The following is a 115,343-nucleotide window of genomic DNA, read 5'->3' as shown; positions in this document are numbered from 1 at the left end:
GCCGACAACGGTTTGTTGCCGCCGACTTATCCACACATCCTGGCGTTCGCGCTGCAGATGCAACTGCTGACCGCCAGGGATTTTCCGTTTCCGCTGCTGGGACTGATTCACCTGAGCAACCGCATTCGCGTCTTGCGGCCCATGGGCGGCGTGAACCGCGCGCGCATCAGCGTGCAGGTGCAGAATCTGCAACCCCATGCGAAGGGGGCGACGTTCGAGCTGCTGACAACGCTCGATGATCAGTTGGGGCCGTTGTGGGAGGCTGAAAGCCGGATGCTCTGTCGCGGGGTCAAACTCGAAGGCGAACCGGTCGAGGAAGTGCTGGCCCCGACGTTGCCGTTGAGCGAAGTCACCCGCTGGAAAGCGCCGGCGGACATCGGTCGGCAATACGCCAAAGTGTCCGGCGACTACAACCCGATTCACCTGAGTGCGGTGAGCGCCAAACTGTTCGGCTTCCCGACGGCCATTGCCCATGGGTTATGGAACAAGGCGCGAACGCTGGCTGCGCTTGCCGATCATTTGCCCACGGCGAACGTCGAGATTGCCGTGCAGTTTCGCAAACCGGTGCGTCTGCCCGGCGAGGTGACACTGCTCGCCAGTGCGGCGGGGTCCAGTGGAGATTTTCAGTTGCTGGGTGCCGGGGATCTGGAGCACATGGCCGGGCATTGGCGACCGGTTGCCTGATCGTTCGCATCAACCAAATCAGCAGGACAAAGCTCTGCATCCGGCAAAAAACGAACGTTTTGGCTGAATGATTCTATGCTGACATTACATAGTGATAGTCAGGGTAGACGCACTCATGCAAACAAACCTCTCTCGCAAGCAAAACAGTGCCGTGGCCACCACGGAGCCGAGCCGGCAATTGGACTGGATTCCCGCCGAGCTGAATTTCAATGTCGTCAGCGCCACTTATGTGAGCGGGATGTTGAAGTTCCCTGATTTGCCGGCGACCCTTGCCGCCCGTTCGAGCCTGCAACTTTGAGTTCCGGGGACAAGCTGTTCGGGCGTCTGCTCAACCGCCATCCACCGCCGCCACCGGAAGTCCCCAGCGCCCTGAGCGTGCCCGGTGTCGGTTTACAGATGCGCCTGGACGCCGAAGGCCGGGTCATTCATCTGGCTGGCCCGCTGCGCCATGGCCTGGCCCAGCAGCACCCCGCCGCGCAGGCGCCGCTTCTACACGATTACCTCATGCCGCACAGCAGCCTCGCCGTCCAAGGCACACCGGCCGACTGGCAAGGACAAAGTCTGGACCTGGACTTTTTCAGCCTCAGCGGGCAACCCCTGCACCTGCGCGGCTGGGTGCAGCCGTTGGCCGATGCCTGGCTGCTGCAGTTACTGGACATCGGCGATTTGTTGTACGAACGCCGGCAAGCGCGCAGCCGCGAACTCTGCCAGTTGCTCGCGACACAGATCGGCGACCAGTTGCGCCTGTGCAGCCTGGCGCGCCTGCCCGACGTACTGTTGGAACAACTGCAACATCTGGCGCGGCGTTTTCAAATCCCGTGCATGGCCGTGGCGTTGCTGGATGAACAGGAAGACGGCTGGCAGATCCATCAACATTACGCGGCCTTTGATGCGCCCCGGCTGTGGCAAAACGGTCAACGCCTGGGCACCGGGCTCGACAGTTTGAACGGCTCCGCCCCGCAGCATTTGACCCTCGGCGAGCACCCGCGCCTGCACAGCCTCTTCGGTAATGCCGAAGGGCTTGCGGTGCCTTACCACGATGCGCAAGGCGTGGTCGCGTGGTTGCTCTGTGGTTTTTACCCGGTGCAACAACGTGCACCCGACGTCGGAGAGCGCGACTGGCTGCAGCTCGCCGCCGCGCTCGCCGGGCCATTGCTGGAGCGTTTGCGTGAGCATCAGCACCATCTGCAACTGGAGCGACTGGAATCGCTTCAAGCTTTGCTCGGCAGCGGATGGTGGGAAATTTTCAGCGACAGCGCCGAGGTGCAATTGGCGTCGTCGCTGGCCAACACACTGAACCTGATCAGCACACGCATGCCGCTGCACGCCTGGCTCGAGCAAGTCCACCCTGCCGACCGCAAAGCGCTGCGCAGTCGCCTGCAAGACTTGCAGGACGACGGCACACCTTTATTGCTCTGCGTGCGCCTGCATCACCCCGACACGCCGACCTGGTATCGCCTGCAAGGCCAAGCCATGGGCGTCGGCAAAGATCGGCGGCTGGTGGGTTTCATGCTCGACATCAGCGACATCAAAAACCAGCAGCAGGACGCCGCGACGGCACAGAGCGCGAAAATGGCCACCCTTGGCGAAATGGCCACGGGCCTGGCGCATGAAATCAGCCAGCCGCTGAACGTGATGCGTCTGGCCATCGTCAACGTGCTCAAGCGCCTGGACAGCGGTGAAGTGCAGGTCGACTTCCTGATCGACAAACTCAACCGCATCGATGCCCAGGTCCAGCGTGCGGCGCGGGTGGTGGATCACATGCGGGTGTTCGGCCGCCGCTCGGAGGCCGAGCAGCATCCTTTCAATCCGGTTGACGCCATCGCGGGCACGCTGTCGCTGCTGGCCGAGGAGTTGCGAGGCAAAGGCGTCGAGCTCAGGGTCAGCGAGACCGGTTTCCAGGTTCAGGTGCGTGGCAATGTCGATCAGCTGGAACAGGTGCTGATTAACCTGATGGTCAACGCGCGGGATGCATTGCTGAGCAAATGCGAAACGGATGGGGATTTCAAGCCGTGGATTTCGCTGCACACCGAACGTGACGAACATTCAGTGCGACTGTGGGTCGAGGACAACGGTGGCGGTATCGATCCGCAGTTGCTGGAGCGGATTTTCGAACCGTTTTTCACCACTAAACCGGTGGGTGTGGGTACGGGGCTGGGGTTGTCGGTGAGCGTTGGCATCGTCGAGAACATGGGTGGAACACTGCGTGCGAGCAACTCGGCCGAGGGTGCTCGGTTCTGTGTCGAGTTGCCGATAGCAGTGGACGATCAAGTCACCCGATAGGCTTTGCCTTTCTGGCTGCCAACCGCCAGCCCAGACAATAAAAACCCCTGTAGGAGCGAGGCTTGCCCGCGAATGAGGCGACTCGGTCTAACTGAATGACCGAAGCGACTCCTTCGCGGGCAAGCCTCGCTCCTACAGGGGATGTGGTGTTTATTTGGGTGGGTAATTGGCGAGTATCCGCCCGACCGTCTCACGTATCGCTGTGCTGCGGTCCGACGGGTTCGGCGTGCGGCTGAGGATTTGTTCGTCACTGCCGCGCCACACCAGTTTGCCGTCCTTGCCGTCGAGCAGGTCGATCTGGATGATCGCCACTTTGTAGCTGATGTTGCGGGTTTCGTTGTACATCGGCCCGCCCCAGTAGCCATTCCACGGGTTACCCCAAGCGCCGCCGTAGTTGGTGGTCACTTGTTGCTGACGGTCTTCGACGATCAGGTAGGTTTGCACACTCACATCACCCTTTTTGCCCGCAGCGGCAGGACGAAGGCCACGCTGGTCCAGCTGATCGGCCACCGATTGGCGGATGCGCTGTTCGGTCAGGTCGCTCTTGATCCGTGGGTCATCGGGGCGATATTGCAGGGCGGGGTCTTTCCAGCTCCAGCTGCGATAGGCGGCAAAATCGCGGCTGGCGTCGAAGTCATGATTGACCTGGTTGGCGGCGCAGGCTGTCAGGAGCGCGGCCACTGCCAGTAAAACGAGACGGCGGAACATGATGATTCTCCGATTGAAGACATGAACCTGTGAAACGCTTCTTTTTTGCAGAAGCTAACTAGGAGGATACGCCGACATGGCCTTTTCCACAGCCTCCCGAATGGCATCGGCGCGTGCACTCTGACTGCCCTTGTTGCTGGTTTCGGCGCTCGAACTCCAGACGGGTTGACCGCTTTGAGCATCGAACATGTCCACCTGCACCACCACGACCTGTTCCGAATAGGTGCGAACGATCGGCACCGTGTTGTACATGCCATAACCGCTGCCGTAGCGGTTGTAGCCGCCATACCCGCCGCCGTAGTAACCGTAGTCGTCCTGAACCTGCCGCAAGCGGGTTTCCAGATGCAGATTGGCGCTGACGAACAGGTCCGCCGGACGATTGTCGTGCAGTGGGCGCAAGCCGCGCTGATCGAGGGCGTTGCTCACGGCTTCGGCGACTTGCGCCGAGTCCGCCCACGCCGAACCCGGCGGCAGTTGCCCATTGAGCCAGGCCCAACTGCGGTAGCGGCCATAGTCACGCGGCGGGGCCGGATAGGCGCTGCGGTCGAACGTGTTGGCGGCCTCGGGCGGTGCCGGCGGTAAAGGGTTGGATGTCGCCACATAAGGGTTGCTGCCCTGGCAGGCAGCCAATCCCAGACAGATCACCAATAACCCGGTACGACGTTTCATTTCGCGCTCCGATCAGACCGGCCGACAGATCCAGTGCAGGTAGCGCCCAAGCCCGGCAAAACTTGGGTGACGCCGGTGGGCCAGTTCCATTTCGAGCAAGTCCACCAGTTCGGCGCGAGCCTGAAATTCCACTGGCATGTAGTCGTGAAAAACACGAACCCCGCTCTGGGTTTCGACCTGCCACAAACCTTCAAGTTGCATCGCCAATTCACGCGGATCAAGGGGCTGTTGCGGCGTCAGGCTTTGCTTTTCGCCGGCCATGTCGTTCTTGCGCATTTTGCGGAAGTGGCCCTTGAGCAGGTTGCGGTAGATCAGTGCATCGCGGTTGTAAAACGCCAGGGACAACCAGCCGTCCTGCTTCGTCAACTGATGCAGCACCGGCAGAATCGCGTGAGGTTCGGCCAGCCATTCCAGTACCGCATGGCACAGCACCAGGTCGTAGGGTTCGGTGAGCTGACCGAGCAGGTCCTGCCACGGCGCCTGAATAAAAGTGGCCGTCTGGCCTGCATCGGCAAAGCGCTGGCGCGCCCCTTCAAGCATGGGTTCGGCAGGTTCGGCCAGTGTCACGTCATGCCCGCGCTGGGCCAGCCACAACGACATGTGGCCCAGGCCGGCGCCGATGTCGAGTACGCGCAAGGGGCGGTCCGGCAGGGTTTCCGCCAGGTCGGCCTGTAGCACCGCCAGACGGATCGCACCTTTGGCACCGCCGTAAATCTTTTCGGCGAAGCGGGTCGCCAGTTGATCGAAATGACGGTCGCTCATCAGCTGAACCTCCGTTCACTGTCCGCGAGTTTGCTGCGCACCACTTCATTCATGTCCAACCCCAACTCGCTGCACAGCAGCAGTAGATAGAGCACGATGTCGCCGACTTCCTGCCCGGCATGGGCGAGTTTGTCCGCCGGCAACTGGCGCGACTGGTCTTCGGTCAGCCACTGGAAGATCTCCACCAGCTCGGACATTTCCACGCTCGCGGCCATGGCCAGGTTTTTCGGGCTGTGAAATTGCCGCCAGTCATTGCGGTCACGGATGGCGTGCAGGCGTTCGGTCAGTTCAACAAGGTTCATCGGGCTCTCCTGAAGGCGTATAGCTTCGGGGGGATGGCCGGGGATGGCAAGTGGCGTTAGCTCCTGTAGGAGCTGAGCTTGCTCGCGATGGCGGTGTAAATGGCGGCATTTATGTTGGATGTTCCACCGCTTTCGCGAGCAAGCTCTGCTCCTACAAGTGCATCAACGAAGCAGAATCTTGCGTCATACTCATACGATTGCCGTATCGGGGAACTCGGCGCTGCGATGACTGGCCCAAGGCTCAACCACTTACATCAGGACGTTAACGACATGCAGGTAGACAGTTTTTTCGAATGGCTCGGCCAGGCGCTCGGCTCGGTCATCCGTTTTATCGTTGACGCCCTCAGCGGCCTGTTCAATCAGTTGAGCAACGCCGGTAGCAACTTCGTCGAAGGGTTGTCCAGCGCGCTGGGCATGGACACGTCGATCATCAGCATCATCGCGCTGATCCTGGGGCTGATGCTGTTGTGGTCGGCGATCCGGGCGTTCATGAATGCGTCGATCATCATGGGGATCATCTGGTTGCTGCTGGGGTTGTGGTTGCTTAGCTGGATAATCCACTGACACCACCAATCTCCTGTAGGAGTGAGACCGGCTTGCCGGCGATGGTGTGTCAGCTACGCAGGTGTCGGCTGACACACCATCGCCGGCAAGCCGGTCTCGCTCCCACAATGGATCGGCGCAGATGCCGGATGTATCGCTACAATGCCCGCTCCCCAAGGAGCCTGCATGTCCAACCTGATTGCCGACTGGCGCGACCGCCCGACCCATCGCCGGGTCTGGGCGCTCGCCGCGCCCATGATTCTTTCGAACATTTCCGTGCCGCTGGTGGCGCTGGTCGACAGTACGGTGATCGGTCACTTGCCCCACGCCCATCAGTTGGGCGCAGTCGCGGTCGGGGCCAGTCTGTACACGTTTCTCGCCTGGGCCATGGGCTTTCTGCGCATGGGCTCCACCGGGTTTGCCGCCCAGGCCGCCGGACGCGGGGATGGCGCGGCGTTGCGGCAGATCCTGTTGCAAGGCCTGTTGCTGGCCATGGGACTGGCCATTGCCTTGGGTGCGCTGGGCATTCCGTTGAGCGGTGTCGCGCTGCACTTCATGCAACCTTCGGCGGAACTGGATCAACTGACCCGCGAATTCTTCCACACGCGATTGTTCGGTCTGCCTGCGGCGCTGGCCAGTTACGCGTTGGTCGGCTGGTTCCTCGGCACGCAAAACGCCCGGGCGCCGCTGGCGATTTTACTGAGCACCAACCTGGTCAACATTGCGCTGAACCTGTGGTTCGTCCTCGGCCTGGAATGGGGCGTGGTCGGTGCGGCCCGGGCCTCGGTGATCGCCGAATGGACCGGCGCGCTGATCGGCCTGCTGATGACCCGCAAGGCACTGCGCGCCTACCCCGGTCACATCGCCTGGGCCGCATTGGCGCTGTGGCAGAGTTGGCGACCGCTCCTGGCCGTGAACCGCGACATCTTCATCCGCAGCCTGTTGCTGCAATCGGTGTTTTTCCTCATCACCGTACAAGGTGCGCGGCTGGGTGACGCCACGGTCGCCGCCAACGCTTTGCTGCTCAATGGTTTGCTGCTGACGGCCCACGCGCTCGACGGGTTGGCCCATGCCGTGGAAGCGCTGTGCGGGCACGCGATTGGCGCCCGCGACCGGGACGCCCTGCGTCGTTCATTGGTCGTCGCTTGCGGATGGTCGCTGTTGGCGAGCCTGGGGTTTGCGGTGTTGTTCCTGTTTGCCGGGCACTTGTTCATCGAGATGCAGACCGACATTCAGAACGTACGCGACACGGCGTTCATCTACCTGCCCTACCTCGCCGCGCTGCCGTTGATCGCGGTCTGGAGCTATTTGCTCGACGGGCTGTTTATAGGCGCAACCCGCGCCCGGGAAATGCGCAACGGCATGCTGTTGACCGTGATCCTGCTGCTGCCGTTCGCCTGGGCGCTGCAAGGTTTGGGTAACCACGGGCTGTGGATAACTTTCCTGTTGTTCATGGTGTTGCGCAGCGTGACCCTCGGCGCAATCGCCTGGGTGCTGCGCAACAACGATGGCTGGTTCGCGGGCCGGGCTCATTGAGGCTGATTGTTCTGCCAGCATTTGCGCAGGCTATCGAGACGCTCCTGCTGCGTAAGCCCCGACAACGGCTGCACCAGCGAAGCTCGGGGGTTCTGCAGGCGCAGCCATAACCAGCCATCGAGTACCGGCCGCTCACTGAAACCCAGCGCCAGCCCTTCCTGCACATGGGACCACAGGCTGCTGAAATCGGCCCCGATGGATTGGCTCCAGTGCCAGGCATGCTGCTCCAGCAGGCAGGTTTGCAGGGTTTCGCGCTGTCGAGGGCTGAGGCTTTCTTCGACCGCCAGCGGGCTGACGGCGAGCCCCGGGTTGAGCAACTGCTGCCAGCCCTCGCTGCCGATCGCGCGATCGGCCCAGGACCCGCCGAACCAGTGCAACTGGCTGATCGGGCCCAGCCAGCGACTCAATTCCCGGGCATCACAGGCATCGAAAAAGTAACTGGCCGTGTTCGGGTTGTAATAACTCAACAAGGCTCGATGGTGCAGCCCGCAAGAGACGATGAGCATGCGGCGCAAATGCTCCAGCAACTGTGAGGACGACACCTCGCTGACGATCAGCAAGCCACGCCAGACCTGCGTTTGGCTGTAGCACAACTCGGCCAGTGCCGGGCACGTTCGAAGGTCAATGAGTACCGGGCCGTCTTCGCGCAGCGCCTGCAATTCGGTGCCCTCGAACAACCAGAACCACTGGGCCTGCGCGAACACCTGATGCAGTGCTGCGCTCGCTTGGGCTGCACTCGGGACATCCAGCAACAGCCATTGCGGGGTTGCGCCAATCATGCCGCACCGCTCTGGCCAAACAGCGTCGCCGCCCGACAGGTGCAAAGCGCCTGCGGGCAGTGACTGAAGCTGCCGCCGCCGGGCAACAGGCACAACAACACCAAGGGCTCGCCCGAGCGCAGGAGTTCCAGCAAGCCGTCATGGGGTGATCCGTCCTCAGGCGGGCTGGGCTCCTCAACCTCTTCGACCGACGACGGCGCGTGAAGAAACCCGCATATCAACGGCTGATCCGGATCGCCCTCGATAAAGCTCACCACCACCTCGGTCCCTTCGCTCAGTGGCGAGGCGGTCGGCCCTTCCAGCTCAGCCGCCAACGGCAGCCAACAATGACTGGGCGTCGCGCCTTCGCCCTGATAGAGCCAGTCAAACTGCACAGCAATCGGTCTGGAAGGATCGGGCCGTGGCTCATCCACGTCGACCACCCAGGCTCGTTGCAGGCTGTGCATCCGTGGTTTCACCGCGCAATGCGGCGAGACGAAAGGCAACTCCCAGTGAATCGCACGGATCTGGTTGCTGTACGGGACCAATGGATCCTGACTGCCCTGATGGTCGACATGGGTCAGCAACCACAGATGATTCCAATCGGCGACCGGATGGCCAGACAAGGGCATCAACTGACCGCTGCGCAGCGTCGGCAGGTCCGTGCAACCTTCGGCACTTTGCGCGGTGCGTTGCTCTGCCTGAAGCTGAAACCGGCGCACCGCAGGAGAAGCTTGCCCGACCGCGAACACCGCGGTTTCGCCGAGACGAAAATGCCCGTGGCCGTCACCGAACACCACGCAATGCCCATCGCTCTGATGCTCGAAATGGTAGTGAAGACGTTCCTGGGCACACAGGCGCTGGAGAAACTGCAGATCCGATTCCCGATACTGCGTGCAGAAATCACGGGGCGGGTAATCGCCAGTCAATTCGAAGCGTCGGTCCCTGCCGGTAATGCCGTGTTCCTTGAGCACCTGGCTGAGGATCTCGGGCACCGACAACGTACTGAAAATCCGCTGGCTGAAACGCTGGGACAGGCACGTCAGCTTCGGCCCCAGACGCACGTGGCAAAGCCTGACGCTCGGACCATGGTCACGCTGGACCAGTTCATGCAGTTGGCCATGGAAAGCGCTGCCCTCTGGCCCGAAATGCAAAACGGCCGGGCGGTACAGCAGGCTAGCGAGGTCCAGCTTCGGGTCATTGATCAGCAGATCCACATCGAACACAAAGGGCTCGCTGATCGCTTCTCTACCGGTAAAGGCCAGGACTTCGAAAGGGTCGGGCAGACCGGCTACATCCAGACGAAATGAAGGTTCGTTGACTGGATCGAACATCGGCGATTCTCTACAGGAGGGGCGGCCGGGGATTCTCGCCGAGAGACATGGCCGAGTAGAGTGCCGAAGTACAACTTAGGAAATGGCCTACGCGAAAAGAAGACCATATGGCTTTGATAGCCGGGAGTGTGGGACGTTTCGCTTGAAAACAGAGAACCGCCGCACCAGGTCATCTGAAATTTCCGCAGCGCGCGGAACATTTTCAGACAACCTGGCGAGAACGGCGACTTACCTCAGGAAGACAGGTAAGACGAACGGGTCAGACCCAGACGCAGGGCGTCGAGGAACTGGGTGCGCTCGGCCGCGCTGATGCGCGCACTGGCGCACTTGTCGCGGTAGTGGGTCATCAGCTCTTCCGGCGACAAATGCACGTAACGCAGCATGTCTTCGATGGTGTCGTGGGTTTCGATACCCGCGTGGTACACGCTGCCGTCGGCATTCTGGTAGATGTTCACCGAGTCGGTGTCACCGAACAGGTTGTGCATGTCGCCAAGAATTTCCTGGTAAGCGCCGACCAGGAAGATCCCCAGCAGGTAGTCTTCGCCCTCATTCAGAGCGTGCACGGGCAGGCTGGTCTCGATGCTCTGCTCGTCGACGTATTGCTTGATCTTGCCGTCGGAGTCGCAGGTCAGGTCTTGCAGCACCGCGCGGCGCAGCGGCTCTTCGTCGAGACGGTGCAGCGGCAGGATCGGCAGGACCTGGCCGATGGCCCAGGTATCCGGCAGGCTCTGGAATACCGAGAAGTTGCAGATGTACTTGTCGGCCAGCTTGTCGTTGAGTTCGTCGAGCACCTGACGGTGGGAACGCTGACGTGCCTTCAACGAGTTGTGCAGGCGACGGCACACGGCGAAGTAGCATTGCTCGGCCAGGGCTTTTTGCGCCAGGGTCAGCTTGCCGTCGGCGTACTGGGTGGCCACGTCGCTCATGTAGTGAGTGGCGCGCCAGTAGGTTTCGGTGACCATTTCGATGTCGGTCGGGCCGAGCAGGTCAACCAGCCACTGCACGGTTTCCGGCAGCTCTTCCTTGTTGTCGATCTTCGGCACGTCGTCGTTGTGTTTTTCAACGTCGGTGACTTGCACCACCAGCATGGCGTGGTGGGCGGTCAGGGAACGGCCGCTTTCGGAGAAAATGTTCGGGTGCGGCAGGCTCTGCGCGTCGCAGAACTCCTTGAGCATCCCGACCACGACACCGGCGTAATCGTCCATGTCGTAGTTGATCGAGCTGGCGTTACGCGAGTGCGTGCCGTCGTAGTCGACGCCCAGACCGCCACCGACGTCGATGTGGTCAACCGGCAGGCCGAGGTTGCGCAGTTCGCCGTAGTAACGAATCGCTTCCTTGAAACCGTGCTGGTAGTCCGCCAGGTTGGCGATCTGCGAGCCCATGTGGAAGTGCAGCAGACGAATGCCCTGGTCCAGACCCGCCGCGCGGAAACGCTCGACCACCGACAGCAGTTGCGCCGCCGACAGACCGAACTTGGATTTCTCGCCACCGGTGTCCGCCCACTTGCTCGAAGCCAGGGACGACAGGCGCACGCGCAAGCCGACCTGCGGCTTGACCTTCAGCGAGGCGGCTTCTTCGATCACCAGGCCGACTTCGGATTCTTTCTCGATCACGATGAACACGTTGTGGCCAAGCTTCTGGCCCATCAGCGCCAGCCGAATGAACTCGCGGTCCTTGTAACCGTTGCACACGATGGTGCCGCCCTTCGGCGCCAGTGCCAGCACGGCCAGCAGCTCAGGCTTGGAGCCGGCTTCCAGGCCGATGGACACGTTCTGCGTGGCGATGATGTTTTCGATCACCGCTTCTTGCTGGTTAACCTTGATCGGGTACAGCGCGGTGTACTTGCTCTGGTATTCCAGGCGCTCGATGTTGGCATCGAAGGCGCCGGTCAGCTGACGCACGCGGTCTTGCAGAATGTCCGGGAAACGCACCAGCAGCGGCAAGGACAAGCCGCTTTTGCGCAGCTGGTCGACTTGCTCGAACAGGTCGATAGGCGAACTGGCCGGACCGTTCGGACGAACTTCGACGCGACCGGCGTCATTGATCGCGAAATACCCGGCCCCCCAATGGCGAATCCCGTAAACACTGCGGCTGTCCGCAACTGTCCATTGGCTGCCATCGTCTTTGCGTGTGCGTCGTACGGACATTGAAGTCCCCTATAAAGAAGTCATAGAGCGTCGCCTGTGTTCAGGCCGGCGCAGTCTAAAGGATGAAAATGACGGTTCGTCAACGAGGGGATAGACCTCGCTGACCGCAGTGAGTTTAGAAACCGGTCAGAACAGGCTCTGTGAAAACCATGTAGGCGACGCCAGGTCAGAAGAAATCAGGACCGGGTCAAGCCGAGGGTGGTTTTCACAGAGGCTGCTAGCCGCCGGACTTCTTTGCCTTGAAACCGAGTTTGATCAGCTCGCCCAACAGCAGCTCGACATGATCGCCCTGGATCTCAATGATTCCGTCTTTCAACGCCCCACCGGTGCCACAGCGTTTCTTCAACGTGGTGGCCAGGTCCTTGAGCGCGTCTTCAGCCAACGGCACGCCGGTGATGGTGGTCACCGTCTTGCCGCCACGGCCCTTGCTTTCGCGACGCACGCGAGCGATGCCGTCGCCGGCCGGGATAACGGTCTGTTTGCAGATACAGGCGTCCACCGGCTTACTGCAATCCGGGCAATGACGACCTGCGTCGGTGGAAAATACCAGGCCACCAAGGGCGGCGAAGGATGCGGCTTTTTTGGCCACCGGCAATCCTCTTGGGAGGACAAAGACTGGTCGCGGCAACCTGGGCAGGTGCCATCGACCGCGAAGCCCCACTCAGGCAGGGGCAGCGCTACTGAACCGAAACAACCCTGTAGGAGCGAAGCTTGCTCGCGAAGAACGCAAGGACGATGCGTACAATCTGGATGCACGCGTTATCGTTAACGTCCATCGCGAGCAAGCTTCGCTCCTACAAAGAGCAATACGGTTCAGCTTGAAAAGGTCGCGCAGTGTAACGGCAAAAAGCCGACTTGCTAAGAGCCAATCGGCGCCAATTTATGCCTCTTTTGCGACGTCCCCGCCACGAGCCCGGAGATAGCGCTTCAACGCGGCCAGAGAGTCCGGGCAGTAAGGCTTTTCGTCGATTTCCCGAAGCACTTCATCGATTGGCAAAAAGCGCGCTTCGAGCACCTCTTCCGGTTGCAGGATCAACGGGCCGTCCCACACCGCCGAAAACGCCGAACACCACAAACGATTGCCGGTGTCTTCGAAGAAAAAATGATCATGGGCAGTGAGTTCCACCCCGCTCACGCCCAACTCTTCTTCAAGCTCGCGGGCGGCCGATTCGGCGTAGGTTTCGCTGACGAGCACCATACCCCCCGCCGCCACGTCCCAGTAACCCGGATAAATCGCTTTGCTCAGGGTGCGCCGGTGAACGCAGAGTTCGCCAGCCGAATTGAACAGCATGATGTAGGTGCCGCGCCCGATCAGCCCGCGCTCGCGCAGGTCCGAGCGGACCAGAGCGCCGAGCAGGTTGTCCTGCTCGTCGACCCAGGCGATCTGTTCGGCATCCGAGGCCGCGCGGTGGGCGGCCTCTCTCGCGTTATCGACCATGACTCAGCCCTGATTGAGCAGTTGACGCAAATCGATCACTGCGGCGTTGGCCCGGGAAATGTAATTGGCCATGACCAGTGAGTGGTTGGCCAGTACGCCGAAGCCGCTACCATTGAGAATCATCGGGCTCCAGACCGGTTCCTGCGACGCTTCCAGTTCACGAATGATCTGGCGCACGCTGACGGTCGCGTTCTTCTTCGCCAGCACATCGGCGAAGTCGACTTCGATGGCACGCAGCAAGTGGGACAAGGCCCAGGCCTGACCGCGAGCTTCATAGAACACGTTGTCGATCTGCATCCACGGGGTTTCGACGATTTCCTCGTCAACCTGTGGCACCTGACCCGGCGCGACCACTTCGGTCTTCAGCGCGGTGTTCAGTTTGACCCGGCCAACGCTGGCCGACAGGCGTTGCGACAGCGAACCCAAACGGGTGCCCACATCGCCCAGCCAGTTGTTCAGGTTGTCGGCGCGAGCATAGAACAGCGCGTTTTTCTGCAAAGGGTCGGACAGACGCGCCTGATAGCGGCTCAGGGAATTGATGCCTTCCTGATACTCGGACTCGCTGGAGGGCAGCACCCAGCTTTTATTGTCGAAGTTGAAACGCGGCTCGGCTTTCGCCAGATCGGCGTCTTCGGCCGATTGCGACTGCGAACGGGCGAAGTCTTTGCGCAGCGCCCGCGTCAGATCGCGGACCTGGACCAGCACGCCATATTCCCAGCTCGGTGTGTTGTCCATCCACAGGCCCGGCGGGAAACGGTCGTTGGAGATGTAGCCGCCCGGTTTGGTCAGCAAGGTGTCGGCGACGGTCTTGAGCGTTTCGACCGTGGTGTAGCCGATGACCATTTGCTTGCCTTCTTTCTCGGCCGCCACTTGAGCATTCTGTTGGACCGGGAACAGCGCCGGCTCCTGGCTCCAATACCAGCCAAGCACAAAGGCCACAATCAGATAGAGGCCGATCAGCGTGGCCAGCGCCCGACTGAACAAAAGGCCACCGATGTAACTGCGGGTAGCCGATTTCGGTTCAGCGGCACGTTCAGGCGCGCTGCCCGCGCGGTTCTTCCAGTCCAGCATGGCGATATCCTTTCAATCACTTGAGTTCATCGGTTCGACCACAACCATACAACAACGTGCCTTTGCCCGGCACCCGTCGTCGGGTTATCCGCAGAAATTAGCGTCAGGTCTGTGACAACCGAGCGCCGATGAATTCTAGTCGCCCTGCCAGGGTTAAACGCCAATGACCTTCATTGAGATTTGCTGCCACCCCGTTGATGTAAACAGATGAGCAATGCCCTTGCCGTCGGTCCTGCGTGGTGCCGTGTCCCCATCCACCGTCGCAATGTAGTCATGCAGCGCCAGCGGCTCACCGGTTGCGCTGTCCAGGAGGCGAAAGACCCTTGGCGTTCTCGACGGCTGAACAGGCGGATTTTGCATCAGCTCCATTACCTTTGGATCAAAGGTCCGCTCCGGCATTACCCAGTCAGCGTAATCGGCTTCAGGCCTGACCAACCGCCATTCTCCCCGCTCGATCGGGTCGAGCACCTCGCTCTCGATATCGATCAACAGGCCGGCACGCAACTCGTCCATTCCATCGATAAGCTGCCGATCTTGCAGCGCCTGGCGCACAAGCTCCAGCGCTTGCTCACTGGGCCAGGCATGTTGACGCTCCCACTCGGACAGATCGAGCTCGTTGACCAACCTCATCCCGGCACCTCGGTGTTCCACTCATCGGAGCCCATGGTTCGGCTGATTTCATGCCGCCAATAGATTCGCCGGTAACTGAAATGAACCTTTTCCAGTTGAGTGAGGTAAGCGGTGTCGGGGTCCTGACAGTGGGGCATGAGCACATCGGCACCGATGATGACCGCGTCTTCCAGTTCCATCGTATAAAAGTGTTCCTGGGTTCCCTTAGCCGAGGTGCGATACCACTCGACGCGGCATATTTTTAGCAATTCTCCAGAACATAAAGCGTTGTTGATCAGCGGTGTCGCTTTGTCGATGGCCTTGGTGACGATCAAGGGCTTGTGCATCCGACGACCTGCGCCCGACCCTTTCGGTACGAAGATCCCGTGGCTCAGGGCCTGGATCATGATTTGGTCCTCACGCCCCTTTTGATAGATGTTGCCCACCGACGCCTCAGTAAAAGCACCAGCGCTGATCAGGCCTTGGTGTTCGCCGTGGAGGGTCATGAAGGCGGGAGTTGGCATGGTGGGGCTCCTTTGGTTTTTTTGGGAAACAAGGGGGTGAGCGGGATGGATTGATCCAATTCGATTAGAGCGTCTTCATCCCCATCTTCTGCGAAAGGCGTCCACGGTTTGCTGATCGACAGTGTGATGAGGTAGCGCTCTTCATCAGGCCGTTGGTCGTATTTGAAACGGTGGACGTACATCAAGACTTGATATTTTTTGCCGGCCTTCCAGTAAACCGAGCCTCCTTTGTCTCGCAGCTGTGCTCGCCATTCAGGCGTGTCGGCAAAGGGTGGATAGCGTGTCCTACCGGCCACCCTCCATCCGCCCCCGCGCCACTGGTCTTGTAAATCCAGCGCTACTTCCAGGGCATCATCGAGCAGTAGTGGCTCGATCTGCGGGGACATGCGGATACCGAAAATGATGTTGTCGTCAAATCCAACACTAAAGAAGCGCGCAGCGGGAGTGGTGAACCCAAACTGCGGGTCGACGAATCGCAATTTCGCATCGGTCATGGGGATACCGGACCAGATATGTCCGCGTATCTCCGGACTAAAGGGGGCTGAAGATTTTCTGCGTAGATCTTCATACGTCCCGCCTATTTCCAAGACGATTTCGGGTTCATCCCAGAGAGGTTGCGTCAGTTGCTGAATGGAGGCCCACGCCAGGACAGCCAGGACAAGAAGATAGGCGCCGCAGCGCCAGCCGAACCAATGTGATCGAAGAGTCATTGACTACTACCGCTTGCTGCGATCTCGTTGATCGACTGCTCCAATGCATAACGGTTGTGGTCCCCGAGCATCTGGTCAAAACGTGCGGCGGCCTGCAGCACGAATGCCATTCGCTGCTTGATGTCGGACAAGTCCGCCAACGGGTTGTCGCCAAAATCGATGGTGCGCCCATCCTCGACACGTTGGCATTGACTGGTAAGCGTCAACTCAATTGCCTGAGCAACGCCTGAAGGAAACCCCGTGACGTAGGAAGCGTGGTTGGCACGCAGCAACGCCACCAATTGACGGTTCTGGTAAATCGTCGGCTGGAGGATATTGTTCTGCTCATGCCGCGCCAAATGTTCAACACTTGCGGCGATGTCTCCGTCCTCTATCGCCTCAAAGCCCAGCAAAATTTCGAAGTGAGCCACCCCGAACTTCAGCGTTTCCTCCCCCGCTGGCCACAACACCGGGAACTTCGGATGCCCGTAAATTCTCTTCCGGGCGTCCAGGCACTTCTTCAACTCCCTCAAACCCCGCTTCGCATAAAACTCATGCAACGGAAAAACATCCAGAAACAGCGTGGTATTCCCCAGCGCCATCATGTCGTGCACATGCCTGAACTGCTGCTGCACCAGCGACAGCTCCTCACCCGTTGAATGAAAATCCACAGAGGGCACCGGATTTCGCGCATCCGCTTCCTTATATTCACGCAACTCATCCGCCTGCCCGGCCATCCTGTCAGGCGTCAGCAAACCATGCTCTCGGCGGCTATCTCGCATACGCTCCCGCGACTCATGCTCATCGCGAATGAGATCGATACTGTCCGCCGCATGGAGCAACCCGCAGCCCACCTGCTTGGAGGCAAACGCCGCCAGCCCGGCCCACTGAAATCTTGAATCGTGCAGCCAGAGTCGAGCGTACGCAGCGTTGATAACGCGGTTGCGCTCAACAGGGTCGGCAATCAATACCCCTCCAGGTGCGACGATGTCCTCCGCCTCCCGCTGGTAGTGTCGCCATAGGCACGCGCACGTCAGAATCGGGACGTCGGTAACAAACGTCTTGCTCCCATAGAGCAGTTCCTCTTTGCATTCACAATCAGCAACGGGCGTGCTGTTGTGATTCAGCCGCTGCTCGTCGCTGGGATGTTCTTTGAAACACTGGGTCATAATGGGCCGATGGCATCTAAGGGTTTCCCTGACACCCTACCAGCCGAAAATCCGGTTCAAGTCTGCCGGCGAAAAATCAGAACTCCCTGACAAGTATCGCTCGCCGGGATGACAGACGATTCGCGAAAACAGGCAGGAGAGGCCCTGATCATGGGTAATGCCAGATCACCGACACACATTTTCAGACCCGCCAGTCAGAAACTGAATGACGTCGCATTGCAGATTATTGACATACGACACTCATGCGACTGAAAAGAGGTGCTAGCATAGAGCCACCAGTCGATCTCAGCATGCACCCTAACTAGTAGTCAGGATATGACCGAGCCAGAAGACCCCAGCCGTGAGCGCCTCAAGCACCACTTTGCCCAGCGGGTAATTCATCAGGCACGTCAAATTCTTGAGATCTGGCAGCGCCTGCAACGCAGTGAGTGGTCCACCACCGACTTATCGGAACTGAGTGAAGCCAACCTGCGCCTGCTGCGTTTCGCCGAGCGCTTCGAACAACCGGAACACACGCAACTGGCACGCCACATCGGCCAGTCGCTGGAGGCTGTCGACGCCAATCGCGGACGCCTCAGCAGCGGCCTGATCACTGACCTCAATCGCTTGATGCAGCGCCTGTCGCGTACCGGCCTGCGCCATGGCGATCAGCTCGAACAAACCTTCCTGCCGCCGTTGCGCAAGCCGATCTACGTGATGCTGCAGGATCACGACCGTGCCGAGCGACTGGCCAAACAACTGGAATTTTTCGGCCTCAGCGCCCAGTCCCTCGACAGCGTGTCGGCGTTTCGCTCCTCGATGGTCGAGCGTTTGCCTGCCGCGATTGTCATGGACGTGGACTTCAGCGGCCCCGGCGTCGGCCTGAAACTGGCCGCCGAAGCCCAGGTCGGCCTGGATGAACCGTTGCCGTTGCTGTTTTTCAGCCTGCTCGAAACCGACACCCCGACCCGCCTCGCCGCCGTGCGTGCCGGTGGCCAGGAGTTTCTCACCGGCACCCTCGAAGCCTCGAGCCTGCTGGAGAAAATCGAAGTCCTGACCTGCGTCGCGCAGTACGAACCTTATAAAGTGCTGATCATCGACGATTCCCGCGCCCAGGCCTTGCACACCGAGCGCCTGCTCAACAGCGCCGGGATCGTCACGCGCACCTTGATCGAGCCGATCCAGGCCATGGCCGAACTGGCGGATTTCCAGCCCGACCTGATCATTCTCGACATGTACATGCCGGCCTGCACCGGTACGGAACTGGCCAAAGTGATCCGCCACAATGACCGCTATGTCAGCGTGCCGATCATTTACCTGTCGGCCGAAGACGATCTGGACAAGCAGCTCGACGCCATGAGCGAGGGCGGCGACGACTTCCTGACCAAACCGATCAAGCCCCGGCACCTGATCACCACCGTGCGCAACCGCGCGGCGCGGGCGCGCAATCTGAAAGCGCGGATGGTCCGCGACAGCCTCACCGGGCTGTACAACCACACGCACATTCTGCAATTGCTCGAAGACTGCAGCTTCCGCGCCCGCCGCGAGAGCAAGCCGCTGAGCTTTGCGATGCTCGACATCGACCACTTCAAACGGGTCAACGACAGCCACGGCCACCCCATGGGCGACCGTGTGATCAAGAGCCTGGCGCTGTTCCTCAAGCAACGATTGCGCAAGACCGATTTCATCGGCCGCTACGGCGGTGAAGAGTTTGCCATCGTCATGCCGGACACCGATATCGAAGCGGCCTGCAAAGTCCTCGACGAAATCCGTCAGCGCTTCGCCGAAATCCATTACCCCGCTCAGCCCCAGGACCTCTGGTGCACGTTCAGCGCCGGGGTGGTCGAGCTGTGCGAAGACTCCGACGGCTTGATGATGGCCAGCCAGGCAGACGAGGCGCTGTACCGTGCCAAGCATGCCGGACGCAACCGCGTACAAGCCGCACGGACATCAAAGCAAAGTGCCACTTTTTCATCGGAATCGACCCATTCAGTCATAACCCTGTAACAGAAACGCAATAACTTCAGGCACTTACCATTTCGCCGTTGGTAGTCCCTTGATGCGCCTGAAGCTGCTGACCAATCTCAACACCCTCCTTTTAGTCGCCGTGTGCGTGGCCCTCGGCGCCACGCTTTGGTGGTCGCAAAAACCCTGGAGCGCCCCTATCTATTGATGGAGCGCTACCTCGGGTTGTCCCAGCAATTCCAGAATGAAGTGGCGCGCAACATCGAGGACTACCTGGCCAGCGGCGATGCGCTGCGCCTGAGCAGCGCCAGCCAAGCCATCGACGGCCTGCAAAAGGAACTCGCCGAGTTACCGCCGACGTTGGCCGACAGCTTGCGGCCGAGCCTGTCGAACCTGGATGAATTCAGCAAAACCGACCTGTTGGCCGCTGGCAAACTTGCGGGCGATCCTCAGGCGTTGTTGCTGCAAGCCGAACGCGAACTCGGCGCCAGCCTCGACCAGTTGAGTCAATACGCCAGCAGCAACGCGAACTATCTGACGCCATTGCTCGCAGCCTCCCAACACCTGGGCAAACTCTCTTTGGCGCGGGACAAACTGGTCAGCAGCGGTCGCAGCGAACTGGCCGCCGATGTCGAGCGCGAAGTCACCAACATCCGCACGCAAGCCGAGCTTCTGAACGCCTTGCCGCTCTTGGGCGTGACCAGTAAAAGTGAATCGGGCACCGACGATTTCGCTGCAATGATGGGCCTGGAGAACACCGAAAAAACCGTTGCGGAAGATGCCGGCGTCGGCCTCAAGCGCGAGCTCAACGGCCTGCTCACGCGCTATCCCGCAGAGCTGGCGCGCACCCGCGAGCAGATCCAGAAACGCGCCGACCTCAGCGCCGCGACTCACCAGAAAATCGCTGCCGTGCAACAGTCCATCGCCGGGCTGGAACCGGTAGTCCGTGCCCAGCACGGGCAGATCCAGAGCGAAGTGCGGCTGATGCAAGGGGTGATGATCGGCCTGATTCTGCTGATCGCATTACTCATCGACACCCTGCAGCGGCGCCTGGCCCGAACGCTGACCAACCTCGCGCCAGCACTCTCGACCTGGGCCGAAGGCGACTTCAGCCGCGACATCGAATTGGGCAAGACCAATCGCGAACTGCATGACATCCAGGCCTCGCTCAATCGACTGCGCGCCTACCTCGTCGATCTGGTCGGAACCATTCGCCTCAACGCCGAGCAGGTTGCCGGCAGCAGCCGCACCCTGGCCGAGTTGAGCAATGATTTGCACAGCGGCGCCGAACATCAGGCGGGTGACACCGCGTTGATCCGCGACTCCCTCGGTGAACTGGAAGCGACCATTCAACAAGTCGCCGGCGATGCCAGCCAGGCTGCCGACGCCAGCCGCCATGCTGGATTGGCGGTGGAACATGGACAGAAAGTCATCGGATTGAGCCTCACCGGGCTGCATGCGCTGGTGGGCGAAGTACAAAGCAATGCACAGATGATCGAACACCTGGCAGAGGAGTCCGCCACCATCGGCGGCGTGCTGACGGTGATCCGCTCGATTGCCGACCAGACCAACCTGCTGGCCCTGAACGCCGCCATCGAAGCGGCCCGCGCCGGGGAAATGGGACGCGGGTTTGCCGTCGTGGCGGAAGAGGTTCGGTCATTGGCGCAGCGCACCGCAGGCGCTACGGCGGAGATCCAGAACTTGATCGCCGGGCTGCAGACAGCGGCCCGAGAGTCGGTGGAAGGCATGCGAGCGCAGGTTGAACACGCGGAGGCGACAGCCAATCAGGCCCAGGCGGCCGACGGTGCGCTGGATAAAATCGTCGGGGCGATCCAGACGATTTCCGACACCGCCGTACGCATTGCCGATGTCACGGCTCAGCAGAGCGGAGCCGTCAGCGAAATCCGCGATCACAGTGAGCGGATTCACCAATTGGGCGGGGATAACTTGCTGCGTATCGGTGAGGGGCGTGAGCAAGGCGAGCATTTGTTGGTATTGGGCGGGCGGTTGCATACGGCCGTTCAGGCATTCCGCGTCTGACAGACCACCACATACCTGTAGGAGCGAGGCTTGCCCGCGAACCAAACGACACGGTTTATCAGGCGAACCGTGTCATCGTTCTTCGCGGGCAAGCCTCGCTCCTACAGGGGCGGGGCAATCCGTGCAACTGTCCGCTATCATGCCCCCAATTCCGATACGCGAGATCGTCATGCGCCGTTTGCTCTGCCTGCTGCTTTTAGTGCTCGCCCTGCCGGCCACCGCCGCCGGTTTGCTGGAGAGTCGACCCAGTTCCACCCTGGGCTCGATCAACAACAGCGCCGACTTCCTGCCGGTGCGCGAAGCCTTTCAACTGAGCCTGATAGACAGCACGCCACAATCGATCAAGCTGCGTTTTGTCGCCACCGAGGGTTATTACCTCTACCGCCATCGCTTTCAGTTTCGCGCCGACCCTGCCGAGATCGTAGTCGGCCCGGCACAGCTGCCCAAAGGCGAGCAGAAGCACGATGAGTACTTCGGCGACGTCGAGGTTTACCACGGGATTCTCGATGTCGAACTGCCGCGCAGCGATCAACGCGCCTTCACGCTGGCGGTGACCTATCAAGGGTGTGCCGACAAAGGCCTGTGCTATCCGCCCGAGACCGAACGCCTGAGTATCGACGGCAGTGGCGGCGCCACCACGAGTTGGAGCTGGCGGGAGCTGGCATTATTCTTCCTTGCGGGCCTTGGCCTGACCTTCACCCCTTGCGTGTTGCCGATGCTGCCGATCCTCTCCGGCGTGGTGTTGCGTGGCCAGGTGGGTGGCTTGCGCGGCTTCAACCTGTCGCTCGCTTACGTGCTGCCGATGGCCGCCTGCTTCGCCCTGCTCGGTGCGTTGATGGGGATGTTCGGCGCGCAGCTCAACCTTCAGGCGCGGCTGCAATCGGCGTGGGTGCTGGTGCCGTTCGCAATGTTTTTTGCGCTGTTTGCCCTGGCGATGTTCGGTGTCTTCGAACTCAAGTTGCCGCACGCGATCAGCAGTCGGCTGGACCGAATTGCCGGGCGCACCGAAGGCGGTTCGTTGTGGGGCGCGGCGGTGCTGGGCGTGGTTTCCAGTCTGTTGGTTTCACCCTGCGTCTCGGCACCGCTGGCCGGCGCGCTGCTGTACATCAGCGCCAGTGGCGATGCGTTGGGCGGCGGCTTGAAACTGTTCATGCTCGGCCTCGGCATGGGCGCACCGCTGTTGCTGGTGGCCACTGGCGGCGCCGCCTGGCTGCCGAAAAGCGGACCATGGCTGGTCTACGTGAAAAACGCGATTGGCGTGTTGTTGCTGGGTCTGGCGATCGGCCTGCTCAGTCGCGTGCTGCCGGGGCAGATCACTTTGTTGCTGATCGGCTTGCTGGCCGGTGGTGTCGGTTTGTTCATGGGCGCGCTGGAGTTCGTCTACAAACCTCCGCGAAAACGCCTGGGTCAGTTGCTCGGGATGTTCCTGCTGTTTTATGCACTGGCCTGTTGGTATGGCGCCTTCAGTGGCCAGACCGATCCGTTCAATCCAATCGGCCAGCCGCGTGTCGTCAGCAACAATGAGCAGTCGCAAAACACCAGCGACTGGCAAACCGTCACGACTCCGGCAGAACTCGATCACGTCCTCGCCGAAGCCAAATCCTCCGGCACCCCGCTGCTGCTCGACTGGTACGCCGACTGGTGCATCAGCTGCAAAGTCATCGAACACAAAGTGCTTAACGACGCGCAGGTCGTCGAACGCCTCAAGGGGTATCGGCTGATTCGCTTCGACATCACCGCCAGCAACGCCGAGCAACGCGCACTCCTCGACCGCTACACACTATTCGGCCCACCGGCGCTGATGTTTTTCGGCAAGGACGGTGTCGAACGCGCCGATGTACGAGTGATCGGCGAAATCAGCGCCACGGACTTCGCCGAACGTGTATCCAAAGCAAATGACCGGATTTAATCACCCGGTCACATATTTCGCGCAAACATCGGCCATCGTGCTGGCTATTGCATAGAACTGGACAGTCACAAAGGCTTTGCGGCATAGTCGCCGGGTTCTGACAAATGCACACGGATAACGAGGAACAGCAGATGGCGACCCTATTGGTTCTGCACGGCCCCAACCTGAACATGCTCGGCACCCGTGAACCGGGCACCTATGGCGCTACGACACTGGCGCAGATCAATCAGGACCTGGAACGCCGCGCTCGTGAAGCCGGCCATCATTTGCTGCACCTGCAAAGCAACGCCGAGTACGAATTGATCGACCGCATCCACGCTGCCCGCAGCGAAGGTGTGGACTTCATTCTGATCAATCCAGCAGCTTTTACACACACAAGTGTCGCATTACGTGACGCGCTGCTGGCGGTGAGCATCCCATTCATCGAAGTGCATTTGTCTAACGTGCACAAACGCGAACCTTTCCGCCATCACTCTTACTTCTCCGACGTAGCGGTGGGAGTGATCTGCGGCCTTGGCGCCAGCGGTTATCGACTGGCCCTGGAGGCTGCACTAGAGCAGCTTGAACAACAAGCTATACGCCCCTGACCGACCCTTGGGAGTTGATGATTCATGGATATCCGTAAAGTTAAGAAACTGATCGAACTGCTGGAAGAGTCCGGCATCGACGAGCTCGAGATCAAGGAAGGCGAAGAGTCCGTTCGCATCAGCCGCCATAGCAAAACCCCGGCTCAGCAATACTACGCTCCGGCGCCAATGCACGCTCCGGCTCCAGCGCCTGCCGCTGCTGCCCCGGTTGCCGCCGCTGCCGCTCCTGCTGCACCGTCCGCCCCTGCCCTGAACGGCGCCGTTGCCCGTTCGCCAATGGTCGGCACCTTCTATCGCAAATCTTCGCCAAGCTCGCCGTCCTTCGTTGAAGTCGGCCAGACCGTGAAGAAAGGCGACACCCTGTGCATCGTCGAAGCCATGAAGATGATGAACCACATCGAAGCTGAAACCAGCGGTGTGATCGAATCCATCCTCGTCGAAGACGGCCAGCCGGTTGAGTACGACCAACCGCTGTTCACCATCGTTTGAACCGCGGAGAAACTTTGATGACTGCGAAGTTGGAAAAAGTTCTGATCGCCAACCGCGGTGAGATCGCACTGCGGATTCTGCGTGCCTGCAAAGAGATGGGCATCAAGACCGTCGCCGTTTACTCCAAGGCCGACAAAGAGCTGATGCACCTGGGCCTGGCAGACGAGTCCGTCTGCATCGGTCCGGCCTCGGCCGCCCACTCTTACCTGCACATCCCGGCAATCATCGCCGCGGCTGAAGTGACCGGCGCCACCGCCATTCACCCAGGCTACGGTTTCCTTGCGGAAAACGCTGATTTCGCTGAGCAGGTCGAGAACTCCGGCTTCGCCTTCATTGGTCCGAAAGCCGACACCATTCGCCTGATGGGCGACAAGGTATCGGCCAAGCACGCGATGATCGCTGCTGGCGTTCCAACCGTTCCGGGCTCTGACGGCCCGCTGCCGGAAGACGAAGAAACCGCTCTGCGCATCGGTCGCGAAGTCGGTTACCCGGTGATCATCAAAGCCGCTGGCGGCGGTGGTGGTCGCGGCATGCGCGTTGTGCATAGCGAAGAAGACCTGATCTCCTCGGCGAAACTGACCCGCTCCGAAGCCGGCGCGGCGTTCGGCAACCCGATGGTCTATCTGGAAAAATTCCTGACCAACCCACGTCACGTGGAAGTCCAGGTACTTTCCGACGGCCAGGGTCACGCCATTCATCTGGGCGACCGCGATTGCTCGCTGCAACGTCGTCACCAGAAGGTTCTCGAAGAAGCGCCGGCACCGGGCATCGACGAGAAAGCACGTCAGGAAGTCCTCGCTCGCTGCGTCAAGGCATGCATCGACATCGGCTACCGCGGCGCCGGCACCTTTGAGTTCCTTTACGAAAACGGTCACTTCTACTTCATCGAGATGAACACTCGTGTCCAGGTAGAGCACCCGGTTTCGGAAATGGTCACCGGTATCGACATCGTCAAGGAGATGCTCAGCATCGCCGCCGGCAACAAGCTGTCGTTCACCCAGGATGACGTAGTCATCCGCGGTCACGCGCTGGAATGCCGGATCAACGCCGAAGACCCGAAAACCTTCATGCCAAGCCCGGGCACGGTCAAGCATTTCCACGCTCCAGGCGGCAACGGCGTTCGCGTCGATTCGCACCTGTACAGCGGTTATGCCGTTCCGCCGAACTACGATTCGTTGATCGGCAAGCTGATCACCTACGGCGCAACCCGTGACGAAGCCATGGCGCGCATGCGCAATGCGCTGGACGAAATCGTTGTCGACGGGATCAAGACCAACATCCCGCTGCACCGCGACCTGACCCGCGATGAAGGCTTCTGCAAAGGTGGTGTGAACATTCACTACCTGGAACACAAGCTGGCTGGCGAAAAGCACTAAGCTTTAGCCTGATCAACAAAGCCGCCTTCGGGCGGCTTTGTTGTTTCTGAAGGTTTCATATCTTTCTGTAGGAGCGAGGCTTGCCCGCGAAGGGCGCGCCTCAATCGTACAGACATACCGCAGCGCCTGGTTCGCGGGCAAGTCGAATCGTCGCACCGCTCGCTCCTACGAAGAACACGCATATGTCGACCTTGTCGTCTTCTGCCTCGCGCTCGCGTAAACTTGCGCGCTTCTCGCAGCCCGCTAGGCTGCAATCAATATTTTTCAAAGGTACCCGCCATGCCTTGGCTGCAAGTCCGTCTCGCCATCAGCCCAGAACAAGCCGAAACCTACGAAGACGCTTTCCTTGAAGTGGGCGCCGTGTCGGTGACTTTCATGGACGCCGAAGACCAGCCGATCTTCGAACCGGAACTCAACACCACCCCGCTGTGGTCCCACACGCACCTGCTGGCCCTGTTCGAAGGCGGCACCGAAGCCGCTTCGGTCCTGGCGCATCTGGAGCTGCTGACCGGCAGCCCGCTGCCCGAGCATCACAGCGAAGTCATCGAAGACCAGGACTGGGAACGCAGCTGGATGGACGATTTCCAGCCAATGCGCTTCGGCCAACGCCTGTGGATCGTGCCGAGCTGGCACGCCGCGCCTGAACCCGACGCCGTGAACATCCTGCTGGACCCGGGCCTCGCGTTCGGCACCGGCACGCACCCGACCACCGCGCTGTGCCTGGAATGGCTCGACGGTCAGGACTTGAAAGGCTGCAACGTGCTGGACTTCGGTTGCGGCTCGGGGATCCTGGCGATTGCCGCCCTGCTGCTCGGCGCCAAGGAAGCCGTCGGCACTGACATCGACGTGCAGGCGCTGGAAGCCTCGCGCGACAACGCCGGTCGCAACAACATCGCCGATGCGCTCTTCCCGCTGTATCTGCCGGAAGATCTGCCACAGGTTAAGGCCGACGTGCTGGTGGCCAACATCCTCGCCGGCCCGCTGGTCTCCCTCGCACCGCAACTGTCGAGCCTGGTCAAGCCGGGTGGTCGCCTGGCGCTGTCGGGCATCCTCGCCGAGCAAGGTGATGAAGTAGCCGCCGCCTACGCGCAGGACTTCGATCTGGACCCGATCGCCAATCGCGATGGCTGGGTGCGCATCACTGGCCGTCGGCGCTAGAATGAGCGCCTGCATAATCCGGATCGCCGCATGACCGACAGCTTCGTCACCCAGTGCCCGCATTGCCAAACCAGCTTCCGCGTCAGCCATGCTCAGTTGAGCGTGGCCCGTGGAGTGGTTCGTTGCGGCTCGTGCCTGCAGGTGTTCAACGCCGCCAAGCAACTGCTTGAGCAGGCAGGCAAGGAAGTGATCCCCCCGGCGGCTCCGGCCATCGTCGAGACAGCCGAGCCAGAACCACGGGCCATCAGCCAGAAGCAGTGGACTGCCGCCGAACTGGACCTGGACAGCCTGGACCTGGATGAAGAACTCGCTCGACTGGAACAGCGGGAAATCCAGCCGACCACCGAATTCGGTCGCCACCGCGAAGACAGCCTGAGCGCCCGCCGCGATAGCGCCGAGCACGACGAAGAGCCGTGGTCCGACAGCCTGTTCAGCGAATCCGCTGCCGATCGCGCCGAAGCGGCGCAAGCGACAGAAGCTGCCGAAGTCCCCCTCACGCCCGAGCCGGCGATCGAGCCGAGCAAACCTTCGCGCACCGAACCCTCGCTGTCCCTGGAACCCGTGGAACTGGACGACGAGCCTCTGCCGCCGCAACTGCGCCTGAACGATCCACTCGACGCCCCGCTCCATCACGAACGCCTGTCAGCCACCGACGCCAGTGACGATATCGATGACGACCTGCCTTCGATCGAACCGCTGCGCAAACGCCGTGAACGCAGCGAACCGGGCGTACGCGCCGAGGTGCTGCAAGACCTGACCGATGACCCGCTGCAACTTGACTGGCAAAAACGCCGCTCACCCTGGGGCCGACGGTTTTTCTGGTTGCTGCTGATCCTGCTCGGCGCTGGCGCACTCGCGGGTCAATACATCGCTTACCATTTTGACGAACTGGCTCGCCAGGATCAGTACCGTCCGTGGTTCCAGCAGTTCTGCCCGCAAATCGGCTGCACCGTGCCGTCAAAAGTCGACATCGCGAAAATCAAGAGCAGCAACCTGGTGGTGCGCAGCCATCCAGAATTCAATGGCGCGCTGGTGGTCGACGCGATCATCTACAACCGCGCGCCGTTCTCCCAGCCGTTCCCGTTGCTGGAGCTGCGCTTTGCCGACCTCAACGGTCACCTGATCGCCAGCCGTCGTTTCAAGCCCGGCGAGTACCTCAACGGCGATCTTGAAGGCATGGCGGAAATGCCGCCGCAAACGCCGATCCACATCGCCCTGGACATCCTCGACCCAGGCGCCAAAGCCGTGAACTACAGCCTGAGCTTTCACTCACCCGAGTGAAACGCTTCAGTGTTACGGGTTTGACGGCACATTTCTGGCAGAGACCGCTCATACCAAACTGCTGGCAATAACAGAATAACTGTTCAGATTTTGTTCAATTCAGCCTTTATCCAGTCATCGAGAGCGGGTATCATGCCAACCCTTTTTCGAACTCTCATGATCCGGCCCCACAACTGGAAAGTCCTATGTCGGCGGTACGCATCGGTCCATACACATTGCACAACGGCTTGATTCTCGCCCCTATGGCGGGTGTCACCGACCAACCCTTTCGTCAGCTGTGCAAGCGACTGGGCGCAGGACTTGTAGTCTCGGAAATGGTCACCAGCGACATGAGTTTGTGGAACACCCGCAAATCGCGCATGCGCATGATCCACGAAGGTGATCCCGAGCCACGCTCGGTGCAGATCGCCGGTGGTGATGCACAGATGCTGGCGGATGCGGCCAGGGCCAACGTCGAACTGGGCGCACAGATTATTGATATCAACATGGGCTGTCCGGCAAAGAAGGTCTGCAACAAGGCCGCCGGTTCCGCATTGTTGAAGGATGAAGCACTGGTGACCGAGATCCTGCAGGCCGTGGTGGCTGCGGTTGATGTGCCGGTTACCTTGAAGATCCGTACCGGCTGGGACCGGGACAACAAGAACGGTCTGACGGTGGCGAAGATCGCCGAGCAGGCAGGCATTACGGCGTTGGCGGTCCATGGCCGCACCCGTGCCGATCTGTACACCGGTGAAGCCGAGTACGACACCATTGCCGCGATCAAGCAGGCCGTGTCGATGCCGGTCTTCGCCAATGGCGACATCGATTCGCCGGAAAAGGCCCGCTACGTGCTCGACGCGACCGGTGCCGATGGACTGTTGGTTGGACGGGCTGCCCAGGGGCGGCCATGGATTTTTCGCGAGATCGACCATTTCCTGCGTACCGGCGAAAAACTCCCGGCGCTGGACCTGATCGAGGTGGAACGCATTCTGCTAGAGCATCTGGCCGCACTGCACGTCTTCTATGGAGATGTCATGGGTGTCCGGATCGCTCGGAAGCATGTGGGCTGGTATCTCGCAACCTTGCCGGGCGCCAGGGAGTTTCGCGCCCACTTCAATCGTTTGGAAGATACGGAAGCACAATGCGCCAACGTTCAGGGCTTCTTCGCCGAACGTTACAAGAGCCTGACAGGGGACGGAGAAGAGGTGGCCGCATGACGATGATGACCGAGACTTTAGTGAGTGGAACAACACCCGTGAGCGACAACGTGAATTTGAAACAGCACCTCAATACGCCGAGCGAAGAAGGCCAGACCCTTCGCGGGAGTGTCGAGAAGGCGCTGCACAATTATTTCGCCCACCTTGAGGGCGCTGCCGTCACGGATGTGTACAACCTGGTGCTCTCCGAAGTCGAGGCGCCCCTGCTCGAGTGCGTGATGAACTACGTCAAGGGTAACCAGACCAAGGCCAGCGAGCTGCTCGGGCTGAACCGAGGCACCCTGCGCAAGAAACTCAAGCAGTACGATTTGCTGTAAGCATTCAATCAAACCAGAAAGGCGCCCGCGTAAAAACGGTCGCCTTTTTTGCTGACTCCTTTGCTTTTGATGGAAATTGAAATGACCGACCAGACTACCCGCCTGCCGATCCGCCGCGCCTTGATCAGCGTTTCCGACAAGACCGGGATCCTCGAATTCGCCAAAGAGCTTGAAGCCCTGGGCGTCGAGATCCTCTCCACCGGCGGAACGTTCAAGCTGCTGCGTGACAACGGTGTTGCCGCAGTGGAAGTCGCGGATTACACCGGTTTCGCAGAAATGATGGACGGTCGGGTGAAAACCCTGCACCCGAAAATCCACGGCGGGATCCTCGGTCGTCGCGGTATCGACGACGCGATCATGAACGAGCACGGCATCAAGCCGATCGATCTGGTGGCCGTCAACCTGTACCCGTTCGAAGCCACCATCAACAAGCCAGGCTGTGACCTGCCGACCGCCATCGAGAACATCGACATCGGCGGCCCGACCATGGTCCGTTCGGCGGCAAAAAACCATAAAGACGTGGCCATCGTGGTGAATGCCAGCGACTACGCCAACGTGCTGGAAAGCCTGAAGGCCGGCGGCCTGACCTACGCTCAGCGTTTCGACCTGATGCTCAAGGCCTTCGAACACACCGCCGCCTACGACGGCATGATCGCCAACTACATGGGCACCGTGAACCAGGCCGCTGACACCCTCAGCACCGAAGGTCGCAGCGAGTTCCCGCGCACCTTCAACAGCCAGTTCATCAAGGCTCAGGAAATGCGCTACGGCGAGAACCCGCACCAGAGCGCGGCGTTCTACGTTGAAGCCAAGCCTGCCGAAGTCGGTATCGCCACCGCGACCCAACTGCAAGGCAAGGAGCTGTCCTACAACAACGTGGCCGACACCGACGCCGCGCTGGAATGTGTGAAGAGCTTCGTCAAGCCGGCCTGCGTGATCGTCAAGCACGCCAACCCGTGTGGTGTTGCCGTGAGCCCGGACGCCGAAGGCGGCATCCGTCAGGCCTACGAACTGGCCTACGCCACCGACACTGAATCCGCGTTCGGCGGCATCATCGCCTTCAACCGCGAGCTGGATGCCGAGACCGCCAAGGCGATCGTCGAGCGTCAGTTCGTCGAAGTGATCATCGCCCCGAGCGTCAGCGAAGAAGCCCGTGCCATCGTCGCGGCAAAAGCCAACGTGCGCCTGCTGGCCTGCGGCGAGTGGTCGGCTGACCGCGCGGCTGCCTGGGACTACAAACGCGTCAACGGTGGCCTGCTGGTGCAGAGCCGCGACATCGGCATGATCAGCGCCGATGACCTGAAAGTCGTGACCAAGCGTGCACCGACCGAACAGGAAATCCACGACCTGATCTTCGCCTGGAAAGTCGCCAAGTACGTCAAGTCCAACGCCATCGTCTACGCCAAGAACCGTCAGACCATCGGTGTCGGCGCAGGCCAGATGAGCCGCGTGAACTCCGCGCGCATTGCCGCGATCAAGGCTGAACATGCCGGCTTGCAGGTGGCGGGTTCGGTCATGGCATCCGACGCGTTCTTCCCGTTCCGCGACGGCCTGGACAACGCGGCCAAGGTCGGCATCACTGCGGTGATCCAGCCAGGCGGCTCGATGCGTGACAACGAAGTGATTGCAGCAGCTGATGAAGCCGGCATTGCCATGGTCTTCACCGGCATGCGCCACTTCCGTCACTAAGCACGACGATCAACTGTGGGAGCTGGCCTGCCAGCGATAGCATCCCCTCGGTTTAGCCGATAAACCGAGTTGTTTGCATCGCCGGCAGGCCAGCTCCCACAGAAAAGCGCCCTTGCGGCGCTCAACAGAATTAGCGTCATCCGAGGTTTTTGAAATGAATGTTTTGATCATTGGCAGCGGTGGCCGTGAACACGCCCTGGCCTGGAAAGTGGCTCAGGATCCGCGCGTGCAGAAAGTTTTCGTGGCTCCGGGCAACGCCGGCACCGCCATTGAAGCCAAGTGCGAAAACGTCGCTATCGATGTGCTCGCACTGGAGCAACTGGCCGACTTCGCCGAGAAAAACGTTTCCCTGACCATCGTCGGTCCGGAAGTGCCGCTGGTTGCCGGCGTCGTCGATCTGTTCCGCTCCCGTGGCCTGGACTGCTTCGGTCCGACCGCTGGCGCCGCGCAGCTGGAAGGTTCGAAAGCCTTCACCAAGGATTTCCTGGCACGCCACAAGATCCCGACCGCCGACTACCAGAACTTCACCGAGATCGAGCCAGCCCTGGCTTATCTGCGTGAAAAAGGCGCACCGATCGTGATCAAGGCCGATGGCCTGGCCGCCGGTAAAGGCGTGATCGTTGCCATGACACTGGCCGAAGCCGAAGACGCCGTGCGCGACATGCTCGCGGGTAACGCGTTTGGCGAAGCCGGTTCGCGCGTGGTCATCGAAGAATTCCTGGACGGCGAGGAAGCCAGCTTCATCGTCATGGTCGACGGCAAGAACGTCCTGCCGATGGCCACCAGCCAGGACCACAAACGCGTCGGCGACGGCGATACCGGCCCGAACACCGGCGGCATGGGTGCTTACTCCCCTGCGCCAGTCGTCACCAGCGAAGTGCACAAGCGCGTCATGGACCTGGTGATCTGGCCGACCGTGCGCGGCATGGCCGAGGAAGGCAATGTTTACACCGGTTTCCTCTACGCTGGCTTGATGATCGACAAGGCTGGTAACCCAAAAGTCATCGAATTCAACTGCCGTTTCGGCGACCCTGAGACCCAACCGGTTATGCTGCGCTTGCAGTCGAGCCTGGTGTTGCTGGTCGAGGCGGCCCTGGCGCAAGCGCTGGACAAGGTCGAAGCCCAATGGGATCCACGCCCGAGCGTCGGTATTGTTTTGGCGGCAGGCGGCTATCCTGGCGACTACGCTAAAGGCGTCGCCATCAACGGTCTGGATGCAGCCGCAGCGCTGGAAGGCAAAGTCTTCCACGCCGGTACTGCGCTCAAGGACGGTCAAGTGGTGACGGCCGGCGGTCGGGTGCTTTGCGCCACTGCCATGGGTGCCAGCGTCGATGCTGCCCAGCAGCAGGCTTACAAGCTGGCCGCGAAGATTGACTGGGAAGGCTGCTTCTATCGCAAGGACATTGGCTACCGTGCCATTGCCCGTGAGCGTGGCGAAAATCAGGAATAAGCGATCCATTCGGCAGGGCTTGGGATTCAGGCCCTTGCCGGACTATTCCGGCGCCGCGCATAGTTATATTCTGGCATCAACCTACGAAGGGATTTCGCCGTGCGCTGGCTCAGGATTGCCATAGGTTTCACAGTCACGCTGCTGACGCTGCTCTGCATGCTTCCGGCCCAGGCCGCGCAAGGCAGTGGCTGGGCGCTATTGCTTGACGAACAGGGCGACCTGCAACTCAGCGACATCCGTTCCGCTCGTTTCACCAATCAATTCAGCCCCATCGAACTCGAACGCCTCACCGCGGCCGAGCCCGGCGGTGCACTCTGGTTGCGCTTCAGGCTGGCACCCGGCAAGCATGAGCAGTTGCTGCGGGTGTTCGCTCCCGACCTGTCGCACCTCAATCTTTATGTGCTGGACGGCGACAAGCTGATCGAGCAACTGAACACCGGCACCGAACAGCCTCAGGCAGAACGGCCACTACCCAACAGCGACTTCATGTTGCCGTTGCCGCAAAGCGAAAAACCCCTCGACGTCTACCTGCGCCTGGTGTCCGACCACCAGATGCGGCCTTACATCACCCTGCAATCGGCAATCATGACCGCAGCCAATCAGAGCCAGACGCTGATTTACGGTCTGCTGTTCGGCTGCATCGGGATGCTGATCCTGCACAACCTGATCCGTTACGCTTACACCCGCTCGCGCAGCAGCCTGTGGCTGGCAGGTTGTGAAGCGTTGCTGATGATCAGCCTGGCGCTGCTGCTGAATCTCGCGGGCCCATGGCTGTCGGACTGGCATGCGGTGCAAACACCGGGCGCTTACCTCGCCCTGCTACTGACCGCACCGTGCGGGCTGATGTTCGCCTACCGTTTCTTCGCCCCGCTCGGCCCGCACCCGCTGAACAAGCTGCTGCTGGGCGACATCCTGTTCATTGTGGCTTGCGGTCTGCTGCTGTTGTTCGTCAACACGCTACCGCTGAACATCATCACCTACGCGCTGGTCGCCCTCGCGGGCCTCACGATGTTGTTCGTCAGCGCCTGGCACTGGCAAAAAGGCTATCGCCCGGCCCGACTGTTCGTGGCCGCCATGGTGGTGTTCAACGTCGGCACGCTGATTATCCTGCCGGCGCTGCTGGGCCTGACGCTGGTAGAACCGCAAGGCCTGATCATTGCCCTGCTGGTGTTCATTTGCATCAGCGGCCTGTTGATGAGCATTGCCCTGAGCGAACGCCAGCGCAGCATCACCGAAGACCGTTTCAGCGTCAGCCGCGATCTGGCCGCCAGCAACGCCGAGATCAATGCCAAGGCCGAATTCCTGGCGAAGATCAGTCATGAAATCCGTACCCCGATGAATGGCGTACTGGGCATGACCGAACTGTTGTTGGGCACGCCACTCTCGGTCAAGCAGCGCGATTACGTGCAAACCATTCACAGCGCCGGCAACGAACTGCTGACCCTGATCAACGAGATTCTCGACATTTCCAAGCTCGAATCCGGGCAGATCGAGCTCGACGATGTGCAGTTCGATCTCAATGCGCTGATCGAAGACTGCCTGAGTATCTTCCGCGCCAAGGCCGAACAGCAGAACGTCGAGCTGATCAGCTTTATCCAGCCACAAGTGCCGCGGGTCATCAGCGGTGACCCGACGCGCCTGCGCCAGACGCTGCTGAGCCTGCTGGAAAACGCCCTGAAGAAAACCGACGAAGGCGAGATCCTGATTGTCGTCGCCCTCGACGAGCGCACGGCCAAACCGCGCTTGCGCATTGCCGTACAAGACAGCGGCGAGCCGATGGACGCCGAAGAACGCGACGCGCTGATGCACGCCGAACTGCACAGCAAGAACTTCCTCTCGACCACCCGCCTGGGCGGCAACCTGGGGCTGGTGATCGCCCGTCAGTTGATTCGCCTGATGCAAGGGGAGTTCGGCATCAAGAGCGGCGCCAGCCAGGGCAGCACCTTATGGCTGACCTTGCCGCTGGACCCCGACCGCCTCGAACACCCGACGTCCGACCTCGATGGCCCGCTGCAAGGCGCACGGGTATTGGTGGTGGACGACAACGACACTTGCCGCAAGGTACTCGTGCAGCAGTGCAGTGCCTGGGGCCTGAATGTCAGCGCGGTGCCGTCCGGCAAGGAAGCCCTGGCGCTGCTGCGCACCAAGGCTCACCTGCGCGATTACTTCGACGTGGTCCTGCTGGACCAGAACATGCCCGGCATGACCGGCATGCAACTGGCGGCCAAGATCAAGGAAGACCCGAGCCTGAACCACGACATCCTGCTGATCATGCTCACAGGCATCAGCAATGCGCCGAGCAAGATCATCGCGCGCAACTCCGGGATCAAGCGCATCCTCGCCAAACCGGTGGCCGGCTACACCCTGAAGACCACGCTGGCGGATGAACTGAATCAACGCAACAAGGGCCTCGCGGTATCGCAGTTCCCATCCACCGGCCCGACCCTGCCGGTCAAGGTTCCCAGCGACTTCCGCATTCTGGTGGCCGAAGACAACAGCATCTCGACCAAGGTGATTCGCGGCATGCTGGGCAAACTCAACTTGCAACCGGACACCGCCAGCAATGGCGAAGAAGCCTTGCAGGCAATGAAAGCCCAACGTTACGACCTGGTGCTGATGGATTGTGAAATGCCGATCCTCGACGGTTTCTCCGCCACCCAGCAATTGCGTGCCTGGGAAGTCGGCAACCAACGGATTCGCACCCCGGTGGTGGCATTGACCGCACACATCCTCGCCGAGCATAAAGAGCGCGCACGTCAGGCCGGCATGGACGGCCACATGGCCAAACCGGTCGAGCTGTCGCAGTTGCGCGAGCTGATCGAACATTGGGTTGCCCAGCGCGATCAACAGCAACGGACGGCAACACAACCGTCCTGAGCCGACAGACCCTGCAACGCCTGATAGACTCCCCCACGACTTCTCTCGCCAGTGAGCCTGCATCATGCTCCACGTGTTGTTCAGCGTTTACCTGAAGATGCTGGTGCTCTACAGCCCGTTCTTCGTGTTGTCCTGTTTCATCAGCCTGACCCGCGGTTATTCGCGCAAGGAACAACGGCGGCTGGCCTGGAAAGTGGCAACGGCCACACTGATTTCCAGTGTCTTGCTGTACTTGTTCGGACGGTACATTTTCAGTGTTTTCGGCATTACCGTGGACGCGTTCCGCATCGGTGCCGGCAGCGTGCTGTTTATCTCGGCACTGGGCATGGCCCAAGGCAAGTCGGCGGTCCAGACCGATAACGTGCAGCAGGACGTCACCATCGTCCCGCTGACCATCCCCCTGACCGTCGGCCCCGGCACCATCGGCGCCTTGCTGGTGATGGGCGTGAGCCAGCCCCACTGGGATGACAAGCTCACCGCCATCCTCAGCATTGCCCTGGCCAGCTTTACCGTTGGTGTGGTGCTTTACCTGTCGAACCGCATCGAGCGCATTCTCGGCGACCAGGGTTTGCAGATTGTCAGCCGATTGATGGGGTTGTTTGTGTGTGCACTGGCAGCACAAATCATCTTCACGGGCGTAAAAGGGTACCTGGTGCCTTAGTGACAATCCTTCACTGAAAGCCAGGGGCTTTTTAGCCCCTGGCGGCCGGGCTTCATTTAACCGGCGAAAACTCCATGAAAACGGCCTCTCTGAGATCATCAAGGAACTTGATGCAATCAGCCTCTCTCCTCAAGTCTTCTTCGTGAATGGTAAAGTGCGCCTTACCTTGAAAGATCGGAAGTTCGGAAGTATCCCACTCTACAAAAAGAACTTTTGCATCCTTGTCCGATGAGTCGTAACGGACAGTCGCCACGGCCATCGTCACTTCAGCGTCTTCGTCTTGTTTGCAAACAGACACGCCAAAATTACCACCACTGGCTTCAGTCGCATGACGTTCAAACAGTTTGACGGCTTCAGGTTGTTTTTTCAGTGCATCAATAGTTTTGTCTGCGACAACCTTAAGCGCATTCGCGGCCGTACCCGCCAGGCCACCGGCCACAGAATGAACAATATCCAGAGCTACATTATCCAGCGTCAACTTGGCGGAGGTGGATTTGTACTGGGTAAAGGCACTGTGGTATTCGGTCCAGCCCGTGGCAAACATCAGCTTTTTAAAGCTCTCATATCGTGCAATTTTCTGTTCTTTAGCAGGAAACAGAATTTTTGAAGCGATATCGGCATACGCGTAGGTGTTTTTTACGATGCGCTTGTTGCGCCGCGACATCCCGTCCAGGAAGCCCACTACACCACTGCCCATGATCGCGGCATTCATTTCATCCCGGTCAAACGGTAGCTTTACTGCGGAGCGCGCCTGGATTTTCGGACCGGCAAGTTCAAGTTTGGCTCGACATTGTTCAAGACATTGATCGAAATAAAGACTGGCTTCTGCTTCATTCATTTTATTCATCTTATAAACCTTAAATTCAAATATATAAAAGCCGAACTGGCTCCGTCGAAAAACTATCGCACCCACCCGACAGATTCAACAGCACCAGAACTTATAAAAAAACAACAAAACAACCTACAAATATCGAGATGTAACGAACCATAATTAATTACAACAAATCAATAAAAACCAAACAAGAGAAAAACCCAATAGATCCGCACACGCCTGCACGCCCCATTAAAAAACAAGAACTCAACTTACACAGAAATGTAAATAATCCGACTCACCAAGAGAGCTAGAAGATAAACATCCTCTATTCATTCAGGAATTAACCTACATCCTCTGGCGAATGTTTTTTACGACAGCGCAAAGAAAAAGCCACGGCAAATCGAGTGGAAACCCGGCCGTGGCTTTTTTTTAGCGAAGCGCAACGCTTCAGGTGGCAGGCTTTTCTCCATACCAACGCGGCGTGTACACCCAGTCACCGCCACCCATACGCGAAAACACGCAGGTCGTAGACGAACCCACCAGGACCATGGTGCGCATATCCACCTGGTCCGGGGTCAACTGGCCAAGCGTCGTCACTCGCAGTGTCTGTCCTGGGCGACCGATGTCACGCCCCAACACCACCGGCGTCGCAGGTGTGCGGTATTGCGCGACGATCTCCAGCGCCCGGCCAAGTTGCCATGGACGGGACCGAGAGATCGGGTTGTAGAACGCCAGGGCGAGGTCGGCCTGTGATGCAAGGTCCAGACGCTTCTCGATGATCTCCCAAGGCTTGAGGTTGTCCGACAGCGACAACACACAGAAGTCATGTCCCAGCGGCGCACCGGCCTGAGCCGCCGTCGCCAGTGACGCAGAAACCCCCGGCAGAATTTCCAGATCGACGTTGTGCCACGCGGCATCGCTGGACTCGTGAAGGGCTTCGAGCACCGCAGCCGCCATGGCGAACACTCCCGGATCACCGGAAGAAACCACCACCACCGACCGTCCTTGCGCCGCCAGTTCAAACGCGTGACGTGCGCGCTGCATCTCTTCGCGGTTGTCGGTGCAATGCATGACTTGATCCGCACGGAACGGGCCGGCCATGCGCACATAGGTTTCATAACCGAGCACATCATTGGCGCGCGCCAGTTCGGCCTTGACCGCCGGTACCATCAGCTCGGCAGCACCAGGGCCAAGACCGATCACCGCCAAGCGACCGCGAGGACGACCGATCGACAATGGGTCCAGAGGTTGCTCGGCCACTGCGATAGCAAGGGTGTCGTCGCCGAAGATCTTCACAGACTGACCGAGGGCGTTGCGTGCCAGCTCACTGACTGCGCCGACATCGTTGCCAAAACGCAGCGGCACGCCCAGCTCAAGCGCCGCTTCACGCAGCGCCGCACTCGACATTTCGCTATCGGCGGCCAGCAGACAGGCCACCGATTGCACGGCGATCTTTGCCTGATGCAACGCCTCGCGAATCGCACCCGGCAGATCGGCCACGCCGGTCCCGACGGCCACCAACACGTTGCGCGGATAGATCAACAGCTCGTTGGCCGCCGGTGCACGCTCGGCATGACCGACGTGAACAGCCAGCCGCGCCTGCGGGTCCTCGGGCAACTGCGCCTGCGCCAACCACGGGGCCGCGCCTTCGATGCGCACCGTTTCACCGGCGAGCAAATCGGAAACGAAGCGCTTGCCCAGCTCCAGATCGCCCAAGGCATAACCGCTGGGTGGATTGAGCAGGCAGGTACCGAAGCGCAATTCGCCACTGGTGGTGATCGCCGCCGCGACGTCCAGTGCAGCCGCAATTTCTCGCGCCAGCACGTTCACGCCACCCAGACCGCCCAGCAACGGCACCACTGCGCTGCCATCTTCAGCAACGGCCAGCACCGGCGGCTCGGCGCCCTTTTCCAGCAGCAACGGCGCCAGGGTGCGAATCACGATGCCAGCGGCGCACAGGGCAATGATCGGCGTGTCCTGCTGATAGAGCTCACGCAGGGTCGCGCCGAACTCGTGATAGATGCGGTCCGCGCCCTCGACCCGCTCGGCCAGACCGTGGATCAAGGCGCCCGGGTACACCTGCTGAATTTTGCGTGCGGTCGCGAGGCTGCCATTGCCGAGAATGACAATCGCCGGAACTGGACGAGTCATCAGCCTTGCCACCTTTCGCCTGGAACGATGATCAGCGAGAAGTACGGCGAGGACATCGGCTCGACCTGATCCAGCGGCACGATTTTCTGATTGGCCATGGTCGCGCGTTCGACGTACAGCGCACGCTCGGCCAACCCGAGTTCTTCCAGCACCTGACGGACTTTGGGAAAGTTGCGCCCCAGCTTCATGATCACCGCCGCATCCGCATCGGCGAGACGCCGCTTGAGATCGTCGTGCGGCAACACGCCGGACAGTACCGACAGGCTCTGATTGCGATACACCAATGGCGCGCCAAGTACCGAAGCGCCGCCGAGCATCGAACAGACACCGGGCACGACTTCGGCCTCATATCGCTCGGCCAGGCGATCGTGCAGGTACATGTAGGAACCGTAGAAGAACGGGTCGCCTTCGCAGATCACCGCCACGTCTCGGCCTGCATCCATGTGCGCGGCGAGTTCTTCGCCGGCCGCATCGTAGAAATCGCTGATCACTTGTTCATAGGACAGCGGTGCCGGCAAGGCTTCGGTGGTCACCGGATACACCAGCGGCAGCAGGGTCTGAGCGTCCTGCAAATGCGCTTCGATGATGCCGAAGGCGTTGCCCTTTTTGCCCTTGGCAACGAAGTACGCCACCACCGGCGATTCGCGCAGCAGGCGCAGGGCCTTGACTGTAATCAGTTCCGGATCACCGGGGCCGACGCCGAGGCCGATCAAACGTCCAGGTTGCTGCATCATTCGATCTCCGTGGCGAGGGCATTGACGGCGGCGGCGGCCATGGCGCTACCGCCCAGCCGGCCTTGCATGATGACAAACGGCACACCGCGACTGTCGGCGGCGAGTGCGGCCTTGGATTCGGCGGCACCGACGAAGCCCACCGGGAAGCCAAGGATCAGTGCCGGCTTCGGCGCGCCGGCGTCGAGCATTTCCAGCAGATAAAACAAAGCGGTCGGCGCGTTGCCAATCACCACCACGCTGCCTTCCAGGTGCGGGCGCCACAGTTCCAGCGCGGCGGCGGAACGGGTATTGCCCAGTTCACGGGCAAGCTCCGGAACGCTTTCATCGCGCAGGGTGCAGATGACTTCATTGTTCGCCGGCAAACGCGTGCGGGTCACGCCTTCGGAGACCATCCGCGCATCACACAGGATCGGTGCACCGGCGGCCAAAGCATCGCGCCCGGCCTTGCCCGCGCCTTCCGAAAATTGCAGGCCGTCAATCGCATCGACCATGCCGCAGGCGTGTATCACCCGCACCGCGAGTTTTTCCAGATCGGCCGGGATTCGCTCGAGGTTGGCCTCGGCACGAATGATCGCGAAGGAGTTGCGATAGATCTCCTGACCGTCGCGGATGTAATCAAGCATCAAGGGGGCTCCGTGAGCGGGCGTCGAGCAAGGCGTCGACCGCTTCAATAGTAAGGTTGCGTGCGTGCAGGGCGCCGAAACCCGGCTGCCCCGCTTCGCGAAAATAGAGGTCGTAATGACCGGGGGTGACGGCCAGCAAAGTGACCGGCGCACTGTGCGCGGCGGCACAGGAACGCGGGCAACCACTCAGATGCACGCTCAGCAGCTGGCCATGGCGTTGCAGCAACGCGGCGAGTTGCAGAGCGTCCTGCTTGGTATCGGCCAGGCCCTTGGCGCAGCCTGTCGAGCCAGTGCAGGCAATCAACCGCGACAAGGCCTGACCGGCATCGCAGACCAGGCCCAACGCGTGCAGGCGGCGGATGACTTCATCGGCGTTGTCGTGGTGAATGTTCGGCAACAACAGGCTTTGCCATGGCGTGAACCGCAGCGTTGCATCGCCGTATTCCTGCGCCAGTCGAGCGGCGCCCCGAAGCATGGTGCTATCGAGACGTCCGAGAGGTGGCACGGCCCCGACATAGACATGACCGGCTTGCGCCTGCGGGTGCGCGCCAATGTGCAGCACCTCGTTACTGACTGAACGTTGCCAGATGCTAACGGGCTGGAAAGGCAGTCGCCAGGCGAGGCGAGCGAGAAATTCGGCTTGAGGGACGTCGACCAGCAAGTGGCGCATCCGCGTGTGTTCAGGTCCCGCCAGTTCCAGGAAAAGTTCAAGCACGGCGACCACCAGCGCGTGGCCATCTTCCAGTGGAACACAACCGGCCGGTTGATCGGTGGGGCATCCCGCCAGACCGAAAGCCAGCCATCGCTCGCCCTCTCGCTCGACCGCGGACAACCACAGATCGTGGGGGTGTTCGAGCATCGCCAGGCGTTCACCGCCATCCAGTTGCACGGCGAATTTGGCGCTGAGGTCGTGAAAGCGTTCTTGCCCTTGCAAGGTGGCGAGGATCTGTGCGGCCAATTCACGCGTGTCGAACAGCATCTGCCGATCGATACCTGCGCTCGGGCTCAGCATCAGATTACGTACATCGTCGCCCGCCGCATGCGAAGGGCCAAGGCCTGCGGCGAGCAGACTATCGATCAACGCTTCCTGCTCTTTGACGATGCCGCGAATCTGCAGGTTGGCCCGGTTAGTGGCCTCGATCACTGAGCCGGCATAACGCTGCGCACCTTCGGCGACAGCATTGGCCTGCTCGGAAGTGAGGGTGCCGCCCGCCAGTTTTATCCGGCAGATACCGCCGTCTCTGGCCTGGACGATACGCAGCAGCCCCGGACAGGCCGAGGGGCGTAAAGCGCGGGACATAGGGAGTTCGTTCAAAGGGATGACCGGATCTGAAGTGGGAGCGCCCCCCGTCGGAGGCGAGCGGTATTATGCCTGCTTTGCCGCGCAGCATCATAAGACCACGTGTCGCATTTGCTCCGACCTTGAATCCGTCAGGCGGCCTCCCTCACAGGCGCTCTGAATAAAACTCGAAAATGGCGTCAGCGATCCGGTCGAGCCGATCGTTCAACTCCGGGCGGACTTCGTCGAAGCGGGCTCTGTTCAGGGTCAAGGGAGCGGCTCGATGCGTGAGCGTCACGTTGCCTTCCTTCCAGTCCCAAAACAGAAAATCTTCCCGCTGTGCCAGCGCCCGAAGCGAAAAGTCATTCAGGTCCAGTGATAACTTCCCTTGTTTGTCGTATTCAGCGGGAGCAATGGAAAACTCCCTGCCACGTCGACTTTCAGTGGCCAATGACCAAAGCGCCGACGAATTAGCCAACAATGATTCAAACATGTCTTTTGTAACTATCGCCATCTGACTGTTAACAGCGGCAATTCTGTTCAAATAAATCTGAGTCACTTTACCTGCAAAGTGACTGTAACTTTTCTCGACAACCCTGCGTTCGTCAATTTCCCAGCCCAAGTCCCATAACACCACGGCAAACAAGGAAAACCAGCCTTGCGGATCTGTGTCCCTATTGCGCTGCTGACTCGCATACCACTGCGCATAGCGCACGCTGGAGTTGACGTCACGCTTGTCCTGACGCGACACGCCCCTGGCCGTGCTGATCAGGTTGCCACCCGATAGCGACCCGGCAGCGCCTTGCTGATCCTGCGCGACGTAAAGTCGAGAGTTCTTTGTTTGCCGTGGCGCGAAGTCTCGGTTGAACGCATCAGAATAAGCCATCAAGTCCAGGCTTCCTGTTGTATCAATAACCATAGTCAATTCCTTTTAAACCATTATCAAGTTAGTGCACGAGCATTCAAACTACATAACTTAACCATGACCAGCCACAGACTAATAAAACCAACTTAAAACATTCTATTACTCGCCTCCGCGTCTGCCGCGTTATCATGTGCCGCTTTATGCAGATGAATAGAGATCACACATGGCTCGCTGGCTGACCGTGACAGGCATTGGTGAAGACGGCTTCAAGGGTTTGGGCAGGAATGCCCGGCATGCGTTGCTGGCTGCCTCGAAGATCTTCGGCAGTCAGCGGCAACTGGACCTGCTGCCGCCCTGCATCCGTGGCGAACGCAAACTCTGGCCGACGCCGTTCTCCCTCGATGCGTTGTTGGCCTTGCGGGGTGAGCCGGTGTGCGTGCTGGCCAGCGGCGATCCGATGTTCTTCGGTGTCGGCGCCAGCCTCGCCCGGCAATTGCCCAGCGCGGAAATGCTGATCCTGCCGGCGCCCTCTTCCTGCTCTCTGGCGGCCGCGCGAATGGGCTGGCCGTTGCAGGATGTCGTCACGCTGTCGGTGGTCGCTCGCCCGGTCGCGGCACTTAACGCGCAGTTGTTCAGCGGTGTTCGCTTGTTGGTGCTCAGCAACGACGGGCAAAGCCCCGCCGCAATAACGGCGTTGTTGCGTGAACGTGGTTTCGGGCCGAGCCGCCTGAGCGTGCTGGAACATTTGGGTGGCGAGGCCGAGCGACGCATCGACGGTGTCGCCAACGACTGGGCCGACCCGGCAATCGCCGACCTCAACCTGATCGCCATCGAGTGCATCGCCGACCCCGACACGCCGCGCCTTTCGCGACTGGCCGGCCTGCCGGATTCGGCGTTCAGGCACGACGGTCAACTGACCAAGCGTGATGTGCGTGCAATCACCCTCGCGCGCCTGGCCCCGGTTCCCGGTGAACTGTTGTGGGACGTCGGCGCCGGCAGCGGCTCGATCGGCATCGAGTGGATGCGCGCCCATCCGGGTTGCCGGGCGCTGGCGATCGAGGCCGATGAAGGTCGGCAACTGTTGATCGAGCACAACCGCGACGCGCTCGGCGTGCCCGACCTGCAATTGGTTCGTGGCAGTGCGCCGCAAGCCCTCACAGGTCTGGAACGCCCGGACGCGATCTTCATCGGTGGCGGCGTCACCCGCGAAGGCGTGCTGGACACTTGCTGGGCGGGGCTCAAACCCGGTGGCCGACTGATCGCCAACGCGGTCACGCTACAAAGTGAAATGACCCTGATGGCCTGGCGCGAGCAACACGGCGGCGAGCTGACGCGTATCCATATCGCCCAGGCGCAACCGCTGGGCGACTTCGATACCTGGCGCCAGGCCTTGCCGATTACTTTGCTGGACGTGGTCAAACCTTTCGATGCGTGACGAAACCGCCGAACAACCCGCACCGTTGCGCAGCGGCCTGACCACCGGCAGCTGCGCCACCGCCACCAGCCTGGCGGCCGCTCGATTGCTGCTCGGCGGAACGAGTGCAGACGCCGTGGACATCGTCCTGCCCAAAGGCAAGCGCGTGCAGATGCGCCTGGAATTCTGCCGGTTGCTGGATGACGGCGCCGAAGCAGGAACGATCAAGGATGCGGGGGACGATCCGGACGTGACCCACGGCGCGCTGCTCTATTCCCGAGTGCGCCTGAGCGCAGAACCGGGCATTCGTTTCTGTGCCGGCCGTGGTGTCGGCACCGTCACCCGTCCGGGCCTGGTGCTGGGCGTCGGCGAGCCGGCGATCAACCCGGTGCCGCGCAAGATGATCAGCGATCATTTGACCTCACTCGCGCAAGAACTCGATTACCCCGGCGGCTTTGAGGTCACGGTGAATGTCGAGGGCGGCGAGGCGCTGGCGTTGAAAACCATGAACCCACGGCTGGGCATTCTCGGCGGCCTGTCGATTCTCGGCACCAGCGGCATCGTCCGGCCGTTTTCCTGTGCGGCGTACATTGCCTCGATCCATCAGGGCATCGACGTGGCGAAAACCAACGGTTACCTGCACATCGCCGCGTGCACCGGCAACGCCAGCGAAGACACCATGCGCCGAGTCTACGACCTGCCGGAAATCGCCCTGATCGAAATGGGCGACTTCGTCGGTGCGGTGCTCAAACACCTTCGCAAAGTGCCGGTGGCCAAACTCAGCATTTGTGGTGGTTTCGGCAAGATCAGCAAACTGGCGGCCGGGCACATGGATCTGCACAGTCGGCATTCGAGCATCGACCTGCCGCAACTGGCCGAATGGGCTGCGGCGGTCGGCGCGGATGAAGCGTTGCAGCAGGCAATGCGTGAAGCCAACACCAGTCAACAGGCGTTGGCCATGGCCAGCGCCGCCGGCATCGCACTCGGCGACGCGGTATGCCAGCACGCACTGGATTTTGCCCGCAGTGTGGTGCCGGCACAGGTTCAGGTCGAAGTGTTTGCCATCGATCGACAAGGCGGGATTGTCGGCCACGCAGGAGCTTTTCAATGAAACGCCTATTGCTGCTCGGCGGTGTGACGGAAGCGCTGGCCATCGCCCGCACGTTGGGGCCGGAACACATCTACAGCCTGGCCGGCGTCGGCCGTGTACCGACCGATCTGACCTGTCGGGTTCGCGTTGGCGGTTATGGCGGCGCGGACGGCCTGGCGCAGTTCATCCGCGACGAAGGGATCGATCTGCTGCTGGACGCGACTCATCCCTACGCTGCGCAAATCAGCCAGAACGCCGCGACCGCCGCTCAAGTGTCCGGCATCCCCTGCTGGGCACTGCGCCGCCCGGCCTGGCAACCACAAGCCGGGGATGACTGGTGCGAAGTCAGTGACTGGGCCGAGTTGATCGAAGCACTCAAACCGTTCCGCCGACCACTGTTCACCCTCGGCCGCGAACCCTTGCAACACCTGCATGAAATCCCTGAGCAGCAATTCTGGACGCTGCGCGCCCTGGACGTTTATCCGGGCAACGAGCGCTGCGAAGTGATCGGCGCACGCGGGCCGTTTCTGATCGAGGATGAACGTGAGTTGTTCGAACGCCGGCAGATCGATGTGCTGATCAGCAAAAACAGCGGCAGCACCGCCACCGAGCCGAAACTGGAAGTGGCGCGGGAGCGTGGGGTGCCGGTGCTGGTGTTGAAGCGGCCGGTGTTGCCGGGGGTGGAGCGGGAGCTTGGGTCGGTAGTGCAGGTGTTGGAGGCGCTCGCCGAAATACTCTGACCGATCAGTAATTATTCCCGGGCCAGCCCCCGGCATTTCAAATGGGAGCCGCTACACTCATTTGAAACACGCTGCGACACCAAACCGCAGGCCGCGTTTTTACTTATCGGCACTGATCAGGCTAAATAGCCGCGCCTGATCTCCCACCCAACCGGATCTGTCCCATGTCCCGACAACGGCTCGCAATTGCCTGGATAGCCTGCTTCGCAGTGCTGTTCAACATGCTCGCCATGCCGATGACAGGAGCGATGGCGCAGACGGCGAAATCGCCGGCCGAACAGGTGTTGTGGGGCAGTTTCTGCTCGTCCACCGGCACGAAGATGGTGGCGATTTCGCTGGGGACGCTTGATCAGAAAGCTCCGCAGAACGACATTCATTCCAACATGCAGCATTGCTGGTGCTGTTCCGGTTCTGCGCCATTGGTGGCGTTGCCCGGGCATGTGCCGCAGTTGTATTTCGCGCGCTTCGAAACCAATCGAAGCCTGCCCGCCACCGCACTCGACACTCCCACTCCGCGCCAGCAATGGCCGAATCTCAACCCCCGCGCATCCCCTCTGGTGTGATTCCTTCTCGCAATTGACCTGCGTTTTGAATCGTTCTGGAGAACTGCCATGTTGAACAAACTCATCGTTCTGGCTGCATTGCTGCTGCCTGCCTGCTTTGCCAATGCCCATGAATACAAGGCTGGCGAACTGCAAATCGCTCATCCGTGGTCACAGGAATTGCCACCGAACGCGCCGACCGTTGCGGCTTACTTCGTGATTCAAAACCCCGGCAAAACCGCCGACAAACTGCTCAGCGTCGACTCGCCGATTGCGGGCATCGCCCAGTTGCACGAGCACGTGATGCAGAACGATCTGATGAAAATGCAGCAGGTGCCAACCGTCGAAATCCCGGCTGGCGGCGACGTCACGTTTGCACCGATGGCGTACCACGTGATGCTGCTGGAACTGAAAGACCGCAGCCTGCTGAGCGACGGCAAGCGGTTCCCGCTGACGATGCATTTCGAAAAGTCCGGTGATGTGACGGTCGAAGTCTCGGTGCAGAAAACCGCACCGGGCGGCGTGCAAGTGCACGCACACAATCCGTAACTGCCAGAGCTGAATACGCCCATGCGCCCGCTTAGCGCCAGGCCATCCGCGCCCCGTCGTCAGCCATTGAGCCTGACACGCGGTAGCTGGATCAGCCTGTTCGCCATGTTGATGATCTTCATCGGCCCGCTGATTTCTCAGTCGATGCCGATGGATCAGCGCGCCTCTTCGATGTCCATGAACATGTCGATGGACATGAGCATGGACATGTCAGCGATGGCGCACGGCGAGCACGGCGCGACACCCGCCGCCGAGCACTGTCCACCCAAAACCTCCCATCATGCGATCTGGGAAAAGTGCGGCTATTGCAGCCTGCTGTTCAACTGCCCGGCGCTGACGGGCGGCCAGTCTTTCGTTGCATTCGACGCCCCAAAAACCAGCACCTTCAGTACACCCGCCACCCGCCTGGGCCACGCCCGGCAAACCTTCTTCCCCGGCGCCCGCACCCGCGCACCACCCATCGTCACGTAAACATCTCCCCAATCTCACACGGTTAGAAGACAGCAAAGCAACCTGTGGGAGCGGGTTTGCTCGTGAAAGCGGTGGGGCTGACCCACCCACATCGCGAGCACGCCCGCCCCCACAGGCATTGCGCAGGCTGCCGGCCGTGTCGTTTACGACTGTTCGATGGAAATTGTCATGTCCAGGTTTTCTGCTGACACACGCTTGAGCGCCGCCCAAGCTTCTTTTGCCCTGAACGAAACGCGCGTTCGTTTCAGGCACGCCACCGCCGTTCTTTGCGGCGTACTGCTGACACCGATGGTGTTGGCCGATGATCATGCCGGCCACAGTGAAGAACTGAGCCCGACGGTGATCACCGCCATCGCACCGAGTTCACCGCTGACCATCGTCACCAACCCCAAAGACCCACGCCAACCGGTACCGGCCAGCGACGGTGGTGACTACTTGAAGACCATCCCCGGCTTCGCCCTGGTGCGCAATGGCGGCACCAACGGTGACCCGGTGCTGCGCGGCATGTTCGGCTCGCGCCTGAACATCCTCACCAACGGCGGCCAGATGCTCGGCGCCTGCCCCGGCCGGATGGACGCACCGACCTCCTACATCTCACCGGAAACCTACGACAAACTCACCGTCATCAAAGGCCCGCAAACGGTGCTTTGGGGGCCGGGCGCATCCGCCGGCACCATCTTGTTCGACCGTGACCCGGAAAGCTTCGGCGAACTCGGCACCCGAGTGAATGCCAGCGTACTGGCCGGCTCCAACGGCCGTTTCGACAAACTAGTGGACGCCGCTGCCGGCGGGTCATTGGGTTACGTGCGAGTGATCGGCAACACCGCGCATTCCGACGACTATCGGGACGGCAACAACGACACCGTGGCCTCGCGTTACGACAAGTGGAATGGCGACGTGGCACTCGGCTGGACCCCGGACGCCGACACCCTGCTGGAGCTGACCGCCGGCAAGGGCGATGGCGAAGCCCGCTACGCCGGACGCGGCATGGACGGCGCGCAGTTCAAGCGCGAAAGCCTCGGCCTGCGTTTCGAGAAGTCCAATATCGGCGACGTGCTCGACAAGGTCGAAGCACAGATCTACTACAACTACGCCGACCACGTGATGGACAACTACACCCTGCGCACGCCGTCCGGCACCGGGATGATGGCCGGCCCGATGGCTTCCAGTGTCGATCGCCGAACCCTCGGCGCACGGATCAAAGCCACGTGGCGCTGGGCCGATGTGCAATTGATCAGCGGTATCGACGCGCAGACCAGCGAACACCGCAAGCGCGCCGCCATGGGCATCGACACCTACAAGGATCTGCCGCGCAACAAGGACGCCGATTTCCATAACTACGGCGTGTTCGGCGAACTGACCTGGTACGCCGCCGACCGTGATCGACTGATTACCGGCGCGCGACTGGACCGTGCTTCGGCCAAGGATTTTCGGCAGACCACTGGCTCGGGGATGATGACCCGCGCCAACCCAACCGCCGACGACACCCGCGCCGATACCCTGCCAAGCGGCTTCGTCCGTTACGAGCATGATCTGGCAGACAGCCCGACCACGCTGTACGCAGGCCTCGGTCACACCCAGCGTTTCCCGGATTACTGGGAGCTGTTTTCGCCCAACTCGGGACCTGCCGGCTCGGTAAACGCCTTCGACTCGATCAAGCCTGAAAAAACCACCCAGCTCGACTTCGGCCTGCAATACAAGACCGAAGACCTCGAAGCCTGGGCCTCGGGTTACGTCGGACAGGTACGCGATTACATCCTGTTCAATTACAAGACGGGAATGATGGGCACGACCTCGCAAGCCGAGAACATCGACGCGCGGATCATGGGCGGTGAACTCGGGGCGGCCTACAGGCTGACGTCGAACTGGAAGGCCGACGCAACCCTGGCCTACGCCTGGGGCAAGAACAGCAGCGACGGCAAGGCATTGCCGCAAATGCCGCCGCTGGACGCGCGATTCGGCCTGACCTACAGCGAAGACAACTGGAGCGCCGGCGCCTTGTGGCGGGTGGTCGCGGCGCAAAACCGCATTGATCAGAACAAGGGCAACGTGGTCGGCAAGGACTTCGACAAGTCCTCCGGGTTCGGCGTGTTCTCGCTCAATGGCGCCTATCGGATCAACAAGAACTGGAAGGTCAGCAGCGGCGTCGACAACCTGTTCGGCAAGGCGTACGCCGAGCATTTGAACCTGGCCGGCAACGCCGGTTTTGGCTACCCGGCCAATGACCCGCAGGCCATTAAAGAACCGGGGCGAACGCTCTGGACCAAGGTGGATATGAGCTTCTAAAAGCTTCGCGGGCAAGCCTCGCTCCTACAGGTTTATCACCGTCCAAGTAGGAGCGAGGCTCGCCCGCGAATGACTGCACAGCAGTCACCAGACAACAACAAAAGTACCAAGCCAAGCGGAGCACAACCGATGAAACAGCCCAAACCGAATTTCTATAACCTGGCCTGGCGCTGGCATTTCTATGCCGGTCTGTTCGTCGCGCCATTCATGGTGATGCTGGCCCTGACCGGTGTCATTTACCTGTTCAAGCCGCAACTCGACTCGTTGATGTACGACAGCCTGATGAACGTCCCGGCCGGCCATCACAGCGTCCCGGCCGACGACTTGCTCAAGCGGGTGAAAGACGCGTATCCACAAGCGACGATCAAGCAATACCTGCCACCGGTCAACGCCGAACGCAGCGCGCAATTTGTCGTACTCAATGGCGGCAATGAGCTGAACGTTTTCGTCGACCCGTACCACGGCGACATCCTCGGCGAGCAAGACGCCAAGAAGAATCTGCAAGCGATAGCGCGAGCGATTCATGGCGAGTTGATGATCGGCACGGTCGGTGACCGGCTGATCGAACTGGCCGCTGGCTGGGGCATCGTGCTGGTGGTTTCCGGGGTCTTTCTGTGGTGGCCACGAGGTCAGGCGGCCGGCATTTTATGGCCCCGCCTGAGCAGTCGCGGTCGCGTGCTGTGGCGCGACCTGCATGCCGTCACCGGGTTCTGGGGCGCCGCGTTTCTGCTGGTGATGCTGCTCAGCGGCATGACCTGGACCGGGTTTTGGGGCAAGCAATACGCCGGGGTCTGGAACGTGTTCCCGGATGCCATGTGGAATGACATGCCCAAGTCCGACGTCGAGGCCCGCAGCCTCAACACCGCCACGCGCCAGACCGTGCCATGGGCGATGGAAAACACGCCGATGCCGATGTCCGGCGACCACGCCGAACACATGGCCCACGACAGTGCGCAACCCGGCCCCGCCGCCCCGACCATCAGCCTGCAAGACTTGCAGAACATCGCCGTGCAACGCAAAGTCGAGCCGGGTTACAGCATTACTTTCCCGACCACGGCCACCGGCGTATTCACCATCGCCGTATTCGCCGATGACCCGCGCAACGATGCCACCCTGCACGTCGATCAGTACACCGGCAACGTCCTCGCCGACGTGCGCTGGGAACATTACGGCCCCGTGGCCCGCGCCACGGAAACCGGCGTGATGTTGCACGAAGGCAAGATGTTCGGTGTGCTCAACCAGATCATCGTGCTGCTGATCTGCCTGATGATTCTGCTCAGTGCCGTCAGCGGCGTGGTGATCTGGTGGAAGCGTCGGCCACAAGGCAAGTTCGGTGTTCCACCGCTGCGCCACGACCTGCCGAAATGGAAAACAGGGGTAGCGATCATGCTGGTGCTGGCAGTGGCGTTTCCGTTGGTGGGCGCGTCGCTGGTGGTGGTCTGGTTGCTGGACCGAGTGCTGTTGTCGCGATTCACCCGACAAACTGAATCAGCCTCATCTTCATCATGAAACAGGCGAGATGCGCGTATTAGAGGGATCTGTAGACTTCGGGCGCTTATCGCACGGTCATTTTTAGTGTTACTGTATAACGCAAATGCACCGCCCAACCCGCAGCCATTGCTGCGGGTTTTCTTTTGGAAGAAGTGTCACCCACCCGATGAACAAGTACCTCTTGTCCGGCCTCTGCCTGCTCGCCCTGAACAACAGCGCCCACGCGCAATCCTTGACGCTGCCCGCCGGCACCATCACCGCACCGGCCGTTGACGACGAAACCGTCAACCTCGACACGCCGACCACCGCCGGTTCGCGTCTGAACCTCACGGCTCTGGAAACACCCGCCAGTGTGGAAAGCCTGACTGGCGAACAGATCCGCGCGCGCGGTGACCGCAGCGTGCAGGACGCGGCGTCGCGCAGCACCGGGATCAGCCGCACCGGCACGCCGGGCGACGGCGGGACCTCGTTGTCCGCACGAGGCTTTACCGGGCAGAACTCGGTGATGCAGTTGTATGACGGCAACCGGATGTACACAGGCATGGGCACCGTGACCTTCCCGGTCGACACCTGGTCGGTGGAGCGTGTCGATGTGCTGCGCGGCCCGGCTTCGGTGTTGTATGGCGAAGGCGCGACGGGGGCGGTGGTCAATGTGATCCCGAAAAAGCCCTTCGAAGGCGAGATCGAAAACCACGTGCGTCTCGGCTACGGCTCTTACGACAGTCAGCAACAAGCGTTCGACAGCGGCGGTTCGCTGAGCGATACCCTGAGTTATCGCTTGAACCTCAATCGCCTGCGCAGCAACGGTTGGGTCGATCGCGGCGATTCCTCCAGCGACTTCGTCAGCGCGGCCCTGCGCTGGCAGGCCACGGACGATCTGGCATTCACCCTCGCCCACGACTACGGCGACCAGAACCCGATGAACTACTTCGGCACGCCATTGATCAACGGCCGCTTCCACGAAGGTCTGCGCGACAAGAACTACAACGTCAGCAACGACAAGCAGCACTACAACGATCAATGGACGCGCCTGACCAGCGACTGGCAAATGTCCGAGAACGTCAGTTCGAGCAACGAGCTGTATTACCTCAAGGCCCAGCGCCGCTGGCAGAACGCCGAAAACTACAACTTCGACCGCGACGCACAGCAGCTCAGCCGCAGCGGCTATTTCGGCATCGGCCACCGGCAGGAACAGGTCGGCGACCGTCAGACCTTCACCTTCAAGCACTCTCTGTTCGGCCTCGACAGCCAGACCGTGACCGGTGTCGATTACAACCGCATCCGCTTCCAGCTCGACAGCAACTCGCCGTTCAATGACGTGTTGCCCGATGGCCAGCCGATCGATTTGTATCATCCACAACGTGGCAGTTTTGAAAGTGCCAATCCGTATCGCGACCAGTTCCAGAGCACCACCAAACAGATGTCGGCCTTCGCCGAAAACCGCACGCAGTTGAGCGAGCGCTGGTCGCTGGTGACCGGTGTGCGTCGCGACTACGTGCACGTCGACCGCGACAACCTGGTCGATGGCAGCCAGAGCGACAAGACCCTGACCGGCAACAACTGGAAGGCCGGGCTGGTGTTCGCCGTGACCCCGGACACTTCGTTCTACGGTCAGTACGCCACCAGCACCGACGGTGTCGGCGGCCTGATTTCCCTGAGCCCGAGCCAGCAGCAATATGACCTGGCCACGGCGAAACAGACCGAGATCGGCGTGAAGCAGATGTTCTGGGATCAACGCGGCGAGTGGACGCTGGCGGCTTATCGCATCGTCAAAAAGAAACTGCTGACCGACGATCCAGGTAACCCGACGCTCAAACAACAGGTCGGCCAACAATCGTCCAATGGCCTGGAAGTCAGCCTCGATCTGCAACTGCCACACGCCTGGCAACTGCAGGCCAACGCGGCCATCGTCAAAGCGAAGTACGACGATTTCGAAGAAGTGGTCGGTGGCGTGCCAGTGTCGCGCAACGGTAATCGCCCGGTGGACGCGCCTCGTCGCACGGCGAATCTGTGGCTGAGCAAAGCACTCAGCGAAGACCTGAAGGCCGGGGCTGGCGTGCGTTACGTCGACGCGCGTTATGCCGACATGGCCAACCAGAACGAGCTGCCGAGCTACACCGTCGTCGATGCCACGTTGTCATGGAAAGCGCTGCGCAATACGACGCTGGGGTTGCAGGCGAACAATCTGTTTGACCGCCAGTATGCGCAAAGCCAATACAATGAGGGGCAGCAGTGGATCCTGGGGGAGCCGCGTTCGTTCTTTGTCACAGCTGATTACACCTTTTGACTCAAGGGCCCCTTCGCGGGCAAGCCTCGCTCCTACAGGATTCGCGTCGATCACAAAATTTTTGTTCGACACATAAACTGTAGGAGCGAGGCTTGCCCGCGAAGGCGTCATCAGCATCACCAAATATCTCTGAGTAAATGCATGACCTCGCTGAACCTCACCAACCTCGCCTGGACACCCCTGGGCCACGGCCACTGTCATCACCAGTTCCAACTGCGTGATGCCTCGTTGCATGTGGCCGCCGGTGAGTTTGTCGGGTTGATCGGCCCCAACGGCAGCGGCAAGACCAGCCTGTTGCGGTGCGCCTATCGCTTCAGCAAACCGGAAAACGGTGAGGTCCGGCTCGACCACCACAACGTCTGGAAACAATCCTCGCGCTGGTGCGCGCAACGCATCGCCGTGGTGCTGCAGGAGTTCCCCGACGCCTTCGGCCTGACCGTCGATGAAGTGGTCGCCATGGGCCGCACACCGCACAAAGGCCTGTTCGATGGCGACACCCTCGAAGACCGGAATCTCGCAACGCAAGCACTGGAATCCGTCGGCCTCAACGGTTTCGAAGACCACGCTTTCGCCACGCTCTCCGGCGGCGAAAAACAACGCGTGATCCTCGCCCGCGCCCTGGCCCAGCAACCGCAAGTGTTGATCCTCGACGAGCCGACCAACCACCTCGACCCGCGCTTTCAGCTGGAACTTTTGCAACTGGTCAAACGCCTGCGGATCGGCACCCTGGCGAGCATCCACGACCTCAATCTCGCCGCTGCTTTCTGTGACCGGCTGTACGTGCTCAATCACGGCCGCATCGTCGCCAGCGGCACACCAAAAGAAGTCCTGACCGCCCCGCTGCTGCGTGATGTGTTCGGCGTCGAAGCACTGATCGATGAACACCCTTTGCACGGCTACCCACGAATCACCTGGATAACCCAACCATGACTTTGCGTTCCCTGCTGTGCGTTGCTCTGTTGCTGGGCAGTAGCCAAGCGTTTGCCGAAGCAACGAAATATCCGCTGACGATCCAGAGCTGCAACCGCGATGTGACCTTCACGCAAGCGCCGAAACACGCGGTCAGCCACGACATCAACATGACGCAAATGATGCTCGCACTCGGCCTCAAACCGAGCATGGCCGGCTACAGCGGTGTCAGTGGCTGGAAGTCGGTCACGCCCCAGATGCAGACCATCCTCGACGGCCTGCCTGAGCTGGCGGCCAAGTACCCTTCAGTGGAAACCCTGCTCAACGCCAATGTCGATTTCTTCTTCGCCGGTTGGGATTACGGCATGCGCGTGGGCGGTGATCTCACGCCGCAAACCTTGCAGCCGCTGGGCATCAACGTCTATGAGCTGACCGAGTCCTGCGCCTTCGTGATGAAGCGTCCACCGGCCAGCCTGGAGGACACCTACAACGACCTGCGTAACCTCGGCAAAATCTTCGACGTGCAGGATCGCGCCAATGCATTGATCGCCGACATGCAGGCGCAAGTCGCCGAGGTGCGCAAGGATCTGCCGGTGGACAAACCCCGGGTGTTCCTCTACGACAGTGGCGAAGACCGCGCCATGACCTCGGGTCGCCTGGGCATGCCGCAAGCGCTGATCGACGCGGCAGGCGGGCGCAACATTCTGGATGACGTCGAAGCGAGCTGGACCCGAGTGAATTGGGAGAACGTGGTCGAGCGCAATCCGCAGGTGATCGTGATCGTCGATTACGGTGAAGTGACTGCCGAGCAGAAGGCGCAATTCCTGCTCGATAACAAGGCGCTGCAATCGGTTGACGCGATCAAGAACCAGCGCTTCATCGTCATTCCGTATGTGCAGGCCACGCCGGGGATCGACAACGTGTTGGCGGTTGAAACCCTGGCCAAAGGTTTCCACGGCGAATGATCAATCGTCGCTACGCCCTGTTGCTGATTGCCCTCGGCGCGTTGTTGCTGGTGTCATGCGTGGTGTCGCTGGGCTTCGGCCCGGCGCGGGTGCCGGTGGACGTGGTGTGGCGCATTTTGCTGCACAAGGTGTTCGGTTTTGGCGAGGTGAGCTGGACGGCCGGGCAGGAGCACATCGTGTGGCTGATCCGCGTGCCGCGCATGTTGCTTGGCGCCTTGGTCGGTGCCGGCCTGGCGCTGATCGGCGCAGTGCTGCAAGCGGTGACGCGCAATCCGCTGGCCGATCCGCACCTGCTCGGCGTGACCTCCGGCGCCACCCTCGGCGCGGTGATCGTGGTGCTGCATGTCGGTGAAATTGTCGGCCTGCTGACGTTGCCGATTGCCGCATTTATTGGCGCGCTGCTGAGCATGCTGATCGTACTGATGATCGCCAACCGCAACGGTCGCCTGGACAGTGATCGGCTGCTGTTGTGCGGTGTGGCGGTGTCGTTCGTGATGATGGCGATCGCTAATCTGCTGCTGTTTCTCGGCGATCACCGCGCCAGTTCGGCGGTGATGTTCTGGATGCTCGGCGGGCTCGGGTTGGCACGCTGGGAATTGCTCGCGGTGCCGGCCGCCAGTGTGCTGCTCGGGCTGGTTTTGTTGCTTGGCATGGCCCGACCGTTGAACGCGTTGATGGCCGGTGAACAGACGGCCGTAACCCTTGGGCTCAACGCCCGCACCGTGCGGTTGCGGGTGTTTTTGATTGCGTCGCTGATGACGGGCGTACTGGTGTCGATCAGTGGCTCCATCGGGTTTGTCGGGCTGATGGTGCCGCACATTGCGCGGCGACTGGTCGGGGCTGAACACCGGCGATTGCTGCCGGTGTGCGTATTGCTGGGGAGTATTTTTCTCGTGTGGGTTGATGTCGCCGCTCGAACGTTGATCGCCCCCGAAGACCTGCCCATCGGCGTGGCCACCGCTGCCATTGGAGGCCTGTTCTTCATCGGCCTCATGCGCCGCCGCTGACACACATCAATCAAAACTGTGGGAGCGAGCCTGCTCGCGATGAGGGCGTATCAGTCACCATTTACATGTCTGACACACCGCAATCGCGAGCAGGCTCGCTCCCACATTGGAACAATGTCGTCTGCAAGTTCTTCGCCCCAATGTGGCGCATCTCCTCGCACCAACGCGCCAGCCGCGATCCTTCATGGTGCGCCACCCCAACCGCGCAACCGCTCTAATACGACATTTCCCTGCCTTTTTCCGACTGGGCACAGCCCTTGCAAAACAGCCTTCAGTAGTCCGCATCTGCCAACCAAGAAAACTCATAAGTTCATGGAGATCGCACAATGAAGCGTCGCAGCTTGATCAAGGCTTTTACACTCACGGCAAGCATTGCCGCGATGGGCATGACCTGGACTGTCCAGGCCGCCGAGACCATCAAGGTCGGTATTCTGCATTCGTTGTCCGGCACCATGGCGATCTCCGAAACGTCCTTGAAAGACATGGCGTTGATGACCATCGACGAGATCAACGCCAAGGGCGGCGTGAACGGCAAGATGCTGGAACCGGTGGTGGTCGACCCGGCGTCGAACTGGCCGCTGTTCGCAGAAAAGGGTCGTCAGTTGCTAACCCAGGACAAGGTCGCCGTGGTGTTCGGTTGCTGGACCTCGGTGTCGCGTAAATCGGTGCTGCCGGTGTTCGAAGAGCTCAACGGCCTGCTGTTCTACCCGGTGCAGTACGAAGGCGAAGAGATGTCGCCGAACGTGTTCTACACCGGCGCCGCGCCGAACCAACAGGCGATTCCGGCAGTCGAGTACCTGATGAGCGAAGAAGGCGGCGCTGCCAAGCGTTACTTCCTGCTCGGAACCGACTACGTCTACCCGCGCACCACCAACAAGATCCTGCGTTCGTTCCTGCATTCCAAAGGCGTGGCCGACAAGGACATCGAAGAGGTCTACACCCCGTTCGGTCACAGCGACTATCAAACCATCGTCGCCAACATCAAGAAATTCTCGGCCGGTGGCAAGACTGCGGTCATCTCCACGGTCAATGGCGATTCCAACGTGCCGTTCTATAAAGAGCTGGCCAACCAGGGCCTGAAAGCCACCGACGTTCCGGTCGTGGCGTTCTCGGTGGGTGAAGAAGAACTGCGTGGCATCGACACCAAACCGCTGGTGGGCAACCTCGCGGCGTGGAACTACTTTGAGTCGGTGGAGAACCCGGCGAACAAGAAATTCGTCGCCGACTGGAAAGCCTACGCGAAGAAACACAACCTGCCGGGCGCCGACAAAGCGGTGACCAACGACCCGATGGAAGCCACCTACGTCGGCATCCACATGTGGGCGCAAGCGGCCGAGAAAGCCAAATCCACCGACGTCGACAAAGTCCGCGAAGCCCTCGCTGGCCAGACCTTTGCTGCACCGTCCGGCTACACCCTGACCATGGACAAGACCAACCACCACCTGCACAAGCCGGTGATGATCGGCGAGATTCAGGCGGACGGTCAGTTCAACGTGGTATGGCAGACCGAAGGCCCGATCCGTGCCCAGCCGTGGAGCCCGTTCATTCCTGGCAACGACAAGAAGCCGGAGTATGCGGTGAAGAGCAACTAAGCCACCTGGATGTCGGGCCGAATACATCGTTCGTGCCCGACACAAATCCTGTAGGAGCCGGCTTGCTGGCGATCAGCATCACACGGTTTGCCTGATGCACCGCCATCGCCAGCAAGCCGGCTCCTACAAGGTCCGCGTATGACCAGGACATTTGATATGCCCACCGCTTTTTACCGTTTCATCCTTACCCTCGCGTTGCTGTTGCCGATGGCCACGCATGCCGGCGACGCCGAAGACTTCGTCGCCGCCAACCCTGTGCAGCAAGCCAAACTGCTGGAAGCCTGGGCCGCGCAGCCCGACCCGGCCCGAATCGAACTGATCAACGCCCTGCAACAAGGCGAGTTGACGGTCGACGGCCAACCGAAAACCTTGCGCCTGAACAATCGCCTGCGGGGTCTGATCGACACCGCGCTGGCCAGCCATCAATTGCTCGCCACCGACGCTAAAACCCGTCTGGCCGCCGCGCAGCAATTGCAGAAAAACGCAAAACCGGCGCAGCTGAAATTCCTCGACCAGCAACTGGCTGGCGAACACGACGAAAACGTTCACGCCGCGCTCAGCCTCGCGCTGGCCAATCTGCAACTGGTGGACACCGACCCGGCCGTACGCCTTGCCGCTGTGCGCCTGCTCGGTGAAACCGGCGATCCACTGGCTCGCACTCGACTGGAGAGTTTGCTGGAGCCGGGTGTCGAAGCCGACGCCAATGTGCGCACGGCTGCCGAAACCAGTCTGGCCCAAGTCAAACGCAAACTGCTGATCGGCGAGATGCTCGGTCAGGCCTTCAGCGGCATGTCCCTCGGTTCGATCCTGCTGCTTGCGGCGCTCGGGCTGGCGATCACTTTCGGCCTGCTCGGCGTGATCAATATGGCCCACGGTGAGATGCTGATGCTCGGCGCCTACTCGACCTACGTCGTGCAGTTGCTGTTCCAGCGCTTTGCCCCGCAAGCCATCGAGTTCTACCCATTGATCGCGTTGCCGGTGGCGTTTTTCGTCACGGCCGCGATTGGCATGGCGCTGGAACGCACAGTGATTCGCCACCTCTACGGCCGCCCACTGGAGACCCTGCTCGCCACGTGGGGTATCAGCCTGATGCTGATCCAGCTTGTCCGATTGGTGTTCGGCGCGCAGAACGTCGAAGTGGCCAACCCGGCGTGGTTGTCGGGTGGGATCCAGGTGTTGCCGAACCTGGTGCTGCCGTACAACCGCATCGTGATTATCGCCTTCGCTCTGTTCGTGGTGGTGCTGACCTGGCTGCTGTTGAACAAGACACGCCTGGGCCTGAACGTGCGCGCCGTCACTCAGAACCGCAACATGGCCGCCTGCTGCGGGGTGCCCACCGGGCGTGTGGACATGCTCGCCTTCGGCCTCGGCTCGGGCATCGCCGGCCTTGGCGGCGTGGCGCTGAGTCAGATCGGCAACGTCGGCCCGGACCTCGGCCAGAGCTACATCATCGACTCGTTCCTGGTGGTGGTGCTCGGCGGCGTCGGGCAGTTGGCCGGTAGCGTGCTCGCCGCGTTCGGGCTGGGCATCGCCAACAAGATTCTCGAACCGCAGATCGGCGCCGTACTCGGCAAGATCCTGATCCTCGCGTTGATCATTCTGTTCATCCAGAAACGTCCGCAAGGCCTCTTCGCACTGAAAGGACGGGTGATCGACTGATGAACCAGCCCCTGATGCTCACGGCCAGCCAAAAGGCCGGCCCCAAAGTCACGATTGCCGTCGGTGCGGTGATCCTTGTTTTGCTGTTGACGTTGCCGCTGCTGTCGCTGTTGTCGCCAGACAGCGCCTTCCATGTCTCGGCCTACACGCTGACCCTGGTGGGCAAGATTCTTTGCTACGCCATCGTCGCCCTCGCCCTCGATCTGGTCTGGGGTTACGCCGGCCTGCTGTCCCTCGGTCACGGCCTGTTCTTCGCCCTCGGCGGTTATGCGATGGGCATGTACCTGATGCGCCAGGCGTCGGGCGATGCCTTGCCGGCGTTCATGACCTTCCTGTCGTGGACCGAATTGCCGTGGTACTGGACCGGCACCAGCAGCTTTCTCTGGTCGATGTGCCTGGTGGTGTTGGCGCCTGGATTGCTGGCGTTGGTGTTCGGCTTCTTTGCCTTCCGCTCGCGGATCAAAGGCGTGTATTTCTCGATCATGACCCAGGCCTTGACCTTCGCCGGGATGCTGCTGTTTTTCCGCAACGAAACCGGGTTTGGCGGCAACAATGGCTTCACCAACTTCCGCACCATTCTTGGCTTTGGCATCACCGAACCGGGGACGCGTGCGGTGTTGTTTTTCGCCACGGTGGTGTTGCTGGTGGCAAGCCTGTTCATTGGCTGGCGTCTGGCGCAAAGCAAATTCGGTCGAGTGCTGACCGCGCTGCGCGACGCCGAAAACCGCTTGATGTTCTGCGGTTACGATCCACGGGGTTTCAAGCTGTTTGTCTGGGTCTTGAGCGCCGTGTTGTGCGGTCTCGCGGGGGCGCTGTACGTGCCGCAAGTCGGCATCATCAACCCGAGCGAAATGTCGCCGACCAACTCCATCGAGGCCGCCGTCTGGGTCGCACTCGGTGGTCGCGGCACGCTGATCGGTCCGTTGCTCGGTGCCGGCGTGGTCAACGGCATGAAGAGCTGGTTCACCGTGGCGTTCCCCGAATACTGGCTGTTCTTCCTCGGCGCGCTGTTCATCGTCGTGACCTTGTACCTGCCCAAAGGCGTGATCGGCCTGCTGAAGAAAAGGGGTGACCAATGAGAGTGACTGCGACGGCTGAATTCATGCTTGAACCGGCTTTCTACCCACCGCAGCCGAACAAGGACGCCGGCACCAGCCGCGATGCCATCGGCCTCGGGCAACGCGTCGGCCCCGGCCTGAATACCCGCCACGGCACCATCCTGACCCTGGAAGACATCAGCGTCAGCTTCGATGGTTTCAAGGCACTGAACGATTTGAACCTGTACATCGGCGTCGGCGAATTGCGCTGCATCATCGGTCCCAACGGCGCGGGCAAAACCACGCTGATGGACGTGATCACCGGCAAGACGCGCCCCAGCCATGGCAAAGCCTGGTTCGGTGAAACCCTCGATCTGACGCAGATGAGCGAGGTGCAAATTGCTCAGGCCGGCATCGGTCGCAAGTTTCAGAAGCCGACGGTGTTTGAAGCGTTGAGCGTGTTTGAAAACCTTGAGCTGGCGCAGAAAACCGACAAGTCGGTGTGGGCCAGCCTGCGGGCTCGCCTGAGTGGCGAACAGAAAGATCGCATCAGCGAAGTGCTGGAGACCATTCGCCTGACCACCTCGGTCAATCGCCCGGCGGGCCTGTTGTCCCACGGGCAGAAGCAGTTTCTGGAGATCGGCATGTTGTTGATGCAAGACCCGCAATTACTGCTGCTCGACGAACCCGTGGCGGGCATGACCGATGCCGAAACCGAATTCACCGCCGAGCTGTTCAAGAGCCTGGCGGGCAAGCATTCGCTGATGGTGGTGGAGCACGACATGGGGTTTGTCGGCTCGATTGCCGACCACGTCACCGTGTTGCACCAGGGCAGCGTGCTGGCCGAAGGCTCGCTGGAGCAGGTACAGGATAACGAGCGGGTGATCGAGGTGTACCTCGGTCGCTGATTGTGGCTTTTCGCTTATTTGCTTTTTGTAGGAGCGAGGCTTGCCCGCGAAGCTTTTGGCGGCCTTGAGGTCCCCTTCGCGGGCAAGCCTCGCTCCTACAGGGATTGAGGAGATTTCAGAAATGCTGCAAGTCGACAAGCTGCACCAGTACTACGGCGGTAGCCACATCCTGCGCGGCCTGACGTTTGACGTGAAGGTCGGTGAAGTCACCTGCCTGCTCGGGCGCAACGGTGTGGGCAAGACCACGCTGCTCAAATGCCTGATGGGTTTGCTGCCGGCCAAAGAAGGCGCGGTGAACTGGGAAGGCAAACCGATCACCACGTTCAAGCCACACCAGCGGGTGCATGCCGGGATCGCTTACGTGCCTCAGGGCCGGGAGATTTTCGGTCGGCTGACGGTGGAGGAAAACCTGCTGATGGGCCTGTCGCGGTTTCCGGGCAGCGAAGCGAAAGAAGTCCCGGCGTTCATCTACGAGCTCTTCCCGGTGTTGCTGCAAATGAAGCAACGACGCGGCGGTGACCTGTCTGGTGGCCAACAGCAGCAACTGGCAATCGGCCGGGCGCTGGCCAGCCGTCCTCGGCTGCTGATCCTCGACGAGCCGACCGAGGGCATCCAGCCGTCGGTGATCAAGGAGATCGGCGCGGTCATCAAGAAGCTTGCGGCACGCGGCGACATGGCGATTCTGCTGGTGGAGCAGTTCTACGATTTCGCCGCTGAACTGGCGGATCAATACCTGGTGATGTCCCGCGGCGAGATCGTGCAGCAGGGCCGCGGCGAAAATATGGAAGCCGAGGGTGTGCGCGGTCTGGTTACGATCTAATCTGTAGCGTCCTAACGATAATTAGACATCATGAATTTACCTGCCCACACAACGCTGTTCACGCCTAGCTGGCACGCCGAGCTGGAACTGGGCTACGCCCGATTTGGCGACACCACGCGCCCGGTTCAGCGTCGGCATAAAGGGCCGTTGCGGGTGCAAAAACATCTGTACGCCGAAGGGCCCGAGGTTTGCCAGCACATCATCGTGCATCCGCCCGGCGGGATTGCCAGCGGTGATCGGCTGGACATCAGCGCCAGCGTTGGCCGCGATGCGTGGGCCCAAATCACCAGCCCCGGCGCGGCCAAGTGGTATCGGGCGGCAGGCCCCGCCTATCAGCAACTGAGTTTGAAAGTGGCGGCCGGCGCGACACTGGAGTGGTTGCCGCAAGAGACGATCATTTTCAGCGCCGCCCAAGCGGAGCTCAGCACCTGCATCGACCTTGAAGGCGATGCGCGGTTGTTTTACTGGGACGTCGTCGCCTTGGGTCGTCCGGCCAGTGGCGAGCGCTTTGACCTCGGGCATTTTCAGGCGCAGCTGGATATCCGCCGCGACGGCCAGTTGCTCTGGCACGAACGCCAGCGCATTGTCGGTGATGACGGGTTGCTCGATTCGCCGATTGGCCTGGATGGGCAACCGGTGTTTGCGACGTTGTTGGTGACGGGGGAGATTGACAGTGAACTGCTGGAAACCTGTCGCTCGCTGCCCAATGACGTACGCGGGGATTTGACGCAGTTGCCGGGCCTGTTAGTGGCTCGGTGCCTGGCCAGCGAGGCGCTGTTGGCGCGAGGCTGGTTGATTGATTTGTGGCGATTGCTCAGGCCTGCGTTGCTCGGTCGAGAAGCCGTCCCACCCAGAATATGGAGCACCTGAACACAATCCCCCTGTAGGAGCGAGGCTTGCCCGCGAAGAACGATAACGCGGTCAATCAGTTAAACCGAGGCGCAGCATTCGCGGGCAAGCCTCGCTCCTACAGAGGTTGTAGTGATTTTTTAATCTGCCGATTATGGATTCCAAACGATGGACCTGACCCCACGCGAAAAAGACAAGCTGCTGATCTTCACCGCCGGCCTCGTGGCCGAGCGGCGTTTGGCGCGCGGCGTGAAACTCAACTACCCGGAAGCCATGGCCTACATCTCCGCAGCGCTGCTCGAAGGCGCGCGTGACGGCCAGACGGTGGCCGAGCTGATGCACTTCGGCACCACCCTGCTCAGCCGCGAACAAGTGATGGAAGGCATCCCGGAAATGATCCCGGAGATCCAGGTCGAAGCCACCTTCCCCGACGGGACCAAACTGGTCACCGTCCACCAACCCATCGCCTGAGGCCGCGCCATGACTTACCACATCCGCGATGCGGTGCACGCCGATCTGCCGGCAATCCGCGACATCTACAACGACGCCGTGCTCAACACCACGGCGATCTGGAACGAACAGGCCGTGGACCTGGGCAACCGCCAGGCCTGGTTCAGCACCCGGCAAGCCCAGGGCTATCCGATCCTGGTGATCGTCGACGGCGATAACAATGTACTCGGCTACGCTTCATTCGGTGACTGGCGACCGTTCGACGGTTTCCGCCACACCGTCGAGCACTCGGTCTACGTACGCAGCGATCAACGCGGCAATGGACTGGGTCCGCAATTGATGGACGTGTTGATCGAGCGCGCCAAAGGCTGCGACAAGCATGTGATGGTCGCGGCCATCGAAAGCGGCAATGCCGCTTCCATCCGCCTGCATGAACGCGTCGGCTTCGTGACCACCGGGCAAATGCCTCAAGTGGGCACCAAGTTCGGTCGCTGGCTGGACCTGACCTTCATGCAACTGACCCTCAATCCTGGCGCGGAGCCGCCGCCCGCCAACAAGGAGTAATGCCCGATGAACGCCGCCCAACTGCGCCGTGTCAATGTTGAAAGCTTTGCGCACTATCGTCAGGGTTTGATTGATCTGCTGCTCGACGCGGTCAGCTATGGCGCCAGTGTCGGGTTCATGGCCGATCTGGATGCCACACAGGCACGCGCCTGGTTCGATGGCGTTCAAGAGGAGCTGAACAAGGGCAACGTGCTGCTGTGGGTGGTGGTCAAGGACGAGCAAGTGCAGGCCAGTGTGCAACTGACCTTGTGCCAGAAAGCCAACGGACTGAACCGCGCCGAAGTGCAGAAGCTGCTGGTGCGTGAACACGCGCGCCGCCGTGGGTTGGGCCAACAATTGATGAGCGCCCTGGAACAGGCCGCGCTCCAGCACAAGCGCGGCATGCTTTACCTCGACACCGAAGCCGGTTCCCCGGCCGAGGATTTCTACAAGGCCCTGGGCTACACCCGTGCGGGAGAAATTCCCGACTACGCCTGCGACCCGAGCGGTCGTTACAAGCCGACCGCCCTCTACTACAAGATTCTCCAAGGAGCCCATTGATGATTCCCGGTGAGTACCAGATCCAGCCCGGCGACATCGAACTCAACGTCGGCCGCCGCACCGTCAGCCTGAAGGTGGCCAACAGCGGCGACCGGCCGATCCAGGTCGGCTCGCACTACCATTTTTTCGAAACCAACGACGCCCTGACCTTCGACCGCGCTGCCAGTCGCGGCATGCGCCTGAACATCCCCGCCGGCACCGCCGTGCGCTTCGAACCGGGGCAGAGCCGCGAGGTCGAGCTGGTGGACCTGGCCGGGCATCGCCGGGTGTTCGGGTTTGCCGGGCGGGTCATGGGTGACCTCTAAGTCATGTGCAGCCTGTACCGGCCTCTTCGCGGGCAAGCCTCGCTCCTACAGGTCATGTGTCTCCGCAGCACGAACCCTGTAGGAGCGAGGCTTGCCCGCGAATGCGATCTCCCATTCAATTAATTCCTAAGGCAAGCACATGAAGATTTCCCGTCAAGCCTACGCCGACATGTTCGGCCCCACCGTCGGTGACAAGGTCCGCCTGGCCGACACCGAGCTGTGGATCGAGGTGGAAAAAGACTTCACCACCTACGGCGAAGAAGTGAAATTCGGCGGCGGCAAAGTCATCCGCGACGGCCAGGGCCAAAGCCAGCTGCTGGCCGCCGAAGTCGTCGACACGGTGATCACCAACGCGCTGATCATCGACCACTGGGGCATCGTCAAGGCCGACGTTGGCCTCAAGGACGGGCGCGTGGCAGGCATCGGCAAGGCCGGCAACCCGGACGTGCAGCCGAACGTCACCATCGCCATCGGCGCCAGCACTGAAGTGATCGCCGGCGAAGGCATGATCCTCACCGCCGGCGGCATCGACACCCACATCCACTTCATCTGCCCGCAGCAGATCGAAGAGGCGCTGATGAGCGGCGTGACCACCATGATCGGCGGCGGCACCGGCCCGGCCACCGGGACCAACGCCACCACTTGCACCTCCGGCCCATGGCATCTGGCGCGGATGCTTCAAGCGGCGGACGCCTTCCCGATGAACATCGGCCTGACGGGCAAAGGCAACGCCAGCCTGCCGGAGCCGTTGATCGAGCAGGTCAAGGCCGGCGCCATCGGCCTCAAGTTGCACGAAGACTGGGGCACCACCCCGGCGAGTATCGACAACTGCCTGACGGTGGCCGATCAGTACGACGTGCAGGTGGCGATCCACACCGACACCCTCAACGAGTCCGGTTTCGTCGAGACCACCCTCGCCGCCTTCAAGGGCCGCACCATCCACACCTATCACACCGAAGGCGCGGGTGGCGGTCATGCCCCGGACATCATCAAGGCCTGCGGTTTCACCAACGTGCTGCCAAGCTCGACCAACCCGACCCGGCCCTTCACCCGCAACACCATCGACGAACACCTCGACATGCTGATGGTCTGCCATCACCTGGACCCGAGCATTGCCGAAGACGTGGCCTTCGCCGAAAGCCGCATCCGCCGCGAAACGATTGCCGCCGAAGACATCCTCCACGACCTCGGCGCGTTCTCGATGATCAGCTCCGACAGCCAGGCCATGGGCCGCGTCGGCGAAGTCATTACGCGTACCTGGCAAACCGCCGACAAGATGAAAAAACAGCGCGGCCCACTGCCGGGGGATGGCCAAGGCAACGACAACTTCCGCGCCAAACGCTACATCGCCAAGTACACCATCAACCCGGCGATCACCCACGGCATCAGCCATGAAGTGGGCTCGGTCGAAGTGGGCAAATGGGCGGATCTGGTGCTGTGGCGCCCCGCGTTTTTCGGGGTAAAACCGACGTTGATCCTCAAGGGCGGGGCCATTGCGGCCAGCCTGATGGGTGATGCCAACGCCTCGATTCCGACGCCGCAACCGGTGCACTACCGCCCGATGTTCGCCAGCTACGGCGGCTCGTTGCACGCCACCAGCCTGACGTTCATCAGCCAGGCGGCGCAGGAGGCAGGACTTCCCGAAGCGCTGGGCTTGAAGAAGAAAATCGCTGTGGTCAAAGGCTGCCGCGACGTGCAGAAAACCGACTTGATCCACAACGACTACCTGCCGAGTATCGATGTCGACCCGCAGACGTATCAGGTCAAGGCCGACGGCGTTCTGCTTTGGTGCGAGCCCGCGGATGTACTGCCGATGGCCCAGCGTTACTTCCTGTTTTAATCGGCCAAATCACCGGAGCCTGGCTGGCCAGGCTCCGATGCAAAGCCGCAGCGATCAACTGTTCGGCTGTACGGTGAAAGGGATTTCTACCCGTTGCAGTTTTGCCCGTTCGATTGCCTGGCGTGTGAATGTTTTGATAAAGGCTTTCTTGTCTTCGTCGATGACTTCCAGCTCGGCGGCGTATTCCGCTTCGGTCATGACCCGTCCCGGCGCAAACGCGCTTTCCGGTTTGTTCAACTCAGCACCGAGCACCCTGAGCTCTTCCTTCAACTGTGCCTTTTGCTCAAGGGAAAGCGTTGTGTCGGATGCTCGTTTTTCAAGCGCTGAGTAGAACTCAATCGTGGCTTCAATCCGGCGTCTGAAACCTTTGATAACCCCCCGGTTGGAACCCTCGACATAGGATGACCAGAACGGCTGCTCGATCAGCAAATCGTCGAGCAATTCACCCGCCTCAAGGTTCCGTACACGATGGAATGCATCTTCGATCATCGCGTTCGTGACGCCGGCGATTTTTCTGAACTGCATTTTTCGCGACTGCCAGGGCAGGTCCAACCGGTCGGCAAGATCCGTCATGAATGCCAGGTGAACTTCAACCTCATCAATCGTGCCGGTGACCTCGCCCGCTGCATTGACGCGCCTGAATTCCTCACCCATCGCCTCGCGCTCGGAAATCGTTTTGCGGGCAATCCTGCTCAGTTCATCCAGACGTGACTTGCCCTGCGCCAGCGATACCAGCTCACCCTCGACCAGCGCGGGATTTGCCAGTTCATAAGCTTCATGAATCAAGACCTCCATCCCCATGGCGTTGAACAGCTGCGCCCCAGCATCGACGCACGCCGTGGGCACGGTGGTCAGGGTGAAGAGTTTTTGCCGCAGCTCGGTATTTTTCGACATCGCATCGAGCATTCGCCAGACCTTGGCGGTCATGTCGACCCGAAACCCGGGGTCGCGATTGAAATGCCCCGATTCGGTGAGTTTGCGAATCTCGTTGAAGAAGCCAACCGAACCGTGCTCATCCTCGACGCTGTTCCACACCTCCTGTCTGGCCACCCACTCCGGCCGGGTCAAGCCAGCTTCCCAGTCGAGGCTGTCGCGCACGCCACGAGGCGGATACGGTCGATCAGGGTCCATGCCAACGGACGCGATGTACTCCCTGAGCGTCTGCAGATTGAAGGCCGGCAAAAACTCCGGCTCCCGGCTCAACAACGTGCGCGCCAGCAATTCCGCCTGGACCGAGCCACGCGTGACCATGGGCACGTAGGTGATTTCGTTGCGCTGCATGTCCAGGTAAAAATGCCGGAACCGTGGCTGTGCGAACAAGCCGTCCGGCCAGGTCCGAATGCCGGTGTCGGCCAGGATCAGCGTATGTAACACGCGCATGCTGCCAATATCCGGAACCTGCCCCAGAGGATTGCTATGCAGGTCCAGGATCTGAAGCCGCGTCAGGTTGCGCAGGTCCGCGACGCCTTGTGCATCCAGGACAATGCGGTTTGCGCGCAGGTTCAACTCCGTCAGCGCGCGCATGCGGCCGATGACACGAGGAAGGCGGGTGAGCGAATTGCCGTTGATGTTGATAGAGCGCAACCGGGGGAAATGATCGAGCAATGAAGCATGAGCGTCGGTCAATTCGGTTCCGTTCAGATTAAGGCGAGTGACGTGATCGAAGTTGCCCTCCAGTGCGGGCATCGTGCGCAGATGCCGCCCCAGCGGCAGGTTCTCGAGGTCGAGCACGACGCCTCGCAGCTCGCCGTACGAATCCACATCGCGCAAGCCGATTTGCTGCCAACATTCCCTGACCGCTTTGTACACCGCGTTTCTGGACTGCCATTCGGCGATACCGGCGGACGTGTAGCGGAACGCTTCGGTTGGCGAGCTCAGCCAACGTTGAAAATTGGCATTGAGCCGATCGAACTCCTCCTCCAGAGCACTCGCCCTCTGCTCAAGACTGACGTCGCTGCCCCCCGCTTGCAGATAGGACTGAGCTTCGGCCTCTGTCCATCCGGGCCGAACGACGCGAACCCGCTCTTGCGGCGTTATTTGCCCCTGAACTCGACGCAGACCTTGAGCCATCCCGCGCATGCCGCCACGCAGACGCATCGTGGCTGGATCGTACGCGGGTTTTCGAACAGGGTTATCCGCCAGAAGCGCGTTGAACCTGTCCCGTGGCAATGGCGTTTTTTGAATGGCGTGCTTGAGCGTCGTGCCTTGATTGATCCGGTACCCCAGCGCGTTGCGCTCAGCATCAGGCAGGGCATGCAACATAGACGCATAAAGGTCATCGGCCCCATGCAGATGAAGATCATCGGCATCGCGGGCCTGGTACTGACCGTCCTCGCTGACAAGGACTCGGCGAACGGCGGCATCTGCCGGGCCCACACTGTCGCGCAGTGGTCCGTCGAATGAGTATTCGCGGATTTCGATGCGCACGTTTTCGGGCCAGTCGGGCAGCGCTTGCAACGAGTGCAACGCCAATCGCTCGCTATCGACGCCGTACGCGACATCGAGGAAAAGCCCTTCGTAAGCGCGTGCGGCGCGTAACGTGCGCAAGGCCAGCCGCGTGCGCTCTCTGAGCCGCAAGGGAATGCGCGAAGACTCGGTGATTTTGAGTAAGTCTTGCGGTTCGATGTCAGCCAGCAACTCACGGGCGATCACCGTCGGGAGGTTGCTGAAGGCGTCCTGAAGCGCCGGCACTTGCCGATTGTCTGTCTGCTGCAAACGGCGATTGAGCGCGTCAAACAAAGGTCCCGGATGACTGCCTGCCCGCCCCGCGAGCCTGTTTTTCAAGGCGTCGATGCGGATATGCTCGTCAGTGGAAATACTCTGTCCGAACAACGAATGGATGTCGGCTTCATTGACAAACTTCACGGCCAGCTCCGGAAGTTTCCCGGCACCGACCTCGGCACGGCTTATCCTCAGCGTATCGGCCGGCGACGCGTCGAGATTGCCGTATTTGATCGAGCGGCCCGACTGCTCGGCGTCGTCAAAAAGCTCGATGCTTTTTTGCTCAGGCCAGCCCGGCAGCTCCACCAGCAAACGGGGCACCTGCTCGATGAACGCTTCGGGAACCTCATCGAGCACTATCTGCCCGGGCAGCTTTTGCACATCAGCCCAGATCTTGAAGCGTTCGATCGTGTCGGTCAGCAGCGCGGGCGGTGGTTCGTTGACGACATGCAGCCGTCGCAACAGGTCTTCTTCGACACCGCTGGCGATACGAATCTGCTCCAACGTGGCCTCGGACAAATCCTCAACCGCCAACCCCAGACGCCGCATGAGCGTGATTTTGCCCCACTCGACGGGTCGGTCGAGCTCGGTCTTCCACACACCGGCACCGTCGTGTTCGAGTGTGGGTTGATACGCCTGCGGCCGATCCGGATGTTGCAGGCGTGGCTGGCCCGTGAGTGGGTCGTTTCTGACTTCGAAGTATTTGTTTTCATGCTTCAGGATGGTTTTTTCGCTGTGCCGGAACAGCCCCTGCTCACCTGGCGTCACCGTTTTCGGCAACGTCAGGTCATGGGCGTAGGGCGACAGGTCCGGCTTCCAGAGGCGTGTCTTGCCGTCAGGCAACTCAACCTTTTGCAACCGATCGATAAACGCCGACGGTTTGACCGACGCCGCCGCACCGGCGGGCAACACATGCCCCGCCGCCATGATTGCCAGTTGCGCGAAATTGATCATGACACCGGTCAGATGAGCCGCCGCTTCGTCCCTGTCGCCCTTGCTCCACGCCTCGATACCTTCCATGGTTTCGAACAGCATCTGCCCGACCATGACCGCCAGCATCGCTTCGCCCAGCCCGGGAACCAACATGGAGCCGAAGTTGAACACGTTCCAGCCGATGCTCAGATAGCTGGTCAACCGATTCCAGCGGGTGGTCGCGTCTTCATCGTCGGTCGGCACCGCGATGTGCCGCGCACCCGCAATCGCCTTGTCCCTGCGCCAGCGACCGATTTGCGGCCAAATATCGCCAGTAATGATGTTGGTGATGGGCTCTGCGTTGGCGTTTTCAACCGCGGTCTCTCGCCACCACGGCCCCATGTCCAGCGGCTCACGTTGCGTCCAGGTGAACGTGGTGAAACGCTCGCGAACCCGGGCAAAGAATTTGCCATGGTCTTTTTGTGCCACGAATCGGCTGAAAAACTGTTGATAGTCCGGCGAGCGCAACTGGCTCGTCAGTTCCTTCATGAAGTCCGTTAGGGACGCATACTCTTTGAAAGGGTGGTCAGGATCATCCGGGACATAAGCGATCAACGTCCCGTCGAGACGGCTTTGTTGAAAACCATCTTCCCTTTGCAAAGTGGCTTCGACGAGACCGCTGGGGCCATTGGCGAAAAACGCTTCGAGTAATTTGAACTGCTCAAACTCCTGGCCCGGTAGCAGCGTCAAACGCCTGGACCATTCCATCAGTGTGCGTTGGTGCCGGGGAACCAGACTGTCGTAAATTCTTTTAACTTCAGTGGGGTCTGCCACTGCACTGAACAACAGGATGCCGGACATCCTGAAGCCCATTAACGAAAGTCGATGGCATTGCAAAGGACGATGATTCCACGCGATGCCTTTTTCATTGTCACGAATTTGCTGAAGTTTCCCGTAGCCATAGGAACTGATGTCGTTTTTCAAATACGCGATCAGCGCAGATTCGTTGAAGATGGCTTTTTCACTGGCCATGCGATGCCGCTCGATTATTGCCTTGGCCGCGATATCTTCGGGCATCAGTGCTGCCTTGAGGTGACGCTGATAGTGCGCGCCGATATCAAGCGTCCGGCACAGGGCCGCGAATTGTTCGACCGTCAGCGCATGCCGCTGTAACTCGTTTTCGTGGTCCCGGGTGAAGATGCCGGAGCCATCGCGAAACGCACCGGCCTGCGTTTCAGGCGCCTCGAAATTGTGAAGCGCCGCTTCCAGCAACGTCGATTGCCTGAGCCGACTGGCATTGGTATCGATGCCAAAGCCCAGTTTTGCCGGGATGTACAGGCGAATGAGCGTCGCATTGACGTCCAGTTCCAGATTCAGCTGGTCCTTTAATGCTTTAACGAGCAAAGGTTCGGCAAAGGCAAGCATGTCCCGCTGTACATTCTCCAACACGTCGTCCAACGGGACCTGAAGGCGCCAGCGCTCATCCGTCAGTTGCTTGAGGTACTGACGGTCGATGGCGCGTGCATTCAAATACCACTGTGGAAAATCCGCGGTCGAATCGGCCATCGTAAGCAGTCGCGAAACAGGTGCGTCTTTTAGCGGCGAAGGCAGTTTGCCCAGCAGATAATCATGATGAACGTTGGCTTTGCTTCTTCCATGCCCGGTAATAACTTGCAACGCCGGAGCGTCCGATAGTTCGTTCATTTCGCAAATCCTTATGCGATGAAAAGAACCACCAGACTATTGAGTGCGATTAAAAACAAAAGCTTAAAAAACCACTTGGAAAACCGCGCCAGCCCAACAATGCATTTAATTTCAGGATCTAAAAAATATTTAATTAGCACCCTGGGGCCACTAAAGAATGGTCGCCGGCGCAGTGGTAGTTTTTAGGGGGTGCCAAAGGGGCTAAGATGCCTCGGATTGCCATCAGGAAACCGACCATGCGCCTATCCGAATTCATCAGGCAACACGTAGACCGTATCGTCGATGAATGGGAGCAGTTCGCCAGAACGATTACCCCGGCGGCCGAAAATATGGATCGAGTGGCCTTGCGTGATCACGCCAGGGAAATTCTGTTGGCAGCAGCGCGGGACATGACCACCGCGCAAACAGCCAGCGAGCAACTCGCCAAGGCCAGGGGCGAAGGTCCGGAGAAAACCCCGAGCCTGGACGAAGCCGGCGCCAGTCATGGTGAACTGCGCCATACCGTGGGCTTCGATCTGATGCAGATGACCAGCGAATTCCGTCACCTGCGCGCCTGTGTGATCCGGTTGTGGGTCAACAGCCTGGAATCACCGGACCTCGCCTACTTCCAGGACATGATCCGTTTCAATGAAGCCATCGATGAAGCCCTTGCCGAATCCACGGCGGCCTATGCCGAACAGGTCAATCATTCGCGGGATATCTTCCTGGCTATTCTCGGCCATGACCTGCGTGCCCCCTTGCAGGCCGTGAGCCTGTCCACCGAAATGCTGATGCGCAAAACCACGCTTGAAGGCGATGCCCTGGCTTGTGCGATCAATATCAAACGCGGCGCGCGGCACATGGCGGTGATGGTCGGCGATTTGCTGGAGCTGGTGCGCAGTCGCCTGGGCAAGAGCCTGCCAATTGAACCGAAGCCGATGGACCTGGCCGATGCCGCCCACGCAGCGATTGCCGAAGCCTGTGCCGGTAATCCCGAATGCGATCCGACAGTTCATGCACAGGGCGACACGACAGGCGTGTGGGATGCCGGACGCCTGGCGCAACTGCTGCAAAACCTGATCGGCAATGCGTTGCAGCATGGGTCGAACAAACGTGATGTGACGGTGACCCTCACCGGCGAACCAGACACCGTTCGTCTAACGGTGCATAACTTTGGAGCGCCGATCCCCGAAGACGCGATCGGCACGATCTTCGATCCGCTGGTACGCAGCGCCGATGAAGAACTCGGCCAGCCGTCCACCAGCCTTGGCCTGGGATTGTTCATCGTCAAGGAAGTGGTCGATGCGCACGGCGGGACGATCGAGGTCAGTTCGAACGAAGTTGATGGGACACTATTTACCGTGGTGTTGCCGAGATAGACCGCCGTGCACGGTCATGAACTGTAGGAGCCGGCTTGCTGGCGATGGGGGCAACGCGGTCTGTCTGACTCACCGCATCATCGTTCATCGCCAGCAAGCCGGCTCCTACAGGAATCGAATTCGCTTCAGCTATTCGACAACCAGTCGCGCCAACCGCTGCTTGAGCATCCGGTTCTCGGCCCGAAGTTGCTGCACCTCTTCAAGCAGGTCGAGCGCCAGGGCGACGCCTTCCCACTCCAGCTCCAGGTCGTGCCGCAGCTTGGCGGCACGCTTGGCCAGCGCCAGCTCATAATCGGTGAAACGCCAATCCTTGGGCTGCTTGCCCTGAGGTTCGAGGATGCCGTGCTCGACGATTTCGATCACGTAGACGTCCGACAAATCGGTCGCCTCACAGAATTCTGCCATGTCCAGTTGAACGATCAGGGGGTTGCTCATGATGGGCTACTCCGTCTCTTGGATCAGAAGTTTTCTCTCGGGTCGAATGCGGCTTTTTTCGCCAGTTCCTGCCACAACGCCTTGACCTCGTCGTTCGAGGTTTTTGGCATGACCGCCTTCAATTGCACAAACAGATAACCGCGTTGACCGGCCTTGTTCAACAAGCCGTGGCCTTTGGCGCGCATACGCTGGCCGTTCTGGCTACCGGCCGGCACCTTGAGGTTGATCTTGCCTGTCAGTGTAGGCACGGCCACTTCGGTGCCCAACGCCAATTCCCACGGAGCCAGCGGCAGCGTAATGATCAGGTTCTCGCCTTCGACGTCGAACTTCGGATGCGGCGCAAAGCGAATGATCAGGAACAAGTCGCCGTTGGCGCCACCACCGATGCCCGGTGCACCCTGGCCTTTGAGGCGGATGCGCTCGCCGTCGGTCACGCCGGCGGGGATTTTAACGTTCAGGCTTTTGCTGGTGTTGCTGACGTGCTGGCCGGCAGCGTTGTACTGCGGCACCTGGAACGTGACCTTCTTCGATTCGTTCGAGAGGGTTTCTTCCAGAAAGATTCCAAGTTCCATTTCCACGTCTTGCCCTCGACGTCCGGCACTGCGACGCGACTCTCCACCACCAAAACCAGGACCACGGTTACCGAAGATCGAACTGAAGAAGTCCGAAAAATCGCCCGAGTCCTGACCGCCACCAAAACCACCGCCGCCACGCCCCTGCCAACCCGGCGGGCCCTGGAACGGTTGGCCGTGCTGGCCGTATTTGCGCAAGTCGTCGTATTCGGCGCGCTTGTCGGCGCTTTTCAGCGCTTCATAGGCTTCGGACGCGTCCTTGAATTTGGACTCGGCGTCCTTTTCCTTGCTGACGTCGGGGTGGTATTTGCGCGCCAGCTTGCGATAAGCCGCCTTGATCGTCTTATCGTCCGCGGTCGGTTCCACACCGAGAATCTTGTAATAGTCTTTGAAGTCCATCGTGGAATCACCATCCATTATCAAAATCGCGCCATCACCGGCAGCATGCGCTCATTGGCAGCCGCAGGGTTGACCGATCTCAAGATTGTGACCGGGGCGCGTATCAGAAGTTTATCGGCAGCGGCGGGCGGTTCTTTTGACCATCCCAATGGCTGCCAGGGCCAATGCAGACAAGTTTGGGGCATGGGGCCATCTTATCAAGGCGCTAATTACCGAGATTTAGCGGATAGTCGGCCTTCGAATCTGCGCCGCACTGGCATACACTGCGCGGCCGTTTTTTAACCGGAACCTGATAGACATGAAAAACGCATCTCCAGCCCGTGCCTGTGGTATCGACTTCGGCACGTCCAACTCCACCGTCGGCTGGCTGCGCCCCGGCATGGAAACGCTGATCGCGCTGGAGGACGACAAGATCACCCTGCCCTCGGTGGTCTTCTTCAATATGGAAGAGCGCCGCCCGGTGTACGGCCGACTGGCGCTGCACGAGTACCTGGAAGGCTACGAAGGCCGGCTGATGCGCTCGCTCAAGAGCCTGCTGGGTTCCAAGCTGATCAAGCACGACACCAGCGTTCTCGGCACGGCGATGCCGTTCAAGGACTTGCTCGGGTTGTTCATCGGTCAGTTGAAGAAACGTGCTGAAACCGCCGCTGGTCGCGAGTTCGATGAAGTGGTGCTGGGTCGTCCGGTGTTCTTCGTCGATGACGACGAAATGGCTGACCAGGAAGCGGAAAACACCTTGGTGGACGTGGCCCGCGCCATCGGTTTCAAGGATGTGTCGTTCCAGTACGAGCCGATTGCGGCAGCGTTCGACTATGAGTCGACCATCGAAAAGGAAGAGTTGGTACTGATCGTCGACATCGGCGGTGGTACGTCTGACTTCTCGCTGGTGCGCCTGTCTCCTGAACGCCGCAACCACGACAACCGTCACGAGGACATCCTCGCCACCGGCGGCGTGCACATCGGCGGGACCGATTTCGACAAGCAGTTGAGCCTGCAAGGCCTGATGCCACTGTTCGGCTACGGCAGCCGCATGAAGAGCGGCGCCTACATGCCGACCAGCCACCACATGAACCTGGCGACCTGGCACACCATCAACTCGGTGTATTCGCAGAAATCGACCCTGGCCTTGGGCAGCATGCGCTACGACATCGAAGACACCGGCGGCATCGACCGTCTGTTCAAGCTGATCGAGCAACGCGCCGGGCACTGGCTGGCGATGGAAGTGGAAGAAACCAAGATCCAGCTGACCCACGCCGACAGCCGCCATGTGCCGCTGGACCGCATCGAGCCGGGCCTGAGCGTGGAGTTGAGCCGGGCGTTGTTCGAGTCGGCCATCGACAACTTGCTGGAGCGCGTGCGCAACAGCGTGACCCAGATGCTGAACGACGCCGACGTGCGGGTCGATCAGGTGGATACGGTGTTCTTCACCGGTGGTTCGAGCGGGATTCCGGCATTGCGCAACAGCGTCTCGGCGATGTTGCCGAATGCGCGGCATGTGGAAGGCAACATCTTTGGCAGCATCGGCAGTGGTTTGGCGATTGAAGCGGCCAAGCGTTATGGGCCGATGGACTGATCCAGAACCGAGGTGAGCCCTTCGCGGGCAAGCCTCGCTCCTACAGAATCAATTCAATCCCTGTAGGAGCGAGGCTTGCCCGCGAAAGCGTCAGATCAGGCAATACATATCGACCGGATCAAACCATCCCCACCTGCTTCAACTCACTCTTCAAATACGCGTAATAAATCGGCCCCGCCACCACCCCCGGCAGGCCGAACGCTGCCTCGAACACCAGCATCGCCAACAGCAACTCCCACGACTTGGCACTGATCTGCCCGCCGACAATGCGCGCGTTGAGGAAGTATTCGAGCTTGTGGATAACAATCAGATAACCCAGCGCGGCCACCGCGACCCAGATCGACAGCGACAAACCGACGATGGTGATCAGCGTGTTCGACATCAGGTTGCCGATCACCGGCAACAGGCCGAGCAGGAAGGTCAGCACGATCAGGGTTTTGGTCAGCGGTAGTTTGATGCCGAACATCGGCAGGACCACCGCCAGGAAAATCCCGGTGAAGAAGGTGTTGAGCAGGGAAATCTTGATCTGTGCGAACACGATGTTGCGGAACGCCTGGACCAACAGGTGCAAGCGATCAAACAGTGCGGCGGCCAGCGGCTTGCGCTTGGTCAGGTCCGGCACCCGTTGCAGGGCGATGATCGCGCCGAGCACCATGCCGATCAGCAACGTCACGAACATGTGCGCCGCGTCCTTGCCCACCAGTTGAAGATCGCTGAGGTGTTTGCTCATCCACTCGCCAATCGCCACGCGAAACTCGGCGGCGCTGGCCGGCAGGTAAGCGTCGATGAACGGCGGCAACTGACCGCGAGCGCGGTCGACCACGAGCATGAATTTATCGAGGGAAGCGCCGGGGTTTTCCGCCTCATGCAGCAGGAAACTGAAGGCGCCGGCAAAGATCAGCGTCAGCACACTGACCACCAACGTCCCCAGTAACGCCACCGCCAGCCAGCGCGCACGCCGACCTTCGATCAGTCGCTGCAATTGCGGGGTGAGCATGTTGACCAGTTCGAACACCAGCAGACCGGCCAGCAGGCTTGGCAGCAAGCGCAACGGAATCACCAGCAGCAAACCACCAAAGATGATGACCCAACTGATGAGCAGCAAGACTTGGCGTTGAGAAAACGTTGGCATACAGCCTCAAAACGAACGGCGTAAAAGGATTGGCAGTCTGCCAGCGTTCGGGTGTCAGCACTAGGGATTGTGTGGGGCGACCTTGGTCGGGGGCCGACCTGTTTTTTTCAGTGCCCTTACCGGCCTCATCGCCGGCAAGCCGGTCTCGCTCCCACATTTGTCCTGTGTATGCAGATCCATTGTGGGAGCGAGCCTGCTCGCGATGGGGCCCTCACAATCCCCGCAAATCCGTTTATTTCTTCTTCAGGCAATCACTCATGAACGCCTTGCGCTCATCACCCTTGAGGGCCTTGGTCGCGGCATCGGCATTGCAGGTTTTCATCTTCTCTTGCTGAGGGGTCAGGGCTTTCGCGTCATTGGCGGCTGGCGCGGCTTTAAGGCAGGTGCTCATGAAGGCTTTGCGCTCATCGCCCTTGAGGCTTTTCGCGGTAGCGTCGGCATTGCAGGTGGTCATCTTGTTCTGTTGGGCAGTGGCGGCGAAGCCCTGGGAGCAGAGCAGCAAACCGATCATCAACAAAGGGACACGCAACATCGTCATGGAGTTTTCTCCTTGTTGCCGCACCGAGGGGCACGGCCTCGCTCTGGAGTGTAGACAAAGCCTGTTACAGCTTCCTGCCCGGCAGATGGCTTCGGCGATACTGCTCCGGCGTACACCCGGCCTGGCGCTGGAACATGGCGATAAACGCCGACCCGGTGCTGTAGCCCATGTCGAACGCGATTTCCTGAATGCTGCGATGACTGTCCAGCGCTTCGATCGCCACCAGAAAACGCAAACGCTGCCGCCACTCGCCGAAACTCATGCCCAACTCGCGCACAAACTGCCGCGCCAGGGTGCGCTCGCTGACGTGAATCTGCTCGGCCCATGCCGACAGTGGCCGGTTATCTCCGGGCTCAACCTGCAAGGCTTCCAGAATCCCGAGCAGCCCGGGACTGCTGGCGTAGGGCAAGTAGCATTGGTGAATGGGCGCCTGCTGCAGCTGATCCACCAGCACTTGGGCCAGGCGTTGGTCGGTCTCTTGCTCGGGAATCTTCACGTCACGGGCGGCGAAGTCCTTGAGGATTGCCTTGAGGATGTCGCTGATCGCCAGGGTGCAGGCCTGCTTCGGCAGTTCGTGGCACAGCGCCGGCGCCAGGCAGACGGCGCGGTAGTTGATCGGTTGATTGCTGTAGAAACTGTGCTCGATCTGCGGCGGCACCCACACGGCGTATTGCGGCGGCGACATGAAACGGCTGCTGCCGATTTCCATGTGCAACACACCGTTGGCCGAATACTCCAGGGTGCCCCAGGGGTGACGGTGGGCCGAGGCATATTCGTGGCTATTGAAGTCGGCGTAGCGGAAGTACACCGGCGCGGGCAACTCGCTGAAATCCAGCAGGTCGATGTGTTTGCTGCTCATGCTGTCTGTCATCAGGGTCAGGTTGTCTGGATCGCAGTATAGGCTTGCATCCGGACAGGCGATAATTCTCCCTCATTAACGTTCTGGTTGTTCCTGATGCAATACGCTTATCCCCTGCTGGCCATTTTCATTTGGGCTGGCAACACCGTGATCACCAAAATGTCGGCCGGGGCGATCTTCCCGGCGGAGATCGGTTTTTACCGCTGGCTGCTGGCCGGATTGTTGTTCACACCGTTCATGCTCAAACCGGTGATCGCCCACTGGTCGGCCATCCGCCCGAACCTGGGCAAGATTTTCATCCTCGGCGTGCTGGGCATGGCGGTTTATCAGAGCCTGGCGTACTTCGCGGCGACGCTGACCTCCGCCACCAACATGGGCATCATCCTGTCGCTGATGCCGTTGATGTCGCTGGCCATGGCCATCGTCAGCCTGGGCCAGCGCCTGACCGCCGGCGCGCTGGCCGGTGCGGTGTTGTCGTTTGGCGGTGTGTTGGTGGTGGTGTCGTCCGGCAGCCTCAGTGCATTGCTTGAGCACGGGGTGAATCTGGGCGATGCAATGATGCTGATCGCCACGCTGGCCTATGCGATTTACAGCACGCTGCTGAAAAAATGGCAGCTGCGTTTGCCGCCGCTGGTGTTGTTGTATCTGCAGGTGTGGGTGGCGGTGGTGGTGCTGTTTCCGTTGTTCGCCGTGTCGCCGAAAATCGGTCCGACGCTGCAGAATATTCCGCTGGTTCTGTATGCCTGCCTGCTGGCGTCGATGGTTGCGCCGCTCGCATGGATGCAGGCCGTGGTGCGTCTGGGACCGAGCCGGACGACGCTGTTTTTCAATTTGCTGCCGGTGATTACCGCATTGATTGCCGCGCTGGTGTTGCATGAGCAATTGGCGATGTATCACCTGGTGGGCGGGATGTTGACGTTGGGTGGGGTGATTGTTTCGGAGCGTTGGACCATGGTGTTGGGCCGTAAGGTTAGCGTCGCCTGACATGGCGCCTTCGCGGGCAAGCCTCGCTCCTACAGTTCATGCGCTGTCCCTGTAGGAGCGAGGCTTGCCCGCGAAGAACGATAATGCGGTCTGACGGCTAAACCCCGGCGGCCTTCAACCGCGCCGCATGCTCGACAAACAACCGGATCGGTTCGGCCCCCTTCCCCACCAACCCCAGCGATTGGTTGACGATGTCAAAGTGATCCAGCGGATACTCATCGCCAATTACCGTGCCCAGATGCGAGCTGTAACGCCCGACCATCCCGTCGCAATGCCCGACTTCACGCACGAAGGTTTTGGCAAACAGCCGACAACTGCGGTTTGTCCCGTCGAACAGATTGCGCCCGCGATCGGTCTTGCCTGGCTGCAACGTGCCGGACCACGAGTAATAGCGCACGCCGTTGACCTCTTCCGGCCCGTGCCCGCCCCATGTTTCAGGCAAGCCCTGTGGATAACGTTGGTTGAACAACGCCACACCCGCCGTCGTCAGCGATTCATGGGACGCGTGGATGTCCACCGGCAGCTTCGGCCCGCGATAACCCGTCTCCAGCAAACTCATCAACGCACCGATGATCCGAAGAAAAAACGCCAGCAGCCGCCCCCTCGCGCTGTCCGCCGGGTAATGTTTGTGCAAGTAATCCGCCAGTTCCGAGCCGTGATTGGGGCCTGCCACCGAGGTCACGGAAGCCACGCGATCCGGGCGTTTGGCGGCGGCGTAACGGGCGGTCAGTGAGCCTTGGCTGTGGCCGATCAGGTTGACCTTCTCGGCACCGGTTTCGCGCAGGATTTCATCGATCCGCGCCAGCAATTGTTCACCGCGCACTTCAGTCGAGTGCAGCGGCGACACTTGAACCGCAATCACCGTCGCCCCTCCGTGGCGCAACGCCGCCACGATCCCGTACCAGTACGGATAAAGCACCAGACGGATAAACCCGAGCATTCCCGGGACCAGCACCAACGGATAACGCGTGGCAGAACCTTGCGACATGGGCAAACGTCCTTGTGATCGGTGAGGTGACGCAAGGCTGAATACAAGACATCAGCCCAGCATCGACATCGAATGTGACAGCTCGACGACCAGTCTATGACATCCGCCCTATTTCAGCCCCGCCACCCCCGCCACGATCAATCCGACCGATACCAGTTTGACCGCCGTCAGGCTTTCGCCGAGCAACGCAAACCCGAGAAACACTGTGCCCAGCGAACCGATGGCGGTCCAGATCGGGTAAGCGATGCTCACCGGCAATTCGCGCATCGCCAGGGTCAGGAAGTAAATCCCGCCCACCGCCGCCACTACCGTGATCAGTGACGGCCAGAGCCGGGTGAAGCCTTCGGCATACTTCATGCCCATGGCAAAGGTGACTTCGAACCCGGCGGCGATCAGCAAAAACACCCAGGCCATCTAGCACTCCCTGGCCAGCGTCAGCAAACGCTGCTCGGCCTCGGCGACGGAGATCTCGAAGGTGCGCTCGGCGGATTCCTCACCCTCGGCGGCCACGACGGTCACGTCGGTAATGCCGATAAACCCCAGCGCCGTGCGCAACAGCGTATCGGCATGGTTCAAGGCTTCCAGTTCACCACCGGGACCGAAACCGAACCCGCCACGGCTGGTGACGATCAGCGCTTTCTTGCCGTGCACCAACGGCTCGTATTGCGCGACACCATTGTCCAGCGTGTGATTGAAGGTCAGCCCGAGCCGCACGATTTGATCGATCCACGCCTTGAGGCCGCTGGGCACGCTGAAGTTGTGCATCGGCGTGGAAATCAGCAGCAGATCGTGGCCCAGCAACTCGGCGACCAGTTCATCGCTGAACGCGAGGTCGGCCTGCATCGTCAGCGGCCGCGCCTCGGGCTCGGGGTAAAACGCGGCGGCCACAAACGCTTCGTTGACCGGAGGAATCAACGCCCGTCCGACTTCGCGACGAGTCAGTTGCGCTTGCGGATGGCGGGCCTGCCAGGCGCCGAGAAACACTTCGGCCAGGCGACGGGAGTGGGAACGTTCGCCCCGTGGGCTGGCGTGAATGGCAAGAATTGTGTTCATCTGAATCTCCTGAGGACTAAACTCAAACGGCGTGTGGCATGCAGCTTGTGCTCGCGACCGTCTCGCCTCAAATGAGCAAAAATCAGCTTGGGTGAATTCATTTCATCCATGGAGTGTTCAATGTTTGCCTCGCTGCCACTGACCGCCCTGCGCGCCTTCGAATCCGCCTCACGCCTGCTGAGTTTCAAGGCCGCCGCCGAAGAACTGTCGGTGACGCCAACGGCGGTTTCTCATCAGATCCGCTCGCTGGAAACCTGGCTCGGCGTGCCGCTGTTCGAGCGACTGCCACGGCAAGTGCGCCTGACCGAATGCGGCGAGCGTCTGTTCCACAGCCTGCACGGCGCTTTTCTGGAAGTGGCGCAAAGCGTCGACACCTTGCGCCCGCAACGCAGCGGCACCAGCCTGACAATCTCCACCACCGCCGCTTTTGCCGCCTTGTGGCTGGTACCGCGACTGGGGCGTTTTTACGCCCGGCATCCGAACATCAGCGTGCGGCTGGACACCCATTGCGAAGTCATCGATTTGCATCAGGACGCCAGCGTCGATCTGGTGGTGCGTTATAGCCTCGATGACTACCCGAACCTTTATGGCCTGTGCCTGTTCGATGAATCGTTCGGCGTTTATGGCTCGCCGGAACAGGTTGCACAGGCCAGCATCCGCGCACCGACGTTGATCAGCGTGCGTTGGCACAACTCGAAGCTGTACGCCCATGGCTGGGAAGCGTGGTGCTCGCAGTCAGCAGAAACCTGGCTGACGGCAAACCCGGCGGTCCGCGAATACGACGAAGAGCATTACGCGCTGCAAGCAGCGATCGCCGGACAAGGCCTGGTGCTGGCGAGCAATATCCTGGTGTCCGAGAGCGTGGCCAGTGGTTTGTTGGTGGCTTACCGGAGTGACATTCAGGTGAGTGGCGCCGGTTACAGCGCGCTGTGCGTACCGGGTCGTGAACGCCATCCGCCAGTGCGGGCGTTTTTTGCGTGGTTGCAGGAGGAAGCCCGATTGTCTGGCTTGTTGCCAAGATCGCCAATCACATCAAACTTTTCGCCGCGCTTGTCACTCACACCGGAGTAGCGATCACTTCCCTGTGGCCGACATCCTGAAAGATTTGTAGCGCCTGTCAGACCGCCATCGATTTATTTGGTGGGTTTAACGGTGACTGGCGCCTTGCCCGCCTTCATCTGCTCCAGCAACGGCGCACACTGATTCGGCTCCCCCCACTCGGCGCCACCAGCGCCAGCAACCCCGCCGCCGGCGCCGCAATCACGCCCAAGGCCACCATCCCCGCCCCGCGCAATATCAGCGGCACCGCCTTCACGCCCGCATCCGGCTTGATGAACTTGCCTCGCACGTACAGCGGCGAACGCAGGGAAATCAGGCGCCAGCCCTTGGATTCCGGGGTGATGGTCAGGTCCAGTTGCTCAGTCGCCATGTTCGCAGTGCCATCGATGTAGATGATCGCGTTCTCGGTATCGAAGACAAACAACCGAGTGGTGGCCAGGCCGGTCTTGATGTCGAAGTCGGCCGCCGCGCAATTGATCTTCACTTCTTTGTCGCCAAAGATTTTACCGACCACGTAGTTGCCAACATTCAGCCCGGCCAGTTCCATCAACTCGCGGCTGATGGCACCGTCGTTGATCAGCATCTTCAGATTGCCATTGGCCGAACCCAGCAGCTTGGCCACCGAGTTGCCGTGACCACTGATGTCGGCATCGCCATTGAGCTCGCCGAAACTGGTCTTCATCGGTTCAAAGGTCGGGAACAGCTGCTTGAGCTTGAAACCGCGCCCGGTCAGCTTGGCGTTGCCTTCCAGCGGCTCGGTGCGACCGTTCAGGCGAATCTGCGCATCCAGTTTGCCGCCGGCCACGCCGAAACGCAGGGGTTCGAGGCTGAGCACGCCGTCGGTCAGCACCAGGTGCGTGTAGAGGTCATTGAACGGCAGTTTTTCACTGTGGACGATGCGCTTGCCGGTGAATTCGACGTCGGCGTCCATGTCGCGCCAGCGCTCGGTCTTGAACTCTTCGACCGGTAACACCTTGTCCGCCGGCTGCTTGCTTTCGCCGCCGCGGGCCTTTTGCTTGGCGTTGGAGTCGGCGCCGATCAAGGGCGCAAGGTCGGTAAACAACAGTTGATTGGAGAGCAGCGAACCGCTGAGTTTCGGCCGAGGCTGACTGGCGACATAGGCCAGGCTGCCATGGATGTCGCTCTCGCCGATCTTGCCGTTGAACGCTTCGTAATGGAACACCGCGCCGCCCGGCTCATGCAGCTTGGCGATCAAGTGGCCGTCGGTGGCGTAGGGCGGTGTATCCGGCAGGGTCACGCCGGTCAGCGGATAGAGATTGCCCAGGCTGCTGCCGGCCAGTTTCAGCCGCAGGTCCAGCGCACCAAGGTTGAGTGGGTCGGTCAGCGTACCGGCGAGCTCGACGCTGGTGTCGGCAATCTTGACCTGGGCCTGGAGCGGGAACGGCCGGGCCGAATCCTGCAAAGCCAGCAGGCCGCCGATCTTGCCTTCGCCCGTCAGTTTCTGGCCGTGGTATTGGCCTTTGACCTTCAGTGCAAACGCGTAATCCTGGGGAGCCGCGCCCTTCTCCTGCGCAGTTTTCGCGGCTTTTTCGCCGACGATGTCGCTGAACGGGATCGGCTTGCCCAGCGGATCGATGATCAGGTCGAGCTGGGTTTTCAGGCTCTGGTCGTCGAGGGTGACGTGGCCTTTGTCGAAGCCGATCGCACCGATGTCGACCACCCAACTGGAAGGTTTGGCGTTCGGGTCTTTCGGGTCGAACTTGAAGGTCCAGTTGGCGCGGCCATCGGCCAGGCGCTGGAGGTCTGCGTTTGGTTCGGTCAAGTCAATGCGCGGGATCGTCACCCGTTGCGCCAACAGAGCCAGCGGCGAAATGCGCAGCTCGACGCGTTTGAGCGTGGCCATTTGCGGTTGCTTCGACCAGTCCGGGTTGCCGAGGCTCAGGTCCTGCGCCACCACATGCGGCCACGGCACCCAGGCGCGCCACCCACCTTCGTCAGGCTCACGCTGCCAGACCACCGCGAGGTTGCCATTGATGGCAAACGGTCGATGCAGCTCTTCGGAGACTTTGGCGTTGAGGGTCGGTTTGATCCGGTTCCAATCGAAGAACGCGATGATCAGAACCAGTATCGCCAGTAACACAACCAGGCTGGCAAAGGTCCAGGCAAGAATTTTCGGGGTGCGCGTCATTGCACAGGGCTCCTGAATACGACTGAGCGCCCTGACCGCGACGCGCGTGTGAAACCCCAGGCCAGAACCGGCCTGGCATGAAGCCTAGGACTGGGAAACGGCGCGCAGGTTTAATCGAAATGCGGCTTAACGTTCAAATAATCGGTCGGGGACACCCTGCACTCGAAATCCGGCGTTACCGACCCCGCACTTTTGTGCGACGCACGTGAGTAGAAAATACCCACATCAGTGCGAAAACATCCGCCGGAAAGGCCCGGTCTAGAGCCTTCGCACGGAACAATCAATTCTGTTGATTATTACCATTGCGTTTATGAACTTTTATATCGACTTATCGAGAGTAGCATTGCCCTCGTACCCACTTGCCGCCCTCCCACGGAGCACATGATCATGAAACGCCAACTACTGTTTAGCCTTACCCTCTCCATGCTGGCCAGCACCGCTTTCGCCCTGCCAGCCGCTGACCAGGCCACCCCACAAGTGAAAGACAGCCACTCGGTGTTCAGTCAAACCGTTGCCGAAGGTGGTAATGATCGCCTGAAAGAAAAAGGCCTGATCACTCAAGATGGTTCGGACCGCACTCCACAAGGTCAAACCCTGGCCGCTGACGGTTCTGATCGCACCCCACAAGGCCAAACCCTGGCTGCTGACGGTTCCGACCGCACCCCACAAGGCCAAACCCTGGCTGCTGACGGTTCCGACCGCACTCCACAAGGCCAAACCCTGGCTGCTGACGGTTCCGACCGCACTCCACAAGGCCAAACCCTGGCTGCTGACGGTTCCGACCGCACTCCACAAGGCCAAACCCTGGCTGCTGATGGTTCCGACCGCACTCCACAAGGCCAAACCCTGGCTGAAGGTGGTGGTGACCGCGTAATCGAACGCAACAGCGCTGTGAGCTAAGCCCATGGCGGCCTTGAAAAAAAGCCCAATCCACGGATTGGGCTTTTGACTTTATAGAAGCCACGCATTCCCTCGCATCACTCCCGATAGTCGTTCGACGCCGGCAAAGCCGATTTGCTAGAGTGCGCCGCTGTCTTGTCCAGAAAACACCCTTGCGATGCTGCCCCGCGCCGAACAGAAACAACAAACCCGCAATGCCTTGATGGACGCTGCCCGCCATTTGATGGAGTGCGGCCGAGGATTCGGCAGCCTGAGCCTGCGCGAAGTGGCGAAAACCGCGGGCATCGTCCCCACCGGTTTCTACCGGCATTTCGCCGACATGGATGAACTGGGCCTGGTGCTGGTGAGCGAAGTCGGACAAACCTTCCGCGAAACCATCCGCCTGGTGCGTCACAACGAGTTCGTCATGGGCGGCATCATCGATGCCTCTGTGCGGATTTTTCTCGACGTGGTGTCGGCCAATCGTTCGCAATTCCTGTTTCTGGCCCGCGAGCAGTACGGCGGTTCGCTACCGGTGCGCCTGGCCATCGGTCGCTTGCGCGAAGACATCAGCTCGGACCTTGCGGCCGATTTGTCGCTGATGCCAAAGCTGCAACACCTGGACATCGCCGGCCTGAGTGTCATGGCCGATCTCATCGTCAAAAGCGTGTTTGCGACCCTGCCGGAAATCATTGATCCGCCGGCCGAGGCGTTGCCCGCGCATCTGACACCACAGGCGAAAATCACACAGCAGCTGCGCTTTATCTTCATCGGCCTCAAGCACTGGCAAGGCCTGGGCAGCACGGAATAACCTTCCTGCACGCCGATCTCCTGCACGCCGACCTCCTGTAGGAGCCGGCTTGCTGGCGATGGCGCCCTTCAGCTAACAAAGATGTCGTCTGGTCGACCGCTATCGCCGGCAAGCCGGCTCCTACAAGGTTTGGTGGTGAATGCGGGATCGCGAACAATCTGGAGCACACCCTGCGCCGCCATTTGGTGCGCCCATCACAGCCTCGCACCAAATTACCGCAACAAACTGAAACGCCCTCCATGCGCCGACAGGCATTTCCTACACTTGCGCCGATTGGCAAGCCCCTTGCTCTAGCCTGACTATTGTCCATAGCTGGAAGCTTTCCGATGCTGGTGATTCATCGCAGAATCGACCCTCAACCCGTCTGGGCCGCCGAGTTGCACCTGACCTTCGAAGCCCGGAGCAAAAGCCGTTTGCGCTGTTTCAGTGCCGAGGGTGAAGACGTCGGGTTGTTTTTGGAGCGCGGTCAGTCGCCCCTCACTGATGGCGAATGCCTGCAGGCTGAAGACGGTCGCATCGTCCGCGTCTGCGCCCGCCCCGAACAACTGCTGCACGTCACCTGCGCCAACGCCTTCGAACTGACCCGCGCGGCCTATCACCTGGGCAATCGCCACGTCGCCCTGCAAGTCGGTGATGGCTGGTTACGCCTGCTCGACGACTACGTGCTCAAGGCCATGCTCGAACAACTTGAAGCCAAGGTCGAAAACATCGAAGCACCGTTCCAGCCAGAACACGGCGCCTATGGCGGTGGCCATCACCACTCGCGGCACGGTGACGAAGACTTCAACTACCCGCCGAAACTGCACCAATTCGGCGTGCGCCAATGAACCCGGCCTGGGCGCTGTTGCGCCTGGCCAGTCCGCAATTGCCGATTGGCGGCTACAGCTATTCCCAAGGCCTGGAAATGGCGGTGGATAACGGCCGGGTGAATGATTCCGTCAGCGCCCGTCGCTGGATCAGCGATCAATTGCTGCTGAACCTGGCACGCTTCGAGGCGCCGCTGCTGCTCGCCCATTGCGTGGCCGCCGCCACAGAAAACTGGGCCGAACTGCTGCAACGCTGCGAAGAACACCGCGCCAGCCGGGAAACCCGCGAGTTGCATCTGGAGAGCCGACAAATGGGTTACTCCTTACAGCAACTGCTCAACGGCTTGCCGGAACTCGATGCACCGGCCCGCGCCTTTCTCGAACAACGCCCCGAACCGCACCTGGCCCTCGGCTGGGCGCTGGCCGCACGCGCCTGGCACATCAGCCCGCAAGACGCGCTGGCCGCATGGCTCTGGAGCTGGCTGGAAAACCAGTTGGCGGTGCTGATGAAAACCCTGCCGCTGGGCCAGCAAGCCGCGCAACGACTGACCAGCGAACTGCTGCCGCTGCTGCAACAAGCCCAGCAGGACGCCACCCGAATCACCCCCGACCACTATGGCAGCGCCGCTTTCGGGCTGTCCCTGGCGTGCATGGCCCATGAGCGCCAGTACAGCCGTCTGTTCCGTTCCTAGGGCCTGTTATTTTGGAGAATCACATGAACACACAACCTCTGCGCGTCGGCATCGGCGGCCCGGTCGGTTCCGGCAAAACCGCCCTGACGCTGGCCCTGTGCCTGGCGCTGCGCGAGCGCTACAACCTGGCGGTCGTGACCAACGACATCTACACCCGCGAAGACGCCGATTTTCTGGTACGCAACCAGGCCCTGGCGCCGGAACGGATCATCGGCGTGGAAACCGGCGGCTGCCCGCACACGGCGATCCGCGAAGACGCCTCGATCAACCTCGAAGCCGTGGATCAACTGAACCGACGCTTCCCGGGGCTGGATCTGATTCTGGTGGAGTCCGGAGGCGACAACCTTTCGGCCACGTTCAGCCCGGAATTGTCCGACCTGACGATTTACGTAATCGACGTCTCGGCGGGCGACAAGCTGCCGCGCAAGGGTGGGCCGGGGATCTGCAAATCCGACCTGCTGGTGATCAACAAAGTCGACCTCGCTCCGCTGGTAGGCGCGTCGCTTTCGATGATGGACAGCGACACGAAGCGCATGCGCAACGGCAAGCCGTTTGTCTTCAGCAACCAGAAAACCGGGCTGGGCCTGGAAGAAATCATCGCCTTCATCGAGCGCCAGGGCCTGCTGACCGCTGCCTGATCACGATCAAACTTATCAACAAGGAAGCTTATCCATGACACTTAAACGCATCCTGGGCGCCATGGCCCTGCTGCTGACTCCGGCCATCGCCTTCGCCCACCCCGGTCACGGCGACAATGGCTTGATCGCAGGCATCAGTCACCCGATTGGCGGCCTCGATCACTTGCTGGCGATGGTTGCCGTCGGACTGTGGGCGGCACAGCAGAAAGGCGCTGCACGCTGGGCGCTGCCGTGCACGTTCGTCGGCACCATGCTGATCGGCGGCCTGCTCGGTTTTGAAGGGCTGAACCTGCCAGCGCTGGAAAGCGGGATTGCGGCGTCGGTACTGGCGCTGGGGCTGGCGGTGGCGCTGGCGGTACGTCCGCCACTGAGCGTGGCGGTGGGTGCGACGGCGTTGTTTGCGTTATTCCATGGCGTGGCGCATGGGCTGGAATTGCCGGACATGTCGAGCCCTTGGGCGTATGCCGCGGGTTTTGTGGCGGCGACAGCGGCATTGCATGCGGCGGGTTATGCGCTGGTTCGCGTGTTGCCGCAAGCAGCGGCGCCGCTGGTTCGTCTGGCGGGTGCGGCGTCGGCGGCGACCGGGGTGTGGTTGTTGGCGGGTTGATTGTGTATTGCCGGTGATGGCCTCCTCCTGTAGGAGCGAGGCTTGCCCGCGAAGGCGGCCTGACAGACACCACATCTCTCAGGCCTGATAACATGTCGCGCATTCGACCCTGCCGTGACGACGCCAGCCAATGCCTCATGCTCCCCGCTCCGCTTCCCAGCCTGAATTGACCGCTCTGTTTGCCGCGGTGCAACAGCATTTCCAGGACGTGATCGTGCCCCTCTGGCAAGGCCCCGGCTGGAATGCCGAACTGGCGCTGCCCTACGAAGCACTGGATGCCGAGCATCATCCCTTGCCACCGCAACGCTACCGGGCCATGGCCTGCGCGCGGCAGCTGTATCTGTTTTCCAGCCTGATCGGCCAGGTGCCGGGGGCGAAAGAGCGTGCGGCTGCGTTGTTCCGCTCGTTGCAGCAACATTTCCACGATGCCGAACACGGTGGCTGGTTCTACAGCATCGACCCGCAGGGCGCGCCGCTGGATCAGCGCAAAGATCTCTACACCCACGCCTTCATACTCTTCGCCTGCGCCCATTACTGGGACAAGGTTCGCGAACCGCTGGTGGAGTCAGTGCTCAACGCGGTGCTGGAAGTGCTTGATCAGCGCTTCAGTTCGGGCGACGGCTTGTACGAAGCCTGCCTTGAGCGTGATTGGTCGTTGCTGAACACCGGGCCGCTGCAAAACCCGCTGATGCACCTCGCCGAAGCGTTTCTTGCCACGCTATCAGTGCGTGAAGACCTCGCCGTGCAGCGTGCGCTCGTCGAGTTATGCACAGCGATGCAACAACGCTTTATCGATCCGCAACACAGTGTGTTGATGGAAAAGCCGCTGGGGTCTGTGGATAACTGGTTTGAACCGGGACACCAGTTCGAATGGTATTTCCTGCTGGAGTCTTCGCCGCTGTTGCGCGGTTCGAAACTGCACGCCTCTGTGGAGCGCGCCTTTGCGTTCACCGAGCAACTGGGCGTCGATCAATCGAGTGGCGCCGTGCGCGCGATGCTCACGCTCGACGGGCATTCGAAAGATGCCACCCAACGCATCTGGGCTCAGGCTGAATACCTGCGTGCGTTGACGCTGCGCCCGGACAGCGGGGCATCGGTATTGCACCAGTTGCAGGCGCTGCAACAGCGTTCTCTGCATGCGCGCGGCTGGTATGAGTGTCGTGACGAGAACGGTGAAGTGAGCCGGCAGGATATGCCGTCGACTACGCCTTATCACTTGGCGACCTGCTATCGCGGGTTGGCCGACTATCTTCGTTGACAGATAGATCGTATTCGCGGGCAAGTCGGACCGCCGCACCGCTCGCTCCTACAGGTTTTGCATAGACCTGTAGGAGCGAGGCTTGCCCGCGAATGGACGTTACGCGGTCTTACCCCTTGTTACGCTCAATCGCAAACCCGGCCCACGTCTGGCTCACCGGCATCAACTCGAGGCTGTTGATGTTGATGTGCGCCGGCGCATTGAGCACCCAGAAAATGGTCTCGGCGATGTCTTGCGGCTGGATCGCCTCGGCACCGGCGTAGGTCGCGTTGTAACGCTCCTGGTCACCGGCAAAGCGCACCAGCGAGAACTCACTCTCACACAGGCCCGGCTCGATGTTGCTGACGCGAACGCCCGTGCCTTGCAGGTCGCAGCGCAGGTTCAGGGAGAACTGTTTGACGAACGCCTTGCTCGCGCCATACACGTGGCTGCCCGGATACGGGTAGTTGCCGGCAATGGAACCGAGGTTGATGATGCCGGCGCCACGGCCATGGGCGATCAAACGCGGCAACAGCAGGCGAGTGCTGTACATCAGGCCCTTGATGTTGGTGTCGACCATGGTGTCCCAATCATCAAGATCGCACTTCGGCGCCGGATCCACGCCGAGTGCCAGGCCGGCGTTGTTGATCAACCCGCGCAGCTTGGCGAAGGATGGTGGCAGGTTGGCGATCGCCTCCTCCATGGCCTTGCGATCACGCACGTCGAGCACCAAGGCATGGACCTCGGTCTGCTTCGACAACTCGGCGCACAAGGCATTGAGGCGCTCTTCACGACGACCTGTCAGCACCAGTTTCCAGCCAGCCTCGGCAAAACGACGGGCACAGGCTTCGCCAAAACCGGAAGTCGCGCCGGTAATAAACAGGGTGTTGGACATCGTGTTCTCCTTGCTTCGGCCGACGGGCCGCCATTGGATTAGAAAATCAGCTGGCAGCATGCCCGGCCTTGCCGAGAGCGGCAACTATCAGAAAATCTGTACGAAAAACAACCAACGCGAGCAACGCCATATACACCGTGGCCTGTAGCTATGTACGCGCACGTTATCCACAGGCCGGTCCACAGTTTCCGGGGGCAAGTGAAAAAGCTGGAAGCCGCTGTGCACAAGGCTTTGCGGGCAGATCATAAAGTTTTTCGCTTGACCCTGAAGTGCTGGCTGTGTAGCCCAAGGCGTTTTGCACGATTGACCGGGTTTGCCAACGATGGCGCCAAGCCAGTAACTACGGCCCTTAGCCGAGTCTTTCCAGAGTTTAACCACAGACTTATCCACAGGCTTCCCTCGTGTGTTTCAGGCCACTTTCGCAACCAATAAAAAGGTTGACAACGCTGACCTGAAGCCCGGCAAAAACGCCTGATCAAAAAACAACCACATCGCTGCAAGCCACGATTTAAAAGGCTCTCAGCCAGCTACTCCCACGTTATTCACAGCCAGTTCCACAGCAAACGGGGACAAGTCAAAACCGTGACAAAACAACTATTTGCAGCGGCTTTATGTCGCGCTTTGAGAGCTTGGCAAATTTGTTTTCCACAATTCTGGAAAACACCTGTAGGAGCGAGCTTGCTCGCGATGGACGTCAACGATAACGCGAACATTCTGGATAAACGTGTCATCCGGAAAACCTTCGCGAGCAAGCTCGCTCCTACAAGGGATTGTGGTGAATTCAGGATGAAAAAAGCCCCGACGATTGCTCGTCGGGGCTTTGGGTATTTCAACAGGACTCAATGCCCGCCGAGATAAGCGTTACGCACCTCTTCGTTCACCAGCAGCTCCTTGCCGGTGCCACTGAGGCGGATCTCGCCGTTGACCATTACGTATGCCCGATCCGACAACCGCAGGGCGTGGTTGGCGTTCTGCTCGACCAGAAAGATAGTCATGCCGGTCTTGGCCAGTTCCCGCAGGGTGGCAAAGATCTGTTTCACCACAATCGGCGCGAGCCCCAGGCTCGGCTCATCGAGCAACAGCAGTTTCGGCCGGCTCATCAACGCACGGGCGATGGCGAGCATTTGCTGTTCGCCGCCGGACATGGTCATGGCCCGCTGGGTCCGCCGCTCTTCGAGACGCGGAAACAGCTCGAACATGCGTTGCATGTCTTCCTTGGCGTACTTGTCACCAATCGGGATGGTGCCCATCTGCAGGTTTTCCTCGACGGTCATGTCGGGGAACACGCGCCGGCCTTCCGGTGATTGTGCAATGCCGTTGGACGCAATGTAGTGCGACGACTTATGGGTGATGTCCACGCCCTGATAGATGATCTGCCCGTCTGCCGCGCGCGGCTGGCCGAAGATCGACATCAGCAGGGTCGACTTGCCCGCGCCGTTGGAGCCGATGAGGCTGACGGTCTCCCCTTCGTTGATGTGCATCGAGACTTTTTTCAGGGCCTGGATCGGGCCGTAAAACACGTCCAGGTCTTTGAGTTCGAGGATCGGTTTGCTCATAGCACCACCTCCTCTTCATCGGCGCCCAGGTAGGCTGCAATCACTTTCGGATCGTTGCGAATCGCCTCGGGGCCGCCCTCGGCGATGACGACGCCGTGGTCCAGCACCACGATGTGGTCGGAAATGCTCATAACCATGCCCATGTCGTGTTCGATCAGCACCACGGTCAGATCGTGCTCGTCGCGCAGCAGCCGGATCATCGCGCTCAGCGCTTCGGTTTCCTGAGGGTTGAGGCCGGCGGCCGGTTCGTCGAGGCAGATGATCTGCGGCCGGGTGCACATGGCCCGCGCAATCTCCAGACGACGCTGCTGGCCGTAGGACAACTCACCGGCCAGACGGTTGGCGCAATCCACCAGGTCCACCACTTCCAGCCAGTAGAAGGCGTGGTCCAGCGCATCGCTTTCAGCCTTGCGATAGCCCTTGGTATTGAGGATGCCCGCGAGCATGCTGCGGTTGACCCACATGTGTTGGGCCACCAGCAGGTTTTCCAGCACCGACATTTCCTTGAACAGGCGAATGTTCTGGAAGGTCCGCGCCAGGCCGGCACGGTTCACCAGGTGAGTGCCGCCGAACATCTTGTAATGGAGCCGGCTGATGAAGCTTTTCGGCGATACAAAATCAGTCGCCTTGAACGGTTCACCGAGCATTTTGATGACATCGGTGCGCTCGCCGCGCACGTTGAGTTCGATCTTGCCGCCCGAGGCCTTGTAGAACCCGGTCAGGCAGTTGAACACGGTGGTCTTGCCGGCGCCGTTGGGGCCGATCAGGGCGAAGATCGAGTTGCGCTTGACCTTCAGGCTGACATCGTTCAACGCCTTGATGCCGCCGAAGTGCATCATCAGCTTCTCGACCGAGAGTACGACTTCGCTCATGGCGCTACTCCTTTACGCGGGGTCACACCGGTACGGCTGATCCGAATCAGGCCGCGCGGTCGCCAGATCATCATCAACACCATCAGGATGCCGAACAGCAGCACGCGGTATTCCGCGAAGCCACGCAGCAGTTCCGGGGCCACCGTCAGCACGAAGGCTGCGATAACCACGCCGATGGTCGAGCCCATGCCGCCGAGTACCACGATGGCGAGGATCAGGGCCGATTCAAAGAAGGTGAACGAGGTCGGGTTGACGAAGCCTTGGTAAGTGGCGAAGAACACGCCAGCGAGGCCGGCCGTCGACGCACCGATGGTGAACGCCGAAAGCTTGACCAGCACGTGGTTCAAACCCATGGAACGGCAGGCGATTTCATCTTCACGCAAGGCTTCCCAGGCGCGACCGACCGGCATGCGAGTCAAACGGTGCTTGATGTACAACACGGCCAGCACGACCAGGAACAATACCGCGTAGATGAAGTAGTACTTCACGTCAGGGTTATAGGCGATGCCGAAAAACTCGTGGAACGGAACGCCACCGTCCTTCGCCCTTTTCCCGAACTCGAGGCCGAAGAAGGTAGGCAGAGGCGCTGGCATGCCATTCGGGCCACCGGTCAGGGTCAGCCAGTTATTGAGGATCAAGCGGATGATTTCACCGAAGCCCAGGGTCACGATCGCCAGGTAGTCACCGTGCAGGCGCAACACCGGGAAACCGAGGATGCAACCGGCCAGCCCCGCCGTGATCGCCGCCAGTGGCAGCACCGTCCAGAAACCCAGCCCCAGGTATTGATAACCGAGTGCCAACCCATAGGCGCCGATGGCGTAGAACGCCACGTAACCGAGGTCGAGCAGGCCGGCCAGGCCAACCACGATGTTCAGACCAAGCCCGAGCAGCACGTAGATCAACCCGAGGATGACCACGCCCAGCAGGTAGGAGTTGGAGAAAAACGGGAACACCACGGCGATGACGATCATCAGCGGGATGATCCAGCGCAGCCGGGATTTGTAATCGGGAGCCAGTACATGAACCCCCGAACCGGTGGTTTCAAAGCCTTCGAGAATTCTCAGGCCTTTCGGCGTTTGCAGGAACAGGCTCAAGGCAAAGCGGCCGGCCATGACAATGGCGACAATCCACGCCACTCGGGTCGTTTCCAGATTGAAGCCATAGCCGTCGAGGACTATGCCAACAATCGGGCCGAACACGATGAGGGCAACAAGACCGGCAAGAATCGCGTCAACCAGGCTTCTTTTGAGATCAATGGTTTTTTTAGTGGTTGAAGACATCGCTTACACCTTCGACACAAGAGGACGGCCGAGCAGGCCTTGAGGCCGAAAGACCAGAACGAGAACGAGCAGCGAGAAGCTGAAAACGTCTTTGTAGTCCGAGTTGACCAGACCCGAGAACAGCGACTCGGAAATCCCGAGGATGATCCCGCCGAGCATCGCGCCAGGCAGCGAGCCGATCCCGCCGAGTACCGCTGCGGTGAACGCCTTGATGCCGATGACGAAGCCTGCGTAAAAGTCGAACGTGCCGTAGTTCATGGTGATCAGCACGCCGGCCAGGGCCGCCATTGCCGCACCGATGATGAACACGTAGGAAATGACGCGGTCGGTGTTGATCCCAAGGATGGAGGCCATCTTGCGGTCTTGCTGGGTGGCGCGGCACATGCGGCCGAGCTTGGTGTACTTGATGACGTAGGTCAGCAGGGCCATGCCGGCGAATGCGGCAACCAGGATGAAGATCTTGGTGTAGGTGAGCTGAACGAAGCCGCTTCCGACTTCCACTCGCCATGCACCGGTCAGCAGGGTCGGTACGCCTTGTTGACGGGCGCCCTGTGCGATCTGTGCATAGTTTTGCAGGATCAGCGAAATACCGATGGCGCTGATCAGCGGTGCCAGTCGGGTGGAGTTACGCAGGGGTTTGTAGGCGACACGCTCGATGACCCAGCCATAGACCGCTGTGACGATGATGGTGAAGACCAGTGTGCCAAGCATCAGCAGAGGGAAGGATTCAATACCGAAGTATGCCAGCAGAGCCAGACTGATTGCCGCGAGGTAAGCGGAAATCATGTAAACCTCGCCGTGGGCGAAGTTGATCATGCCGATGATGCCATAGACCATTGTGTAGCCGATGGCGATCAGGCCATAGACCGACCCGAGGGTCAGGCCGTTGACCAGTTGCTGCAGGAAAATACCATCCATAACGCAATCTCACGCATTTGAGAGACTGCACAGAAGCGAGGTGCGACGGACCGGGGTTCAGCCACCCGCGCAACACGGTTGTGTGCAGCTCTACGAGAAAAGACAGGTACTGCACGGACATGTTCTTCGATTGCCCGGCGCTCAAGGCGCCGGGCAGATCAACAGCTCATATCACTTCTGTTTTTCCAGTTGGTGGTATTTGCCATCCTTGTCCCACTGATAAACCACGTAGTCGGAGACTTTCAGGTCGCCCTTGGCGTCCCAGGTCTTCTCGCCCATCACGGTTTTAACCGGGTTTTTCTTCAGCCACTCAGCCGCTTTTTCGCCGCTGTTGGACTTGGCGCCGTTGAAAGCAGCCGCCAGGGTCTGAACCGAAGCGTAGGCGTACAGGGTGTAGCCTTCTGGCTCGGTGCCGGCTTTGCGGAAGGTGTCTACCACGGTTTTGCTGTCTGGCAGCAGGCGTGGGTCGGCACCGAAGGTCATGTACACGCCATCAACGTTCTGCGGGCCACCGGCGGTGGTCACGAGTTCGTCAGTAACGATGCCGTCATCGGACATGAATTTGACGTCTTTGAGGCCTTGTTCACGCAGTTGGCGAACCAGTGGACCAGCTTCCGGGTGCAGGCCGCCGAAATAGACGACATCGGCACCGGCTGCGCGGATCTTGGTTACCACGGCGCTGAAGTCTTTCTCGCCGCGAGTCAGGCCTTCGTACAGAACCGGCGTTACGCCGCGCTTGGCCAGTTGAGCCTTGGTGGCGTCGGCCAGACCTTGGCCGTAGGTGTCTTTGTCGTGCAGAACCACGACTTTCTTGCCCTTGAGCACGTCGACGATGTAGTCGCCGGCAACGATGCCCTGCTGGTCGTCACGACCGCACATACGGAACATGGCGCTCAGACCACGCTCGGTCACCTGTGGGTTGGTGGAACCCGGAGTGATTGCGATGATGCCTGCTTCGTCGTAGATCTCGGAGGCCGGGATGGTCGACGAGGAGCAGAAGTGACCAACCACGCCTGCCACTTTCTGGTTGGTCAGGTCCTTGGCGACCGTCACAGCCTGTTTCGGTTCGCAGGCGTCATCGCCCTTGACCAGTACGATTTTTTCCCCGTTGACGCCGCCCGACGCGTTGATTGCGTCGGCTGCTGCCTGTGCACCCTTCATGTACTGCTCGCCAAATGCTGCGTTGGCGCCTGTCATAGGACCCGCAACACCGATTTTTACGTCAGCCTGTGCAAACGCAGAAACACCCAGCGCAGCTGCCACTGCGAGGGCCAGAAAGCCTTTCTTGTAAAACGTCTGGGACATGAGGTGGTGCTCCAAGGTTTTTTTTTAGTTGGCACTGCGACTTCACTGAATGCTCAGAGCAAGGGCCGTGCCATCGGTTTTTTATTCTGAAAAAAGTCGCTGCTTTATTGTTATTTCGACTGTTTCGAGCCCATTTTCATTGGGCGTGCAACCGTCTAAACCGCGGAAGGTGAAACCATTTATTTTTTAAGGCGCAACCCGCACGCGCCATCATTGCAACCGCGGCGCCAAACGACGTGCAACCAGCCTGTAACAACGTGCGTCACCGAAGTGCACACTGCTGGTGCGGTACTGCTACAACCCGCACCTTTTACAGGCTAGCCGCTGCGCCGAAAAGCGCCGCTTCCAGCAACAAATTTCAACAATCAAATCACGATCCGCAGGCACTGGCCCGCGTGATACAGCGAAAACCCCGCCTCATATAGACAGCTACGCAGCCCCACCCCCGCCAGTGGCTGCATGGGTGCGAAGGGAATCGGCAGCGCCTGAGGATTTCCGTTACACAAATAATCGGCAAAGGCTTTGCCGACCACCGTCCCCGTGGTCACGCCCCGTCCGTTGTAACCGGTGACTGCCACTAAACCGGGCGCCGGTTCGAACAGGCGCATCAAATGATCGGGCGTGAACGCGATGCAACCGGTCCAGGTGCACTCCCATTCCACCTGTTTGAGGTACGGAAAATAGTGCTGCTGAACCCGGTCGGCCCAAGCCTTGAGGAACCAGGTCGGCTTTTGATTGCCATTACCCAGACTGCCGAGTAACAGGCGACCGTCTTTGTCACGACGAATACTGCTGAGCACCTGCCGGGTGTCCCACGAGCCCTGGCCACCCGGGAGAATTTGCTGCGCGGCGTCGTCAGTCAGCGGCACCGAGGCCACTTGATAGTAATAACCGGGGAAGAAATTGCGCCGCAGTTCCGTCCAGTCACCTTCGGTGTAAGCGTTGGACGCAATCACGACTTGCTCGGCAAGCACCGAACCCTGCGCCGTTTGCACCGACCAGCGCTGGCCCTGTCGTTCGAGCCTGGTCACGGGAGAATGATCGAACAGCCGACCACCAAGGCCGATGGCCGCCTTGGCCAGCCCCGTGGTGTAAGCCATCGGATTGATCGTGCCGGCACGCTTGTCGAGCAACGCGGCGGCGATTTTTTTGGTGCCGGTTGCTTGCTCGCAAGCTTGACCGGTCAGCAGTTCCACCGGGGCGCCGCGACGTTTCCATTGTTCTTCACGACTGCGCAAATCCGCTTCGCCACGGGCGTTGTGCGCCATGTGCAACGTGCCTTCGCGGCGTAACTGGCAATCGATGTTGTATTTGTCGACCAGGCTGAACACCAGGGACGGCGCGGCACCCAGCATGCGATTGAGCTGACTGCCCACCGCTTCGCCGAACCCGGCTTCGATCTCGTCCGGTGGAATCCACATGCCGGCGTTGACCAGCCCGACGTTGCGTCCAGAACCGCCATGACCGGCACGATGAGCTTCCAGCACACACACCGTCTTGCCTTGTTCCAGCAGATGCACCGCCGCCGACAGACCGGTGAACCCGGCACCGATGACGCAGACATCGACCGTTACTTCGCCCTTGAGCGCAGCATTGTCGGGCCTTTGCGGCGTCAGTTTTTCCCACAGACACTCTTCGCGTAACGGCATTGCCAGACTCCAACAGAAACCTAACAAACAACAAAGCAAAAGCTTCGCGGGCAAGTCGGATCGCCGCCCGCTCGCTCCTACAGGTGTTGAGTGATCCTGTGTAGGAGCGAGGCTTGCCCGCGAAGGGGCCCATCAGTCGAACGTAATGCCCTGCGCCAACGGCAACTCCAGCGAGTAGTTCACGGTGTTGGTCTGGCGGCGCATGTACCCGCGCCAGGCATCGGAGCCCGACTCACGACCACCGCCGGTTTCTTTCTCGCCACCAAACGCGCCGCCGATTTCCGCGCCGCTCGGGCCGATGTTGACGTTGGCGATGCCGCAGTCGCTGCCCACTGCCGACATGAATTGCTCGGCTTCACGCACGTCAGTGGTGAAGATGCACGAAGACAGGCCTTGTGGCACGGCGTTGTTCAAACGCAGGGCTTCGTCGAAGTCTTTGTAGCCGATCACATAAAGAATCGGCGCGAAGGTTTCGTGGCAGACCACGTCGCTCTGCTCCGGCATTTCAACAATGGCCGGCGAGACGTAGTAAGCGTTCGGGTATTTGTCTTCCAGCTGACGCTTGCCACCGAAGACCCGGCCGCCCTCGCTCAGGGCCTGCTCCAGCGCATCCTGCATGTTGTCGAAGCTGTGCTTGTCGATCAGCGGACCGATCAGGTTGCCTTCCAGCGGGTTGCCGATACGCACTTTCGAGTACGCGGCTTTCAGGCGGGTGACGATTTCTTCTTTTACCGATTCGTGAGCGATCAGGCGACGCAACGTGGTGCAACGCTGACCGGCAGTGCCGACGGCGCTGAACAGGATGGCGCGAACGGCCATGTCCAGGTCTGCGCTTGGGCCGAGGATCATGGCGTTGTTACCACCCAGTTCGAGAATGCTGCGGGCGAAACGTGCGGCGATTTTCGGTGCCACTTCGCGGCCCATGCGGGTGCTGCCAGTGGCGCTGATCAGCGCGACACGCGGGTCATCGACCAGTGCTTCGCCGGCATCGCGACCACCAATGATCACCTGGCTCAGGTGCGCAGGTGCGTCGCTGAAGTTTTTCAGTACGCGGTCGAACAGCGCCTGGCAGGCCAGTGCGGTCAACGGGGTTTTCTCCGACGGTTTCCAGATCACCGGATTGCCGCAGACCAGCGCCAGTGTGGTGTTCCAGGCCCAGACCGCGACCGGGAAGTTGAACGCACTGATCACGCCCACGACGCCCAGCGGGTGCCAGGTTTCGCGCATGTGGTGGCCTGGACGCTCGGAGGCGATGGTCAAGCCGTACAGTTGACGGGACAGGCCGACGGCGAAGTCGCAGATGTCGATCATCTCCTGAACTTCACCCAGGCCTTCCTGAGTAATCTTGCCCGCTTCCCAGGACACCAGCTCGCCGAGGTCGGCCTTGTATTCGCGCAGGATGTCGCCCAGTTGACGCACCAATTCGCCACGGCGCGGGGCCGGGACCTTGCGCCACAATTCGAACGCATGATCTGCGCGACTGATGTGCTGCTCGACTTCAGCGGCGCCTTCCCAGTTCACAGAGGCGATCTTGCTGCCATCGATCGGCGAATGCACCGGCACTTTGCCGTTCTGGTACAGGGCCGGGTTCACACCAAGACGATCAAGCAATGCGGCAACCATGGGTCACTCCTCGAGCTAAAACAGAAAACGTGCAGCCGGAATATCACGGCTGATCAGACCTGTAGTTTTAGCTCGCCGGAGGTTACCCAACAAACGACCTTTAAGAGAGATATCATTCCGTTTATTCATGCTGCGAATTGCTGGTCAGCAAGAAACAAGAAAAAAGGACAACCCATGCTGAATAAACGCTACCTGCCGTCGATCACCGCGCTGCAGTGTTTCGAGGCCGTGACCCGGCATTTGAGCTTCACGCGGGCCGCCGAAGAGCTGAACCTGACCCAGAGCGCCGTCAGCAAACAGGTCGCGCAACTCGAAGAATTGTTGCAGCACCTGTTGTTTCGTCGAGTACGCCGACGCCTGCAAATGACCCCGGCCGGTGATTTGTATCTGGTTGAGGTACGAAAAATCCTCACGCAAGTCGAGATGTCGACCCATTACCTGCGCTCCTACGGCGGTGAGACCGAAGTCCTGCGCGTCTCGACGCCTCCGACGTTCGGCGCCCGCTGGCTGGTCCCCCGCTTGAAGGGCTGGCGACTGCGCCATCCGTCGATTCATCTGGACCTGTGCAGCGAGCAGGAAGCCGATGACCTGCTACAAGGTCGCAGCGATCTGGCGTTCTATTTCGGCCAGGGCTCACGGCCCCGCACCGAATGCCTGAAGCTGTTCGGCGAAGAGCTTGTTCCGGTATGTGCACCGAGCAGCCTGCCGGCCACGCCGTTCACCGATCCGACGCAACTCACCGACCTGGTCCTGCTGCAAAACGCCTCCCGGCCGCAAGCCTGGCACGACTGGTTCGACAGCCAGGGTTACCACACCGAACACAGCTACCACGGCCCGCGCTTCGAAACCTTTTATATGTGCATTCGCGCCGCACAGGTCGGCTGCGGCGTGGCGTTGTTGCCGCGGTTTCTGGTGGAAGAGGAATTGGCCGACGGCAAACTGGTCATTCCCTGGCAGCATGCAATGCCCAGTTCCGACGCCTATTACCTGGCGTACCCGGAGCATTCGGCGGAAGTGCCGAAGGTGCGGGATTTTGTGAAGTGGATGCTGGAGCAGATCGACAGCCCTGTAATGCCTTGAGGACGCCTTCGCCGGCAAGCCGTGCTCCTACAGGTTTCGGGCCAGACAAAGGTCCTGTAGGAGCCGGGCTTGCCGGCGAAGAGGCCATCGGCAGCGGCACAACCCTCACAAAAAAACACTGGCAATACCCCGCGCTGATATGCGCCACTAGCCTCCATCATTGAAACAGCTGCAACGTCGCCGCCACGGGCCGCGGCCAGCCTGGAGAACCCCGTTATGAGCGAGAGTGTGTTTGCCGATCGCATCGTGCAGAACCTGCTCGACACCGACTTCTACAAACTGACGATGATGCAGGCGGTGCTGCACAACTACCCGAACGTGGAAGTCGAATGGGAGTTTCGTTGCCGTAACAGTGAGGATTTGCGCCCGTACCTGGCGGAAATCCGCTTTCAGATCGAGCGCCTGGCCGAGCTGAGCCTGAGCGCCGACCAGTTGAGCTTCATGGAGCGCATCAGCTTCATGAAGCCGGATTTCCTGCGTTTTCTCGGGTTGTTCCGCTTCAATCTGCGCTACGTCCACACCGGCATCGAAAACGGCGAACTGTTCATCCGCCTGCGCGGACCGTGGCTGCATGTGATCCTGTTCGAAGTGCCGCTGCTGTCCATCGTCAGCGAAGTGCGCAATCGCTATCGCTACCGGGAGATCGTGCTGGTGCAGGCGCGTGAGCAGCTCTATCGCAAGTTCGACTGGCTGACCGCGAATGCCGGCAGCGACGAATTGTCCGAATTGCAGGTAGCCGATTTCGGTACTCGCCGTCGCTTCTCTTACCGTGTGCAGGAAGAAGTGGTGAACGTGCTCAAGCACGATTTCCCCGGGCGCTTCGTCGGCACCAGCAACGTGCACCTTTCGCGAGAGCTGGACATGAAACCGCTGGGCACCATGGCCCACGAGTGGATCATGGCCCACCAGCAACTGGGCCCGCGGCTGATCGACAGCCAGGCCGCCGCCCTCGATTGCTGGGTCCGCGAGTACCGCGGCCTGCTGGGGATTGCCTTGACGGACTGCATCACCATGGATGCCTTCCTCAACGACTTCGACTTGTTTTTCGCCAAGCTCTTTGACGGTCTGCGACATGACTCCGGTGATCCGGTGATCTGGGCGGAAAAGGCGATCGCCCACTATCAAAAGCTGGGTATCGACCCGATGAGCAAGACGCTGACGTTCTCCGACAGCCTGACGCTGCCCAAGGCGCTGGAAATATTTCGCGCATTGCGCGGTCGGATCAATGTCAGCTTCGGCATCGGTACCAACCTGACGTGCGATATTCCGGGTGTCGAACCGATGAGCATCGTGCTTAAAATGGCGGCCTGCAACGGCCAGCCGGTGGCAAAGATCTCCGACGAGCCTGGCAAGACTCACTGTAAAGACCCGAATTTCGTTGCCTATTTGCGACACGTTTTCAAAGTTCCTGCCGCCCTTTCCAGCACACCAAGCAAGGAGTGAATTCATGCAAGCCGTACAGCGTGAGATTGCTGAGCAGCTCAAGGTTCAACCGCCATTCGCCGACGAGGCCGCCCTCGAGGCTGAAATCGCGCGGCGCATCAGTTTCATCCAGGATTGCCTGGTCAATTCCGGGCTCAAGACCCTGGTGCTCGGGATCAGCGGCGGCGTCGATTCCCTGACCGCCGGCCTGCTGGCGCAGCGCGCCATGTGTGAACTGCGCACCCGCACCGGTGATGACAACTACAAGTTCATCGCCGTGCGCCTGCCGTACGAAACCCAGTTCGATGAACACGACGCCCAGGCGTCGGTGGATTTCATCAAGCCGGACGAGCGCCACACCGTGAACATCGGCCCGGCGGTCAAATCCCTGGCCAATGAAGTGGCAGCGTTCGAAGGCAAGCACGCGGTCTCGGTGGATTTCGTCCTCGGCAACACCAAGGCGCGGATGCGTATGGTCGCCCAGTACACCATCGCCGGCGCGGCCCATGGCCTGGTGATCGGCACCGATCATGCGGCGGAAGCGGTGATGGGTTTCTTCACCAAATTCGGTGACGGCGCCTGCGACCTGGCCCCGTTGAGCGGTCTGGTGAAAAATCAGGTCCGGGCGATTGCCCGCAGTTTCGGCGCGCCGGAATCGCTGGTGGAAAAAGTCCCGACGGCGGACCTTGAAGACCTGTCGCCGGGTAAACCGGACGAAGCGTCCCATGGCGTGACGTATGCCGAGATCGATGCGTTCCTGCATGGGCAGCCGGTGCGTGAGGAAGCGTTCAAGATCATTTGCGATACGTACAGGAAGACCCATCACAAGCGGGTGATGCCGTTTGCACCATAAATAAGGCGGCGTCTGGACCGACGTCATCGCTAGCAGGCTAGCTCCCACAAGGACAGCGCAGTACCTGTGGGAGCTAGCCTGCTAGCGATGAACGATGACTCGGTCAAACGCCGGGCACAAAAAAAGCGTCCCAAGTGGACGCTTTTTTTATGCCCGCGATTCGCTTATTTCAGCGTAACCGTGCCTTTCATCATCGAAATGTGGCCCGGGAACGAGCAGAAGAAGCCGTATTTCTCGGCAGCATCAAGCTTGGACACATCGAAGGTCACCGAGTCGGTTTCCTTGGAGCCGATGATTTTGGTGTGAGCGATAATGCGCGCATCACCTTCTTTCAGGTAGTTCTTGTCGATGCCGGCAGACAGGCCATCGGTAGCGATCGGCTGCATGTCCGCTTCTTTGCTCAGCACCCAGTTGTGGCCCATGACGTTTTTCGGCAGGTTGCCGGAGTGGGTCAGTTCAACGGTGAAGGTCTTGCAGCTTTTGTCGATTTCGATGGCCTTGGTGTTGAAGGCCATTTGGTCGGTGGAATCGATGGTCGTCTTGCACTCGGCAGCCATCAATTGACTGCTGGCCAGTGTCAGCAGGGATACCGCAACAAGTTTGGCAAACATGGTGAATCTCCAAGGCAGGGTTAACAAAAGTGCGAATGGACAGAAGACTGCCTGAAAACTTCGCAAGTTCCTATGACCTGAATCAAAAATTGTATACAACTTTCGGGCTATGACACCTATCGAAACAATCTACCAGCCAGACGTCTAGGGCGGCCCTATCATCAGGTCGTCATCACTTATACGGAGCGTCTGTCATGTCCATCAATAGCCTGTTGTGCAGTTTGCTCGCCGCTTACGCCTGTGGCGCCAGTGGCACCTGTGAAACGTCCCGGCGTGAAGTTTAGACCTTGGAGCATAGCGCCTCTGCCTTTACTCTGTGGCCATCCTGACCATGGAGTAAGGCATGTCTTTAGCGTCCGTTTGTGTATTTTGCGGTGCCAGCACCGGCACCAACCCGGCTTATCGTGAAGCCGCTGTCGCCCTCGGGCGAGCGTTGGCCGAGCGCAAGCTGACCCTGGTCTATGGCGGCGGTGCCGTCGGGCTGATGGGGATCGTCGCCGACGCCGCACTGGCGGCCGGCGGTGAAGTGATCGGGATCATCCCGCAAAGCCTCAAAGACAAGGAAATCGGTCACAGCGGCCTCACGCGCCTGGAAGTGGTCGACGGCATGCATGCGCGCAAGGCGCGGATGGCCGAGCTCAGCGACGCCTTTATCGCGCTGCCCGGTGGCCTGGGCACTCTGGAAGAACTGTTCGAAGTCTGGACCTGGGGCCAGCTCGGCTACCACGGCAAACCGCTGGGACTGCTGGAAGTGAACGGTTTCTACAGCAAGTTGACCGGTTTTCTTGATCATATCGTCGGCGAAGGCTTCGTTCGCGAAGCACACCGTGACATGCTGCAAGTGAGCGAATCGCCGCACACCCTGCTCGATGCACTGGACGCCTGGCAGCCCTCGGTACTGCCAAAATGGGCCGAGCAAAAACCCAGCTAACGGCTAGGCACCGATACAGGGCAGAATATGCGCCGCTCAACCTCACCTTCGACCCCAGAGGATCGCCCATGGCTAAACCTAATTATTCCTTCGCCAAACGTCAGAGAGACTTGGCCAAGGAGCAGAAGAAAGAGGAAAAGCTTCAGCGCAAGAAAGCTTCAGCTGAAGAAGACGCCGCCGCACTGAACCCGGAAGCAGACGGTGAAGTGACCGCAGAAAGTGATGTTGAAGCACCGAAAGATCAGGCGCCCGACGCCTGAGACCCTCAGGGCCCGATGATCTGATCAGGCCCACCGGATCTGTGTCCCGTGTAGGAGCGAGCTTGCTCGCGAAGATATCGAAGACAGCGCGTTTTTCCAGACAGGACGCGTCATCGTTGACGTCCATCGCGAGCAGGCTCGCTCCTACAGGGTGGATCTTTGTTACTCCAGTGGCATCACGGTGACCCGGACTTCCGGATCGTGATTTCCGCCCCCCAGAATCACCCCACGCAACGGCGATACATCGGAGAAATCCCGGCCCCAGGCCAGGGTGATGTGTTCGAGTGCCGGTTGCACATTGTTGGTCGGATCGAAATCCACCCAACCCAACACCGGGCAAAACACTGAAACCCAGGCGTGTGAAGCATCGGCACCGATCAGCCGTGGCTGGCCCGGTGGCGGCTGAGTCAGCAGGTAGCCGCTGATGTAACGCGCCGCCAACCCACGGGACCGCACGCACGCGAGCATCAGGTGAGCGAAGTCCTGGCACACCCCGCGACGGCGCTCCAGCACTTCCACCAGAGGCGTTGCCACTTGAGTGGCTTCGGCGTCGAAGGTGAATTCGCTGAAGATTTTTTCCATCAACACCTGGACACCGAGCAACAGCGGCCGGCCCGCCGGAAAACAACTTTCCGAGAACTCGACGAAGTTGCGCTTCAAATGCACATAGGGCGATTCAAACCGGTAACGACACGCTTCGAGCACGTCAGACGAAAGCGGCTGGCTGCTGTAGGTCAGTGCGTTGCGGGTTTCTTCCCAGGCCGGCGATTGATTGAAGTCCAGCGTTGGCCGGGCCAGCACTTCGACGGTAAGACTGGCGTTGACCAGTAACTCATCGTGAGGTCGCTCAAACGCCAGCCGGGTCAGCGGGTTGCCGAACACATCCAGTTCGTCGCGGCGCGCCGTCGGGTCGGGGCTGATCTGCAATTGTTGCGCAGTGCAACGCTGCCAGGCGCACGAGCGCGGCCACAGATGCGCCAACTGCTGAGCGAGGGACACCGGGCTGTCGTAGTGATAATGGGTGTCATGGAAAATCTGGTAATGGGCGCTCATCAGACGGACACCGTGCGTTGGCTGACATCATCGACGTGGGCGAAATGGCGCAATGCCAAACGATCCGACACCTGCCCGCTCGCATCGGCGATCTCTTGCAGCAGGTCGGCCAGGCCATTGATGGCGGCGCGTACGCTGGCTTCACCGAACAGCGAATTCTCCAGACACCCCAGATCAAAGCGCGCCAGACGCTCCACCAGAAACGGCAGACCAGCTTCGCGCGGCACAGCAAAATCATCGTTCAAACGTTTGAGGGTGCGGGTCACCAGCTTCAACTGGAACAGCACCGCGTGCGGGTTTTGTTCGTCGAGCAGCAACAGGTCCAGCACCGGAATCAATTGCGCCACCGCCAGATACCGCGAGCGGTAGGTGATGCTGCTGTTACCCAGCTCCAGCAGCCACTCCAGCCCGGCCTGATCAAAGGCGCCGCTACCGCGCAGAAACGCCGCGAGGCTGCCGCTGAGAAATTGCAGGCGCTCGATCCGTCGACCGATCATCAGGAAGCGCCAGCCTTCGTCCCGGGTCATGTCGTCCAGTGCAAAACCCGACAGTGCCGCCAGCGACATCACCAGACGGTTGAGAAAATCCAGCAACTCGCCGAAATCCGGTTCTTCGGTTTCCAGTTCGACGGCCTCACGCTGCAACTCCACCAGCGCCTGCCAGTTTTCCCGCGAGAGCTTTCCGCGCACTTGCGACGCCGCCCACTGCAAGCGTTGCAGGTTGGAACGCAGGCTGAACGGCCAGTCGTCACCGAGCAGCGCCGCCAACAACCGCTCAGGCAGCTCGCCTTCTTCGGGCAGCAACATTAGCCGCTCACCCAGATCGACCGCGGCCTCCAGCGCTTGCGGGTCATCGCCATCGACGTAGCGCGCCAGCATGATCCGCAGCAACCGAGCACTGTCATCGCAGCGCTCGCAGTAACGGCCGAACCAGAACAGGTTTTCCACCACCCGCGACGGCAAATACGGATCGCGTCGCACCAGGTCGTGCACGCCAATGTTGCGCTGGGCTTTCCATTGTTCGCCGCTGGGTGGCCGGTCCCCCAGCACCCAGGTGTCCTTGCTCGCGCCGCCACGTTGCATCGACACCACTTCAGCGTCGGCCTCGGCGGCCACCCGGGTCAGACCGCCGGGCAGAACCCGATACCCGTCACGACTCGCCACTGCGTACACGCGCATGCCGATGGCCCGAGGTTGCAACTGACCGCCCTCGGCCTGCCAGATCGGCGCCTGGGACAATTGCGCAAGTTCTTGCGCCACATAGGCATAAGGTCGTGCCTGCATGCGCTCGGAAAGCGCCTGGCGCTGTTTTTCGCTCAAATCGCGGCCAAACACCGGCGCGAAGCTCTGTGAGGGGAACGCTGGTTTGATCAGCAATTCCGGCAGTTTTTCCAGCGCCTGGGCCAGCACCGGCGCTTCGCCGCACCACCACGTGGCGATAGAGGGCAGGATCAACTCTTCGCCGAACAGGAATTGATTGATCTTCGGCAGGAAGCCCAGCAATCCCGGCGATTCCAGCACGCCGCTGCCGAGCGCGTTGGCCACCAGCACCCGTCCTTGTCGCACGGCTTCGAGCAGGCCCGGCACACCGAGCGCCGAGTCGGTGCGCAGCTCCAGCGGATCACAGAAGTCGTCGTCGAGCCGACGCATGATCGCGTGGACCCTGCGCAGGCCGCTCAAGGTTTTCAGGTAAACCGTGGCATCGCGCACCGTGAGGTCGCCGCCCTCCACCAACGGATAACCGAGTTGCCGCGCCAGGTACAGGTGCTCGAAATAGCTTTCGTTGAAACGCCCCGGTGTCAGCAGCACCACCAACGGCACTTCATCGTCGCTTGGCGCCTGACGGGCCAGGGTTTCCTGAAGCGTGCGGAAGAACCCGGCCAGATGCTGCACCTTCAAATCACGGTACAACTCGGGAAAGGCCCGGGACACGATCGTGCGGTTTTCCAGGGCGTAACCGGCGCCGGACGGTGCCTGGGTCCGATCCGCGGTCACCCACCAGCGACCGTCGGGCGTGCGCGCCAGATCCACGGCATACAGATGCAGAAAGGCCCCATCGGGCGGCGTGATGCCCTGACAGGGCCAGAGGAAGTTGTTGTGGCCGAATACCAGCTCAGCCGGCAACAAGCCTTCAGCGATCAACCGTTGCGGGCCGTACAAGTCCGCCAGCACAGCATTCAACAGTCGAGCCCGCTGGGCGATCCCGGCCGACAAGTGCTCCCATTCATCCGCAGCGATCACGTGCGGCAGCAAGTCCAGCTCCCACGGCCGGTCCGCGCCCTTGGGATCGGCATAGACGTTGTAGGTCACGCCGTTTTCCTGGATCTGCCGGGTCAGCAGTGCCTGACGCTGCACCAGCTGCGCGGGCGTACTGCGTTGCAACTGGTCGAACAGCCGACGCCAGTGCGGGCGTACGGCGCCACTGTCGTCGAGCAGTTCGTGATAAGTGCCCGCCGTCAGCGGGTAGCGGTCAAGCAGGTCAGGCATGGAAAGCTCGGCAGACAGCAAGGAACGGTCAGACTAACGCACGCTCATGACGCCCGGATATACGAAAAATCCGAGCGTCGCGTACGGTTTAGAAACGTCGCAAATCGAGAGTCATCGGCAGCTCGTCGTTTATTTCCAGAATTGGTATAGGAAGTTTCCCCGGGCTGTGTCCGATGCGGAAGAAACGCGCCATCCTCCGACTCTCGGCTTCATTGGCGTTCACCGGCAAGCTGTCATAGTTGCGCCCGCCCGGATGGGCGACGTGGTACTGACACCCCCCAGCGAACGCTGCATCCAGGTGTCGAGCAGGTCGAACACCAGCGGCGCATGGACCGGGATCGTCGGTTGCAGACAGTTGGCCGGCTGCCAGGCACGAAAGCGCACGCCTGCGACGAACTCGCCAACCCGACCGGTCGGTTGCAAAGGCACCGGAACGCCGTTGCAGGTCAGCAAATAGCGCTGCGGTGCCAGGCCGGTGAGTTTCACCTGCAAGCGCTCCAGGGATGAATCCACGTAGCGCACCGTGCCGCCGACCGCGCCCTCCTCGCCCAGTACATGCCAAGGCTCCAGCGCCTGACGCACTTCCAGTTCGATGCCGCTGACGGCGTAATCGCCGACCTTGGGAAAGCGAAACTCCAGATGCGCGGCAAACCACTCGGCCCGCACCGGATAACCCGCGGCATTGAGGTCGACGATCACATCAGCGAAATCCTGCTCGATAAAGTGTGGCAACAGGAACCGGTCATGCAATTCCGTGCCCCAGCGCGCCAGTTTCGGCGGCGCATAAGGCTCGCGCCAGAATCGCGCGACCAGTGCGCGCAGCAACAACTGCTGAGCCAGGCTCATGCGAGCGTGAGGCGGCATTTCAAAAGCGCGCAACTCCAGCAAGCCAAGGCGCCCCGTTGCGCCATCGGGCGAATAAAGCTTGTCGATGCAGAATTCGGCGCGATGAGTGTTACCCGTCACGTCAATCAACAGGTTACGCAGCAGCCGGTCGACCAGCCACGGCGCGCATTCTTCGCCGGGTTGAGGCATCTGGGCGAAGGCGATTTCCAGCTCGTACAACGCATCGTTGCGCGCTTCATCGACGCGCGGTGCCTGGGACGTCGGGCCGATGAACAATCCGGAAAACAGGTAGGACAACGACGGGTGGTTATGCCAGTAACTGATCAGGCTGCGCAGCAGATCGGGACGGCGCAGAAACGGTGAGTCGGCCGGTGTCGCACCGCCCAGTACGAAATGGTTACCGCCGCCGGTGCCGGTGTGTCGGCCGTCGATCATGAATTTTTCAGTGGTCAGCCGCGTCTGGCGCGCCTCTTCGTAGAGAAATTCGGTGCGCTCGACCAGCTCATCCCAGGTGGCGGACGGCTGCACGTTGACCTCGATCACGCCTGGGTCCGGGGTGATGCGGAAGTTGCTCAGGCGCGGATCGCTTGGCGGCTCATAGCCTTCCAGCAGCACCGGACAATGCAGTTCCTCAGCCGTGGCCTCGATTGCAGTGACCAGCTCCAGATAATCCTCGACCCGCTCCAGCGGCGGCATGAACAAGTACAACCGCCCCTCCCGCGCCTCGGCGCAGAACGCGGTGCGCGTCAGCCAATCGGCGGATTCGTCGATTTCCAGATCACGCTCGACCGCTTCGGCCGCGGCGGCGGGGCGGCTCAACTGCTGAGTATCCGGGAGCGTCGGGAATTCCTGATTGGGATCGTTGGGGTAGATGAACGGATACTCGGCGGCTTTCACCCACGGCTGCGAGCCCAGCGGCAAGCGATAACCCAGTGGCGAATCGCCCGGCACCAACCGGCAGTGCTCGTCGCGCAGGTACCAGCGGCCGCTTTGCCACTGATCGCCCTTGGCCGTGCGCGCCAGTGGCAACACTTGGCCGATCACTTTATCCAGCCCCTGACTGAAGACTTTGCGCAGTCGCGCACGCTCCAAGGGTTCTTCCAGACGCGAATCTTCGGCGCTGACGTTCTGCGGCAAAGTGCCTTCGCGCCAGAGGTAATAGAAATTGTCTTCGTAGGCCGGGAACACAAAGCGTGTCGGAATTTTCAGGCGTTCGGCGACACTCGCCAGAAAACGCCCGGCCAGTTCGCCATCGGCGCCGTAGTCTTCCTGCTCATCGGCAATCAGCGCGCTGTTGTGCCAGATCGACACGCCATCGCGGCGCCAGTAGCAATTCAGCGACCAGCGCGGCAGTTGCTCGCCGGGGTACCACTTGCCTTGACCGAAATGCACCAGCCCTTTGGGTGCGTAATGTTTGCGCATTCGCTGGAACAGCTCGGCGGACAAACGCCGCTTGTCTGGCCCCAGCGCGGCAGTGTTCCACTCGGCGCCGTCCGGATCGTCGATGGAGACGAAGGTCGGCTCGCCGCCCATGGTCAGGCGTACGTCGCCTTCCAGCAGGTCGGCATCAATCTGCCGGCCCAGCGCCTGGATCGCCAGCCATTGATCTTCGGTGTAGGGCTTGGTGACGCGCGGCGCCTCCCAAATCCGCTCAACGGACATTTCGTGGGTGAATTCGCACTCGCACGGTTCCACCAGGCCACTGATCGGTGCCGCAGAGCCCGGATCGGGACTACACGCCAACGGAATATGTCCTTCACCGGCAAACAGGCCTGAGGTCGCGTCCAGGCCGATCCAGCCGGCACCAGGCAAATAGACCTCGCACCAGGCGTGCAAATCGGTGAAATCCACGTCGGTGCCCGACGGACCGTCGAGGCTTTTGACGTCGGCGGTCAGTTGAATCAGATAACCGGAGACAAAACGCGCCGCCAGACCCAGGTTACGCAGCAGCTGCACCAGCAGCCACGCCGAGTCGCGGCAGGAACCGGAGGCATGTTCGAGGGTGTGTTCGGGCGTCTGCACGCCTGGCTCCATGCGGATCAGGTAACCGATGTCCTCGCTCAGGCGCTGATTGAGCGCGACGAGGAAATCGACGCTGGGCAGCGGCGTGCGGTCGATGCCGTCCAAATAGGCCTTGAATTTCGGCGTCAGCGGCAGGGTTTCCAGGTACGGCGCCAGTTCCTTGCGCTCGTCCGCGGCGTAGGCAAACGGGATTTTTTCCGCGTAGGGTTCTAGGAAGAAGTCGAACGGATTGAACACCGCCATTTCCGCCAGCAGATCGACCTCGATCCGCAGTTCCCCGGTTTTCTCCGGGAACACCAGACGCGCCAGATAATTACCTTGGGGGTCCTGCTGCCAGTTAATGAAGTGCTGCTCGGGCGAGACTTTCAGCGCATACGACAGTATCCGCGTACGGCTGTGGGCGGCCGGGCGCAGGCGAACAATCTGCGGACCGAGCTCGACAGCGCGGTCGTAGCGGTAATGCGTGACGTGGTGCAATGCGACATGAATCGACACGGCGTGCCTCCTGCGAGCCTTAAGCGTTATCGAAAGCGCGCAAGACTTATGCCATCCAGTGGCGCTGGCGCTTTCTCCGGTTGCTTGAGGCAGTACAGCACCAAAATCGGGCGATGCAGGAAATTGGTTTGGGGGCGTTGCACGCAAATGTGGCGACCAGTGGGCTGTCAGCTGGAATTGGCTGCGGCTGTAGTGGCCTCATCGCGAGCAGGCTCGCTCCCACAATGATCTCTGTCGTTCACAAATTCTGCATCCAAAGAAAAACCTGTGGGAGCGAGCCTGCTCGCGATGAGGCCAGTCGCTACAACCCATTATCTGACTCTGAAAACGCCCGCTTGGTTGCCGCACACAAAAACGCCAACCCGAAGGTTGGCGTTCTGTTCAGCTCAAGTGCGGTTTAGCGCGGCACAACCGGCTTGCGCGCAGGCTTCGGCCCTTTGCCTTTGGCGGCATCCTTGCGCTCCTTGGCCGCCTGCTGGTTGCGGGCGAATGCCGCTGCCTTGGCCTGTTCACGCTTGTCCCACGGGTTACCGCCATCGCTGGCACGTGGTGGCAGACCGGTGTGCTGGGTCAGGATCTTGGTGGTCTTCTCACCCGCGACCTTGTGACTGCCGGCCGGCGTCGAGTTCTTGCGACGGGCGCTCTGGTAGCTGTCGCTCGCTGGCTGATGCAGCGGGATCAATTGGTTCTTGCCCGGCCCGATCAGGTCGGCGCGGCCCATGCGGGTCAGCGCTTCACGTAGCATCGGCCAGCCTTTCGGGTCGTGGTAACGCAAGAACGCCTTGTGCAGACGACGCTGCTCTTCGCTCTTGACGATGGTCACGGCGTCGCTCTTGTAAGTGACCTTGCGCAGCGGGTTCTTGCCCGAGTGGTACATCGCGGTGGCGGTGGCCATCGGCGACGGGTAGAACGCCTGCACCTGGTCGGCACGGAAGCCGTTGCCCTTGAGCCACAGGGCCAGGTTCATCATGTCTTCGTCGGTCGTGCCCGGGTGAGCGGCAATGAAGTACGGAATCAGGTACTGCTCTTTCCCGGCTTCCTTGGAGTACTTCTCGAACATGCGCTTGAACTTGTCATAGCTGCCGATGCCCGGTTTCATCATCTGATTGAGCGGACCTTCCTCGGTGTGTTCCGGGGCGATCTTCAGGTAACCACCGACGTGGTGGGTCACCAGCTCCTTGACGTACTCCGGCGACTCGACGGCGAGGTCATAGCGCAGACCGGAAGCGATCAAAATCTTCTTCACACCCGGCAACGCACGGGCGCTGCGATACAGCTGGATCAACGACGAGTGGTCGGTGTTCAGGTTCGGGCAGATGCCTGGGAACACGCACGATGGCTTGCGGCACGCGGATTCGATTTCCGGGCTCTTGCAGGCGATGCGGTACATGTTCGCGGTCGGGCCGCCGAGGTCGGAAATGACGCCGGTGAAACCTGGCACCTTGTCGCGGATCTCTTCGATTTCGCGAATGATCGACTCTTCGGAACGGTTCTGGATGATCCGGCCTTCGTGCTCGGTGATCGAGCAGAAGGTGCAGCCGCCGAAGCAGCCACGCATGATGTTCACCGAGAAGCGGATCATGTCGTAGGCAGGGATTTTTTCCTTGCCGTACGCCGGGTGCGGAATACGTGCGTAAGGCATGCCGAACACGTAGTCCATTTCTTCGGTGGTCATCGGAATCGGCGGCGGGTTGAACCAGACGTCGACTTCGCCGTGCTTCTGCACCAGCGCGCGGGCGTTGCCCGGGTTGGTTTCCAGGTGAAGCACGCGGTTGGCGTGAGCGTAAAGCACCGCATCGCCACGGACCTTTTCGACCGACGGCAGACGGATCACCGTCTTGTCGCGGGTCATTTTCGGGCTGGCCAGAATCTGCACGACCTTGGCTTCGCTCGGGTCTTCAACCGGCCCCTTTTCCTGCTCGATGGCGCAGGCTTGAGTGTCCTGGGTGTTCACGTACGGGTTGATGATCTTGTCGATCTTGCCCGGACGGTCGATACGCGTGGAGTCGACTTCGTACCAGTCCTTCGGCGTATCGCGACGGATGAACGCAGTGCCGCGCACATCGGTGATGTCTTCGATCTTGTGACCGTAGGACAGG

98 protein-coding genes and 3 pseudogenes (2 of these 101 only partly in view) are annotated in these 115,343 nt (G+C 60.5%); 58 read left to right on the top strand and 43 right to left on the bottom strand.

The features are described 5' to 3' along the window. The 3 genes and pseudogenes from K5R88_RS24485 to K5R88_RS24475 all read left to right on the top strand — a co-directional run. Positions 1-684 carry the 3' portion of a MaoC family dehydratase gene (locus tag K5R88_RS24485; protein WP_226298520.1) on the top strand. 171 nt of this gene lie to the left of the window's left edge, so 684 of the gene's 855 nt are visible here — the last part of the coding sequence; its start codon lies beyond the left edge, outside the window; its stop codon occupies positions 682-684. A gap of 151 nt (positions 685-835) precedes the next feature. Then, positions 836-982 (top strand): annotated as a pseudogene (locus K5R88_RS24480) (pilus assembly protein); the annotation flags it as partial. Then, positions 979-2,967, top strand: coding sequence for a sensor histidine kinase (locus K5R88_RS24475; RefSeq protein ID WP_226298518.1), 1,989 nt, complete (start codon positions 979-981; stop codon positions 2,965-2,967). The pseudogene K5R88_RS24480 and the gene K5R88_RS24475, both read left to right, overlap by 4 nt. A 150-nt stretch (positions 2,968-3,117) precedes the next feature. Here K5R88_RS24475 and K5R88_RS24470 read toward each other — a convergent pair whose 3' ends face one another. Genes K5R88_RS24470 through K5R88_RS24455 form a run of 4 tightly spaced genes read right to left on the bottom strand, consistent with a single transcriptional unit; the run spans position 3,118 to position 5,408 of the window. Then, positions 3,118-3,675 carry a DUF4136 domain-containing protein gene (locus K5R88_RS24470; protein WP_008031292.1) on the bottom strand — a complete coding sequence of 186 codons (558 nt, stop codon included), beginning with the start codon at positions 3,673-3,675 and terminating at the stop codon, positions 3,118-3,120. Between the two features lie 54 nt (positions 3,676-3,729). Beyond that, the gene (locus K5R88_RS24465; RefSeq protein WP_008038742.1) at positions 3,730-4,344 is read right to left on the bottom strand and encodes a DUF4136 domain-containing protein; all 615 of its coding nucleotides are present in this window, start codon (positions 4,342-4,344) and stop codon (positions 3,730-3,732) included. A gap of 12 nt (positions 4,345-4,356) precedes the next feature. Then, on the bottom strand, positions 4,357-5,106 hold the full coding sequence (locus K5R88_RS24460; RefSeq protein ID WP_226298517.1) for a methyltransferase domain-containing protein: 750 nt from the start codon (positions 5,104-5,106) through the stop codon (positions 4,357-4,359). After that, a complete protein-coding gene (locus tag K5R88_RS24455) occupies positions 5,106-5,408 on the bottom strand; it encodes a MazG-like family protein (RefSeq protein WP_007951009.1) in 303 nt (100 codons plus the stop codon). The genes K5R88_RS24460 and K5R88_RS24455 overlap by 1 nt, the downstream gene beginning before the upstream one ends. 270 nt (positions 5,409-5,678) lie before the next feature. On the opposite strand from K5R88_RS24455, the gene K5R88_RS24450 reads away from it, so the two are divergent. Both K5R88_RS24450 and K5R88_RS24445 read left to right on the top strand, forming a co-directional pair. Beyond that, positions 5,679-5,972 carry a hypothetical protein gene (locus tag K5R88_RS24450; RefSeq protein ID WP_008031285.1) on the top strand — a complete coding sequence of 98 codons (294 nt, stop codon included), beginning with the start codon at positions 5,679-5,681 and terminating at the stop codon, positions 5,970-5,972. Between the two features lie 165 nt (positions 5,973-6,137). After that, on the top strand, positions 6,138-7,487 hold the full coding sequence (locus K5R88_RS24445) for an MATE family efflux transporter (RefSeq protein WP_226298516.1): 1,350 nt from the start codon (positions 6,138-6,140) through the stop codon (positions 7,485-7,487). Here the strand turns inward: K5R88_RS24445 and K5R88_RS24440 are convergent. The 10 genes from K5R88_RS24440 to K5R88_RS24395 all read right to left on the bottom strand — a co-directional run bounded on the left by K5R88_RS24440 (position 7,481) and on the right by K5R88_RS24395 (position 17,226). Beyond that, on the bottom strand, positions 7,481-8,266 hold the full coding sequence (locus tag K5R88_RS24440) for a DUF4123 domain-containing protein (RefSeq protein WP_223480349.1): 786 nt from the start codon (positions 8,264-8,266) through the stop codon (positions 7,481-7,483). The two genes, K5R88_RS24445 and K5R88_RS24440, sit on opposite strands and share 7 nt — an antisense overlap. After that, entirely contained in the window at positions 8,263-9,579 is a 1,317-nt protein-coding gene (locus tag K5R88_RS24435; protein ID WP_226298515.1) for a contractile injection system protein, VgrG/Pvc8 family, read from the bottom strand. The genes K5R88_RS24440 and K5R88_RS24435 overlap by 4 nt, the downstream gene beginning before the upstream one ends. Positions 9,580-9,812: 233 nt before the next feature. Continuing rightward, positions 9,813-11,726 (bottom strand): arginine decarboxylase, encoded by a 1,914-nt coding sequence (speA, locus tag K5R88_RS24430; protein ID WP_008031279.1) that lies wholly within the window; start codon positions 11,724-11,726, stop codon positions 9,813-9,815. A 217-nt stretch (positions 11,727-11,943) separates the two neighbouring features. Then, the gene (locus K5R88_RS24425; protein ID WP_008031278.1) at positions 11,944-12,315 is read right to left on the bottom strand and encodes a translation initiation factor Sui1; all 372 of its coding nucleotides are present in this window, start codon (positions 12,313-12,315) and stop codon (positions 11,944-11,946) included. 291 nt (positions 12,316-12,606) lie between these two features. Next, complete coding sequence (locus K5R88_RS24420) at positions 12,607-13,164, bottom strand: NUDIX hydrolase (protein ID WP_223449968.1); 558 nt, start codon at positions 13,162-13,164, stop codon at positions 12,607-12,609. Between the two features lie 3 nt (positions 13,165-13,167). Beyond that, complete coding sequence (locus tag K5R88_RS24415; protein WP_008031276.1) at positions 13,168-14,235, bottom strand: DUF2333 family protein; 1,068 nt, start codon at positions 14,233-14,235, stop codon at positions 13,168-13,170. 153 nt (positions 14,236-14,388) lie between these two features. Then, entirely contained in the window at positions 14,389-14,865 is a 477-nt protein-coding gene (locus tag K5R88_RS24410; protein WP_192226978.1) for a hypothetical protein, read from the bottom strand. After that, positions 14,862-15,368 carry an Hcp family type VI secretion system effector gene (locus tag K5R88_RS24405; protein WP_226298514.1) on the bottom strand — a complete coding sequence of 169 codons (507 nt, stop codon included), beginning with the start codon at positions 15,366-15,368 and terminating at the stop codon, positions 14,862-14,864. The genes K5R88_RS24410 and K5R88_RS24405 overlap by 4 nt, the downstream gene beginning before the upstream one ends. Next, positions 15,347-15,862 (bottom strand): hypothetical protein, encoded by a 516-nt coding sequence (locus K5R88_RS24400; RefSeq protein ID WP_329959889.1) that lies wholly within the window; start codon positions 15,860-15,862, stop codon positions 15,347-15,349. Before K5R88_RS24400 ends, K5R88_RS24405 begins: the two co-directional genes overlap by 22 nt. Before the next feature lie 212 nt (positions 15,863-16,074). Then, on the bottom strand, positions 16,075-17,226 hold the full coding sequence (locus tag K5R88_RS24395; RefSeq protein WP_226298512.1) for a DUF2515 family protein: 1,152 nt from the start codon (positions 17,224-17,226) through the stop codon (positions 16,075-16,077). 315 nt (positions 17,227-17,541) lie between these two features. On the opposite strand from K5R88_RS24395, the gene gcbA reads away from it, so the two are divergent. The 14 genes from gcbA to K5R88_RS24325 all read left to right on the top strand — a co-directional run bounded on the left by gcbA (position 17,542) and on the right by K5R88_RS24325 (position 36,200). After that, positions 17,542-19,212: a diguanylate cyclase GcbA gene (gcbA, locus tag K5R88_RS24390; RefSeq protein ID WP_008031270.1), complete on the top strand. Its 1,671-nt coding sequence runs from the start codon at positions 17,542-17,544 to the stop codon at positions 19,210-19,212. 165 nt (positions 19,213-19,377) lie between these two features. Then, the gene (locus tag K5R88_RS24385) at positions 19,378-21,210 is read left to right on the top strand and encodes a methyl-accepting chemotaxis protein (RefSeq protein ID WP_442963917.1); all 1,833 of its coding nucleotides are present in this window, start codon (positions 19,378-19,380) and stop codon (positions 21,208-21,210) included. A gap of 169 nt (positions 21,211-21,379) precedes the next feature. Then, on the top strand, positions 21,380-23,119 hold the full coding sequence (locus K5R88_RS24380; protein ID WP_226298511.1) for a protein-disulfide reductase DsbD: 1,740 nt from the start codon (positions 21,380-21,382) through the stop codon (positions 23,117-23,119). Positions 23,120-23,250: 131 nt separating this feature from the next. Beyond that, positions 23,251-23,706: a type II 3-dehydroquinate dehydratase gene (gene aroQ, locus K5R88_RS24375; RefSeq protein ID WP_008031265.1), complete on the top strand. Its 456-nt coding sequence runs from the start codon at positions 23,251-23,253 to the stop codon at positions 23,704-23,706. A 24-nt stretch (positions 23,707-23,730) separates the two neighbouring features. Further along, positions 23,731-24,195 carry an acetyl-CoA carboxylase biotin carboxyl carrier protein gene (gene accB / locus K5R88_RS24370; protein ID WP_008038728.1) on the top strand — a complete coding sequence of 155 codons (465 nt, stop codon included), beginning with the start codon at positions 23,731-23,733 and terminating at the stop codon, positions 24,193-24,195. A gap of 17 nt (positions 24,196-24,212) precedes the next feature. Then, positions 24,213-25,571, top strand: a complete 1,359-nt coding sequence (accC, locus tag K5R88_RS24365) for an acetyl-CoA carboxylase biotin carboxylase subunit (RefSeq protein WP_008031262.1) — start codon at positions 24,213-24,215, stop codon at positions 25,569-25,571. A gap of 279 nt (positions 25,572-25,850) precedes the next feature. Next, positions 25,851-26,729: a 50S ribosomal protein L11 methyltransferase gene (gene prmA / locus K5R88_RS24360; protein ID WP_223449964.1), complete on the top strand. Its 879-nt coding sequence runs from the start codon at positions 25,851-25,853 to the stop codon at positions 26,727-26,729. A gap of 30 nt (positions 26,730-26,759) precedes the next feature. After that, entirely contained in the window at positions 26,760-28,010 is a 1,251-nt protein-coding gene (locus K5R88_RS24355; protein WP_226298510.1) for a DUF3426 domain-containing protein, read from the top strand. Positions 28,011-28,195: 185 nt separating this feature from the next. Next, on the top strand, positions 28,196-29,206 hold the full coding sequence (dusB, locus tag K5R88_RS24350; protein WP_008031257.1) for a tRNA dihydrouridine synthase DusB: 1,011 nt from the start codon (positions 28,196-28,198) through the stop codon (positions 29,204-29,206). Continuing rightward, the gene (fis, locus tag K5R88_RS24345; protein ID WP_007907419.1) at positions 29,203-29,523 is read left to right on the top strand and encodes a DNA-binding transcriptional regulator Fis; all 321 of its coding nucleotides are present in this window, start codon (positions 29,203-29,205) and stop codon (positions 29,521-29,523) included. Before dusB ends, fis begins: the two co-directional genes overlap by 4 nt. 81 nt (positions 29,524-29,604) lie before the next feature. After that, on the top strand, positions 29,605-31,212 hold the full coding sequence (gene purH / locus K5R88_RS24340) for a bifunctional phosphoribosylaminoimidazolecarboxamide formyltransferase/IMP cyclohydrolase (protein WP_008038724.1): 1,608 nt from the start codon (positions 29,605-29,607) through the stop codon (positions 31,210-31,212). 154 nt (positions 31,213-31,366) lie between these two features. Then, positions 31,367-32,662, top strand: coding sequence for a phosphoribosylamine--glycine ligase (purD, locus tag K5R88_RS24335; RefSeq protein WP_008038723.1), 1,296 nt, complete (start codon positions 31,367-31,369; stop codon positions 32,660-32,662). Positions 32,663-32,761: 99 nt separating this feature from the next. Beyond that, the gene (locus K5R88_RS24330) at positions 32,762-35,539 is read left to right on the top strand and encodes a hybrid sensor histidine kinase/response regulator (protein ID WP_226298509.1); all 2,778 of its coding nucleotides are present in this window, start codon (positions 32,762-32,764) and stop codon (positions 35,537-35,539) included. Positions 35,540-35,603: 64 nt separating this feature from the next. Continuing rightward, entirely contained in the window at positions 35,604-36,200 is a 597-nt protein-coding gene (locus tag K5R88_RS24325; RefSeq protein ID WP_008031249.1) for a MarC family protein, read from the top strand. Between the two features lie 52 nt (positions 36,201-36,252). Here the strand turns inward: K5R88_RS24325 and K5R88_RS24320 are convergent, their stop codons facing one another. The 6 genes from K5R88_RS24320 to K5R88_RS24295 form a co-directional block, all read right to left on the bottom strand. Then, complete coding sequence (locus tag K5R88_RS24320; RefSeq protein WP_226298508.1) at positions 36,253-37,047, bottom strand: hypothetical protein; 795 nt, start codon at positions 37,045-37,047, stop codon at positions 36,253-36,255. A 414-nt stretch (positions 37,048-37,461) separates the two neighbouring features. Beyond that, complete coding sequence (cobJ, locus tag K5R88_RS24315; protein ID WP_226298507.1) at positions 37,462-39,165, bottom strand: precorrin-3B C(17)-methyltransferase; 1,704 nt, start codon at positions 39,163-39,165, stop codon at positions 37,462-37,464. Then, on the bottom strand, positions 39,165-39,896 hold the full coding sequence (locus K5R88_RS24310) for a precorrin-2 C(20)-methyltransferase (protein ID WP_032832463.1): 732 nt from the start codon (positions 39,894-39,896) through the stop codon (positions 39,165-39,167). The genes cobJ and K5R88_RS24310 overlap by 1 nt, the downstream gene beginning before the upstream one ends. Beyond that, a complete protein-coding gene (locus K5R88_RS24305; protein ID WP_008038718.1) occupies positions 39,896-40,522 on the bottom strand; it encodes a precorrin-8X methylmutase in 627 nt (208 codons plus the stop codon). The genes K5R88_RS24310 and K5R88_RS24305 overlap by 1 nt, the downstream gene beginning before the upstream one ends. Then, positions 40,515-41,822 carry a precorrin-3B synthase gene (cobG, locus tag K5R88_RS24300; RefSeq protein ID WP_226298506.1) on the bottom strand — a complete coding sequence of 436 codons (1,308 nt, stop codon included), beginning with the start codon at positions 41,820-41,822 and terminating at the stop codon, positions 40,515-40,517. Before cobG ends, K5R88_RS24305 begins: the two co-directional genes overlap by 8 nt. 145 nt (positions 41,823-41,967) lie before the next feature. Continuing rightward, positions 41,968-42,720, bottom strand: coding sequence for a hypothetical protein (locus K5R88_RS24295; RefSeq protein ID WP_226298505.1), 753 nt, complete (start codon positions 42,718-42,720; stop codon positions 41,968-41,970). A gap of 169 nt (positions 42,721-42,889) precedes the next feature. On the opposite strand from K5R88_RS24295, the gene cbiE reads away from it, so the two are divergent. The 23 genes from cbiE (at position 42,890) to ureC (ending at position 66,981) form a co-directional block, all read left to right on the top strand. Next, a complete protein-coding gene (gene cbiE, locus K5R88_RS24290; RefSeq protein ID WP_226298504.1) occupies positions 42,890-44,101 on the top strand; it encodes a precorrin-6y C5,15-methyltransferase (decarboxylating) subunit CbiE in 1,212 nt (403 codons plus the stop codon). Then, positions 44,094-45,191: a cobalt-precorrin-5B (C(1))-methyltransferase gene (locus K5R88_RS24285; RefSeq protein WP_226298503.1), complete on the top strand. Its 1,098-nt coding sequence runs from the start codon at positions 44,094-44,096 to the stop codon at positions 45,189-45,191. Before cbiE ends, K5R88_RS24285 begins: the two co-directional genes overlap by 8 nt. Continuing rightward, entirely contained in the window at positions 45,188-45,910 is a 723-nt protein-coding gene (locus K5R88_RS24280; protein ID WP_226298502.1) for a cobalt-precorrin-6A reductase, read from the top strand. The genes K5R88_RS24285 and K5R88_RS24280 overlap by 4 nt, the downstream gene beginning before the upstream one ends. Before the next feature lie 164 nt (positions 45,911-46,074). Beyond that, complete coding sequence (locus K5R88_RS24275) at positions 46,075-46,473, top strand: DUF2946 domain-containing protein (RefSeq protein ID WP_226298501.1); 399 nt, start codon at positions 46,075-46,077, stop codon at positions 46,471-46,473. 48 nt (positions 46,474-46,521) lie between these two features. Then, positions 46,522-47,001, top strand: a complete 480-nt coding sequence (locus K5R88_RS24270) for a copper chaperone PCu(A)C (protein WP_192226962.1) — start codon at positions 46,522-46,524, stop codon at positions 46,999-47,001. A gap of 21 nt (positions 47,002-47,022) precedes the next feature. Next, positions 47,023-47,472 carry a DUF2946 domain-containing protein gene (locus tag K5R88_RS24265; RefSeq protein ID WP_223435108.1) on the top strand — a complete coding sequence of 150 codons (450 nt, stop codon included), beginning with the start codon at positions 47,023-47,025 and terminating at the stop codon, positions 47,470-47,472. Positions 47,473-47,640: 168 nt separating this feature from the next. Then, positions 47,641-49,758 carry a TonB-dependent copper receptor gene (locus K5R88_RS24260; RefSeq protein WP_226298500.1) on the top strand — a complete coding sequence of 706 codons (2,118 nt, stop codon included), beginning with the start codon at positions 47,641-47,643 and terminating at the stop codon, positions 49,756-49,758. Positions 49,759-49,887: 129 nt separating this feature from the next. After that, the gene (locus K5R88_RS24255; RefSeq protein ID WP_226298499.1) at positions 49,888-51,267 is read left to right on the top strand and encodes a PepSY-associated TM helix domain-containing protein; all 1,380 of its coding nucleotides are present in this window, start codon (positions 49,888-49,890) and stop codon (positions 51,265-51,267) included. 148 nt (positions 51,268-51,415) lie between these two features. Continuing rightward, positions 51,416-53,536, top strand: coding sequence for a TonB-dependent receptor (locus tag K5R88_RS24250; protein ID WP_226298498.1), 2,121 nt, complete (start codon positions 51,416-51,418; stop codon positions 53,534-53,536). Between the two features lie 141 nt (positions 53,537-53,677). Continuing rightward, on the top strand, positions 53,678-54,466 hold the full coding sequence (locus K5R88_RS24245; protein ID WP_226298497.1) for an ABC transporter ATP-binding protein: 789 nt from the start codon (positions 53,678-53,680) through the stop codon (positions 54,464-54,466). After that, positions 54,463-55,410, top strand: coding sequence for an ABC transporter substrate-binding protein (locus tag K5R88_RS24240; protein WP_226298496.1), 948 nt, complete (start codon positions 54,463-54,465; stop codon positions 55,408-55,410). Before K5R88_RS24245 ends, K5R88_RS24240 begins: the two co-directional genes overlap by 4 nt. Then, positions 55,407-56,417, top strand: coding sequence for a FecCD family ABC transporter permease (locus K5R88_RS24235; protein WP_008031214.1), 1,011 nt, complete (start codon positions 55,407-55,409; stop codon positions 56,415-56,417). The genes K5R88_RS24240 and K5R88_RS24235 overlap by 4 nt, the downstream gene beginning before the upstream one ends. A gap of 326 nt (positions 56,418-56,743) precedes the next feature. Continuing rightward, positions 56,744-58,009, top strand: coding sequence for an urea ABC transporter substrate-binding protein (gene urtA, locus K5R88_RS24230; protein ID WP_008031211.1), 1,266 nt, complete (start codon positions 56,744-56,746; stop codon positions 58,007-58,009). Between the two features lie 156 nt (positions 58,010-58,165). Then, positions 58,166-59,668, top strand: a complete 1,503-nt coding sequence (gene urtB / locus K5R88_RS24225) for an urea ABC transporter permease subunit UrtB (protein ID WP_226298495.1) — start codon at positions 58,166-58,168, stop codon at positions 59,666-59,668. Further along, entirely contained in the window at positions 59,668-60,747 is a 1,080-nt protein-coding gene (gene urtC, locus K5R88_RS24220) for an urea ABC transporter permease subunit UrtC (protein ID WP_008038697.1), read from the top strand. The genes urtB and urtC overlap by 1 nt, the downstream gene beginning before the upstream one ends. Continuing rightward, entirely contained in the window at positions 60,744-61,613 is an 870-nt protein-coding gene (urtD, locus tag K5R88_RS24215; protein WP_008038696.1) for an urea ABC transporter ATP-binding protein UrtD, read from the top strand. Before urtC ends, urtD begins: the two co-directional genes overlap by 4 nt. 121 nt (positions 61,614-61,734) lie before the next feature. Then, on the top strand, positions 61,735-62,433 hold the full coding sequence (gene urtE / locus K5R88_RS24210; RefSeq protein ID WP_008031204.1) for an urea ABC transporter ATP-binding subunit UrtE: 699 nt from the start codon (positions 61,735-61,737) through the stop codon (positions 62,431-62,433). 30 nt (positions 62,434-62,463) lie between these two features. Next, complete coding sequence (locus K5R88_RS24205; protein ID WP_226298494.1) at positions 62,464-63,303, top strand: urease accessory protein UreD; 840 nt, start codon at positions 62,464-62,466, stop codon at positions 63,301-63,303. Positions 63,304-63,450: 147 nt separating this feature from the next. Continuing rightward, a complete protein-coding gene (ureA, locus tag K5R88_RS24200; protein ID WP_007907366.1) occupies positions 63,451-63,753 on the top strand; it encodes an urease subunit gamma in 303 nt (100 codons plus the stop codon). Between the two features lie 9 nt (positions 63,754-63,762). Beyond that, complete coding sequence (locus K5R88_RS24195) at positions 63,763-64,296, top strand: GNAT family N-acetyltransferase (RefSeq protein ID WP_008038694.1); 534 nt, start codon at positions 63,763-63,765, stop codon at positions 64,294-64,296. Positions 64,297-64,302: 6 nt separating this feature from the next. Then, positions 64,303-64,836 (top strand): GNAT family N-acetyltransferase, encoded by a 534-nt coding sequence (locus K5R88_RS24190; RefSeq protein WP_008031197.1) that lies wholly within the window; start codon positions 64,303-64,305, stop codon positions 64,834-64,836. After that, entirely contained in the window at positions 64,836-65,141 is a 306-nt protein-coding gene (locus tag K5R88_RS24185) for an urease subunit beta (RefSeq protein WP_192226951.1), read from the top strand. The genes K5R88_RS24190 and K5R88_RS24185 overlap by 1 nt, the downstream gene beginning before the upstream one ends. Before the next feature lie 139 nt (positions 65,142-65,280). After that, complete coding sequence (gene ureC / locus K5R88_RS24180; protein WP_207284749.1) at positions 65,281-66,981, top strand: urease subunit alpha; 1,701 nt, start codon at positions 65,281-65,283, stop codon at positions 66,979-66,981. A 54-nt stretch (positions 66,982-67,035) separates the two neighbouring features. On the opposite strand, the gene K5R88_RS24175 is transcribed toward ureC, so the two are convergent. Next, positions 67,036-72,318, bottom strand: a complete 5,283-nt coding sequence (locus K5R88_RS24175; protein WP_226298493.1) for a dermonecrotic toxin domain-containing protein — start codon at positions 72,316-72,318, stop codon at positions 67,036-67,038. A 236-nt stretch (positions 72,319-72,554) separates the two neighbouring features. Between K5R88_RS24175 and K5R88_RS24170 the strand changes: the two genes are divergently transcribed. Beyond that, entirely contained in the window at positions 72,555-73,676 is a 1,122-nt protein-coding gene (locus K5R88_RS24170) for a sensor histidine kinase (RefSeq protein WP_226298492.1), read from the top strand. Positions 73,677-73,805: 129 nt separating this feature from the next. Here the strand turns inward: K5R88_RS24170 and K5R88_RS24165 are convergent, their stop codons facing one another. Next, positions 73,806-74,111, bottom strand: a complete 306-nt coding sequence (locus K5R88_RS24165) for a chaperone modulator CbpM (protein ID WP_008038687.1) — start codon at positions 74,109-74,111, stop codon at positions 73,806-73,808. A gap of 23 nt (positions 74,112-74,134) precedes the next feature. Then, positions 74,135-75,082 carry a DnaJ C-terminal domain-containing protein gene (locus K5R88_RS24160; RefSeq protein WP_226298491.1) on the bottom strand — a complete coding sequence of 316 codons (948 nt, stop codon included), beginning with the start codon at positions 75,080-75,082 and terminating at the stop codon, positions 74,135-74,137. 298 nt (positions 75,083-75,380) lie between these two features. Here K5R88_RS24160 and K5R88_RS24155 point away from each other — a divergent pair, with 298 nt between their 5' ends. Next, a complete protein-coding gene (locus tag K5R88_RS24155; protein ID WP_008031182.1) occupies positions 75,381-76,655 on the top strand; it encodes an Hsp70 family protein in 1,275 nt (424 codons plus the stop codon). Positions 76,656-76,773: 118 nt separating this feature from the next. Here the strand turns inward: K5R88_RS24155 and K5R88_RS24150 are convergent, their stop codons facing one another. From K5R88_RS24150 to K5R88_RS24140, 3 genes are all read right to left on the bottom strand, one after another. Further along, the gene (locus tag K5R88_RS24150; protein WP_008038685.1) at positions 76,774-77,787 is read right to left on the bottom strand and encodes an AI-2E family transporter; all 1,014 of its coding nucleotides are present in this window, start codon (positions 77,785-77,787) and stop codon (positions 76,774-76,776) included. Positions 77,788-78,019: 232 nt separating this feature from the next. Continuing rightward, entirely contained in the window at positions 78,020-78,325 is a 306-nt protein-coding gene (locus K5R88_RS24145; protein ID WP_008031179.1) for a PsiF family protein, read from the bottom strand. A gap of 64 nt (positions 78,326-78,389) precedes the next feature. Next, complete coding sequence (locus K5R88_RS24140; RefSeq protein WP_226298490.1) at positions 78,390-79,184, bottom strand: AraC family transcriptional regulator; 795 nt, start codon at positions 79,182-79,184, stop codon at positions 78,390-78,392. 96 nt (positions 79,185-79,280) lie between these two features. Here K5R88_RS24140 and K5R88_RS24135 point away from each other — a divergent pair, with 96 nt between their 5' ends. After that, the gene (locus tag K5R88_RS24135) at positions 79,281-80,168 is read left to right on the top strand and encodes a DMT family transporter (RefSeq protein WP_008045208.1); all 888 of its coding nucleotides are present in this window, start codon (positions 79,281-79,283) and stop codon (positions 80,166-80,168) included. Between the two features lie 97 nt (positions 80,169-80,265). On the opposite strand, the gene K5R88_RS24130 is transcribed toward K5R88_RS24135, so the two are convergent. From K5R88_RS24130 to K5R88_RS24120, 3 genes are all read right to left on the bottom strand, one after another. Next, positions 80,266-81,156, bottom strand: coding sequence for an esterase/lipase family protein (locus tag K5R88_RS24130; RefSeq protein ID WP_226298489.1), 891 nt, complete (start codon positions 81,154-81,156; stop codon positions 80,266-80,268). Positions 81,157-81,264: 108 nt separating this feature from the next. Continuing rightward, positions 81,265-81,570, bottom strand: a complete 306-nt coding sequence (locus tag K5R88_RS24125; protein ID WP_008031171.1) for a DMT family transporter — start codon at positions 81,568-81,570, stop codon at positions 81,265-81,267. Beyond that, positions 81,571-82,209, bottom strand: a complete 639-nt coding sequence (locus K5R88_RS24120) for an FMN-dependent NADH-azoreductase (protein WP_223414902.1) — start codon at positions 82,207-82,209, stop codon at positions 81,571-81,573. It abuts the gene before it with no gap. A 108-nt stretch (positions 82,210-82,317) separates the two neighbouring features. Here K5R88_RS24120 and K5R88_RS24115 point away from each other — a divergent pair, with 108 nt between their 5' ends. Continuing rightward, on the top strand, positions 82,318-83,280 hold the full coding sequence (locus K5R88_RS24115) for a LysR substrate-binding domain-containing protein (RefSeq protein WP_223481078.1): 963 nt from the start codon (positions 82,318-82,320) through the stop codon (positions 83,278-83,280). Positions 83,281-83,342: 62 nt separating this feature from the next. Here K5R88_RS24115 and K5R88_RS24110 read toward each other — a convergent pair. Continuing rightward, positions 83,343-85,417: pseudogene (locus K5R88_RS24110) on the bottom strand (AsmA family protein). Positions 85,418-85,804: 387 nt separating this feature from the next. Here K5R88_RS24110 and K5R88_RS24105 point away from each other — a divergent pair. The 7 genes from K5R88_RS24105 (at position 85,805) to K5R88_RS24075 (ending at position 91,108) form a co-directional block, all read left to right on the top strand. Then, entirely contained in the window at positions 85,805-86,317 is a 513-nt protein-coding gene (locus K5R88_RS24105; RefSeq protein ID WP_207284740.1) for a hypothetical protein, read from the top strand. A gap of 157 nt (positions 86,318-86,474) precedes the next feature. Beyond that, positions 86,475-87,107, top strand: a complete 633-nt coding sequence (locus K5R88_RS24100) for a TetR family transcriptional regulator (RefSeq protein ID WP_008035416.1) — start codon at positions 86,475-86,477, stop codon at positions 87,105-87,107. A gap of 326 nt (positions 87,108-87,433) precedes the next feature. Continuing rightward, the gene (gene ureE / locus K5R88_RS24095; protein ID WP_008035414.1) at positions 87,434-87,934 is read left to right on the top strand and encodes an urease accessory protein UreE; all 501 of its coding nucleotides are present in this window, start codon (positions 87,434-87,436) and stop codon (positions 87,932-87,934) included. Continuing rightward, positions 87,931-88,605 carry an urease accessory protein UreF gene (locus K5R88_RS24090; RefSeq protein WP_226298488.1) on the top strand — a complete coding sequence of 225 codons (675 nt, stop codon included), beginning with the start codon at positions 87,931-87,933 and terminating at the stop codon, positions 88,603-88,605. Before ureE ends, K5R88_RS24090 begins: the two co-directional genes overlap by 4 nt. A 23-nt stretch (positions 88,606-88,628) precedes the next feature. Next, positions 88,629-89,243: an urease accessory protein UreG gene (gene ureG, locus K5R88_RS24085; RefSeq protein ID WP_008035409.1), complete on the top strand. Its 615-nt coding sequence runs from the start codon at positions 88,629-88,631 to the stop codon at positions 89,241-89,243. A gap of 34 nt (positions 89,244-89,277) precedes the next feature. Further along, on the top strand, positions 89,278-89,850 hold the full coding sequence (locus tag K5R88_RS24080) for a HupE/UreJ family protein (RefSeq protein WP_192226939.1): 573 nt from the start codon (positions 89,278-89,280) through the stop codon (positions 89,848-89,850). A gap of 130 nt (positions 89,851-89,980) precedes the next feature. After that, the gene (locus K5R88_RS24075; RefSeq protein WP_226298487.1) at positions 89,981-91,108 is read left to right on the top strand and encodes an AGE family epimerase/isomerase; all 1,128 of its coding nucleotides are present in this window, start codon (positions 89,981-89,983) and stop codon (positions 91,106-91,108) included. Positions 91,109-91,217: 109 nt separating this feature from the next. Here K5R88_RS24075 and K5R88_RS24070 read toward each other — a convergent pair whose 3' ends face one another. From K5R88_RS24070 to amaB, 8 genes are all read right to left on the bottom strand, one after another. Continuing rightward, entirely contained in the window at positions 91,218-91,982 is a 765-nt protein-coding gene (locus K5R88_RS24070; RefSeq protein ID WP_008035394.1) for an SDR family oxidoreductase, read from the bottom strand. An 839-nt stretch (positions 91,983-92,821) separates the two neighbouring features. Beyond that, positions 92,822-93,538, bottom strand: a complete 717-nt coding sequence (locus K5R88_RS24065) for an ABC transporter ATP-binding protein (RefSeq protein WP_008035391.1) — start codon at positions 93,536-93,538, stop codon at positions 92,822-92,824. Next, a complete protein-coding gene (locus tag K5R88_RS24060; RefSeq protein ID WP_008035389.1) occupies positions 93,535-94,410 on the bottom strand; it encodes an ABC transporter ATP-binding protein in 876 nt (291 codons plus the stop codon). Before K5R88_RS24060 ends, K5R88_RS24065 begins: the two co-directional genes overlap by 4 nt. Then, positions 94,407-95,690, bottom strand: a complete 1,284-nt coding sequence (gene livM, locus K5R88_RS24055) for a high-affinity branched-chain amino acid ABC transporter permease LivM (protein ID WP_008035387.1) — start codon at positions 95,688-95,690, stop codon at positions 94,407-94,409. The genes K5R88_RS24060 and livM overlap by 4 nt, the downstream gene beginning before the upstream one ends. 3 nt (positions 95,691-95,693) lie before the next feature. Continuing rightward, positions 95,694-96,608: an ABC transporter permease subunit gene (locus K5R88_RS24050; RefSeq protein ID WP_008035385.1), complete on the bottom strand. Its 915-nt coding sequence runs from the start codon at positions 96,606-96,608 to the stop codon at positions 95,694-95,696. 171 nt (positions 96,609-96,779) lie between these two features. After that, positions 96,780-97,913, bottom strand: coding sequence for a branched-chain amino acid ABC transporter substrate-binding protein (locus tag K5R88_RS24045; RefSeq protein WP_008035383.1), 1,134 nt, complete (start codon positions 97,911-97,913; stop codon positions 96,780-96,782). Positions 97,914-98,278: 365 nt separating this feature from the next. Further along, positions 98,279-99,562, bottom strand: coding sequence for an L-pipecolate oxidase (gene amaA / locus K5R88_RS24040; protein ID WP_008035381.1), 1,284 nt, complete (start codon positions 99,560-99,562; stop codon positions 98,279-98,281). Between the two features lie 132 nt (positions 99,563-99,694). Next, entirely contained in the window at positions 99,695-101,185 is a 1,491-nt protein-coding gene (amaB, locus tag K5R88_RS24035; RefSeq protein WP_008043154.1) for an L-piperidine-6-carboxylate dehydrogenase, read from the bottom strand. Between the two features lie 174 nt (positions 101,186-101,359). On the opposite strand from amaB, the gene K5R88_RS24030 reads away from it, so the two are divergent. The 3 genes from K5R88_RS24030 to nadE all read left to right on the top strand — a co-directional run bounded on the left by K5R88_RS24030 (position 101,360) and on the right by nadE (position 104,540). Further along, positions 101,360-102,265, top strand: a complete 906-nt coding sequence (locus K5R88_RS24030) for a LysR family transcriptional regulator (protein WP_008043152.1) — start codon at positions 101,360-101,362, stop codon at positions 102,263-102,265. A 216-nt stretch (positions 102,266-102,481) separates the two neighbouring features. After that, a complete protein-coding gene (gene pncB, locus K5R88_RS24025; RefSeq protein WP_008043148.1) occupies positions 102,482-103,708 on the top strand; it encodes a nicotinate phosphoribosyltransferase in 1,227 nt (408 codons plus the stop codon). A gap of 4 nt (positions 103,709-103,712) precedes the next feature. Further along, positions 103,713-104,540, top strand: a complete 828-nt coding sequence (gene nadE / locus K5R88_RS24020; RefSeq protein ID WP_008043144.1) for an ammonia-dependent NAD(+) synthetase — start codon at positions 103,713-103,715, stop codon at positions 104,538-104,540. A gap of 164 nt (positions 104,541-104,704) precedes the next feature. Here the strand turns inward: nadE and azu are convergent, their stop codons facing one another. Continuing rightward, positions 104,705-105,151 (bottom strand): azurin, encoded by a 447-nt coding sequence (gene azu / locus K5R88_RS24015; protein WP_008035372.1) that lies wholly within the window; start codon positions 105,149-105,151, stop codon positions 104,705-104,707. 343 nt (positions 105,152-105,494) lie between these two features. On the opposite strand from azu, the gene K5R88_RS24010 reads away from it, so the two are divergent. After that, the gene (locus K5R88_RS24010) at positions 105,495-106,082 is read left to right on the top strand and encodes a TIGR00730 family Rossman fold protein (protein ID WP_008035363.1); all 588 of its coding nucleotides are present in this window, start codon (positions 105,495-105,497) and stop codon (positions 106,080-106,082) included. A 68-nt stretch (positions 106,083-106,150) separates the two neighbouring features. Beyond that, the gene (locus K5R88_RS24005) at positions 106,151-106,342 is read left to right on the top strand and encodes a hypothetical protein (protein WP_008035362.1); all 192 of its coding nucleotides are present in this window, start codon (positions 106,151-106,153) and stop codon (positions 106,340-106,342) included. Positions 106,343-106,504: 162 nt separating this feature from the next. Here the strand turns inward: K5R88_RS24005 and K5R88_RS24000 are convergent, their stop codons facing one another. The 4 genes and pseudogenes from K5R88_RS24000 to K5R88_RS23985 all read right to left on the bottom strand — a co-directional run. After that, on the bottom strand, positions 106,505-107,395 hold the full coding sequence (locus tag K5R88_RS24000) for a transglutaminase family protein (RefSeq protein ID WP_226298486.1): 891 nt from the start codon (positions 107,393-107,395) through the stop codon (positions 106,505-106,507). Further along, a complete protein-coding gene (locus K5R88_RS23995; RefSeq protein WP_226298485.1) occupies positions 107,395-109,881 on the bottom strand; it encodes a circularly permuted type 2 ATP-grasp protein in 2,487 nt (828 codons plus the stop codon). The genes K5R88_RS24000 and K5R88_RS23995 overlap by 1 nt, the downstream gene beginning before the upstream one ends. An 88-nt stretch (positions 109,882-109,969) precedes the next feature. Beyond that, positions 109,970-113,244 (bottom strand): annotated as a pseudogene (locus K5R88_RS23990) (transglutaminase family protein). Between the two features lie 397 nt (positions 113,245-113,641). Beyond that, positions 113,642-115,343 carry the 3' portion of a YgiQ family radical SAM protein gene (locus K5R88_RS23985; RefSeq protein ID WP_192226931.1) on the bottom strand. It continues 602 nt past the right edge of the window, so the window shows 1,702 of its 2,304 coding nt (coding positions 603-2,304); its start codon lies beyond the right edge, outside the window; the stop codon is at positions 113,642-113,644.

It is taken from the genome of Pseudomonas sp. MM213, from assembly GCF_020423045.1.
GTDB lineage: Bacteria > Pseudomonadota > Gammaproteobacteria > Pseudomonadales > Pseudomonadaceae > Aquipseudomonas > Aquipseudomonas migulae.
This window is presented reverse-complemented; position numbering and strand designations above follow the sequence as displayed.

Bases quoted from the DNA above. Each gene is read 5' to 3' on its own strand.
- K5R88_RS24470 (WP_008031292.1), bottom strand. From the start codon at position 3,675: ATGTTCCGCCGTCTCGTTTTACTGGCAGTGGCCGCGCTCCTGACAGCC.
- K5R88_RS24465 (WP_008038742.1), bottom strand. From the start codon at position 4,344: ATGAAACGTCGTACCGGGTTATTGGTGATCTGTCTGGGATTGGCTGCC.
- K5R88_RS24460 (WP_226298517.1), bottom strand. From the start codon at position 5,106: ATGAGCGACCGTCATTTCGATCAACTGGCGACCCGCTTCGCCGAAAAG.
- K5R88_RS24455 (WP_007951009.1), bottom strand. From the start codon at position 5,408: ATGAACCTTGTTGAACTGACCGAACGCCTGCACGCCATCCGTGACCGC.
- K5R88_RS24450 (WP_008031285.1), top strand. From the start codon at position 5,679: ATGCAGGTAGACAGTTTTTTCGAATGGCTCGGCCAGGCGCTCGGCTCG.
- K5R88_RS24445 (WP_226298516.1), top strand. From the start codon at position 6,138: ATGTCCAACCTGATTGCCGACTGGCGCGACCGCCCGACCCATCGCCGG.
- K5R88_RS24440 (WP_223480349.1), bottom strand. From the start codon at position 8,266: ATGATTGGCGCAACCCCGCAATGGCTGTTGCTGGATGTCCCGAGTGCA.
- K5R88_RS24435 (WP_226298515.1), bottom strand. From the start codon at position 9,579: ATGTTCGATCCAGTCAACGAACCTTCATTTCGTCTGGATGTAGCCGGT.
- speA (WP_008031279.1), bottom strand. From the start codon at position 11,726: ATGTCCGTACGACGCACACGCAAAGACGATGGCAGCCAATGGACAGTT.
- K5R88_RS24420 (WP_223449968.1), bottom strand. From the start codon at position 13,164: ATGGTCGATAACGCGAGAGAGGCCGCCCACCGCGCGGCCTCGGATGCC.
- K5R88_RS24415 (WP_008031276.1), bottom strand. From the start codon at position 14,235: ATGCTGGACTGGAAGAACCGCGCGGGCAGCGCGCCTGAACGTGCCGCT.
- K5R88_RS24410 (WP_192226978.1), bottom strand. From the start codon at position 14,865: ATGAGGTTGGTCAACGAGCTCGATCTGTCCGAGTGGGAGCGTCAACAT.
- K5R88_RS24405 (WP_226298514.1), bottom strand. From the start codon at position 15,368: ATGCCAACTCCCGCCTTCATGACCCTCCACGGCGAACACCAAGGCCTG.
- K5R88_RS24400 (WP_329959889.1), bottom strand. From the start codon at position 15,862: ATGACCGATGCGAAATTGCGATTCGTCGACCCGCAGTTTGGGTTCACC.
- K5R88_RS24395 (WP_226298512.1), bottom strand. From the start codon at position 17,226: ATGACCCAGTGTTTCAAAGAACATCCCAGCGACGAGCAGCGGCTGAAT.
- gcbA (WP_008031270.1), top strand. From the start codon at position 17,542: ATGACCGAGCCAGAAGACCCCAGCCGTGAGCGCCTCAAGCACCACTTT.
- K5R88_RS24385 (WP_442963917.1), top strand. From the start codon at position 19,378: ATGGAGCGCTACCTCGGGTTGTCCCAGCAATTCCAGAATGAAGTGGCG.
- K5R88_RS24380 (WP_226298511.1), top strand. From the start codon at position 21,380: ATGCGCCGTTTGCTCTGCCTGCTGCTTTTAGTGCTCGCCCTGCCGGCC.
- aroQ (WP_008031265.1), top strand. From the start codon at position 23,251: ATGGCGACCCTATTGGTTCTGCACGGCCCCAACCTGAACATGCTCGGC.
- accB (WP_008038728.1), top strand. From the start codon at position 23,731: ATGGATATCCGTAAAGTTAAGAAACTGATCGAACTGCTGGAAGAGTCC.
- accC (WP_008031262.1), top strand. From the start codon at position 24,213: ATGACTGCGAAGTTGGAAAAAGTTCTGATCGCCAACCGCGGTGAGATC.
- prmA (WP_223449964.1), top strand. From the start codon at position 25,851: ATGCCTTGGCTGCAAGTCCGTCTCGCCATCAGCCCAGAACAAGCCGAA.
- K5R88_RS24355 (WP_226298510.1), top strand. From the start codon at position 26,760: ATGACCGACAGCTTCGTCACCCAGTGCCCGCATTGCCAAACCAGCTTC.
- dusB (WP_008031257.1), top strand. From the start codon at position 28,196: ATGTCGGCGGTACGCATCGGTCCATACACATTGCACAACGGCTTGATT.
- fis (WP_007907419.1), top strand. From the start codon at position 29,203: ATGACGATGATGACCGAGACTTTAGTGAGTGGAACAACACCCGTGAGC.
- purH (WP_008038724.1), top strand. From the start codon at position 29,605: ATGACCGACCAGACTACCCGCCTGCCGATCCGCCGCGCCTTGATCAGC.
- purD (WP_008038723.1), top strand. From the start codon at position 31,367: ATGAATGTTTTGATCATTGGCAGCGGTGGCCGTGAACACGCCCTGGCC.
- K5R88_RS24325 (WP_008031249.1), top strand. From the start codon at position 35,604: ATGCTCCACGTGTTGTTCAGCGTTTACCTGAAGATGCTGGTGCTCTAC.
- K5R88_RS24320 (WP_226298508.1), bottom strand. From the start codon at position 37,047: ATGAATAAAATGAATGAAGCAGAAGCCAGTCTTTATTTCGATCAATGT.
- cobJ (WP_226298507.1), bottom strand. From the start codon at position 39,165: ATGACTCGTCCAGTTCCGGCGATTGTCATTCTCGGCAATGGCAGCCTC.
- K5R88_RS24310 (WP_032832463.1), bottom strand. From the start codon at position 39,896: ATGCAGCAACCTGGACGTTTGATCGGCCTCGGCGTCGGCCCCGGTGAT.
- K5R88_RS24305 (WP_008038718.1), bottom strand. From the start codon at position 40,522: ATGCTTGATTACATCCGCGACGGTCAGGAGATCTATCGCAACTCCTTC.
- cobG (WP_226298506.1), bottom strand. From the start codon at position 41,822: ATGTCCCGCGCTTTACGCCCCTCGGCCTGTCCGGGGCTGCTGCGTATC.
- K5R88_RS24295 (WP_226298505.1), bottom strand. From the start codon at position 42,720: ATGGTTATTGATACAACAGGAAGCCTGGACTTGATGGCTTATTCTGAT.
- cbiE (WP_226298504.1), top strand. From the start codon at position 42,890: ATGGCTCGCTGGCTGACCGTGACAGGCATTGGTGAAGACGGCTTCAAG.
- K5R88_RS24285 (WP_226298503.1), top strand. From the start codon at position 44,094: ATGCGTGACGAAACCGCCGAACAACCCGCACCGTTGCGCAGCGGCCTG.
- K5R88_RS24280 (WP_226298502.1), top strand. From the start codon at position 45,188: ATGAAACGCCTATTGCTGCTCGGCGGTGTGACGGAAGCGCTGGCCATC.
- K5R88_RS24275 (WP_226298501.1), top strand. From the start codon at position 46,075: ATGTCCCGACAACGGCTCGCAATTGCCTGGATAGCCTGCTTCGCAGTG.
- K5R88_RS24270 (WP_192226962.1), top strand. From the start codon at position 46,522: ATGTTGAACAAACTCATCGTTCTGGCTGCATTGCTGCTGCCTGCCTGC.
- K5R88_RS24265 (WP_223435108.1), top strand. From the start codon at position 47,023: ATGCGCCCGCTTAGCGCCAGGCCATCCGCGCCCCGTCGTCAGCCATTG.
- K5R88_RS24260 (WP_226298500.1), top strand. From the start codon at position 47,641: ATGTCCAGGTTTTCTGCTGACACACGCTTGAGCGCCGCCCAAGCTTCT.
- K5R88_RS24255 (WP_226298499.1), top strand. From the start codon at position 49,888: ATGAAACAGCCCAAACCGAATTTCTATAACCTGGCCTGGCGCTGGCAT.
- K5R88_RS24250 (WP_226298498.1), top strand. From the start codon at position 51,416: ATGAACAAGTACCTCTTGTCCGGCCTCTGCCTGCTCGCCCTGAACAAC.
- K5R88_RS24245 (WP_226298497.1), top strand. From the start codon at position 53,678: ATGACCTCGCTGAACCTCACCAACCTCGCCTGGACACCCCTGGGCCAC.
- K5R88_RS24240 (WP_226298496.1), top strand. From the start codon at position 54,463: ATGACTTTGCGTTCCCTGCTGTGCGTTGCTCTGTTGCTGGGCAGTAGC.
- K5R88_RS24235 (WP_008031214.1), top strand. From the start codon at position 55,407: ATGATCAATCGTCGCTACGCCCTGTTGCTGATTGCCCTCGGCGCGTTG.
- urtA (WP_008031211.1), top strand. From the start codon at position 56,744: ATGAAGCGTCGCAGCTTGATCAAGGCTTTTACACTCACGGCAAGCATT.
- urtB (WP_226298495.1), top strand. From the start codon at position 58,166: ATGCCCACCGCTTTTTACCGTTTCATCCTTACCCTCGCGTTGCTGTTG.
- urtC (WP_008038697.1), top strand. From the start codon at position 59,668: ATGAACCAGCCCCTGATGCTCACGGCCAGCCAAAAGGCCGGCCCCAAA.
- urtD (WP_008038696.1), top strand. From the start codon at position 60,744: ATGAGAGTGACTGCGACGGCTGAATTCATGCTTGAACCGGCTTTCTAC.
- urtE (WP_008031204.1), top strand. From the start codon at position 61,735: ATGCTGCAAGTCGACAAGCTGCACCAGTACTACGGCGGTAGCCACATC.
- K5R88_RS24205 (WP_226298494.1), top strand. From the start codon at position 62,464: ATGAATTTACCTGCCCACACAACGCTGTTCACGCCTAGCTGGCACGCC.
- ureA (WP_007907366.1), top strand. From the start codon at position 63,451: ATGGACCTGACCCCACGCGAAAAAGACAAGCTGCTGATCTTCACCGCC.
- K5R88_RS24195 (WP_008038694.1), top strand. From the start codon at position 63,763: ATGACTTACCACATCCGCGATGCGGTGCACGCCGATCTGCCGGCAATC.
- K5R88_RS24190 (WP_008031197.1), top strand. From the start codon at position 64,303: ATGAACGCCGCCCAACTGCGCCGTGTCAATGTTGAAAGCTTTGCGCAC.
- K5R88_RS24185 (WP_192226951.1), top strand. From the start codon at position 64,836: ATGATTCCCGGTGAGTACCAGATCCAGCCCGGCGACATCGAACTCAAC.
- ureC (WP_207284749.1), top strand. From the start codon at position 65,281: ATGAAGATTTCCCGTCAAGCCTACGCCGACATGTTCGGCCCCACCGTC.
- K5R88_RS24175 (WP_226298493.1), bottom strand. From the start codon at position 72,318: ATGAACGAACTATCGGACGCTCCGGCGTTGCAAGTTATTACCGGGCAT.
- K5R88_RS24170 (WP_226298492.1), top strand. From the start codon at position 72,555: ATGCGCCTATCCGAATTCATCAGGCAACACGTAGACCGTATCGTCGAT.
- K5R88_RS24165 (WP_008038687.1), bottom strand. From the start codon at position 74,111: ATGAGCAACCCCCTGATCGTTCAACTGGACATGGCAGAATTCTGTGAG.
- K5R88_RS24160 (WP_226298491.1), bottom strand. From the start codon at position 75,082: ATGGACTTCAAAGACTATTACAAGATTCTCGGTGTGGAACCGACCGCG.
- K5R88_RS24155 (WP_008031182.1), top strand. From the start codon at position 75,381: ATGAAAAACGCATCTCCAGCCCGTGCCTGTGGTATCGACTTCGGCACG.
- K5R88_RS24150 (WP_008038685.1), bottom strand. From the start codon at position 77,787: ATGCCAACGTTTTCTCAACGCCAAGTCTTGCTGCTCATCAGTTGGGTC.
- K5R88_RS24145 (WP_008031179.1), bottom strand. From the start codon at position 78,325: ATGACGATGTTGCGTGTCCCTTTGTTGATGATCGGTTTGCTGCTCTGC.
- K5R88_RS24140 (WP_226298490.1), bottom strand. From the start codon at position 79,184: ATGAGCAGCAAACACATCGACCTGCTGGATTTCAGCGAGTTGCCCGCG.
- K5R88_RS24135 (WP_008045208.1), top strand. From the start codon at position 79,281: ATGCAATACGCTTATCCCCTGCTGGCCATTTTCATTTGGGCTGGCAAC.
- K5R88_RS24130 (WP_226298489.1), bottom strand. From the start codon at position 81,156: ATGTCGCAAGGTTCTGCCACGCGTTATCCGTTGGTGCTGGTCCCGGGA.
- K5R88_RS24125 (WP_008031171.1), bottom strand. From the start codon at position 81,570: ATGGCCTGGGTGTTTTTGCTGATCGCCGCCGGGTTCGAAGTCACCTTT.
- K5R88_RS24120 (WP_223414902.1), bottom strand. From the start codon at position 82,209: ATGAACACAATTCTTGCCATTCACGCCAGCCCACGGGGCGAACGTTCC.
- K5R88_RS24115 (WP_223481078.1), top strand. From the start codon at position 82,318: ATGGAGTGTTCAATGTTTGCCTCGCTGCCACTGACCGCCCTGCGCGCC.
- K5R88_RS24105 (WP_207284740.1), top strand. From the start codon at position 85,805: ATGAAACGCCAACTACTGTTTAGCCTTACCCTCTCCATGCTGGCCAGC.
- K5R88_RS24100 (WP_008035416.1), top strand. From the start codon at position 86,475: ATGCTGCCCCGCGCCGAACAGAAACAACAAACCCGCAATGCCTTGATG.
- ureE (WP_008035414.1), top strand. From the start codon at position 87,434: ATGCTGGTGATTCATCGCAGAATCGACCCTCAACCCGTCTGGGCCGCC.
- K5R88_RS24090 (WP_226298488.1), top strand. From the start codon at position 87,931: ATGAACCCGGCCTGGGCGCTGTTGCGCCTGGCCAGTCCGCAATTGCCG.
- ureG (WP_008035409.1), top strand. From the start codon at position 88,629: ATGAACACACAACCTCTGCGCGTCGGCATCGGCGGCCCGGTCGGTTCC.
- K5R88_RS24080 (WP_192226939.1), top strand. From the start codon at position 89,278: ATGACACTTAAACGCATCCTGGGCGCCATGGCCCTGCTGCTGACTCCG.
- K5R88_RS24075 (WP_226298487.1), top strand. From the start codon at position 89,981: ATGCCTCATGCTCCCCGCTCCGCTTCCCAGCCTGAATTGACCGCTCTG.
- K5R88_RS24070 (WP_008035394.1), bottom strand. From the start codon at position 91,982: ATGTCCAACACCCTGTTTATTACCGGCGCGACTTCCGGTTTTGGCGAA.
- K5R88_RS24065 (WP_008035391.1), bottom strand. From the start codon at position 93,538: ATGAGCAAACCGATCCTCGAACTCAAAGACCTGGACGTGTTTTACGGC.
- K5R88_RS24060 (WP_008035389.1), bottom strand. From the start codon at position 94,410: ATGAGCGAAGTCGTACTCTCGGTCGAGAAGCTGATGATGCACTTCGGC.
- livM (WP_008035387.1), bottom strand. From the start codon at position 95,690: ATGTCTTCAACCACTAAAAAAACCATTGATCTCAAAAGAAGCCTGGTT.
- K5R88_RS24050 (WP_008035385.1), bottom strand. From the start codon at position 96,608: ATGGATGGTATTTTCCTGCAGCAACTGGTCAACGGCCTGACCCTCGGG.
- K5R88_RS24045 (WP_008035383.1), bottom strand. From the start codon at position 97,913: ATGTCCCAGACGTTTTACAAGAAAGGCTTTCTGGCCCTCGCAGTGGCA.
- amaA (WP_008035381.1), bottom strand. From the start codon at position 99,562: ATGCCGTTACGCGAAGAGTGTCTGTGGGAAAAACTGACGCCGCAAAGG.
- amaB (WP_008043154.1), bottom strand. From the start codon at position 101,185: ATGGTTGCCGCATTGCTTGATCGTCTTGGTGTGAACCCGGCCCTGTAC.
- K5R88_RS24030 (WP_008043152.1), top strand. From the start codon at position 101,360: ATGCTGAATAAACGCTACCTGCCGTCGATCACCGCGCTGCAGTGTTTC.
- pncB (WP_008043148.1), top strand. From the start codon at position 102,482: ATGAGCGAGAGTGTGTTTGCCGATCGCATCGTGCAGAACCTGCTCGAC.
- nadE (WP_008043144.1), top strand. From the start codon at position 103,713: ATGCAAGCCGTACAGCGTGAGATTGCTGAGCAGCTCAAGGTTCAACCG.
- azu (WP_008035372.1), bottom strand. From the start codon at position 105,151: ATGTTTGCCAAACTTGTTGCGGTATCCCTGCTGACACTGGCCAGCAGT.
- K5R88_RS24010 (WP_008035363.1), top strand. From the start codon at position 105,495: ATGTCTTTAGCGTCCGTTTGTGTATTTTGCGGTGCCAGCACCGGCACC.
- K5R88_RS24005 (WP_008035362.1), top strand. From the start codon at position 106,151: ATGGCTAAACCTAATTATTCCTTCGCCAAACGTCAGAGAGACTTGGCC.
- K5R88_RS24000 (WP_226298486.1), bottom strand. From the start codon at position 107,395: ATGAGCGCCCATTACCAGATTTTCCATGACACCCATTATCACTACGAC.
- K5R88_RS23995 (WP_226298485.1), bottom strand. From the start codon at position 109,881: ATGCCTGACCTGCTTGACCGCTACCCGCTGACGGCGGGCACTTATCAC.